The organism is Blautia sp. 210820-DFI.6.14, assembly GCF_020558815.1.
GTDB classification, from domain to species: Bacteria; Bacillota; Clostridia; order Lachnospirales; family Lachnospiraceae; genus Blautia_A; species Blautia_A obeum.
Window position 1 is genome coordinate 57,546 of record NZ_JAJCKS010000006.1, and the last position, 94,238, is coordinate 151,783.

General features: G+C 37.4%; 88 protein-coding genes and 9 pseudogenes (1 of these 97 only partly in view). 79 read left to right on the forward strand and 18 right to left on the reverse strand.

The window, feature by feature from the left end:
• From LI112_RS06915 to LI112_RS06980, 14 genes are all read left to right on the forward strand, one after another.
• On the forward strand, positions 1-2,391 hold the 3' portion of the coding sequence (locus tag LI112_RS06915) for an AAA family ATPase (RefSeq protein WP_227190406.1). 96 nt of this gene lie to the left of the window's left edge; the window shows 2,391 of its 2,487 coding nt (coding positions 97-2,487); the start codon falls outside the window, past its left edge; it ends in the stop codon at positions 2,389-2,391.
• The gene (gene mcrC / locus LI112_RS06920) at positions 2,388-3,425 is read left to right on the forward strand and encodes a 5-methylcytosine-specific restriction endonuclease system specificity protein McrC (RefSeq protein WP_227190407.1); all 1,038 of its coding nucleotides are present in this window, start codon (positions 2,388-2,390) and stop codon (positions 3,423-3,425) included. The genes LI112_RS06915 and mcrC overlap by 4 nt, the downstream gene beginning before the upstream one ends.
• Before the next feature lie 14 nt (positions 3,426-3,439).
• On the forward strand, positions 3,440-4,486 hold the full coding sequence (locus LI112_RS06925; protein WP_227190408.1) for a virulence RhuM family protein: 1,047 nt from the start codon (positions 3,440-3,442) through the stop codon (positions 4,484-4,486).
• Positions 4,487-5,090: 604 nt separating this feature from the next.
• Positions 5,091-5,858, forward strand: a complete 768-nt coding sequence (locus LI112_RS06930) for a zinc ribbon domain-containing protein (protein WP_227190409.1) — start codon at positions 5,091-5,093, stop codon at positions 5,856-5,858.
• Between the two features lie 91 nt (positions 5,859-5,949).
• Complete coding sequence (locus tag LI112_RS06935) at positions 5,950-6,144, forward strand: TetR/AcrR family transcriptional regulator (RefSeq protein ID WP_227190410.1); 195 nt, start codon at positions 5,950-5,952, stop codon at positions 6,142-6,144.
• Positions 6,145-6,183: 39 nt separating this feature from the next.
• Positions 6,184-6,543: a hypothetical protein gene (locus LI112_RS06940; RefSeq protein WP_227190411.1), complete on the forward strand. Its 360-nt coding sequence runs from the start codon at positions 6,184-6,186 to the stop codon at positions 6,541-6,543.
• 95 nt (positions 6,544-6,638) lie between these two features.
• Positions 6,639-7,496: an N-acetyltransferase gene (locus LI112_RS06945; RefSeq protein ID WP_319638615.1), complete on the forward strand. Its 858-nt coding sequence runs from the start codon at positions 6,639-6,641 to the stop codon at positions 7,494-7,496.
• 181 nt (positions 7,497-7,677) lie between these two features.
• Positions 7,678-8,400, forward strand: coding sequence for a carboxylesterase (locus tag LI112_RS06950; protein WP_118011932.1), 723 nt, complete (start codon positions 7,678-7,680; stop codon positions 8,398-8,400).
• Between the two features lie 230 nt (positions 8,401-8,630).
• Positions 8,631-11,552: a leucine-rich repeat domain-containing protein gene (locus tag LI112_RS06955; RefSeq protein WP_227190412.1), complete on the forward strand. Its 2,922-nt coding sequence runs from the start codon at positions 8,631-8,633 to the stop codon at positions 11,550-11,552.
• 153 nt (positions 11,553-11,705) lie between these two features.
• Positions 11,706-11,873 (forward strand): hypothetical protein, encoded by a 168-nt coding sequence (locus LI112_RS06960; RefSeq protein ID WP_182440290.1) that lies wholly within the window; start codon positions 11,706-11,708, stop codon positions 11,871-11,873.
• Positions 11,874-12,049: 176 nt separating this feature from the next.
• Complete coding sequence (locus LI112_RS06965) at positions 12,050-12,709, forward strand: SDR family NAD(P)-dependent oxidoreductase (RefSeq protein ID WP_227190413.1); 660 nt, start codon at positions 12,050-12,052, stop codon at positions 12,707-12,709.
• 36 nt (positions 12,710-12,745) lie between these two features.
• Positions 12,746-13,354, forward strand: coding sequence for an NUDIX hydrolase (locus tag LI112_RS06970; RefSeq protein WP_227190414.1), 609 nt, complete (start codon positions 12,746-12,748; stop codon positions 13,352-13,354).
• Entirely contained in the window at positions 13,335-14,699 is a 1,365-nt protein-coding gene (locus tag LI112_RS06975) for an MATE family efflux transporter (RefSeq protein ID WP_227190415.1), read from the forward strand. The genes LI112_RS06970 and LI112_RS06975 overlap by 20 nt, the downstream gene beginning before the upstream one ends.
• Positions 14,700-14,876: 177 nt before the next feature.
• A complete protein-coding gene (locus LI112_RS06980) occupies positions 14,877-15,944 on the forward strand; it encodes a nitronate monooxygenase family protein (RefSeq protein ID WP_227190450.1) in 1,068 nt (355 codons plus the stop codon).
• Here LI112_RS06980 and LI112_RS06985 read toward each other — a convergent pair.
• The gene (locus LI112_RS06985; RefSeq protein ID WP_055065524.1) at positions 15,926-16,597 is read right to left on the reverse strand and encodes a restriction endonuclease; all 672 of its coding nucleotides are present in this window, start codon (positions 16,595-16,597) and stop codon (positions 15,926-15,928) included. The two genes, LI112_RS06980 and LI112_RS06985, sit on opposite strands and share 19 nt — an antisense overlap.
• A 145-nt stretch (positions 16,598-16,742) precedes the next feature.
• Here LI112_RS06985 and LI112_RS06990 point away from each other — a divergent pair, with 145 nt between their 5' ends.
• Positions 16,743-17,696, forward strand: coding sequence for a guanosine polyphosphate pyrophosphohydrolase (locus tag LI112_RS06990; protein WP_227190416.1), 954 nt, complete (start codon positions 16,743-16,745; stop codon positions 17,694-17,696).
• Between the two features lie 22 nt (positions 17,697-17,718).
• Here the strand turns inward: LI112_RS06990 and ilvN are convergent, their stop codons facing one another.
• On the reverse strand, positions 17,719-18,228 hold the full coding sequence (gene ilvN, locus LI112_RS06995; protein WP_005427439.1) for an acetolactate synthase small subunit: 510 nt from the start codon (positions 18,226-18,228) through the stop codon (positions 17,719-17,721).
• A gap of 12 nt (positions 18,229-18,240) precedes the next feature.
• On the reverse strand, positions 18,241-19,959 hold the full coding sequence (ilvB, locus tag LI112_RS07000) for a biosynthetic-type acetolactate synthase large subunit (RefSeq protein ID WP_144369103.1): 1,719 nt from the start codon (positions 19,957-19,959) through the stop codon (positions 18,241-18,243).
• A 317-nt stretch (positions 19,960-20,276) separates the two neighbouring features.
• On the opposite strand from ilvB, the gene LI112_RS07005 reads away from it, so the two are divergent.
• The 5 genes from LI112_RS07005 (at position 20,277) to LI112_RS07025 (ending at position 25,088) form a co-directional block, all read left to right on the forward strand.
• A complete protein-coding gene (locus LI112_RS07005) occupies positions 20,277-21,194 on the forward strand; it encodes a radical SAM protein (protein ID WP_005427443.1) in 918 nt (305 codons plus the stop codon).
• A complete protein-coding gene (rlmD, locus tag LI112_RS07010) occupies positions 21,195-22,757 on the forward strand; it encodes a 23S rRNA (uracil(1939)-C(5))-methyltransferase RlmD (RefSeq protein ID WP_227190417.1) in 1,563 nt (520 codons plus the stop codon).
• Positions 22,758-22,788: 31 nt separating this feature from the next.
• Positions 22,789-23,160, forward strand: coding sequence for a TnpV protein (locus LI112_RS07015; RefSeq protein ID WP_156734028.1), 372 nt, complete (start codon positions 22,789-22,791; stop codon positions 23,158-23,160).
• A gap of 383 nt (positions 23,161-23,543) precedes the next feature.
• Positions 23,544-24,398 (forward strand): hypothetical protein, encoded by an 855-nt coding sequence (locus LI112_RS07020; protein WP_156734030.1) that lies wholly within the window; start codon positions 23,544-23,546, stop codon positions 24,396-24,398.
• Between the two features lie 273 nt (positions 24,399-24,671).
• Positions 24,672-25,088, forward strand: a complete 417-nt coding sequence (locus LI112_RS07025) for a YjdF family protein (RefSeq protein WP_156734032.1) — start codon at positions 24,672-24,674, stop codon at positions 25,086-25,088.
• Between the two features lie 149 nt (positions 25,089-25,237).
• Here LI112_RS07025 and mobQ read toward each other — a convergent pair whose 3' ends face one another.
• The 6 genes from mobQ to LI112_RS07055 form a co-directional block, all read right to left on the reverse strand.
• Positions 25,238-26,947: a MobQ family relaxase gene (gene mobQ / locus LI112_RS07030; RefSeq protein ID WP_227080757.1), complete on the reverse strand. Its 1,710-nt coding sequence runs from the start codon at positions 26,945-26,947 to the stop codon at positions 25,238-25,240.
• Positions 26,948-27,084: 137 nt separating this feature from the next.
• Positions 27,085-27,306, reverse strand: a complete 222-nt coding sequence (locus LI112_RS07035) for a DUF3847 domain-containing protein (RefSeq protein WP_227080756.1) — start codon at positions 27,304-27,306, stop codon at positions 27,085-27,087.
• A 169-nt stretch (positions 27,307-27,475) separates the two neighbouring features.
• Entirely contained in the window at positions 27,476-28,333 is an 858-nt protein-coding gene (locus LI112_RS07040) for an ATP-binding protein (RefSeq protein WP_227080755.1), read from the reverse strand.
• Positions 28,330-29,046: a replication initiator protein A gene (locus LI112_RS07045; RefSeq protein ID WP_227080754.1), complete on the reverse strand. Its 717-nt coding sequence runs from the start codon at positions 29,044-29,046 to the stop codon at positions 28,330-28,332. Before LI112_RS07045 ends, LI112_RS07040 begins: the two co-directional genes overlap by 4 nt.
• 24 nt (positions 29,047-29,070) lie before the next feature.
• Positions 29,071-29,454 (reverse strand): adenylate cyclase, encoded by a 384-nt coding sequence (locus LI112_RS07050; RefSeq protein WP_227080753.1) that lies wholly within the window; start codon positions 29,452-29,454, stop codon positions 29,071-29,073.
• A gap of 3 nt (positions 29,455-29,457) precedes the next feature.
• Positions 29,458-30,375, reverse strand: a complete 918-nt coding sequence (locus LI112_RS07055) for a ParM/StbA family protein (RefSeq protein ID WP_227080752.1) — start codon at positions 30,373-30,375, stop codon at positions 29,458-29,460.
• A gap of 289 nt (positions 30,376-30,664) precedes the next feature.
• On the opposite strand from LI112_RS07055, the gene LI112_RS07060 reads away from it, so the two are divergent.
• From LI112_RS07060 to LI112_RS07085, 6 genes are all read left to right on the forward strand, one after another.
• Positions 30,665-31,348: a response regulator transcription factor gene (locus tag LI112_RS07060; protein ID WP_227080751.1), complete on the forward strand. Its 684-nt coding sequence runs from the start codon at positions 30,665-30,667 to the stop codon at positions 31,346-31,348.
• Between the two features lie 51 nt (positions 31,349-31,399).
• On the forward strand, positions 31,400-32,413 hold the full coding sequence (locus LI112_RS07065; RefSeq protein ID WP_227080750.1) for a sensor histidine kinase: 1,014 nt from the start codon (positions 31,400-31,402) through the stop codon (positions 32,411-32,413).
• Between the two features lie 107 nt (positions 32,414-32,520).
• Positions 32,521-34,386, forward strand: coding sequence for an ABC transporter permease (locus tag LI112_RS07070; protein ID WP_227080749.1), 1,866 nt, complete (start codon positions 32,521-32,523; stop codon positions 34,384-34,386).
• Positions 34,387-34,389: 3 nt separating this feature from the next.
• Complete coding sequence (locus LI112_RS07075) at positions 34,390-35,751, forward strand: radical SAM protein (RefSeq protein WP_227080748.1); 1,362 nt, start codon at positions 34,390-34,392, stop codon at positions 35,749-35,751.
• A gap of 684 nt (positions 35,752-36,435) precedes the next feature.
• Entirely contained in the window at positions 36,436-38,058 is a 1,623-nt protein-coding gene (locus LI112_RS07080) for an ABC transporter ATP-binding protein (protein WP_227080747.1), read from the forward strand.
• An 18-nt stretch (positions 38,059-38,076) separates the two neighbouring features.
• A complete protein-coding gene (locus LI112_RS07085) occupies positions 38,077-38,820 on the forward strand; it encodes an ABC transporter ATP-binding protein (RefSeq protein ID WP_306467820.1) in 744 nt (247 codons plus the stop codon).
• Positions 38,821-38,944: 124 nt separating this feature from the next.
• Here the strand turns inward: LI112_RS07085 and LI112_RS07090 are convergent, their stop codons facing one another.
• Positions 38,945-41,188, reverse strand: coding sequence for a tetratricopeptide repeat protein (locus LI112_RS07090; RefSeq protein WP_227080763.1), 2,244 nt, complete (start codon positions 41,186-41,188; stop codon positions 38,945-38,947).
• A gap of 268 nt (positions 41,189-41,456) precedes the next feature.
• Here LI112_RS07090 and LI112_RS18150 point away from each other — a divergent pair, with 268 nt between their 5' ends.
• Complete coding sequence (locus LI112_RS18150; protein ID WP_255646893.1) at positions 41,457-41,591, forward strand: hypothetical protein; 135 nt, start codon at positions 41,457-41,459, stop codon at positions 41,589-41,591.
• A 40-nt stretch (positions 41,592-41,631) separates the two neighbouring features.
• Here the strand turns inward: LI112_RS18150 and LI112_RS07095 are convergent, their stop codons facing one another.
• Positions 41,632-42,240 (reverse strand): GNAT family acetyltransferase, encoded by a 609-nt coding sequence (locus LI112_RS07095; RefSeq protein WP_227080746.1) that lies wholly within the window; start codon positions 42,238-42,240, stop codon positions 41,632-41,634.
• A complete protein-coding gene (locus tag LI112_RS07100; RefSeq protein WP_117636859.1) occupies positions 42,233-42,418 on the reverse strand; it encodes a hypothetical protein in 186 nt (61 codons plus the stop codon). Before LI112_RS07100 ends, LI112_RS07095 begins: the two co-directional genes overlap by 8 nt.
• Positions 42,419-42,685: 267 nt before the next feature.
• Between LI112_RS07100 and LI112_RS07105 the strand changes: the two genes are divergently transcribed.
• Together LI112_RS07105 and LI112_RS07110 are read left to right on the forward strand one after the other, a co-directional pair.
• Positions 42,686-43,624, forward strand: coding sequence for an IS982-like element ISRmsp1 family transposase (locus LI112_RS07105; protein WP_227080745.1), 939 nt, complete (start codon positions 42,686-42,688; stop codon positions 43,622-43,624).
• 207 nt (positions 43,625-43,831) lie between these two features.
• The gene (locus tag LI112_RS07110; RefSeq protein WP_227190418.1) at positions 43,832-45,511 is read left to right on the forward strand and encodes a recombinase family protein; all 1,680 of its coding nucleotides are present in this window, start codon (positions 43,832-43,834) and stop codon (positions 45,509-45,511) included.
• 133 nt (positions 45,512-45,644) lie between these two features.
• Here LI112_RS07110 and LI112_RS07115 read toward each other — a convergent pair whose 3' ends face one another.
• The gene (locus LI112_RS07115; RefSeq protein WP_227190419.1) at positions 45,645-46,493 is read right to left on the reverse strand and encodes a site-specific integrase; all 849 of its coding nucleotides are present in this window, start codon (positions 46,491-46,493) and stop codon (positions 45,645-45,647) included.
• 94 nt (positions 46,494-46,587) lie between these two features.
• Here LI112_RS07115 and LI112_RS18470 point away from each other — a divergent pair.
• The 25 genes and pseudogenes from LI112_RS18470 to LI112_RS07250 all read left to right on the forward strand — a co-directional run.
• Positions 46,588-47,130: pseudogene (locus tag LI112_RS18470) on the forward strand (N-acetylmuramoyl-L-alanine amidase); the annotation flags it as partial.
• Positions 47,131-47,181: 51 nt separating this feature from the next.
• Positions 47,182-48,074: pseudogene (locus LI112_RS18475) on the forward strand (glucosaminidase domain-containing protein); the annotation flags it as partial.
• 113 nt (positions 48,075-48,187) lie between these two features.
• Complete coding sequence (locus tag LI112_RS07130) at positions 48,188-48,928, forward strand: DUF5986 family protein (RefSeq protein ID WP_081021313.1); 741 nt, start codon at positions 48,188-48,190, stop codon at positions 48,926-48,928.
• Positions 48,929-48,952: 24 nt separating this feature from the next.
• Entirely contained in the window at positions 48,953-50,137 is a 1,185-nt protein-coding gene (locus LI112_RS07135) for an ImmA/IrrE family metallo-endopeptidase (RefSeq protein ID WP_055171782.1), read from the forward strand.
• A 64-nt stretch (positions 50,138-50,201) separates the two neighbouring features.
• Complete coding sequence (locus LI112_RS07140; RefSeq protein WP_227190420.1) at positions 50,202-50,435, forward strand: hypothetical protein; 234 nt, start codon at positions 50,202-50,204, stop codon at positions 50,433-50,435.
• Positions 50,426-50,827 carry a recombinase family protein gene (locus tag LI112_RS18340; RefSeq protein WP_319638616.1) on the forward strand — a complete coding sequence of 134 codons (402 nt, stop codon included), beginning with the start codon at positions 50,426-50,428 and terminating at the stop codon, positions 50,825-50,827. The genes LI112_RS07140 and LI112_RS18340 overlap by 10 nt, the downstream gene beginning before the upstream one ends.
• A 44-nt stretch (positions 50,828-50,871) precedes the next feature.
• Positions 50,872-51,705, forward strand: a complete 834-nt coding sequence (locus tag LI112_RS07145) for a recombinase family protein (RefSeq protein ID WP_319638617.1) — start codon at positions 50,872-50,874, stop codon at positions 51,703-51,705.
• Positions 51,650-52,984, forward strand: a complete 1,335-nt coding sequence (locus LI112_RS07150; protein ID WP_227190451.1) for a recombinase family protein — start codon at positions 51,650-51,652, stop codon at positions 52,982-52,984. Before LI112_RS07145 ends, LI112_RS07150 begins: the two co-directional genes overlap by 56 nt.
• Before the next feature lie 124 nt (positions 52,985-53,108).
• A complete protein-coding gene (locus LI112_RS18675) occupies positions 53,109-53,207 on the forward strand; it encodes an SEC-C metal-binding domain-containing protein (protein WP_227190421.1) in 99 nt (32 codons plus the stop codon).
• 39 nt (positions 53,208-53,246) lie between these two features.
• A complete protein-coding gene (locus LI112_RS07160) occupies positions 53,247-54,275 on the forward strand; it encodes a zinc chelation protein SecC (RefSeq protein WP_227190422.1) in 1,029 nt (342 codons plus the stop codon).
• Positions 54,276-54,357: 82 nt separating this feature from the next.
• Entirely contained in the window at positions 54,358-56,058 is a 1,701-nt protein-coding gene (locus tag LI112_RS07165; protein ID WP_227190423.1) for an NACHT domain-containing NTPase, read from the forward strand.
• Positions 56,055-57,443 (forward strand): hypothetical protein, encoded by a 1,389-nt coding sequence (locus tag LI112_RS07170; protein WP_227190424.1) that lies wholly within the window; start codon positions 56,055-56,057, stop codon positions 57,441-57,443. Before LI112_RS07165 ends, LI112_RS07170 begins: the two co-directional genes overlap by 4 nt.
• Before the next feature lie 216 nt (positions 57,444-57,659).
• Positions 57,660-58,010: pseudogene (locus LI112_RS18480) on the forward strand (RNA methyltransferase); the annotation flags it as partial.
• 107 nt (positions 58,011-58,117) lie between these two features.
• Positions 58,118-60,271, forward strand: a complete 2,154-nt coding sequence (locus LI112_RS07180; RefSeq protein WP_227190425.1) for an ATP-binding protein — start codon at positions 58,118-58,120, stop codon at positions 60,269-60,271.
• The gene (locus tag LI112_RS07185) at positions 60,268-60,861 is read left to right on the forward strand and encodes a hypothetical protein (RefSeq protein ID WP_064787136.1); all 594 of its coding nucleotides are present in this window, start codon (positions 60,268-60,270) and stop codon (positions 60,859-60,861) included. Before LI112_RS07180 ends, LI112_RS07185 begins: the two co-directional genes overlap by 4 nt.
• Positions 60,862-60,872: 11 nt before the next feature.
• A complete protein-coding gene (locus tag LI112_RS07190; RefSeq protein ID WP_064787135.1) occupies positions 60,873-61,535 on the forward strand; it encodes an HNH endonuclease in 663 nt (220 codons plus the stop codon).
• Complete coding sequence (locus LI112_RS07195; protein WP_227190426.1) at positions 61,535-63,118, forward strand: Eco57I restriction-modification methylase domain-containing protein; 1,584 nt, start codon at positions 61,535-61,537, stop codon at positions 63,116-63,118. Before LI112_RS07190 ends, LI112_RS07195 begins: the two co-directional genes overlap by 1 nt.
• A 301-nt stretch (positions 63,119-63,419) precedes the next feature.
• Positions 63,420-64,109 carry a response regulator transcription factor gene (locus LI112_RS07205; RefSeq protein ID WP_008120506.1) on the forward strand — a complete coding sequence of 230 codons (690 nt, stop codon included), beginning with the start codon at positions 63,420-63,422 and terminating at the stop codon, positions 64,107-64,109.
• Positions 64,085-65,350 carry a HAMP domain-containing sensor histidine kinase gene (locus tag LI112_RS18155; protein ID WP_237976524.1) on the forward strand — a complete coding sequence of 422 codons (1,266 nt, stop codon included), beginning with the start codon at positions 64,085-64,087 and terminating at the stop codon, positions 65,348-65,350. Before LI112_RS07205 ends, LI112_RS18155 begins: the two co-directional genes overlap by 25 nt.
• 113 nt (positions 65,351-65,463) lie before the next feature.
• Positions 65,464-66,138 carry an ABC transporter ATP-binding protein gene (locus tag LI112_RS07225; protein ID WP_006426335.1) on the forward strand — a complete coding sequence of 225 codons (675 nt, stop codon included), beginning with the start codon at positions 65,464-65,466 and terminating at the stop codon, positions 66,136-66,138.
• Positions 66,135-68,564, forward strand: coding sequence for an ABC transporter permease (locus tag LI112_RS07230; RefSeq protein ID WP_227190427.1), 2,430 nt, complete (start codon positions 66,135-66,137; stop codon positions 68,562-68,564). The genes LI112_RS07225 and LI112_RS07230 overlap by 4 nt, the downstream gene beginning before the upstream one ends.
• A gap of 95 nt (positions 68,565-68,659) precedes the next feature.
• Positions 68,660-69,064, forward strand: coding sequence for a lipoprotein (locus tag LI112_RS07235; RefSeq protein ID WP_176935808.1), 405 nt, complete (start codon positions 68,660-68,662; stop codon positions 69,062-69,064).
• Between the two features lie 118 nt (positions 69,065-69,182).
• Positions 69,183-69,479, forward strand: coding sequence for a hypothetical protein (locus tag LI112_RS07240; RefSeq protein WP_227190428.1), 297 nt, complete (start codon positions 69,183-69,185; stop codon positions 69,477-69,479).
• A gap of 85 nt (positions 69,480-69,564) precedes the next feature.
• Positions 69,565-70,299, forward strand: coding sequence for a hypothetical protein (locus tag LI112_RS07245; protein ID WP_227191232.1), 735 nt, complete (start codon positions 69,565-69,567; stop codon positions 70,297-70,299).
• A 4-nt stretch (positions 70,300-70,303) separates the two neighbouring features.
• A complete protein-coding gene (locus LI112_RS07250; RefSeq protein ID WP_176933901.1) occupies positions 70,304-70,510 on the forward strand; it encodes a transposon-transfer assisting family protein in 207 nt (68 codons plus the stop codon).
• Positions 70,511-70,667: 157 nt separating this feature from the next.
• Here LI112_RS07250 and LI112_RS07255 read toward each other — a convergent pair whose 3' ends face one another.
• From LI112_RS07255 to LI112_RS07270, 4 genes and pseudogenes are all read right to left on the reverse strand, one after another.
• On the reverse strand, positions 70,668-71,657 hold the full coding sequence (locus LI112_RS07255; RefSeq protein WP_227190429.1) for an Abi family protein: 990 nt from the start codon (positions 71,655-71,657) through the stop codon (positions 70,668-70,670).
• Between the two features lie 156 nt (positions 71,658-71,813).
• Positions 71,814-72,269, reverse strand: a pseudogene (locus LI112_RS18485) (relaxase/mobilization nuclease domain-containing protein); the annotation flags it as partial.
• Positions 72,253-72,591, reverse strand: coding sequence for a plasmid mobilization relaxosome protein MobC (gene mobC, locus LI112_RS07265; RefSeq protein ID WP_227190430.1), 339 nt, complete (start codon positions 72,589-72,591; stop codon positions 72,253-72,255). The pseudogene LI112_RS18485 and the gene mobC, both read right to left, overlap by 17 nt.
• A gap of 348 nt (positions 72,592-72,939) precedes the next feature.
• Positions 72,940-73,284, reverse strand: coding sequence for a helix-turn-helix domain-containing protein (locus tag LI112_RS07270; RefSeq protein WP_227190431.1), 345 nt, complete (start codon positions 73,282-73,284; stop codon positions 72,940-72,942).
• A gap of 272 nt (positions 73,285-73,556) precedes the next feature.
• Here LI112_RS07270 and LI112_RS07275 point away from each other — a divergent pair.
• The 17 genes and pseudogenes from LI112_RS07275 to LI112_RS07350 form a co-directional block, all read left to right on the forward strand.
• Positions 73,557-73,937: pseudogene (locus tag LI112_RS07275) on the forward strand (methionine adenosyltransferase domain-containing protein); the annotation flags it as partial.
• Between the two features lie 26 nt (positions 73,938-73,963).
• Positions 73,964-74,848 carry a radical SAM protein gene (locus tag LI112_RS07280; protein ID WP_227190432.1) on the forward strand — a complete coding sequence of 295 codons (885 nt, stop codon included), beginning with the start codon at positions 73,964-73,966 and terminating at the stop codon, positions 74,846-74,848.
• Positions 74,849-74,895: 47 nt separating this feature from the next.
• On the forward strand, positions 74,896-75,276 hold the full coding sequence (locus LI112_RS07285; protein WP_227190433.1) for a hypothetical protein: 381 nt from the start codon (positions 74,896-74,898) through the stop codon (positions 75,274-75,276).
• 33 nt (positions 75,277-75,309) lie between these two features.
• Entirely contained in the window at positions 75,310-75,477 is a 168-nt protein-coding gene (locus LI112_RS07290) for a hypothetical protein (protein WP_227190434.1), read from the forward strand.
• Positions 75,478-75,590: 113 nt separating this feature from the next.
• Positions 75,591-75,899 carry a type II toxin-antitoxin system RelB/DinJ family antitoxin gene (locus tag LI112_RS07295; protein ID WP_227190435.1) on the forward strand — a complete coding sequence of 103 codons (309 nt, stop codon included), beginning with the start codon at positions 75,591-75,593 and terminating at the stop codon, positions 75,897-75,899.
• Positions 75,896-76,228, forward strand: coding sequence for a type II toxin-antitoxin system RelE/ParE family toxin (locus LI112_RS07300; protein WP_227190436.1), 333 nt, complete (start codon positions 75,896-75,898; stop codon positions 76,226-76,228). Before LI112_RS07295 ends, LI112_RS07300 begins: the two co-directional genes overlap by 4 nt.
• 96 nt (positions 76,229-76,324) lie before the next feature.
• A pseudogene (locus LI112_RS07305) lies at positions 76,325-76,752 on the forward strand (phage tail tape measure protein); the annotation flags it as partial.
• Positions 76,753-76,984: 232 nt separating this feature from the next.
• Positions 76,985-77,668, forward strand: coding sequence for a response regulator transcription factor (locus LI112_RS07310; RefSeq protein WP_227190437.1), 684 nt, complete (start codon positions 76,985-76,987; stop codon positions 77,666-77,668).
• Positions 77,652-79,211, forward strand: coding sequence for a HAMP domain-containing sensor histidine kinase (locus tag LI112_RS07315; protein WP_227190438.1), 1,560 nt, complete (start codon positions 77,652-77,654; stop codon positions 79,209-79,211). The genes LI112_RS07310 and LI112_RS07315 overlap by 17 nt, the downstream gene beginning before the upstream one ends.
• A 94-nt stretch (positions 79,212-79,305) precedes the next feature.
• Complete coding sequence (locus LI112_RS07320; protein WP_227190439.1) at positions 79,306-80,238, forward strand: hypothetical protein; 933 nt, start codon at positions 79,306-79,308, stop codon at positions 80,236-80,238.
• 123 nt (positions 80,239-80,361) lie between these two features.
• A pseudogene (locus tag LI112_RS07325) lies at positions 80,362-80,550 on the forward strand (phage tail protein); the annotation flags it as partial.
• 20 nt (positions 80,551-80,570) lie between these two features.
• Positions 80,571-80,999: a DUF4143 domain-containing protein gene (locus tag LI112_RS07330; protein ID WP_330664210.1), complete on the forward strand. Its 429-nt coding sequence runs from the start codon at positions 80,571-80,573 to the stop codon at positions 80,997-80,999.
• Positions 81,000-81,689: 690 nt separating this feature from the next.
• Positions 81,690-82,451 (forward strand): helix-turn-helix domain-containing protein, encoded by a 762-nt coding sequence (locus LI112_RS07335; RefSeq protein ID WP_227190440.1) that lies wholly within the window; start codon positions 81,690-81,692, stop codon positions 82,449-82,451.
• Between the two features lie 51 nt (positions 82,452-82,502).
• Positions 82,503-82,628: pseudogene (locus LI112_RS18490) on the forward strand (DUF4825 domain-containing protein); the annotation flags it as partial.
• A 322-nt stretch (positions 82,629-82,950) separates the two neighbouring features.
• Positions 82,951-83,370: a MarR family winged helix-turn-helix transcriptional regulator gene (locus LI112_RS07340; protein WP_227190441.1), complete on the forward strand. Its 420-nt coding sequence runs from the start codon at positions 82,951-82,953 to the stop codon at positions 83,368-83,370.
• A gap of 98 nt (positions 83,371-83,468) precedes the next feature.
• On the forward strand, positions 83,469-85,208 hold the full coding sequence (locus LI112_RS07345; protein ID WP_227190442.1) for an ABC transporter ATP-binding protein: 1,740 nt from the start codon (positions 83,469-83,471) through the stop codon (positions 85,206-85,208).
• Positions 85,201-87,066: an ABC transporter ATP-binding protein gene (locus LI112_RS07350; protein WP_227190443.1), complete on the forward strand. Its 1,866-nt coding sequence runs from the start codon at positions 85,201-85,203 to the stop codon at positions 87,064-87,066. Before LI112_RS07345 ends, LI112_RS07350 begins: the two co-directional genes overlap by 8 nt.
• A 114-nt stretch (positions 87,067-87,180) precedes the next feature.
• Here LI112_RS07350 and LI112_RS07355 read toward each other — a convergent pair.
• A pseudogene (locus LI112_RS07355) lies at positions 87,181-88,239 on the reverse strand (tetratricopeptide repeat protein); the annotation flags it as partial.
• A 44-nt stretch (positions 88,240-88,283) separates the two neighbouring features.
• Between LI112_RS07355 and LI112_RS07360 the strand changes: the two are divergent.
• From LI112_RS07360 to LI112_RS18685, 8 genes are all read left to right on the forward strand, one after another.
• Positions 88,284-89,351 carry an IS91 family transposase gene (locus LI112_RS07360; RefSeq protein ID WP_237976523.1) on the forward strand — a complete coding sequence of 356 codons (1,068 nt, stop codon included), beginning with the start codon at positions 88,284-88,286 and terminating at the stop codon, positions 89,349-89,351.
• Between the two features lie 265 nt (positions 89,352-89,616).
• Positions 89,617-89,871 (forward strand): HNH endonuclease, encoded by a 255-nt coding sequence (locus tag LI112_RS18680; RefSeq protein ID WP_227190453.1) that lies wholly within the window; start codon positions 89,617-89,619, stop codon positions 89,869-89,871.
• 20 nt (positions 89,872-89,891) lie between these two features.
• Positions 89,892-90,311, forward strand: a complete 420-nt coding sequence (gene mutT / locus LI112_RS07370) for an 8-oxo-dGTP diphosphatase MutT (protein WP_227190445.1) — start codon at positions 89,892-89,894, stop codon at positions 90,309-90,311.
• A complete protein-coding gene (locus tag LI112_RS07375; RefSeq protein ID WP_227190446.1) occupies positions 90,301-91,170 on the forward strand; it encodes a hypothetical protein in 870 nt (289 codons plus the stop codon). Before mutT ends, LI112_RS07375 begins: the two co-directional genes overlap by 11 nt.
• Complete coding sequence (locus LI112_RS07380) at positions 91,171-92,112, forward strand: DUF1848 domain-containing protein (RefSeq protein WP_227190447.1); 942 nt, start codon at positions 91,171-91,173, stop codon at positions 92,110-92,112.
• A 121-nt stretch (positions 92,113-92,233) separates the two neighbouring features.
• Positions 92,234-92,578, forward strand: coding sequence for a hypothetical protein (locus tag LI112_RS07385; protein WP_227190448.1), 345 nt, complete (start codon positions 92,234-92,236; stop codon positions 92,576-92,578).
• Between the two features lie 76 nt (positions 92,579-92,654).
• The gene (locus LI112_RS07390; RefSeq protein ID WP_227190449.1) at positions 92,655-94,001 is read left to right on the forward strand and encodes a hypothetical protein; all 1,347 of its coding nucleotides are present in this window, start codon (positions 92,655-92,657) and stop codon (positions 93,999-94,001) included.
• Positions 94,002-94,073: 72 nt separating this feature from the next.
• Entirely contained in the window at positions 94,074-94,163 is a 90-nt protein-coding gene (locus LI112_RS18685) for a macro domain-containing protein (RefSeq protein WP_369123569.1), read from the forward strand.
• Positions 94,164-94,238 lie beyond the last annotated feature (75 nt).

The following is a 94,238-nucleotide window of genomic DNA, read 5'->3' on the forward strand; positions in this document are numbered from 1 at the left end:
GTGTATGACGCAGCTGGAATTAGTGTTCCGAAACTTGAAAGTGACGATGAGATTATTGATGTTGATCCGTTCACCATCTTTGGCACATTCAACAAGGGAATAACAAATGCTAATAGAATTGCTATTCTTAATGGGATAGCATCAGAGTTTGGGATTGCTACAAATGTTCCGAGCAATTTTGATGGAATTCCGGTTCTCAATAATCTGAAAGCAACATTCTATGGATTTAAAGATGATAGAAAAGCAGGTGATATTGATAATCTGTGGAGATTGTTTGAAACTGCTCTTGTACTTGCCGATAATGACACAGCAGATAACCGCCGGAAATTTTCTGACGTTTATGATATGGTACATGATCAGCTTTGCATTCGCTGGAATATTACGATGGGCCTGTATTGGATTCGTCCTTATTCATTTATCAACCTGGATTCCAGAAATCGCTGGTTTATAGCTAATGCTCAGAATATGCCGGGTGAATTTGTTGTGGCCACTGAGAAGAAGTTGAAGAAAGTTCCATATGCAGCAGATTATCTTGAAATAAAGGATCTGTGTAAAAAAGTTCTGGATGCGGGTCAATATGATTACAAGAGCTTCCCGGATTTATCCTATACAGCATGGATTGTCTCTGAGAAAGTAAATCAAGAGAAGTCTGTTGAAAAAGGCAAAAAGACTTCCAAAGCAGAATTTCTCAAATGGTTTATGCCATTATTACAGGCGCTGCGTGATCTGGGAGGATCTGTGACACCAGCAGAGGCAAGAAAGAAAATCATAGAAAACGAGCACTTGTCGGACGAGGTAGTAAATGAAACCAGAGGCAAAACACAAGTTAACAAATTTGAAAATGAAGTTGCTTTTGCAAGAAATTATCTCGTCGGAGCGGGCTATATCGATAAGAGCGTTAGAGGCGTGTGGACACTTACCGAGGCAGGAAAGACAGTGGAATTAACAGCGGAGATGGCATCAGATATTTTCAAAAAAGGCGTCTCTGATGCAAAGAGCAATAAAACGAATGATAGCGATGCTCTTGCAGACAACGATATCGATACCGTTCGTTATTGGCTCTATGCTCCGGGGCAAGGTGCTGATAAATGGGAAGAGTGCTATAAGAATGGCTATATGCTGTTGGGCTGGGGAGAAATTGGAGATCTTGGAGTATTCAGCTCTAAAGATGAAATGAAACAGCAGATGAAGCAGGAATATGGCAATAGTAGCTCTTATAAGAATTCAGCTCATGCTACATGGCAGTTCGTCCATGATATAAGGGTTGGCGATGTTGTATTTGTGAAGAAAGACAACAATGGCATTCTTGGTAAAGGAATCGTTGAGTCTGACTACGAATACGATGCTGATCGTGCAGATGAGTATTCAAATGTCAGAAAAGTTAACTGGACCAATAAGGGTAATTGGACAATTAACCATCAGGCACCGCAGAAAACTTTGACTGATATTACTCCATATAGTGATTTTGTGCAGGAAATCAAAGACTTATTTGAAGACGATGATATAGTTGACGACGAGCAGGAAGTTACCTATTCAGAGTACACAGCGGAGAATTTCCTAGATGATGTCTATATGTCTGAAGAAGACTATTCCAGATTAGTTGGCTTGCTTAGAAACAAGAAAAACATTATTTTGCAGGGCGCTCCAGGGGTGGGAAAAACTTATGCTGCTAAGCGCTTGGCATATTCCATGATGGGTGTAAAAGATGTAGAGCGTGTGATGATGGTGCAGTTCCATCAGAGTTATTCCTATGAAGATTTCATTATGGGTTTTCGTCCATCTGCTACAGGATTTGAACTGAAGAAAGGTGCATTCTATAACTTCTGTAAGAAGGCTGAGATAGACAGTGATAACGAGTATTTCTTTATTATAGATGAAATCAATCGTGGAAATCTGAGTAAGATTTTCGGTGAGCTGTTTATGCTGATTGAAAATGATAAACGAGGAAATGCGCTGCAGCTTCTGTATTCGGATGAAAAGTTTGCAGTTCCGAAGAATGTCTATATTATTGGTATGATGAATACTGCAGACAGAAGCCTTGCTATGCTGGATTATGCACTTCGTAGAAGGTTTGCTTTCTTTGATATCAAGCCAGGGTTTGAGACTCCGGGGTTCCGTGAGTATCGTATGGCATTAGATAATGAGAAGTTCAACAAACTGATCAGTTGCGTCGAGAGTTTAAATAGAGAGATTTCTGTCGACGAATCTCTGGGCGAAGGGTTCTGCATTGGTCACAGCTACTTCTGCAATTTACAACCTGATACAATTGACGATAGTTGGCTTTATGGTGTTGTAGAATATGAGTTGATACCTTTGTTGAAAGAATATTGGTTTGATGAACCTATGAAGGTGAAAGATTGGAGCGAAAATCTAAGGAGTACGATTAAGTGATACCGATTCAAAACATCTATTATATGCTGTCCTATGCATTTCAGATATTGAATGAGCAAGGTTATAAGAATATAGCCACAGAACAATTTAATAATACTGCTGAGCTGATGGCGGCTATCTTGGAAAAAGGTATCGCAATTCAGCTAAAGCGAGGACTGGGTAAAGAATATATTCCGCAGACGGAGGCGCTCTCTTCTCTGCGAGGAAAGATTGATATTGCAGAGTCCATCAAGACACAGTCAATGCTACGGAAACAGCTAATCTGTACATATGATGAGTTTTCGGTTAACAGTATCATGAATCGGATCATCAAATCTACAATTGAAATCCTCCTGCGCTCGAATATATCGAAACAGCGAAAGAAAAATCTTAGAAAGTTAATGCTGTATTTCAGTGAGGTGGATTTTATTGATTTGTATACGGTAAATTGGAATGTTCAGTACAATCGAAACAATCAGACCTATCGTATGCTGATCTCGATATGTTATTTAGTAGTAAAGGGTCTGTTGCAGACTCAATCAGATGGAAGCACCAAACTGATGGATTTTCTGGATGAGCAGCGTATGTGTCGATTGTATGAAAAGTTCATTCTGGAATACTACAGGAGAGAGTTTAAAAATCAGATTACGGCAAATGCATCACGGATTCCGTGGCAATTGGACAACGACGAGAATTCTATGCTGCCAGTGATGCAAAGTGATATTATGCTCCAGCGTGATGATAGAGTTCTTATCATTGATGCAAAGTACTATGAGCATAGTATGCAGGTACAGTTTAACAAGCATACACTTCACTCGGCTAACCTTTATCAGATTTTTACTTATGTGAAGAATAAGGAATACGAATTGAGAGAGAAGGACCATACGGTTTCAGGAATGCTTTTGTATGCGAAGACTGATGAAGAAATATATCCGAATAATGTATATCAGATGAGTGGTAACCAGATCACAGTCAGGACTCTGGATTTGAATTTACCATTTACAGAAATAGTAGAGCAGCTAGATACAATAGCAAAATTGCATTTCAGTTTATAAAGGAGGCCTTCTATTTGAAAAAGAAAAAAGACGAAATTACTATTCGTTCCAGCGCAGCAGAATACTTAACCTATGTTGCCTCTGTGGGTGATCAGCAGGACAGCATTGAGATGCGCTATGAGGATGAGAATATATGGCTGACACAAAAAATGATGGCCACATTGTATGATGTGGATGTTCGTACGATCAATGAGCATATTAAGAAGATTTATTCCGACTCGGAGCTTGAGGAAGATTCAACTATCCGGAATTTCCGGATAGTTCAAACCGAAGGTTCACGTCAGGTGACTCGTGATACAAAGCATTATAATCTTCAAATGATTATTGCTGTTGGATTCAAGGTAAATAATGAGCGAGCGGTGCAGTTTCGCAAGTGGGCCAATGGTATCGTGAAGGACTACACCATCAAGGGCTGGGTCATGGATGATGAGCGCCTGAAAAATGGTGGATCTGTGCTTACAGTAGAGTATTTCGACCGTTTGCTTGAGCAGATTCGTGAGATCCGTCTCTCTGAGCGTAGATTTTATCAGAAAATAACCGATATCTATGCTACAGCTCTTGATTATGACCGAACAGCAAAAACAACAAAGCAGTTCTTTGCAAAGGTTCAAAACAAGATGTATTATGCAGTTCACGGACATATAGCAGCAGATCTGATTTATGAGCGAGCAGATGCGGATAAGCCACACATGGGATTAACTACATGGGCGTCAGCACCGGAAGGAAAGATCGTAAAAAGTGATGTGAGCGTTGCGAAGAATTATCTTTCAGAGAAGGAAATGCGTTCATTAGAACGTATCGTATCTGCTTATCTGGATTTGGCAGAGGATCGTGCGGAACGTCATATTCTGATGACGATGGAGGATTGGTCAAAGCGTTTGGATCTATTCTTGATGGCTGATGACAGAGAGGTTCTTCAGGATGCAGGTAAAATCACAGCAGAGATTGCCAAAGCAAAAGCTGAAACTGAATTTGAAAAATATCGTGTTATACAGGATAGGCTGTTTATGTCTGATTTTGATAAGGATATGCTGGAACTGGAAGAGAACGCGAAGAAGTAGCAGTATTGCCATTAAAATTTTCAGTTTTCCAAGGTCGAGTGCATGGAAGTTGAGCCATCAGTCGGGGCGAAAAATAGCTGTTGACCTGTTCTCTGTACGAAGAACAGACAAGGTGGAGGCGATGGCAGTTCTTCGTCAAATTTGACTTTTCTATTGGAATCACTATAATAGTAGAAACGAATAAAAAAGTTGAACTTTTTCCGTGGACGGGCGAGGTTCAGACTGTGATATGGATAACGAAATGTATCAATACTTTTTTGCTACAGAATTTGTTGATATGTTTCCGCAAACAAACGGAGATATTTTGCTATAGTCCACATTAGTCTGGATCGATTACCGAAAACTGACATCCATCAGGACGTGTTGTGCCATGTCGAGACTGTGTGCCTGCTGTCAAGGAAAGATAAATAAGTGCCAGAAAGCGGCCTATTTTCGGGCTTTTTTCGGAGGTTTGGATTTGATGCCAGACTCCTGAAAAAGCTCGGTTATTTTATGCGGAAACATATCTACTGCAAAATGTGTGTCAGGTTTAGAGTATGGCAACAGCAGGTTGCTTTTCAGAACATGAATTTATCTATATGATATGGTTATGGAGGTGACGACTATGGAAACAAAAAATATTATTTTGAAACTTCGTACTGAAAGAGGAATGTCACAAGACGAGCTGGCAGATAAAATCATGGTTACAAGGCAGGCAGTATCACGTTGGGAAAATGGAGATACAGTTCCAAATACTGATACACTTAAGCTCTTATCTAAAGAATTTGATGTTTCAATCAATACGCTTTTGGGAGAACCCAGAAAGCTGATCTGCCAGTGCTGTGGAATGCCAATTGATGATGATTCTATCTTGGGACGTGACAAAGATGGTACATTGAATGAGGAATATTGTAAATGGTGCTATGCAGATGGAACGTACACATATAATGATATGGATGAACTGATTGATGTGTGTGTAAAGAATATGGTAAATGAAAACTTTACAGAAGAACAGGCACGTTCTTATTTGAAGGAAATGCTTCCAAAATTGGATTACTGGAAAAGGTATGATGAGCTTAGCGATAATGGGCAGTTTGAAGAGTTTAAAAAGAAATTGATAAACGAAATAAATGATCTGCACATAGACGGACTTCCAAGGGTAGACAAGCTAAATGCACTTGTGGGGAAATATGTGAATCTGGAATATACTCTGCCTAATGGACAAAAAGTGAAATTCCTGGATGATCAGAAAACCTACCTGGGTAATCAACTGGGGTCTGAATTTGGAGGAGACAGGTGTTTCGGTATTTTGGCAAGTATGGATTTTATTCTGGTATGTACATATGAGAAGGATGGTGAAAATCCAGAGCTACTGATTTATAAAAAGAGATAATATAAGCAAAAAGAAAAGTCTTGACAAATAAACGACCGTTTACATCTTAATAATAGTAAACGGTCGTTTATTTGTTTTGGAGGAAATGTGTATGGGTAATAGGAAAGAGGAAATATTAATTGTGGCACTGCATTTGTTCGCCAGAGATGGTTATGAGGCTGTTTCCGTTAGTCAGATAGCAGGAGAACTTGATATGACAAAAGGGGCATTGTACCGTCATTACAAAAGCAAAAGAGATATTTTTGACTGTATTGTGAAGCGTATGGAGCAGCAGGACAGTGAATAGGCCAGGCAGAATGAAGTACCGGAAGAAAGTATTGAGAAAGTGCCGGAAGAATATCAGAACGTATCAGTAGAAGATTTTGTAGGATACAGCAAATCAATGTTTGAGTATTGGACAGAGGATGATTTTGCATCATCGTTTCGTAAAATGCTTACGCTTGAACAATTTAGAAATGAAGAGATGCAGAATTTATACCAGCAATATCTGGTATCAGGACCGGCAGAATACGTGAAGGATCTGTTCAAAAATATGGAAATAAAAAATCCAGAAGAGGAAGCAGTTAAATTTTATGCAAATATGTTTTTCTATTATAGTGTATATGATGGAGCAACAGATAAGATGAAAGCAAAATGTCAGTTTGAACAGATGCTGGACAAAATTGCAGAAGAAATGAAACAGTAAAATAAGAGCCAGACGTTTAAGACGCAGAGCCGTTAATTCTGATACTGAAAAATCAGGATTATCGGTTTTTATTTTTAAGAGAGGACATAAAAGAAATGGAAAAAAGTAATATTATGATTCGTTTAGAGAAAAAGGAAGAATATCAGAAAGTAGAAAATCTGGTAAGAGAAAGTTTTTGGAATGTGTATCGTCCAGGATGCCTTGAGCATTATGTATTGCATCAGCTCCGAAATGATCCGGCATTTGTTCCAGAACTGGATTTTGTGATGCTTCTTAATGAAAAAGGCAAAGAGGACAAGCTGATCGGTCAGAACATGTTTATGAGAACGAGTATTAAAGCGGATGATGGAAGAAATATCCCAATTATGACGATGGGACCAATCTGTATCAAGAATGAATATAAGCGGAAAGGATATGGTAAAATCCTGCTTGATTATTCATTGGAGAAAGCAGCAGAGCTTGGCTGTGGAGCACTATGCTTTGAAGGAAATATTGATTTTTACGGCAAGAGTGGATTCAGGCAGGCAAGCGAGTATGGTATCCGATATCATGGATTGCCAGAGGGGGAAGATGCATCATTCTTTTTGTGTAAAGAACTTGTACCTGGTTATCTTGATAGGATTACTGGAGAGTATGCAACACCAGAAGGCTATCTTATAGATATAGTGGAAGACCAACCAACAGAAGAGGCTAACGAGGATACAGTTGATAATGAAAGCCAGGAGGATTTTTCAGAAGAAAGTGAAGAAGAGAATCCAGAATCCAGTTTAGAAAATGAAGATTATCCTGGAGAGGATGTAGTTGAAATCACAAATCTGCAGGGAGAAACAACAACTGTTTATAAGTTAGTGGATGGTCGTTACATGGATCGCACTAATACTGTCTATATTTATGATGGAAAAGACACATGGACAGATACGAATGGTGTGGAGTGGAATCAGGAAGTGAAGTAAAAAATGTGAGTGGGAGGGGGAGAAAAAAAGATGTTAAAGCGTTACAAAATGTATTATAACGAAGCTGTTGGAAAGATAGAAATGATTGGGGAACCAGATTATGATGTCGGGGATTTTAGAATTGGATAATATATAACAAGGATATAGGAAATTTTGTAAAATTAAGGGAGTATTTAAAGCAATGAACATAGCAAAAATTCATGTCTGGAAAGTGCCGGTCCTTTTATATGGAGATTTGGCAGATAGAGTATTGATATATATACATGGACAGGGTGGAAGAAAAGAAGAAGCAGAATCATTTGCTGAAATTGCAACAAATTATGGATGGCAGGTTATTAGTGTAGATCTCCCAGAGCATGGAGAAAGAAAGGATAAGGCAAGATTTGTACCTTGGGAAATTATACCAGAGTTACAGAAAATTATGAAAAGTGCCAAAGAAAACTGGAAAGTAATTGGGATATATGCATGTAGTATAGGTGCGTATTTTTCTATACAGGCGTTTCAGAATACAAAACCTGATATATGTTTATTGGTATCACCGGTTTTGGATATGGAAGATATGATTTCTAATATGATGTTACAGGCACAGGTGACAGAAGAGCAGTTAAAAGAGAGGCAGGAAATCAAAACAGAAACGGGAGTGGTTTTGTCCTGGAAGTATTTGTGCTGGGTGCGAGAACATCCGGTGAAGTCGATCTGCAAAGAAACAAATATTTTATATGGAACTCAGGATGAAATGATCCCGTATAAGATTGTAAAAAAATTTTCGGAAGAAAATAATTGCCGACTAAATTTTGTGGAAAATGGGCAGCATTGGCTTCATACAGACAGGGAAGTAGCGGCTATGCGGAAGTGGGAACAGACCGTACTGGAAGAAAGCAGAAGTATAATTCCAAATAAATAAATGATTAAAAATATGAATGTGAAAGACGGAAGGTAACAGCTAAAATACGGTGTCTTACATTTGAAAAAATTAAACTTTTCTATACGAGAACTGAGTGGAAGCTTAATTAAGCCAAAGCCAGTAAAACCAGTTTTTACTGGCTTTTTTGATAGTGACACCCCCTCCTTTTTTATATATTCTGGTATTAGGAGAACTATTAATCCATACAAGAAGTGAAAGGAGGTAACAGGATGAAAGGTAAAATATTATTAGGATTAACCGCAATATTGATGCTGACGGGAGCTGCTGTACCGGTAAAAGCAGATGATGTCTGGAAATTTGATGCCCAGCGTTTTGTATTGAAGGAGTACACAGGTACAGAGACGGATGTAGTGGTGCCGGACACTATGGATGAGGGCGTGCCGGTTAAAAGACTAGGAACTCAATTACTGGCTGGATCAGAGACGCTGACTTCTGTAGTAGTACCGGATAGCGTGACGATACTTGATGTTGGTGCGCTGAGTTATGATAATAATCTGTCGGAGATAACTTTATCTTCAAATTTGATCAATATCGGGTGGAATGCTATTTCCAGTAATGATGCGCTGACAGAACTCACCATACCGGCATCGGTCTGTATTATAGATAGCTATGCAGTCAGCGGCTGCTATGCTCTGAAGAAAATCGTGTTTGAGGGTGCATGCCCATTGATAGGTCCAGAGGCTTTTGTAATGCTTTCAGATGATGTGGTAATTTATGTGCCGGATGACCAGATAGAAGAGTACAAGAAGGTTTTTGAAGAAAATAATAAAAATTTGAACATTCAGCCAAGTGGAAAGCCGGCTGTACTTTATTCAGCTGAAGACTATCTGGATACAGAGAATCTGACGTTTGATGCAGAAACGGGAAGCATCACAGGTTATAATGGAATGAATACCAGACTGACGATCCCGGAGAGTATTGATGGTGTGCCGGTAAAAGCAATTGGTAAAAGAGCTTTATGGGAAGATCCTCTTTTAGGGTATGTAACTCTTCCAGAGGGACTGGAATATGTTGGAGAAGATGCTTTTAGTATCACTGATACATTAAAATATGTGGAATTTCCGTCTACTCTGAAAACTATTGATAAGAAAGGTTTTTCATCTTATCGGGGATTCAGGCTGGATCTTCCGGATAGTTTGGAATATATCGGAGAAGAAGCGTTCAGCTATTTTTCGGTAGAAACAGACCTGATTATTCCTGAAGGCGTAAAGGAACTCGGCCCTGGAGCATTTTCAGCAGCTTCGAGATTACAGAGGGTATTTCTTCCATCAAGTTTAGAGAAGATAGGGGATAATTGCTTTAGCAGGTCACCTATTACTTATGTTTATATGGAGGGATTAGAGCTGCCGGAAATTTCGGATACCGCCTTTGATAAGTGTGAATACCTGAGAGACATAGATCTGAACGAAAAGTGTACCAAGCAGCAGATGCTGGATGTACAGGCGCTCGTTGATGCACAGGGACTGGAGTGCCGGGTATGGCGAAACCAGAATACAGAGGTTGAACATGCATACTTTTCTGTTGAGGAGCTTCCGGATGACCCGAGTAAGTTATACTTAACTGGATACGAGGAAGAAGCCGCGAAGGTGCGCAGCTATGATACTTATACAATAGGCGAGGAGGATAAAAGAGTAGTAGGAATCGCCGATGGTGCATTGAAGGGCGATCAGACGATAACCTACTTTGCGGTGCCTCATAGTGATGAATTCGTTTACGTTGGAAAAGAAGCTTTTGCAGACAGTATTGTGGAGCATGTGGACCTGTTTGATTCTGTCACCAGTATTGGAGCGGGAGCCTTCCGCAACTGTGCGCAGCTTAAGGAGATCACAATCCCTGCTTCTGTGACGGAGATTGGAGAAAATGCTTTTGCGGGCTGCAGCGGACTGACAAGTGTTAATATTTTATGTGATGTTGGGCTGCTTCCGGAGGGAGCGTTTGCGGATTGCGCAAATCTTACCGAAGCAACTGTGGCAGCAGGAAGTATCCCGGCAAGACTTTTTGAAGGATCAGCACTCGCCTCACTGAATATGGGTGAGGGCGTAACTGAGATTGGTTCAAGAGCTTTTGCCGGAACTTCGCTGAGTGAGTTTGTGATACCTGCAAATATACCAGTCAATGGAGAGGCTCTTGAAGGGATTGAACTGAGTAATATCAGGCTCAGTGCAGATGCGACGGATGAACAGGTGGCTGAATGGAGTGCAGCACTGAATTATCCCTGGTATGACAGAATATGCAGAGTTGGCGAGGAATCTATGCTGGTGAAGATGCCATATGAACCTCTGCCAGAAGACAATTTTGAATTTGATGAAGAGAGCAGAACGATCACAGCATATGTTGGAACAGCTGTGGATGTTATCATTCCGCGTACGATTGGCGGAGTGCCGGTAGAAAATATTTCTTATAATGCATTTGAAAATACCAGAGATTATGTACATTCAGATATGGAGACAAACCAGAAAGAAGGAGACTGGGTGCCGATGCGCTGCGTGATCCTGCCGGAGACACTGAAATCAATTGAGGACAGTGCATTTACGAACTGTCATGATCTGGAAACAGTGATCTGCTATGCACCTCTGGAAACTACAAATAAGGGTCTGTTCTCGGAATGCCAGGGTCTGAAAAAAGTGGTGTTTGTAAACGGAGTACTGCACATGGATAACTATCTGTTTAACTTCTGTAAGAACCTGGAGACCGTATGGTGCAAGAACCAGGTAGACCGGATTGGAATTCAGACTTTTGGAGTAACTCCTATGGAAAGGCTCTGTGTGAATGCCAAAAATATTGATATGAGTGCATTTGCAGGAATGGAGTCTTTGAAAGAGATCCATATCCGTGGTGGAGTTGAGCATATGAGTCTGGGAGCATTTGCAATGCTGCCGTCAATCGAAACAATCTGTTTGGAAGGAATTGATCCAGATGTGATGGAAGATGACTGGGCAAATCTGGGGAACAGCAATCTTACGATTCTTGTACCGGAAGATACTTCAGATGAGCAGCTGGAGGCTATCGGACGGAAGTTCTTAAGCTCAATGATCATCACAGACGGTGCTCAGGTGAAGAGAGGTACCTGTTCAATGCCAGAGAATCCGATGCCGGATATCGCTGAGATGCTCAGTGCATATGGAATCTGATTTAAACCTTAAACACAGAAATGGTCGCCGATCTGGCGACCATTTTAAGTTCGACGGATAGAGCTCTTGTGGTGTTTTTAGCTTCATAAAGGTCTTTGCCAACTTTATGTCCACGTTTTTCATACTAAAAATCCGGATCAGGCGTGCGAAGAGATGGCAAGTGGTTTTGAAGAAGTAACAGCAGAAGATGTGGCCAGTGACGTAAAAGGTTTAAAATTCTTCGGAAAAGAAGATAATGAAAAACTGAATGATGAAAGCAACGCTGATTCCATTTATGTGATCAGTCAGAAAACAGGATCCTTTGAAGTAAGAAAATTTTGAGGATTCTGTTTTTTTGTGCAATTTTATTTTGAAAAACATGTATTATGATAAATCGACTTTTAATTTCCGATAGATTCTGATAAACTGATATGGCAAAATATTTTCAACTGTTGAAAAGAGAATGATGTATGGTGCTTTATGCATTTCGATGACAGAAAATACAGGAGGGTTAGGGCATGAAAGTACTGATAACAGGGACAAGTTCCGGAATAGGGAAAGGGATTGCAGATAAATTTCTAAGAGAAGGACATCATGTTACTGGAATTGACTGTAATAAGTCAGCTATTCAGCATACTGCTTACAGACATATCTGCATGGACATCCGTGATAAGGTGCATTATCCGGAGTTAGGGCCTTTTGATATAGTGATTAATAATGCAGGCGTACAGAATAACAATGATATTGATGTGAATTTAAAGGGAACCATCGATATTACTGAGAAATACGGAATACACCCGGGGATTCGCGCAGTACTTATGATAGGATCGGCCAGTGGACACAACGGGTCAGAATTTCCGGAATATGTAGCAAGCAAAGGCGGGGTCCTTTCTTACACAAAGAACATTGCTCTCCGTATCGCAAAATATGGTGCAACATGCAACAGTCTTGATTTTGGAGGTGTTCTGACAGAACTGAATAAACCGGTTATGGAGGATAAAGTTCTGTGGAATGAGATTATGGAACAGACCCCCCTGAAGCGTTGGATGACAGTTGAGGAAGCGGCAGACTGGGCATATTTTATGACAGTTACCAATCGTTTCTGTACCGGACAGAATATTCTGATCGATGGTCTTGAAGCCGGAAATGCACATTTCGTATGGCCGGAAGAACAGTAGCAAGGTGGCATATATAGAATCAGGGAGATAGATATAATGACTTGTGAAGAACTGACAGAGCGGATAAAAAAATACAGACCTTTTAATGAACAGGAAGAAGCGGATAAGGTGTTGATTCTTGACTGGATCAGGAATAATAAAAATGCATTTTTTAGGGAAAATATGGTGGCACATATGACAGCATCCGCCTGGGTAGTAAATAAAGACAGAAGTAAGGTACTTATGATATATCATAATATATATAATTCCTGGTCATGGCTTGGCGGACATGCGGATGGAGAAACAGATCTTTTGGCTGTTGCCATTCGAGAGGTGCGTGAAGAAGCCGGCATTGCCCATGTGTATCCTGTGTTGGAAGAAATATTTTCTCTGGAATCACTGACTGTGGATGGCCATATCAAAAAGGGCAAATATGTATCCAGTCATTTGCATCTGAATATTACTTACCTTCTGGAGGCTGATTCTGAGGAACATCTTTCTATAAAAGAGGATGAAAATAGTGGTGTGGCATGGTTTACACCGGAAGAGGCACTTGAAAAGTCTACAGAGCCATGGTTTGTAGAACGAGTATATAAAAAACTGATAAAGAAGACAAATCTGCTAAACGGAGTGAGAGTGAATAAAAATGAAGTCAGCACAGAATGATATGACTGTTGGGAATCCTATGAAAATTATACTGAGTTTTACATTTCCAATTTTTCTTGGAAATGTGTTTCAGCAGTTTTACAATATGGCAGATGCCGTGATCGTTGGTAAGTTTGTGGGAAATAAGGCGCTGGCAGCGGTTGGAAGTACCGGAACGATCATGTTTCTGATCTATGGATTTGTAGTTGGAATGACCGCCGGGTTTACAGTTCTTACGGCTCAGAAGTTTGGAGCAGGTGATATGGAGGGAATGCGTAAGACGGTTGTCGGAGCAGGTGTTCTCTCGTTTGTGATAGGAACAATACTGACGATTTTGTTTATGGTATTTATGAAGCCACTTCTGATCCTTATGAATACGCCATCTGACATTTTTGCAGATGCATATGCATATATTATGATCGTCAGTGGAGGAATTCTTGCACAGATGCTTTATAATCTTTTGGCCAGTATTCTGAGAGCGCTTGGTAACAGCAAACTTCCTTTATACTTTCTGATCATCAGTGCACTTTTGAACATTGTACTTGATCTGGTATTTATCATTGGATTTCAGATGGGAGCCAAAGGTGCGGCAGTGGCAACGGTGATCGCACAGGGAACATCCGGTGTGCTCTGTCTGTTGTATATCATTGCAAAAGTACCGGTACTTCATATTAAAAGGGATGACCTTCAGGTGGGCGGTACGATTTACAGCAATCAGCTTCGGATTGGGATTCCGATGGCACTGCAGTATTCAATCACAGCAATTGGAACTATGATGGTACAGTCTTCATTGAATATTCTGGGATCTACACTGGTGGCAGCGTATACGGCAGCAGGTAAGATTGAACAGGTGGTCACCCAGGCCTATGGTGCAATGGGAACGACGATGGCAACATATGGAGCACAGAATATGGGAGCTGGCTCTGTGAAACGAATCCGGGAAGGTTTCAAAGCATGTACGATCGTTGGTGTGGTATATTCCATTGTAGCTGCAACGTTTATTATGACTGTCGGAAAATTCATGACCTATCTGTTTGTTTCTGAGGATGTGAAGGTGATCATGAGTTCTGTAGATATTTATCTGAAATGTATTGGGATCTTTTTTATTCCTCTTGCTGTGGTTAATATCTATCGAAATGGAATTCAGGGCCTGGGCTATGGATTGCTTCCGATGATGGCAGGTGTTGCAGAGTTGATCGGACGTGGAATAGTGGCTGTGATTGCTGGTAAAATGCGAAGTTATCCTGGAGTTTGTCTTGCAGGTCCGGCAGCATGGGTACTGGCAGGCGGTTTGGTGCTTGTTATGTATTTTTATATTATGAATGTACATATGAAGAAAGTTTTTGGGACAAATGGGAAAGACTGATGAGATCTTTCCCTTTTCTTTTTTACAGAGAATGTAGTAATGAAAACTACATGATGAAGAAAAAGAATCAAGAATACGTTGACAGGAATAATTAAACGGTTTATACTATCAAATAGTTTGATAATCAAAATAAATGCGGGATAACAGGAGGAAATACAAATGCATACAGATAGAAAAATGTTAAAGCCACTGAAAATAGGAGAATTGACAGTAGAGAAACCAATCATACAGGGAGGTATGGGAGTTGGTGTCAGTCGAAGCAATCTTGCCGGAGCAGTGGCGGCAGAGGGAGGTATTGGTATTATTTCGACGGCTCAGATAGGATATGATGAAGAAGGCTTTGAAAAAGATCAGGCAGGATGCAATCGTATTGCAATAAGAAAGCATATTCACAGGGCAAAAGAAATAGCTGAGGGAAAAGGACTGGTTGGAGTAAATATCATGGTCGCACTGAAACACTATAAAGAACATGTACAGGAAGCGGTCCGGGCAGGTGCAGATGTGATCATCAGTGGAGCAGGACTTCCAATGGATCTCCCAAAACTGGTGGGAAACAATAAGACAAAGATAGCACCGATCGTTTCTTCCAGAAGAGCGACACAGCTTATTTTGAAAATGTGGGCACATCGTTATAACCGGACAGCAGATTTTATTGTGATCGAGGGCCCAAAAGCAGGCGGACATCTGGGATTTTCCCGGGATCAGCTGGAGAATCTGGAGACTCTTGATTATGATCATGAAATCAGGGAAATCATTGCATGTAAAGCACCTTATGAAGAAAAATATGGAACAAAGATTCCGGTAATCGTTGCTGGTGGAATCTTTGACAGGGCAGATATTGATCATATGACAGAACTGGGTGCAGATGGGGTACAGATTGCCAGTAGATTTGTGGCAACAGAAGAATGTGATGCATCAGATGCCTATAAAAATGCATATATAAACGCGAAAAAGAAAGATATTCAAATTATCCAGAGTCCGGTAGGTATGCCGGGAAGAGCTCTTCGCAATGAATTTATCAAGGAACTTGAAATTGCAAGAAAGCCAATTACAAAATGCTATAACTGCCTGGAAAAATGTGAGCCACGATCAGTGCCATATTGCATTACAAAAGCACTGATCGATGCAGTCAGAGGCGATGTGGAAAATGGCCTTGTGTTTTGCGGGGAGAATGTAGACCGTATTCAAAAGATGACAACCGTACATGAACTGATGCAGGAACTCTGCTACGGGATAGGTTCCTGATTGCGGAATCTTGCATACAGCGCATGTCCAATCGTAATAAAAGCAGGCAGAAGCATCAGTATTCCATACCAATTGGAATCAGAAGTCAGAACCAGAGGGAGAATCGTCCAGAGAAAAATTCCAAAGTACAGCATTCCAGAGAGGATACATGGCAGAAAATGATTCCATCCAAACAGGGCGGATAATGAAGCAAGGATCAGCATCAATAGATTCATATAGGTACGGATCGTTCCTTCAGGGAAATTCAAAAGCCGGGCGGATGCACACATACAGAGTCCGATTGTTAGGAAAAAAAGATTAAATATACGCATGAGTCTGGATATCACAGATGAACTTCCGTTTGGAGAGCAGTGTTCCCAGAGCTCTACGCCAAGTTTGTCAGCCAGTTCTCTGGCCTGCCGCGTGAAGGTACTATTGGTCATGACCATTGCGACATCACAGTCATAGAAGTCTGCACCTGCATATGCTTCCTGAATTGCTTTATTGCCGACAGGATAAGAATAATATTTACACTGGATTCCATATTTTATTCCATTTTTCTGTGCGAGGATATCAACACCCTGATCACCGCTGCCTTTAGTGACAGCAACTTTATGGAAACCTCGATATCTCAATAATTCTGCACAGCGGTGTTCGAATTGCAGACCATCCATGGGTTAATAATCCTTTCTTATATCTGAGAGATTATCCTTTATTTTAACTGTGGGGCATACGAGATGTCAATAAAAGAATATTAGTGACATAATGCTTGATAATATAGGAGTTTCTGATACAATGTTGAGAAAGGAGTGATGGTTTATGATTACATTAAATGATTACCTTTATTCAGGTGATACGATTCTTCGTATCCTGCACAATTATATTCATGATCTGAGAGCAGAGGCCAAAAAGACACATAATGAGGTTGATATGATTCACTGTAATTTCCTGATCCTTATCAGAGAATTGTTGGAACATAACGATTTCCTTACTGCACAGTCTCAGCAGATCAGGGAATTTTATAAATATATGTCCAAGGAATATCCTTTTCTTGCATTTACATTTAAAGGACGAATCAAATCCCTGATACGTGCAGAAGAGAAATTTAACGGGTATGTAGTGGAATATATTTATGATTATTATACAGAGCATGGAGAATATCCACCACTGGCGGATTTAAAAAACAGATTAAGTTGTTTTCGAGATTTTATTGCGTATCGTATTGTGATTTCGATGCCGAGATGCCATCTGAAGAGTGAAGCAGACCGTGAGCAAGAAGAATTAAAATATCTGTATCAGATTGCAAATGTTCTTCCAGGTTTTCTTGAGGAAAGAGGATTTACAGCAGAATCGGCACATGGAGTCAGAAAAAGCGGCTCACCGCTTCTGAACGAGGATGTCAAACCTTATTACAGAGACTATATCCATGGAACAGATTCCGATGGATATCAGTCTTTACATATTACGTTTTATGATAACAGTTCCAGATCTTATATGGAAGTTCAGCTTCGTACAAAAACCATGGATGATATTGCAGAGATTGGACCGGCCAATCATCTTGGATATGAGAAAAAACAGGAAAGTGAAAGAGCCAGAAGAGATGCAATTCCAAAAGGAGAATGCATTTATTTTGATGAAGCTTATGAGAGAGGAATGAAGCTTCTCGGACTGGAATTGTCCAAACTGGATGTGAATATGTTTTCTGCGGTTAATAACAGTCTGATTCTTCCGTATGAACATCTTTCGAGATTTCAGAATGATCTGATCGACTGAATAAATGGTTGGAGAGAGGGCATCAGCGTTCCATCATGCTGATGGATTCGATGCCTACGCTTCCGCCACGGACCACTTCTATATTTTTGAATTCTTCTTTGATCAGTTTGATAACTGCATCATTCTTGGTTGCTGTCTGAACAAATTCAAGGAGAAGACTGTCTTTTCCATAATCAATGACTCTGGCTTTGAAGGTTTCTGCAATCTGAAAAAGTTCTACTTTATCGGCAGCAGTACATTTCTTGACTTTGATATAAAGAATCTCTTTCATACGAACAAAAACATCTGTAAAATCAATAACCTTAATGACTTCTACCATACGGTTGAGCTGTTTTTTTATCTGTTCAAAAGTTTCGTCATCACTGACAGTAGCGATGGTCATTCTTGATACGGTCGGATCCTCGGTGGTACCTACTGTAAGACTGTCCAGATTATAGGACTTTCCGGAAAAAAGACCGGAAATTTTGGATAGAACACCGACCTGGTTTTCAACGTAAAGAGAGATCCATCTAGTTTTCATACCTTTATCCATTTTTGATTCCTCCTAACAATCCATGATCAGATCAGCGAGTGTACCACCTGGCTTGACCATTGGATACACCATTTCTTCTGGATCAATGATAAATTCAATCACGGTAGGTACTTTGGTACTCTTTCGTGCTTCTTCAAAAGCTACTGCAATTTCCTCACGTTTCGTTACACGGATTCCTTTGGCACCGTAACTTTCAGCAAGCTTAATAAAGTCCGGAGTATATTTCGGATATTCTTCCCCGTTAGTACGACGGGACAGTGCACCGGATCTTAAATTGGTCATGGAGTAGCGTTTTCCGTAGAAAAGTTTCTGCCACTGACGAACCATTCCAAGATAAGTATTATTAAAGATACAATTGATGATCGGCAGTTCTTCGAGTACTGCCGTTGCCAGCTCCTGAATATTCATCTGCATACCACCGTCGCCGGAGATTGAAATAACCGGAACACCCGGATTACCAATCTGAGCACCGATCGCACCCGGAAGGCCATAGCCCATGGTTCCAAGTCCACCGGACATGATAAGCTTGCGGTTTTCAGTAATATCAACGAACTGGGAGGTAAGCATCTGATGCTGTCCGACATCTGTAACGATGATTGCCTTGTCGAATTGTTTATTGATCTCATTGAAAATATCAAGAGGTCCCATCAGAGGACGATTTTTCATGGAAAGTGGATGTTCATTTTTCCATATGTCAATTTCTGTACGCCATTTTTTCGTATTGCATTCTGTTACATATTCGGCCATTTTAGTGATGGCTTCTTTTGCATCGGCAACAATCGGAACATCTACATGAATATTTCTGGAAATGGAAGCCGTATCAATGTCGATATGGACAATCTGTGCATTTGGAGCAAATTCATGAAGTTTACCTGTGATACGGTCGTTAAAACGTGTACCGATAGAGAAAAGCAGATCACAGTTGGTAACTGCCATATTTGCTGCATATGCACCGTGCATTCCGAGGTTTCCGATAAAAAGAGGATGCTTCGTAGAGATAGCGCCACGGCCCATGACTGTAGTTACGACAGGAACCTGAGTTTTTTCAACTACAGAAGTAAAAACTTCATTTGCATTTGCAATATTGACACCGCCACCTGCCAGGAACAGAGGCTTTTTTGCCTTTTGAAGCATCTTTAGGGCTTTTTTGAGCTGGCCCATATGTACACTGGTATTTGGTTTGTAGCCACGGATATTTACAGTTTTTGGATACTCGGCGCTGCCAAGTTCTGCCATAACATCTTTTGGAAGATCGATGAGGACAGGACCCGGACGACCGGTTCTTGCAATATAAAAAGCTTCTTTGATAATGCGACCGAGATCTTCACGATTACGGACGGTAACACCATATTTGGTAATGCTTCGTGTGATACCAACGATATCTACTTCCTGGAATGCATCATTTCCGATCAGATGTCTTGCAACCTGTCCGGTGAAACATACAAGGGGAACACTGTCATAGTTTGCAGTAGCCAGTCCGGTAACAAGGTTGGTAGCTCCAGGACCGCTGGTTACAAGACAGACACCGACTTTACCGGTCGTTCTTGCATAAGCATCAGCTTCATGCACCAGAGCTTGTTCGTGTCTTGGCAGGATGATATCGATCCCGCTCTGTCTGTATAATTCATCACTGATATCAATGGTACATGCACCTGGATAGCCAAATAAAGTAGTGACACCTTCTTCTTTTAAGGCTTTTACCAGTAATTTATTTCCTGAAATCTGTCTCAAATAGATTACCTCCTTGATCAAATTTAGTACGGTAAGACGGCAATTTTGCAGAGCAATTTGCTGCATAAAAAAATCCCAAGCATATAAATACTCAGGACGGAGACCCGCGGTACAATTATGTAAATAATTATAAAATAAGAAGATATATTTGTCAACGGATGGCAAATGGAATTCGGCGGGACCTGAATTTTTTATTTAAGTCAGAAGTGAAAGTGGAAAAGGAACGGAATTTATGGTATCCTTACAGTTCAGGATATGTGATACACTTAAGAACTTTTGGATGTGAGAGAACTATGGACTATAGGAGATAAAAACTCATGGATGTAACAGATAAAATCAGACCATGGATGAAAGAATGCCGACTCTGCCCACGTAACTGTGGTGCAGATCGTATGGCCGGTCAGAAGGGATTCTGTGGTACAGATACAGAGATCATGGTTGCAAGGGCTGCTCTCCATATGTGGGAGGAGCCCTGCATTTCTGGGAAAGAGGGATCAGGAGCTGTATTTTTTTCCGGATGTTCGCTGGGATGCAATTTCTGTCAGAATAGAAGAATATCCAGGGGCCAGAGGGGAAAGAAGATTACACAGGAACACCTGGTAGAACTTTTTTTTCAATTGCAGGAGCAGGGGGCAAATAATATTAATCTGGTAACGGCAGGTCATTTTTTACCACAAGTTGCTGTTGCTTTGGAAATGGCGAAAGAACAGGGATTACATATTCCGGTTGTGTACAACAGCAGCGGTTATGAAAAAGCGAAGACTCTAAAAATGCTGGACGGGTTGGTAGATATTTATCTCCCAGATTTTAAATACATGGATGCAGTTTTGGCAAAAAAATATTCTCATGCGCAGGACTATCCGGAAATTGCAAAAGAAGCTCTGAGTGAAATGGTCCGACAGGTTGGGGAAGCAGAATTTGACAGTCGTGGTATGATGAAAAAAGGAGTAATCGTCCGTCAGTTGTTATTACCGGGCCATGTAAAAGATGCAAAGAATGTGTTAAAATATCTCTATGAGACTTATGGTGACAGGATCTATATCAGTATGATGAATCAGTATACGCCGATGCCAGCGATGAAGGATGATCCGCAGTTATCAAGAAAAGTAACGGACAGAGAGTATGAACGATTGATTGATTATGCGATTTCGCTTGGACTGAAGAATGGATTTATGCAGGAAGGTGAAACAGCAAAAGAAAGTTTTATACCGGAATTTGATGGAGAGGGAGTATAAATGGCAGAGAAAAAAATAGGAAAAAAATTTGTTCAGAAACCGAAGTTTAGGAACGAGAAAAAATATAAAACAGATAAAACAGAAGTTAAGAAATATAACACTTTCGGGAAAAAAAAGGCAGAGAAAAAAATTGTTGTAAAATCAGAAAAATCACTTTGTCCGGTACATGGAAAATGTGGTGGATGTCAGCTTCTGGATATGCCATATGAGAAGCAGTTGAAACAAAAGCAGAAGCAGGTAAGTAAACTTCTGAAGCCATACTGCAATACAGAGAAGATCATTGGAATGGATAATCCGTTCCATTATAGAAATAAAGTACATGCAGTATTCGGACATCGGAAGGATGGTACTGTGATTTCCGGAATTTATCAGCAGGGAACACATTTTATTGTACCGGTAGATGAATGTCTGATTGAAGATAAACGTGCAGATGCGATCATCCGTGATATTCGTGATCTTTTGAAATCTTTTAAGATCAAAACGTATAATGAGGATACTGGCTATGGTCTGTTCCGCCATGTACTGGTGCGAACCGGACATCACAGTGGACAGGTGATGGTAGTGCTTGTACTGGGATCGCCAATCCTGCCATCCAAGAATAACTTTGTTAAGGCACTTCGGAAACTTCATCCAGAGATCACGACGATCATTCTGAACGTAAATAATCAGAAGACGAGCATGATCCTCGGAGAAAAAGAAATAGTACTGTACGGTAAAGGGTACATTGAAGACGAACTTTGTGGACATATATTCCGTATTTCATCCAAATCTTTCTATCAGGTAAATACAGCCCAGACAGAGAAACTTTATACAAAGGCAATCGAACTTGCTGGTCTTACAGGCAAGGAAAGAGTGATCGATGCATACTGTGGAATCGGAACAATTGGCTTGATTGCCAGTGATAAAGCGAAGGAAGTTATCAGTGTGGAACTGAATCCGGATGCAGTAAAAGATGCAATTGTGAATGCGAAACGTAATGGAATTAAAAATGTGCGTTTTTATCAGAATGATGCTGGTGTATTTATGCGTCAGATGGCAGATGAGGGAGAAAGTGCAGATGTTGTATTTATGGATCCACCACGAAGCGGCAGTGATGAGAAGTTCCTGTCATCGGTTGTGACATTGAATCCCAAACGCGTTGTTTACGTATCCTGTGATCCGACCACGCTTGCCCGTGACCTTAAATATCTGACCAAACACGGATACAGCGCCGTTACTGCCGTACCGGTTGATATGTTCCCTGCGACGGAACACGTTGAGACGGTTGTTCTTTTGTCCCAACAAAAACCAGATGACACGATAGAGATCGACTTAGACCTGGACGAGCTGGATGCCACCAGTGCCGAGTTGAAAGCAACCTATCAGGAAATTAAAGATTATGTGCTGAAAGAATTTGGCTTGAAGGTTTCAAGTTTATATATTTCTCAGGTAAAACGCAAATGTGGAATTGAAGTGGGAGAAAACTATAATCTTCCAAAATCAGAAAATGCAAGAGTTCCGCAATGCCCGAAAGAGAAAGAAGATGCTATCAAGGCTGCCCTGAAATATTATGCGATGATCTAAGGACATCGCTGATTTCAAGGAGGAATAACACATGAAAAGCACATTTGAAAAAATGGGTGGAACCTACACACTTGGCGCAGACGGAATTTACTATCCGAATCTTGTCAGTACAGATGAAGAACCGCATTATGGGAAATATGGAATGATGCGGAAAACATATCTGAAAGAGCATCGTCCGGCAATGTATTCACTGTATATGCTGGAAGACAGACTGACAGAACATCTGAATACTGTGGACGATGAAGCACAGGAGAGAATGGATATTCTGGTGAGTCAGATGATGGAGAAGCAGGGCATTACGGAAGAATTGAAAGCTCGTGATCAGATGGAATGGGTCAGAGCGGTAAATAATATCCGGAATGCAGCAGAAGAGATTGTGTTGAAAGAATTAGTGTATATTTAAAGCGTGGAAAGCTCCTTCGGGAGCTTTTTACCGTTTCTACAAACAATTTTTTCATGTGCCGGGAGGCAATCTATTTACATGGAACAGATGCAGAGCGAGAAAATATTGGAAGGTTATGATTCTTGATCAGCTTTTTTTGCTCTTTTGAAGATAGTAAAAAAACAAGTGATATGGTAAAATAATACTGTTAGATTGAACAGGCAGAAACGAGGAAAGTTGATGAATTAAGAAATGTAATTGCAAATCAATTTGCCTGCGAATATAAGGCTTATGGCTTTGGGGAAATCTGTAATGCATTCATTGATGATTTGATTAGATTAATGGAAAATAGTATTAAAAATGAACAAGGCAATTTTTAGTTGACACAAGGAGAACGGAAAAATATGAAAAAATATTACGCAGAAAGACATGGTTTACTTACAAAGCAACTACAGATAGATTTTGATGAATTATTACAGTATTTCAGACAGGTATATAAATATTTTTGCGATAAAGAGTATTTTGAAGTGGCTACAAGAGGAGTGTGGAGGCAAATTCCCTATACGCAGGATTCGGAGCAGATTTTACCACCAAGTTTGTTGCCATCACCGGAAGTGTATTTTGCAACATGCTTACAGGATAAAGAGGTTTGGCCAATTTGGCAATATCTTGAAGAATATGATGAGCAGACATTGTTTTCAGTGATTGAGATTTTATACGACCATATTGGTGTTTATAACTATGAAACAGATCAGTTTGAAAATGAAGCACAAAAGGAAGAATTTGCTGAACAAATTAATAATATCTTACGTGCATATAAAGAGGGATATTATCTTGAACCGACAAATGGATTTATAATGCAAATACCTAACGGTGCGTTGCGTGAACAGTTAGAATATGACGGTTCTGATTTACCCGATTCAGTATATGAGCAATTAGCAACAGCTACAGAAATGTATTATCGTTTTGATGCCAATTTGGAACAGAAAAAGAAAGCTATTAATATTCTTGCCGATATTTTGGAAAGTGAACGTGAAGAAGTAAAAGATACTTTAAATGCTGAGTATGAAGTTCCTAAAAATGAACATGATAAGTTGATTTTTGGTATAGTTAATGGTTATAATATTCGCCATAATCGTGCAGATCAAAAGGACGATTACAGCAAAGAAATATGGTATGATTGGATGATGCAATATTATACAAGCGTAATAATAGCATTTTACAAGTTGCAAAATAAGCATACCGATATTGATTTTTAAATGGTGAGTTAAATGATATCTCCTTAAGTGGAGTATAAATCTTTTCTCAAAATGTGATGGTTTCGCTATTTAGCATAAAAAGCAACTTAGAAGTTACAGAATTAAGTTAATTGTGCCATATGGCTTGATTATAAAAGCAAAGATAAAAACGCAACGTACATCTTTGATGTGCCAGAGCCGGTAGGTAGCCCGGCCGTCCTATGTAAATAGGGTAAGTAACCTGCCCCTCCGGGTTGTCCATTCTTTGTTCAATCAATTTTAGGAGGGATTCTTATGGACAAAGTAAATGGAAAGCTGACAGTATTTTTTGAAGAGCCGTTTTGGGTGGGTATATTTGAACGCATCGAAGATGGTAAACTATCTGTGGCAAAGGTAACATTTGGTGCAGAACCAAAAGATTATGAAGTACAGGAATATATTCAAAAGTGCTATTTCAGTTTGAAATTTAGTCCGGTTGTTGAAACTGTTGTAAAGGATATCAAAAAAAATCCGAAACGGATGCAGCGGGAAGCAAAAAAGCAGATGCTGGAAATAGGCATTGGTACAAAATCGCAACAGGCGTTGAAATTACAGCAGGAACAGAACAAGCAGGAACGCAAAGAGAAAAGCCGGAAGAAAAAAGAGGCGGAAGAACAGCGAATGTTTGAACTGAAACAACGAAAGAAAAGAGAAAAGCATAAGGGACATTAAGGTCCCTTCAGGCTGTAGACAAAACCTTGCAAAAGCAGGGTTTTGTCTACAGTTTGGGTGTATGGAAGTTAAATCCATATGCTTTTTTTAAAGAACTCATTTTTGAACAAAAGATTTGTAAAAACATATTATCTTCTATTCAAAGACGGTTACAATTCCATATCATAGGACTTTTTCTTAGCTCTTGCAGGCTGATTTCGCCGCATTTCCTGTTCTCGCTGATATTTAAGTTCCCATGCACGATGGGAGAAAACATCAGGATCTTCCACATTAAGATAATCCACCTCATTGGCGGCAATATCACGGCGGTGATAGTCATAATACTTACCAAAAGTACCTTTGAGCTGCTCGATCAGCTTATCCCGGAAAGCAGGACGTATCTGGATTCTGGTGTCCAGCAATTCTGTATACTGTTCAGGTTCAGGACGAAATTTTTCTTCCCGGAAAGCGGCGGCATCTTTTTCAAGCTGTTTTTTGAGCGAGATGTCCTGAGAATCCAGGATATCAAGATTGTTATTCATCTGGTCGTATTTCTTGGATAGATTCGTCATATCTTTATCGGTAGAGCATTCTGCCTGGAAGATTAGCTGCTCTTTCCTTGATTTCAGTTCTTCGATTTCTTCGGTAATAGTGATAAGCTGCTGATTCAATTTTATATGCTGGATGGGATTCAAAATACTGGTTTTCTCTTTTTTCACATTCAGTTCTTTCCGTTCTGTAACTTTAGTTTTGAGTTTCTTTTTAACGGTGTTGTATTTATTCAGTATTGGATTAAAATGATTCATCCAGTCATGGATCACTTCTTTTTGCATCTCATTGTGGAGCAGATGATATTGTGTAAAAATCATGTGATTTCGGATTGCTTCCAATGTTTCTGCAATTATTGGAATAGACTTTTCTACAGCTTCAGCCAGTTTTGCTACTTTTGCTTTTAATTCTCGGAGCATTTTGTTATCCGCACGAATCTGACGGTTGATTTCACAGCGGTCTGCTATCATGCCTTTCTTTTCCATATTTTGGGCAATGTAGCCTTCATGGATGGTTGGCTGTTCGGTGATTCCCTGATTTGCAAAGCTGCGGTGATCAATGGTGGCATTTATCTGATTACGTGCAAGCATTTTATTTACGGCATCTGCCCAGTTTGCTCTCCAGATATGGAGTTGTTCATCACTGTTCCATTGTTCGGAAATAGGATTCTGTCTGCCATATCGGCTGCTCTTAGGATGTTTATCAATCCGTTCATATCCTTTTTCCTGTGCGGCAGAGGAAGTCAGATATTCTTTCTTTTTCCCAACTTTATAGCAATATTGCTTTTCCCATCCCTGTTTCTGAGCAGTTTTAAATTCAGAAGCAGTAAATCCTTTTTCTTCTCCATCTTTGATACAGAGATATTCTTTTTCTGTTTTATACTGCCATGTTCCATTTTCATTTAGTGGTCGGACAGTAAGAAGAATGTGTGCGTGGGGATTGTGACCATCTGTATCGTGAATGGCAAAATCGGCACACATCCCCATATCTACAAAATTCTTTTTAATAAAATCCTGAAGAAGAGAAATATTGCTGTCTTTATCCAACTCAACAGGGAGTGCGACAACAAATTCTCTTGCCAGTCGGCTGTCTTTGGTCTTTTCGGTTTCTTCCACAGCGTTCCAGAGTTGTTCCCGGTCAATCCATTTGGATGGAGCAATTGGAGGAAGCATCACTTCCTGATAGATTAGCCCATGCTTTCTGGTATAGTCATGCTGGATACCATCATAATCATTGTACATCCGGCTACAACTCATATAAGCAGAAGCAGCAACAGCAGACCGACCGGAACCACGGCTGACGACTTTGGCTTGCATATGATAAATTGCCATATCTGGCACCTCCTTTCGATGTTGCCTGCAACAGCGGATAAAGCCCTCGGCAGAGCGCACGAGCCCCGAAGGGGATACCACTGCCTGATTTATCAGGTGGTGAGTAAGTGCGCCCTTCGGGAGTAGAACTTGTGTGTTTATAGTCCTCTTAGCCGAATTATAAGTTCCCGTTTTAGGGTATCTAAATCCATTTCTTTAATATGTGGAGCAATGCTTTCAAGAATCGCCCCTTCTTGAATCAATCTGCGTGTTCTGGCATTACGTTCCTTTTTACGGTTTCTTGCTTCGATTTCTTCCAGTCTGTGTTTTGCTTGCAAAAGTACTTTTTCTTCTGGTGTCATAATTCTTTTATTTGCCATATCTGGCACCTCCTTTTTATGCCCGTATCCGGGCACTTTAGTTTTAAAATCTTGTGGTTTGGTACTATAGTTTTAGATAACTGACAGTGGCAGGTCTCCGGTGATAAATAAGAAAAGAAAGTAGTACTACTGTCAGTGAAAAATAGTTATTGTGCGCTACTGTTTTGTTTCAACTCTGGTTTGAAGTGTGGTTATCCAACAGGATTTTTTTCGCTTCTTTTAAATTAGCTGTTGCATTGTCCTGACGGATATTCCGGTTATTGATACGGATGGGAACACATCTCTCCAAAATACGGTCATAAATTCGTTTGTGTGCGATATCAGCGGCGTTATTCAGCTCTGATAAAGTGAGATTGGTCGTTATGATCAGGGGTTTTTTACTGCGGTAACGACTGTCAATCACATTGAATACCTGTTCCAGTGCAAAGTCAGAGTTTCGCTCAATTCCGAGGTCGTCAATAATCAGAAGACTGTAGCGGTTTAAGCTGTTGATGAACTGGTTTCTGTCTTCAAAATGCATCCCGGTAAGTGTATTCAGAATCCGGGAAAAGTTGGTCATCAATACAGGGACGCCTTTTTCCAGAAGGGCATTGGCAATGCAGCCTGCAAAGAAAGATTTTCCAGTACCGACATCGCCCCAGATGAGAAGTCCGGAAGCGTTTGCTTTCATCTCTTCCCAGTTACTTACATAATTGTGTGCCAGTTTCATTTCCGGATTGATGCCGTTATCTTTGGCAAAGGTGTAGTCATAGAGTGCTTTGTCCTGTAAGCCGCTGGTTTTGAGATGCTCTATTTCCATTTGCTTTTCATGAAGTTTTCTCTGGGCGTCTTCCTGTTCAAAGATCTCCTGCTGGCACTTACAGCGGATGGAAGGAATAAGAACCTTTCCTTGTAATTCATGTCTGCACTGCCTTGGCGTCTTGCATTTGGAACAGTAAATCAGGTGGTTTGTTTCGTTAAAATATTCATCAGACTGAAGTTCTCTGCTTGGTGTTATGGATGTTGGTTTTTCTGTAAATTTTGTCATAATGTCTCGTATTCCTCACTTTCATAATTTCGTTGCCGGGAAGTGGGATGATCCTGTCTTGCCCAGTTGATGATGGTAGCTGCATGGTTTTGGTATTGCTTTCCGGTAGAAGCCATATAACCGGATAAGCGTTCCATATAATCCTGCCAGTCAGGTATTGTCTGCCGGATATCTTCCAGCTCCTTCTCTGACAGAAAAACATTCTGAAATTTTCCATAGGGTGAGCGTGACTCTTTGCTCCCTCTTATTGTTAGATTCTTTTTATTTCTCTCTTTCTTATTACCAGACAGTTTTCTGTCTGTATCAGGGAAAGAATCCTGTCTGTCAATAGGAAAGTTTTCTGTCTGTCTTAGGGAAAGAAATCTGTCTGTATAGCTGATGGTTTCTTTCGGGATTTTTACATAAATCCGATTAGGGTGTCCGGGTCCCTGCCGTTTTCGGAAGATAAGCTCTTGTTTTTCCAGTACTGCCAGAGCAGTTTTCACCGTCATCTGGCTTTTGTGGAGAACTTCTGCCAGTGCTTCAATCGTAAAGTAAATGAACACATGACCATTTGTATCTGACCAGCCCTCATTTTTCTGGGAAAGCCTTGCACGGTCGAGCAGGATCATATAAAGCATTTTGGCAGTTTCATTTATTTCCATGTCCAGAAGAAAACGGGGAAACATCATATAAGATGGCAGGCTTGTGTCTGCTGTCAGAAAGTCCGTCATGTGTTCACCTCCAATCACAATGGTTTATTCTCCAAGAAAATCCCAGTCTATATCACGATCCGGCTGTTCTTTTTCAGGAGCTGGAAAGGGCACCCTGATGGGGGATTCCCTTTCCAACATGCCTGCAGTCAGCCCGGACAGAAAAATCGGCAATGACTGTTTCAGGCTGTGTTCCACTGCTTCTACAATCTGTTTCACAAAAAGTTCTTCCCGTTCCCTTGTTTCCAGATAGGGATCAGCCTGAGTGCGGTAGTAGCGGTCAAAATAATCGACCAGTGCAAGGGAGATTACCTGGCTGTAAGATTTAAAATTTTGTCTGTCCATCGTCTGTAAATATTCCCAGGCTCTCCGCTGCTGGTCTTTGTCCAGATTAAATCGCAGGTTTGTGTTGCGGATATGGTTCTGCATGGCTTATCCCCTCCTTTTCAGGCTCATATAAGCCAGAGATTCATAACCTTTGGCAGTGGCACAGATATCATCAAGGATGGTAACTCGTGCTTTGTCATACGTTCCAAAGTTACGGATCAGGCATCCACCGCCTCCGACCACATACAGGCGCATCAGGTCAGGATTGTATTCATATTTGCGGAGTGTGGCAAAAATATCTGTGACATACTGTCTGGCAACAGCAGTAATACAATCCAGATAAGGCGCTGAAATGTCAGCGGTTCCAAAACGTAGAATCTGCTCTACGGTGGATTCCTCAATCTTTACTCCGAATTTGTCCAGAACAGCGTTTTTAGCGGCAATCATACATTGGTTTACGCCGAACTTTTCTGTCCAGCACTGGCTTTCCTGAGCTTTCTTATTGTTGATATATAGAATATTCATGGTTCCGTTTCCGATATCTGCAAGAAGATTGGTTCCCTTGAAATCTCCAAGCCGGTTTACAATAGCCGGATATCCCTGCGGGTAAAGGCTGCATCCCACAAAGCGGATATGATACTCTTTGCTGTTAAATCGGTAATGGACTTCAGGATTCTGGAGCAGATAGGAACGGAAATCTTCCCTCTGGTTTCTGATCCATGTCAGAGGAAGCCCGGCGGCCAGATGAACGTCTGCTTCACGGATAGAAAAGACATTCAGTTCCCTTGCAACTGCCATCAATGTCAGAAGATAATATTCTTCGTCCATAGCCTTATCAGGGATAAATTCTTTGTGCCCTTCGCCAATCCGGTAGTAGATGCCGTTATATTCCAGAATATTTCCGGTGAAGATTGGTTCTGTTTCGTAGGCTTTGATTCCGGTTGGTGTGACGGTGTTTGCTGTTTTCATGTTGCCGTAGCCATGATCTACAGCAATGATTTTTGTGTTTCTGAGTTCTCGCATAAAAAATACCTCCATTTTCGTATTGATTGATTCAGCAGGCTGTACCGATGTGATACTGCTTTGCTGTGAGATAAGCATACGAAAATTGGAAGGGAAAGACATTGAAGGGAAATTGAGCTGGAATTGAGAAAAAAGCAGATAATGAAAATATTTTTCAATTTAGTTATGTAACTATTTTTATTGAGTGTATTAAAATGAAATGCTATAATATGGAAAAATGCTTTATTATGAAAAAACAGATGTTGCATGTACCAAGAAATAATAATGCTTAATTAGGCAGGAGAGAAAAATGTACCATATTTATGTAGTAGATGATGATTTGACGGTTCAAAGAGAATTGAAGGTATTGCTTGAAAATCAAGGATATAGGACAACAATTGCCCAAAAGTTTACGTCTATTCCAGAAGAAATAGAAGATGTTAAACCAGATTTGATTCTATTAGATATTTCGTTACCGTCTGTAGATGGGATTATGTTGTGTGCACAAATACGTATGTTATCAGAGGTTCCTATTATTTTTGTCACTTCACAAAATTCATCGGCAGCTGAATTAGAATGTATGTTGAGTGGAGGAGATGATTTTATTGAGAAACCATATCGACCGGCAGTGCTATTGGCCCATATTTCAGCAGTACTGAGAAGGACTACAAAAAGAAGTGAGAATATACTTTCGTTTGAGGATTTAGAGTTGGATGTAGTCGCTGCGAAGTTGAAACATTACCAGAATGTAGTGGAGTTATCAAAAAATGAATTGCATATTCTACGTTATTTCTTTGAGCATAAAGGCGAAGTTGTATCAAGGGAGGATTTGATGAATGATTTGTGGGATAATGAGAGTTTTGTTGATGATAATACATTAAGTGTGAATATTAAAAGAATTAGAAATAAACTAGAAAGTATTGGGGTATATAATGTAATACAAACAAAGAGAGGAATGGGGTATATTTTACAGGAAAAAACAAAATTGAAATGACAAATTTTGGGAAATTTAAAGATAAAAAAATTAAAATAAGGATGGATGAAAATGATGAGATTTAAAGATTATTTTCTAAACAAGATTACTGAAATACTGGGTACATTTTTTGTACTTTTTATTATGCTGGAGTTTTTATATATTATTGGAAATACTTTCAGTGTGATATTTTTGATAGGAATAGTTGTTACAGGTATGACAATGATGAAATATTTGATGGATTGGTATAGAAAAAAAAGATACTTTGACATAATTGAAAAGCGGGTAAAAGATCTGAATGAACCTTGGTTAATTGCAGAACTTTTACCCGTTTCTTATCAAATAGAGGATCGGATATATCAAGAATTATTAAGAAAAATCGGAAGTAGTGCGATTGAAGAAATACATAAAATGGAAGATGAACAGAAAGAATATGAGGATTATATAGAACAATGGATTCATGAGGTGAAAACACCAATCACTTCTATACACTTAATGTTAGAAAATAGAATTCAAAATAATTTAGAATTAAAAAGAGATTTGAATATAGAACTTAGTAGGATTGAAAATGATATAGATCGTGCTTTATATTATGCTAGATCTGAACAGATATATAAGGATTATCTGATACAGAAATTAAATATTTGGAAGGTTCTTTCGAGGGCAGTTAATAAAAATCGTACTGTTGTGATGAACAGTTCCGTAGCAGTAGAGTTAAAATGCGATAAGGATATATATGTTTATGGCGATGAAAAATGGCTTGTTTTCATGATTACACAAGTATTGCTGAACGCAATTAAATATAAAAAAGAAAAAGATGCCAAAATAATTATGAGTGTAAAAAGAGAGAATGGCAAAATACTTTTAAAAATATTAGATAATGGTAAAGGGATAAAAAAAGAAGAGTTGCCAAGAATTTTTGATAAGGGGTTTACTGGAAGTAATGGAAGAGAAAATGAAAAGTCTACGGGTATGGGATTGTATCTAGTCTATAAACTATGTAAAAAGTTGGATATAGATATTAAAGCAGAGTCTATTTATGGAGAATTTACAGCTATTAAATTTACTTTCAATATAGTCAGATAAAGTGACAAAAATGTAAGATTGAGGTAAGAAAAATCAATAGGACTTTCATTATGTTACTGATATAATGATGCTGTCAACAAAGATAGGATAAAAGAAGAAGGGTGAATATGTTAAGTTTAACTGGATTAACATACCGTAATGTTAAGGAAAACATAGCAAGAGAACCAGTATATTTTTTTACTATGATATTAATAGAGGCTTTGATGTTTGCGTTTGATTCAATGCTTTTTTCAAAGGACGTTCAGCAAATATGTGAACAAAGTTTTGTTATGGATGTTTTAATCGGATTTGTAACAATTTTTATTGTTGCTGTAATGATTTGGCTGATTTTTTATATGATGCGTCAGTCGTTTAAATATCGTAGCAAAGAAATGTCTCTTTATATGCTGTTTGGACTTAAACAAAAAGAAATATTTAAAAATTACACAAAAGAAACAATATTAATGGCTCTTATAGCATTTGTTTTGGGAGTAGCAGCGGGAGAATTACTGAAACAATTTTTAATGGTTATTTTTTATCGAATGTTTCGACTGGATTATGTAATTGAAATGAATTTTTATTTTCAAGCAGTTATATTGACTGCTCTAATATATTTCTTTTGTTACGGAATTGCATTGGTCAAAATACGGAAAAAATTTTTAAATTCAACTATCTGCCAGCTTTGTGAATTAGAAAAAATCACCGAGAGAAAAGAAGAAATAAAAGCACATGTAACAAGAAAGTGGATTTTGTCTGGAAATCGTTTGTTTATCTGGAAATCGGTAGAGGCAGAAATAAAATCTATAAAAAGAGTGATTTTTTTTGTAGCCTTCCTTTTGATGATTTCAATAATTGGTAGTTCAATTGCCATGATGTATACAGATTATGAAAATAAGCAAATTGATGCAGAATACCCTTATGATTTTATGATATATCATGAGAATCCGAATTTGGATTTCCAGAAGGAAAAAGATATATTAAGTGATTCTGTTGGAATGCAGATGTATCATGAATATGTTATTTATGAAAATCAAAGTAGTTATATGAATGAGTGGTTATATACCAACTTAAAATTTTTCGGCAATGAACTTACAAATAAGGAAGGGGAATTTGATGAAAATAAATTGAAAATGGAAGAAGATTTTGATGTTTATTATAAATATGATACTTATATAAAACTAAGCGATTATAATTATTTATTGAAAATGATCGGCGAAAAAGAGATTACATTGAATAAAGATGAATATGTGCTTCAAATCAAGCGGAGGCTGGAACCTGAATTGTCGGATGCTATTCGCAATAGAGTAATTACATGTGAAAACCATAAATTACATTGTAAAAAGATATGTACTGTTGATTTTGAACAAAATGGACATAATGGAGCAGATTACATTTTAGTTCTTCCAGATGAAATTGTTGATAATATGACTCCATATTATTCTGTAATGGCAGCTACAACAAAAAGACCTGTAACTGAGGATATTACTGAAAAATTAGATGATTATGGTGGAAATTTTCATTATGGAAGCAATCATAGTATCTTGTATACAAGCCCGGTATTGGCAAAAAAAGAGGTAGAAATAACCTTAAAATCTACAGTTACAGCAGTGTTATTTCCTTTTGCTTATGTTAGCCTTGTATTCCTCTGTGTTACTATCTCACTTTTAGCTGCACATTTGATGAGTACAACAAAAGAAAGTAAAAAACGTTATGAACTGCTGATGAAAATTGGAATGACTCAAAAGGAGATTGATATTATTATTCATAAGCAATTAGCGATAGATTACTTAATTCCTTTGGTAATTTCGATTGTTCCGGGATGGCTTATATCAGTAAAAATAAGTACTCAGTTTATACTTGATACAGGATTACGTACATCATTCGGGCGTTATATTTGGCTGTCTCTTTTGTGGATACTTACGGTATATATTGTTTATTTTATAATAACAGATATATTTTTCAGAAGAAATATAAATTATGGAAAGGAAAGATAAATTATGAAACCATCATATTATAATTACGTTATTGAAAATAAAAATGGAAATGGAGATGCTTTATATTATAATATGCGAACCGGAAGTTTAGCGCATATGGAAGCAAAACATCACAAGGAATTTGTACAGTTTATTGAAACTGGAATAGAAATATCAGATGAGAAGTTTTTGGAGGAACTTAAATATTGTGGCTTTTTAATTGAAGATGATTTTGATGAAAAAAAGGATATAAAAATTCGGATGTTAAATTCAAGATATGATACATCTGTTTTATCATTAACGATTACACCGACAATGGCATGTAATTTCAGATGTACATATTGTTTTGAAAGTGGGCACTATAGCAATGGCCATATGTCGGAAGACACAGAAGAAAACATATGTAAAATGGTGGAACAAGAAGCGTCTCATTTGGAAAAGTTGGTTGTTACATGGTATGGTGGAGAGCCATTATTAGCTATTTCTCCAATAGAAAGATTGACAAAGAAGTTTAAGAAGATTTGCAAACGCTTTAATATCGAATATTCAGCAAGTATTATTACAAATGGATATTTGTTGACCGAGGACGTGTGTAACAAGCTATTGGACTTGGATATAACTGATGCTCAGATAACGTTGGACGGAGATGCTAAGATTCATAATTCAAGACGTCCTTTAGCAAATGGAGGAGGTACATACGAAAAGATTGTGGATAATTTGGATAAAATTCACGGGAAAATCGGAATTGCTATCCGCATCAATGTTGACAAAGAAAATCAGAATGAAGTACAGGCAGTTGTTGATGAACTTAAAAGAAAGGGAATATATGAAGACGTTTTTTGCTATCTTGGATTAGTTACAGCAACAAATGGCTCATGCTCAAATTGTGCATGTATGTCTTCTGAGAAATATTCAGAATTTAATTTGAATTTTTGGCTGAAGAACGATATGCCGTTGGCATCTTTATATCCTAAGCCAATGGGAAATTACTGTGGTGCGGATTATGCACAAGGCTACGTTATAGATGCACAAGGCAATATATATAAATGCTGGAGTGATGTAGGCGTTATGGATAGACGAATTGGAACGGTTCGAGATTGGGTGGAATCAACAAAAAAAATGCAGGTTAGTGCAGCTCAAACACAAAAGGTACTGGCAGAATATATGCTTTATGATCCAACAGAAGATGCCGTATGTAGTAGATGTAAATTTATGCCAATATGTTTTGGGGGATGTCCTCATAGCAGAATAGAAAATAATCAATTATGTGAGCAGTATCGTTATAATGTCGGTGAGTTTATGCAGGCATATGCAGATGCTGTATTGAAACAGGAAAGGGGAATGCATCATGAAAATTTTAGTGCAACCTGCGACTCGGAAATGTAGTTCGGATTCTTGTAATTATACCTGTCCAGTATATAATACAGGTGCTGAAGGATTAGAAGAACTTATTAAGAAGTTAGCTAAAAAGATACATAAAGGAGAAAATCATAGAGGAAAAGTTTGCTGGTATGGAAATTAATTACTTTATGAAAAATACTACAAGGAGGTAATTTTAATGGAAGTATTAAATGGTCCAGTAATGGCAGCAAGTGCAAAAGCTTGTCATGCAAAAGGCTGTAAAAAATACACATGTTTTTATCATATTTTTGGTAAATAAATCAAATGAAAATTTCTCAAAACATATTGGAGATATATCCTGCTGATATTTTATAATATGACAGAATATGAGAAAATTTGACAGGAAGGGATGAAAGTATATGGAAGTATTAAATGGTCCAGTAATGGCAACAAGTGCAAAAGCTTGTCATACAAAAGGTTGTAAAAAATACACATGTTTTTACCATATTTTTGGTAAATAAAGGTCAATGAAAGAAAGCGGAGGTCAATAATAATGGAAGTATTATCAGAACCATTAGAAGCAACAAGAAAAGCATCATGCCATACTAAGGGTTGCAAAAAATATACATGCTTCTATCATATAATTGGGAAATAAATAATAGAAAAAACTTATAGGTCAATGTTTCATAAGGGGCATTGACCTGTAACTATTTGATAAATGGAGAAAGAATGGATATTAAAAAACTTTTAAAAAATGAAATAATAAATTTAAAAAAGACTATTATTGCCTATATTTGTATAACTGTTTGTACAATGATATTACAACTTATTGTTCCTTATGTTAGCGGTATATATATTGATTCTTTAGTCGATAAACATTCTGCAATTATGGTATTTGTCGTAGCTATTGCATTTTTGAATATATTTTCGATTATGTTGGAATTTGGTATGACATATTTTATGACAAAGTTAAATAATACATTTTTATATAAATTATGTAATAAGATATTTCAAACGATATATAAAAGTTCTTTGACATTTTTTCAGAATAAAGATGCAGCTTTCTTGACAGATCAAATTACTGGAGATGCAGCAACAATTAGTGGATTTTTATTAAATGGGCTTCCGGATTTTACATATAATATAATTTTACTTGTAATTAGTGCCCTGTTTGTTATAAAAGCGGACATATTATTGGGAATAATTATTATTGTGACAATTCCGATATATTTTGTTGTATATAAGAAATTAGAAAATAGAATGTATCAAAATGAGCAAGAGTATAAAATGGCAGGGAATGAATATACAGCAAAGGGAATGGAGCAAATTCGTTGTACTCGGTTTGTTAAAGAAAATAGTGTCTCAAAAGAAATGGAAGATAGATTTGCCATATCATTTAGAAGAATGCTGAAGGGTGCTATTGGGCAAGTAAAAATTCAATATCTTTTTGCAAACATCAATCGGCTTATAATGGTATTTTGTTATTTAATGGTGCTTGCAATAGGTGGATATAATGTTATAAGTGGTAAAATATCCATAGGATATTTTACTATTATAACGAGCTACGTTAATATGATTTTATCCGCAGCGACAGATGTTATAGATTTTTCAGGAGACTATCCCAAAGTAAGAGTAGCTCTTGATCGTATGAATAAGGTTTTATCGGAGTGTTACAATTGTATTGAGCAGAACAAGGGATTGACAGAAGATAAGCTACCAATTGAAAGTATAAATTTAGAAAAAGTATCATTTTCATATGGGGAAAAGGTATTATTTAAAAATCTTTCTGCAAAATTTGAAAAAGGAAAGATTTATGGGATAGTTGGGGAAAATGGTGTTGGGAAATCAACATTATTAGATGTTATAGTTGGATTATATCCTGAAAAATACACAGGTAATATATATTATGATAATAAAAATATAAAAACACTAAACTGTGAAGAAGTTAGAAAAAGAGAGATTGCTTTTTTGAGTCAACAGATTGAGAGAATTAACATTTCCCCGAAAGAATATTTGCATTTTGGAATTGAGAATTATGATGTTATTAAAGAAAAAAAAATACTGGAATTGTTTTCATTAGATATTGATTCCAATATAATTCAAGAAGATAATATTATTCATTGTTCCGGTGGTGAAATGCAAAAATTGGAATTGGTTAGAAATTTTCAAAAAAATTGTACAGTAAAAATAATGGATGAACCTACAAATGGTTTGGATGTTGAAACTGTAAAGAGATTGGTTCATTTATTGGAAAAAGAAAAAAAAGATCATATATTCATTATAGTATCCCATGATAAAAGAGTATTGAATATTTGTGATGAAAAAATTGTAATAGAATGTAATTCTAAATAAATTATTAGAGGTGTATTTATGATGAGTGCATTTATAAAAATGGATAATATAGAGAAATATTATGAAAGTTCTGGAAATGTTACAAAAGCTATAGATCGAATTAGTTTTGAAATCAAGGAAGGGGAGTTTATAGGAATAATGGGTGAGTCTGGATCAGGCAAAACTTCCTTGCTCAATATACTTGGAACGGTAGATACAGCTACGGCTGGACACATTTATTTTGATGGAAAAGATATTACTAAAATGAGTGAAGATGAACGTGCAGAATTTAGAAAACAGAATTTAGGGTTTGTATTTCAAAATTTCAATCTATTAGATATGCTGACAATACAGGAAAATATTTATATTCCGTTGCTTTTAACTGGGAAAAAAGGGACGGATGTTATGCAGAAGACAGATAAGATTATGGAAATTTTGGAAATTAAAGCAATAGCAAATAAATATCCCTATCAAGTTTCTGGTGGGCAACAACAAAGGTGTGCATGTGCAAGAGCATTGGTCAATAATAGTCGTTTGATTTTAGCAGATGAGCCAACTGGAGCACTTGATGCACGGAATTCGGAAAAACTAATGGAGATGTTTACAGAAATAAATGAAAAATTTAAAACGACAATTGTAATGGTTACACATGATCCGTTTTCCGTTAGCTATTGTAATCATATTTTTTTCTTGAAAAATGGAAAAATTTCTTATGAACTATACAAAGGAGCAAGAGGCAAGGAGCAGTATTTAGCAGCCATTTTAGATGCACAAAACATTTAACTGAGAACGAGCAGAAGATACGGAGTTTTTCGTATCTTCTGCTACAATCGTTACTTAATAGAAAACAGATTAGTAATTCATTTTAGAATCGTTTGTAGTACATGTAATAGATGAATATATTTATTCAGTGTTTGGTTAGTAGAATACTTTTAGCCAGAGCAATCCCGGCTTGTGGATACAATTCCTGAATTTCTTTATATTTTTTTTCAATCAATTCGGGTTCGTCTGCCCATATATCCTCATAAATTTTCAAGGCTTTTTTAAAATGGGTTTTCGCTTGTGAAATATTTGCAGTGATCAGGCAGATACTTCCAAGGGATTCCTGTACCTGGGCATAATCCAAACAGTGGTTTGAATTATATTCTTTGATAATCTGTGCTAATTTTCGAAGAGCAGACAGGGCAAGGGCAGGTTCTTGCATTTCAGTTAATAGGACAGCGTAATTAGTAATCTGGGGAATACTGTCATTAGTATAAAGAAGCTGGTATTGTTCTAAAAGAGAAATCCCCATTTTCATGTGTTTTTTAGCCAGATCAAGCTGTCCGTTTATTCGGTAAAGTCCCCCAAGATTGGAATGGAGGTTGGAAACAAGGTGTGCATTTTCTTTTGTAGTTTCTTTTATTTGAGCAAGTGCTTCTTTTTCTAATTTTATCGCTTTTTCTGTTTTGGGTTCCAGAGTTGCCTGATAATCCAATAGTAAGGCACGGTCAGATGCAGTCCCGTAAGTATTTGCTTTTATAAAATGCTGTAGTTCCTGGATGATTTTTTTCATACCCTTTTGATAGTGGTACTTCTCCATATATGGAAAAACATCTTCTAAAAATAACAGGTATTGGGGAATATCGTCCTTTTCAATGAAAAGCATGATGTTTTCTACTGTTTGAAATAATTTTTTATAATAGCTAACTTCAATGCCATGCATCAAACATATTTTTTGCAAAGAATCCAATAACGTGTGGCAGTTTGTAACAGAAGGTGCGGTCTCGGAAACTGCAATTTCCTGAATCATTGGATGCAGAGAAATAGTATGCCGGAGGCTTGACTGTACAAAACCTGTCTCGATCAGATCATTCACGTCATTTAAAGTAGACAGCTCCAGCCATTTGGAAAATATACGGGCAGAAATACCAGATGAAGGCAAAAAACACATATTGCACATAATATCCCGTTGTTTCCGTGATAAGGAGTATAACGAAAACAGGGTATGGATATGGTTGTAATAGGTGGCATTACTGCTCTGACCATCTTTCATTACTTTAATTTTATCTTCATTATGAAGAGAAGCCTTTTCCTCTTGAAGTTTTATCAATAATTGATGCGGAGCTAAAATTCCATTTTCCAGAAGTTTTGCTGCCAGTTCTACAGCAAAAGTATGGTAGTGTACAGTTTCTATGATTTTTTCTACGATTGCCCGGTGCTCTTCGGCTTCCGAATAAAAGGAAGATACCAGTTGAAACAGGCTGGATGATTCTTTAATCTCTTTTAAGTGCAGGGTACAGTAACTATCGAATTTGCTTCTTGTTGTAAAAAGAATCCGGCAGCGGTATTTTAACATTACGGACAAAAAGGAGTCCTGTGTTGCGGTTGCATTGAAGTTGTCTATGATGATTAAAGTATCATCTTTCAAAGAACGAAGGAAACGGTTGTGTTTTCGGAAACGTTCTTCTTCGGTATCTTCCGGTAAATCATCAGCAAAATCCATATCCGTAACAGATTGATGTAAATCTCCGGCATATTCAAAATACAGGATGTTTGTGTAATGCTTTTTATAGTACTTTGCATAGGATTTTGCCAGTTCGCTTTTCCCGATTCCGGCAATTCCGTAAAGAAATGCTTTGCTATTATCTTCCAGAAGGGAATGTAATTCTGTTGTTTCATCTTCTCTCCCTACAAAATGGCGGCATGGTCTTGGGACTTCACTATCCATAATATAATCCAGTACCATTGGTGAGAGGGAACCACCTGCGATCAATTTCTGGTTTTTGGTATCACGTTTAATAAACGGGCGTTCCATACCGAAAGAAATCAGTTTTGCCAAAAACAGCAGACGTAAATCGGCAGGTTTGTATAGAGGAGCAAGTTCTGCTTTTTTGGCTTCAGAAATTGAAGAATCCTGGATAAATAAGGTATAAATATCTTGAAGTGTTCTGCTGTAGTCTGCCATTAGTGGAAGAATATTTTGTTGTATGTTTTTTGCCAGTTTTTCCTGATTGCTTGGTTTTGCATAAAAAGAAGATATTTTGGGACTGATTTTCGCCTGACCTGTCATCCAGCGGCAAACCAGACCATTATCCAAAGTAAATTCTTTGTTTTCAGGACTGTCTAAAAAATCTTCAAATATTTCGTATAAAAACTCAGGCTGGCTCATCTGATTGCTTTCACTGATTTGGTTTTTTAAATATGTCATTATCGAACTAAAATCACAACGATCCAATAGGCATTTCCTCTTTTCTATAGATTAAATTAAGTGAACAGGTTTGAATAAGTATATCATACCACGAACATATATTCGGTTCAAGATAAATAGAGATTTTCGTTACATGATTTTCTCAATTTACGGTCAATTCCGGTTCAATGTTGTTTATGAAGAAATTCTGTAAAATAAGCTCAGATTAAAACAATGACAGGAGGAGCTTATGCAACAGAATATTGAATTTGAGCGGTGCATTGATTTTCTGGTACGGATGATTGATAAGTACGGCGATGAAGTCCTCCGGGAGTTGGAGGAAGAAAAACAGAATAAAGAAGAAAAAGAAGCGGCAGTTTCCTGAAATACTAAATGTAAATCAGACTGCCGCTTTTTATGTGTTTTCAGATGAATTTCAAAAGCTGATATAGAGTGTGAGGTTCATTGTTCTGGGAAGCGGTAATACGGGTATCAAATGGCTTGAAATGATTTTGTGTATAAAAGCTCAGAAGAAATTCATTATCTTCGCATTCAAGAAATTCCATAACGCCGCCTACGGAATATTTGAGACCGGATATGGTTTCCAGTGCAAATCCCAGCAGGATGTTTCCAGGGATTCGTTTTTCCTTTGGTAGAGAATAGTTCTTTCCTAACTGTGCAATCAGGTAAGCTGCTGTGTTGTAAGACTGTGTTTCTTCATCCAGAATACTGACACGGGACAGCTTCTTTGCCATCGTCTTACTGATATTTGAAGCCCGGACAGATATTGGCTTTACTGTAAGAGAAAAATAGCCGACCAGTGAAGCATCTTCGGCATCGAATACCAGATAAGTGATAGATTGATCTTTTTTGGTAAACTCAACCGCATTATGTAATAAAAAGTATTCCACATCGGGATTTTTGGGACAAGAAAAATCGGAGAGCAAGTCGTAAAGACTTTCCTCTCCGATATATGTCGGTTCGTCTTTATCCAAATATGCCCGAATATTAACGGTAAAATATTTATCAGACATGTTTTTTCTTCCTTTTTGACATTAAAGCTAAGATTTCCTGTGGGTTTGTTAACTGACGTCCGGGAAGTGCCTGCTTTGGTGTGCGGTCACGATCGGCTTCGTCAATCGCTGCGACAAAACGCTTTACACTATTTGGATTGGATACGACAAAATTATGAGTAATACTTGAAGTAGCCATACTAACACCTCCTCTATTTCTGGCTTTTTGTGTATTTATAGTATATGCAATGTGTGATAAAAACACAATATCAAAAACTGAAATAATTTCTAAATAATTTTCAAGCAAGATATTTATTAGATGCTTCCGGTAAGCGGACGATATTTTGATAACAGATATGCTCTGTATCTAATTTAACTTGTTGTGCTAGATAAAATAAAATATAAAGAAACTTCAACAAAATATGCTATCCTTTTTGTAGGGAATACAACGAAAGGAGGCATCATTATGTTGAAGTTCCAAGATAATAATACCATTGTTATTGCAACTTTTGAAGACTTTATTTTAACCGCTTACGTTATTATTGACGAATTGTATCATCAGTTTGCACCTCCAGAAGTTACCAGACGACGGCATATCCTGAATGCAAAATTATCTGACTCAGAAATCATTACTATCAGTCTCTGCGGAGAATTGGCAGGCGTTGATTCTGAGAATGCATGGTTTTCTTTTGTGAAACGAAACTACAGGCATCTTTTTCCGCAGCTTTGCAGCAGAAGTCGTTTTAACAGAACGAGACGCGCCCTGATGCAGACAACAGAATTGTTACGACAAAAAATGATTTCCGTATTCCCAATTCCAGTCAGTTCCTATTACATCGTCGATAGTTTTCCACTTGCAGTCTGTAAATTTGGACGTGCACGATATTGTAAAGCATTTCGTGGCCATGGTGCTGATTATGGAAAATGTCCTTCCAAAAAAGAAACCTATTATGGATATAAAGTACATGCATTAATTACATTAGAAGGATACATTGCATCATTTGAGATCACACCGGCATCTACAGATGATCGTGAAGGATTACGTGATCTGGCAGACCATTGGTCTAATGTTACAATTTTAGCGGATAAAGGCTATGTTGGAAAAAACATGAAACAGGAAATGCAGGAAAAAAATATCTGTCTTTTTGCTCTGAAACGTTCCAACAGTAAGGAAAATTGGCCGAAATCCGTACGTCAGTTAATATTCAAACTGAGAAGGCGGGTAGAAATCGTATTCTCTCAATTGAGTGGTCAGTTAAATGCAGAAAGAGTGTTAGCCAAAAGCTTTCAGGGGTTATGTACCCGTCTGGTTAATAAAGTACTGGCATACAATCTCTGTATTGCATTGAATAGTATTTTCGGTGAAACCTGTGAACTTGGAAAAATCAAAAAATTGATATTCTAAAAATTTTATTTTTTAATATCTGTAAGGATTCTTTGCGGTTTTACAGGTTTTCACATAATCTATTTGAAGTAGCACAATAGGTTAATTTAATTATACAATTGACAGAGAAATGCGTCAACACGGAAAATAAGTATTGAAAAGAATTGGAATAAGTACTAAAATAAAGTTGGGACAATAAAACAAGGATACTATATATGGGAGAAGACTATGAAGAATATAAAAATTAAATGTGATATCTATACCAGAGTATCCACAACCATGCAGGTAGATGGATACAGTCTGGATGCTCAGAAAGAAAAATTAAGGCGTTATGCAGAATTTCAAAATATGGAAATCGTAAATGAGTATTCCGATGAAGGTAAGTCTGGAAAGAGCGTAGAGGGTAGACCAGAATTTCAGAGAATGTTGGATAATATTGAGAATGGAACAGATGAGGTACAGTTTGTACTGGTGTTCAAGCTTTCCAGATTCGGTCGTAATGCGGCAGATGTGTTAAACTCTCTGCAAAGAATGCAGGATTTTGGAGTGAATCTGATTTGTGTTGAGGATGGGATTGACAGCTCCAAAGATAGTGGAAAGCTGATGATTTCCGTTCTGTCTGCGGTGGCAGAGATTGAAAGGGAAAATATCCTTGTCCAGACAATGGAGGGACGTAAACAGAAAGCCAGAGAAGGGAAATGGAACGGTGGATTTGCTCCATATGGCTATGAACTGGTAAATGGAGAATTACAGATTGCAGAGGATGAAGCAGAGGTCATACGTCTGATTTATGATAAATTTATTCATACGAATATGGGAATTGCTGCGATCGCCATATGGCTGAATCAGCATGGATATAAAAAGAAAAAGAGACAGAATAATACACTGGATGCATTTGCCGCTTCTTTTATAAAAGGTGTTTTGGACAATCCGGTTTACTGTGGAAAACTGGCTTACGGACGAAGAAAGAATGAAAAGGTTGCTGGAACACGAAATGAATACCGTATTGTAAAACAGGAGAATTATATGTTATATGATGGTATTCATGAAGGGATTATCTCAGAGACAGATTGGGAACTGGCACATCAGAAAAGGGTAAAAAATGGAGTGAAATATGAGAAGATCCATAGCTTAGATCATGAACATATTTTATCCGGAATCTTGAAATGTCCGCTATGTGGAAGTGGAATGTATGGAAATGTGAACCGAAAGAAAAAGAAAGATGGAACTTTGTATAAGGATTATTTTTATTATGCCTGCAAACACCGTCGTTTAATGAATGGTCACAGATGTGATTACCATAAGCAATGGAGCGAGGATAAGGTCAATAATGCAGTTGAAGAGGTTATCCGGAAACTGGTACAGAATCCCAAATTTGAAGAAGCGATCCGAAAAAAAATCGGTTCAAGGATTGACACAGATGAAATTGAAAGAGAAATCGAAAATTTGGAAAAACAGCATAGGCAGTTGACAGGAGCAAAGGCAAGGCTAGGCCAACAGATGGATAACCTGGATATCATGGACAAATTTTATGAAAAGAAATATCAGGATATGGAGACAAGGTTATATCGGCTGTATGATGAAATTGAAGGCGTGGAAAATAGCATAGAAGAAGTTAAAAAGCGTTTGCTGAATATCCAGCAGCAGAAAATATCAGAAGAAAACGTCTATCAATTCCTTTTATATTTTGATAAACTATATGATAAGTTCACCGACTTGGAGAAGAAAGAATTTCTCAACAGCTTTGTAGAACGTGTGGACATTTACGATCAGGAGCAGCCGGATGGCAGATTCCTGAAGCACATAAAGTTCCGTTTTCCGGTGTATTTTGGAGACAGGGAAACACAGAAACTTTGTTGGGACAACGAAAGTACCGTTGAAACTGTGTGCCAACTTTGCCGTAAATAAGCGATTTTCAGTATTGAAATACTGGAAGTTCAGTCTATTTGCCACCTATTTGCCACCGAGAAAATATAAAACGTGTAAATTATAACAGAACGGTTGAACCACTCTGAACTTGCCGGAGGGTTCAACCGTTTTTTTATGAGCGTAATGCCTGTTCAAACACATCGACTGCTTTTTGCTGCATCACATCTGTATTAAATGTATACGTCTGCAAGGTTGTTTTGATATCCTTGTGACCCAATCTTTCCATTACTGTTTTTGGGTTGACACCGTTTTCAGCCAAGATCGTGCCGTGCGTGTGTCGTAGACAATGAGAATGAAAAAGAGGGTTTCCCAATTCATAATGTATTACTCTGGCATAGTACTTGAATGATTCCGGTGTAACCAATATGCCAGTATCCTTTACGCATAAGGGATGAAATTCCTTGTATGCAACGTCAATATCAGCTCTGATTTGAGTTAATGAATTGTCAGGGAGGACATATGTTTTCATGTAAGGGCCGCCATATTTCAGTTGGTTTAATTTGCGCTGTTTAATAGCATATTTCAATTCTTTTTCCAATGTTCTACCTATCTTAATGATACGATAGGAATCATATTTTGGTGGTTTGACATACCAGGTCTTTTCGATTTTATCCATCTGTCTTCTGATATATATTTCATGCTTCTCAAAATCGATATCTTCAAATAGATCGATAGCAAATGTTTCACTGATCCTAGTTCCAATATTATATGGAACTACTAGTGAAAGGTGAAAATAGTTATCTCTTGGAAAGCGTTTTAGGATTTCATCATATTCTTTTTTTGAACAAATATACTCAGTATGAGCTTTCTTATCAATATCAATGGGCATTTTTCCGATTTTTACAGGAGTACAAGGATTTGCCTGGATATAATTCAGCGGGAGTATAGCATAATTCAACGCACCCTGCAGGCAAGTCAAGGTATTCTTGATCATACTTTTAGACAATCCTTTTAATTTCATGTTGCCCTTATCGGACTTCCGGTTCCAAAGAAGCTGAAAGAGGTATTGGAGCAGCTGCACGAAGAAGCGGATGAGAAAAAGGAGGATGAGTAACATGGCAGTAAAGGTATGTCTGGACGCAGGGCATTACGGTAAATACAACCGCAGCCCTGCGGTTTCGTCTTATTATGAATCGGACATGACTTGGAAATTCCATAATTACCTTAAGAAGGAGTTGGAGGCATTTGGTATCGGTGTGGTAACCACAAGGACAAATCAGAATACGGACAGAGCATTGTATGAAAGAGGTGCGGCTTCCAAAGGCTGTAACCTCTTTATTTTTGTCCATTCCAACGCTGTAGGGAACGGTGTAAACGAGAGTGTGGACTATCCGGTTGCATATGTCCTTTTAAATGGAAGCAGCATGGATATTGGTCTAAAGTTGGCAAAGGTTGTGGAAGCAGTGATGGGAACTGCCCAGAGTGGAAGAACCGCAACACGTCAGGGGACAAACGGAGAATACTATGGAGTGCTTCGTGGAGCAAATGCGGTAGGAACACCGGGTATTATTCTGGAGCATTCATTCCATACCAACACAAGAGCAACAAAATGGCTTTCCAGTGACAGTAATCTGCAGAAGCTCGCCAAAGCGGAAGCAGAATGTATTGCTTCCTATTATGGAGTAACGAAAAAGGAAGAAACTAATCTTACAAAGATTATGGGTAATGCGGTGTCAACCGTGGAACAGATGACCACCTATATTAAAGCAAAGAATCCTGATGTTGCACAGTCGGTTATCGACATGATTCTGCTTTACCTTTCAGAAGGCAAGGCAGAGGGTGTCCGTGGTGATATTGCCTTTGCACAGTCTTGTCTGGAAACAGGTAATTTCGGATTTTCTGGTTCTGCAGTAACGCTCGACCAGAATAACTTCTGTGGTATGGGAGTGACGTCTAATGGAATGAAGGGAAATTTCTTTGATACACCACAGCTTGGTATCAGGGCGCAGGTTCAGCATTTGAAAACCTATGCTTCACAGTGGATTTGAAGAATGAATGCGTTGATCCACGCTTCAAGTATGTCGCAAGAGACTGTGCGGAATATGTGGAGTGGCTTGGACAGAAAGAAAATCCAGCCGGAAAAGGATGGGCAGCAGGAGCCGGATATGGTGCAAAGATTATTACAATCTTAAATGCTATGATTGGAATTAAGAGCGAGGCAGCAGAACCGGAGGAAGTCTGGTACCGTGTGCGTAAGACATGGGCAGATTTTGACACGCAGAAAGGTGCATTCCATAGTTTGGAAAATGCCAAGAGGTGTGCAGATGAAAATGAAGGATATTCCGTATTTGATGAATCCGGTAAAGTGATTTATTCCAATGATACATTTACACCGTATCTTGTGAGAGTATCCATCGAAGATTTGAACATCCGCAAGGATCCGGGAACAGACTACGACAAAATAGGTAAGTACACCGGAAAAGGTGCTTTCACTATTGTGGAAGAAGCAGAAGGCAAGGGTGCGAGCCTTTGGGGGCTTCTGAAATCTTATCAGAAAAATCGTGATGGATGGATTTCACTGGATTATGTTCACAGGATTTAGTTATTAACATTGGAATATACAAATTAAAAAGAAAACGAAGCACCACTTGACAAAAATAATATTTTATGTAAAAATTAAAAACAGAATAAAGTCAGGAGGTAATTTTGTTGGACATGAATAGAAATACTCAAATTGTAATCAATGATGATTTACTCAGAAAAATTGTTTATTGCATTGAGAAAGCTATCGGGGATGATTTGCAACAATATTTAAGAGAAAATCATCGGGAAACTAATAATGCGATTATACTTCTAAGAGGGGACAATATCAATACAAACTTAAGAACACATGTGGTGAAAGATGATATCGATCTTGTTCCTTTCCAGAGGTATGGTTGGTCTGGAAGAATGGTCATTGATCGAAAAGAGCATATTACCTATTCGATAATGACAGAAGGTACATTGTCTGGCGTTCCCAAAAAGAAAAATCGTGAAAATCCACACTATTTACAATCAGTTCTTTATGTCGAAAATAAGGATTGTATTGCGAAAGAAAGACAAATGACATTAGAAGATTTTGGAATCACGATTTTTGATACAGATGTGTTGGAACAGGATTTTGAAAAAATTAGTCAGGGAATGATTAATGTAGAAGAAGATTATAAACATTATATTATTGCATATAAAGCGGAGAATGGGGAAATCAAAGATATTAAACTGCGGTTTTTAGATAAAGATTTTAATATTGTAGATGAAGCGTCTCTTATGCAATATATTAAACCAGACTTTGCACGGCTTACAGATATTGGGCCTTCAGAAGATACAGACGAAGATGCGAAGCCGGATAAGAAGGGCTTAGTTGCTATAAAGAGTGGTATAAAGCCAAAACTTCGGGAAATCGAGAAAAAGGCCTGAAAATAAATTCAGGAGATATTGATTATGATAGAAAAAAAGTTTTACGGTGAGAGATTAAGAAGTGCAAGAATGTATAGAGGGTTGACGCTTACTGAATTAGCGAAGCGGACTGAAATCAGTAAGCAGTCAATTTCCTTATATGAGAATGATAATAACACACCAGATTATATGAAAGTTAGGCTCTTGGCATCAGAGCTTAACTTTCCGTATGATTACTTTTTTCAAAAGGATAGTTATGCTGCAAAAACAGAAACAACCTATTTTCGTTCATTGGCAAGTGCTACAAAGAAAGATAGAACAGCGCAGAGTATTAAGTTGGAATATGTAGCAAAAATGTATGAGATACTTTTGGAATTCATTTCATTTCCTGAAATGAATTTACCAAGTGTTGATTTTGTAGGATGTGATGATGTATTTGAGTGTGAGAACGAGGATGCAATTCAAGAAATAGAGGATATTGCTGCTCAGGTAAGAAAATATTGGGATATTGGTACTGGACCAATAAAGGATTTACAGTATCTTTTAGAAAAAAATGGAATAATTGTAACGGGATTTGATACCAACGAAGATAAAATAGATGCGTTTAGTCAGCGAACTATAGTGGCGGGAAATGATATTTATTTTATTGCAGTTGCATTAGGAAACAGACCAGAAGGCAGAATTCGCTTTGACATGGCTCATGAGTTGGGACACATATTATTGCATCCATGGAGTGAGGATCTGGAAGCTATAACAAAAGATGAGTTTAAAGCAAGAGAACGTCAGGCGAACATGTTTGCGAGTGCATTTTTGTTACCTAAAGACAGCTTTGGTAAAGACATTGCTTCATATCCTACAGATTTAAAATATTATCAGTTCTTAAAAAATAAGTGGAAGGTATCTATTCAGGCAATGATTTACCGGACACACCAGTTGGGCATTATGTCTGATAACCAGTATCAGTATTTAATGCGTCAAGTTTCAAAAAATGGGTGGAGAATTAAAGAACCTGGCGATGTACCATATTCCTTGAATGAAAATATATTTCAAGGAGCCATTGATTTACTGATAGAGCAAAATGTACTTACGGCGAAAGAAATATTGGATTTATTCAAAAAAAATGGAGTGACTTTATATCCAGAAGATATGGAGGAACTTCTTCATTTGCGTCCAGATACCTTAAAGGTAGAGGAAAAAGTTGTACCAATATTGCAGTTGCGAAAAAAATAAGTGATTAGTATGAAAAGATCAGGCGAAATGTCTGGTCTTTTTTTATCGAATAAGTTTGGACAGAGTGGAAAAAGAGTGGGTGGAAACCGCAGCAAAGAAGATAGATGTGGTGGTTACCATGAGGGCTGCCACGATTGCCCGTAACTGGGGACAGTTTATGGAGTTCATGCTGATTTGCAGTAAGAAAAATGTGGATGTGGTGTGCATTGACAAGGTAGAGGATGCACAAGCCATTTTCCGAAGGATTCAGGAGTTCCAGAAAAGGTTTTTTGAAGGAAGTGATGTAACGTGCGAGTAAAAGTGATTAACAAACGACCAGCTTCGGTCTTACAAAAGAAAAGGGTTTGTGCTTATGCCAGAGTTTCCACAGATAGCAGAAGACAGGAAGACTCTCTTGAAAATCAGATGGAAACCTATGAGAGACTGATTACCGGAAATCCAGAATATGAATTTATCGGAGTATTTGCTGATCAAGGCATATCCGGTTATTGTGAGAACCGACCACAGTTCCAGAGAATGATGGAGAAGGCAAGGGCAGGAGAGATTGACCTGATTATTACAAAATCTATATTGAGGTTTGCGAGAAATACCGTCACCGTTCTAAAGTTCGCAAGAGAACTGAAGGAACTGGGTGTCGGTATTTTTTTGAAGAACAGAACATTAACACTCTATCAGGGGACGGTGAGATGATGCTTGCCGTCCTCGCTTCTTTTGCTCAGGAAGAAAGCAGAAGCATGAATGAAAACAATAAATGGTCCATTCGGAAGAAGTTTGAGAGAGGGGAAGTGATGATTACCACTTCCCGCTTCCTCGGTTATGACAAAAACGAATATGGGGATTTGATTGTAAACCGAAAGGAAGCAGAAATTGTCAGTCTGACTTTTGACCTTTATCTAATGAATGTTGGCTCGTCAAGGATTGGCGAGCTGCTTGATTACCTGGGCGTGAAAACGGTGACGGGAACTACATGGGAAAGCGGGACCATCAATGGGGTGCTTTGCAATGAGAAATACAAAGGGGATTTTCATCTGCAGAAGTATTACACCCCTGAAAATAAAAGAAACCATACAAGGAAAAACAATGGGGAAGTGCAGAGTTATTACATTTCGGAAAATCACGAGCCAATTGTATCGCCGGAGGTATGGGAAAAGGTGCAGGAAGTCAGGGAACAGAGGAAGCGTGACAGGAATATCGGGCAGGACAGCACAATGAAGTTCCAAAACCGCTATCCCCTAAGTGGAATGTTGATTTGTCCTTACTGCGGAAAAACGCTCCGGCGCAGACAGGTTTACAAGAAGAAAATCCAATGGCTTTGCAGCACCTACATTGAAAAGGGAGTCAAGGCGTGTAAAGGGATAAGGATTGATGATGTCGAATTGCAGGGCTTGAACATTACGGAACAGACAGTGATTGAGGAGGTGGTTAAAAATGGCAAGAAGCATTACTGTTATACCAGTAAAGCAGATTTCGACTGCGGAATCAGGAACAGCACAGTCAGTGCAGAAATTGAAGATGGCAGCGTACTGCCGAGTGTCAACCGACCAAGAAGAACAGTTATTAAGCTATGAGAACCAAGTCAATTATTACACAAATTACATCAGTGAGAATCCACTCTATGAATATGCAGGAACTTATGCAGACGAAGGTATTTCAGGAATCAATACCAAAAAGAGGGATGAATTCAACCGTATGATTGCTGATTCCAGGGCGGGGAAAATTGACATGATTATTACCAAGTTCATTTCCAGATTTGCAAGAAATACGCTGGATTGCTTGAACTATGTGCGAGAGTTGAAAGATTTGGGGATAGGGATTATTTTTGAAAAGGAAAATATCAATACCCTCGATGCAAAGGGCGAAGTGCTGCTGACCATTCTTTCCTCACTGGCACAGGATGAGAGCCGGTTCATTTCAGAGAACTGCACATGGGGAATCCGCAGAAGGTTTGAAACAGGAAAACACAAAATGAGTACAAAGCGTTTTCTTGGCTACGATACGGATGAAACGGGGAAGCTGGTAATCAACAGGACACAGGAGCCGATTGTAATACGATTGTATCAGAAATTCCTGGACGGAAAAACAACCGATTACATCAAGCGGATTTTTGAACGGGAAGGTGTGAGAAACTGGGATGGAGGTACGAAGTGGCAGTCCACAACCTTAATGAGTATGTTGGAGAATGAAAAATACAAGGGTGATGCCTTGTTGCAGAAAAGTTATACGATGGATTTCCTCACCAAGAAACGTACACAGAACAAAGGGAAAATTCAGATGTTTTATGTGGAGGATGACCACGATGCCATCATTTCAAAGCGGATTTGGGAATGTGTACAGCTTGAAATAAAACGCAGGAAAAAGTATCTCGAGGAGCATGGGACAAACTCCTATTCCCATCGGCTGGAAAGCAATCCATTCGCATCCAAGATAATTTGCGGAGACTGTAATAAGGCATTTGCACGGAAAGGCTGGCGGAGCAGCACGGGCGTTGACCGTAAGGTATGGCAATGCAGTGAACGCTATAAGGTTAAAGGAGTCATGGGATGTGCCAACCGTCACGTAGAGGAAGAAACGCTGATAAAGGCTTATCTGATGGCTTGGAATGTATTAGTGGAGAACCGAGAGGATTTCATGGAGCAGTGGACAGAACAGCTTCAGAGCGAGAACCTATTGGAAGGTTATCGAGCAGAGAAGTTCATAGAGTACACCGATGGGGCAGAACCTTTGACAGAGATGGATACGGACTTCATGCTGAAAACGCTGGACCATATCAAGGTTTTTGAGGATGGAACATTGTTGGTGGTGTTTCTGGACGGAACGGAGATTGAATGTAAAAATGAAGAAGAGTAAGAACAGATGCCGATTGGGAGTTGCGATTCCTGATCGGCTTTTTTCTTGCTCTTTTTCGGATAGTAAAATGTAGGTGGATGTGGTAAAATATATAGCGTATTTGAAGTGAATAGAGGTGAGTCGGATGAATCCGTTAGCATATTTTAAGATATTTAATAATGAAGATTGCCCATGCGGAAGTGGAAAAAAATTTAAAGAATGCTGCAAAGGAAAACCAGATTAGCAGCCTATACAGAGCAAGAAACCTCCAGAAGTACAAATTATGGAGCAGATGAGAAAAGCTATGGTTAAATGCTGTATGCATCCCGACCAAAGCAATTGTAATGGTAAGATAAAAAATGCTCATGTACTGCAAAATAATAAAATCATATCATTACTCGCAGGGACTGAACGCCATGTATATACTATGGATAAAAAACGACAACCACTTATTATACCTATTGAGGGCGAGGAACCGGAAGTGATGGTGGAGTTCTCCAAGGTTAGTGCGAATGATGCTACAACAGAAACTTGTTTTTGCGATAGACATGACAATATTGCCTTTGCTGTTATTGAAAAAGGAGCGCCAGATTTTGATGTAAATAGCGAACCAATGAAATTTGTCTATGCATATAAAGCCTTTATTTTTGAATACTATAAGCAGGAAGTTTCACATAAAATTTTTCAGCAATGTTTTAAGAAAAGACCACCTGTTTTTCAACTACCGCAGATGGTTGGCTTATATAAAGTGTCGCAATTACGCTTGAAAGAGTTTGAACCTGTAAAGAGGCATTTCGATTCAGAGATATTGTCTGGCACATACAATGGAATAGAGACTTGTGTAATAACTATTCCAGAAAGAATTAATTTTGCGAATTATGCATTTATAGCACCGGATTATGATTTAAATGGTAGAAGGATAAAGCATACTAAAAAAGGTGTCATGCATCGAATTGCTATAACTGCTTTTCCAGAGGATACAAAGTCATATATACTGTTGAGTTGTTTATCTACTGAGAAACATATTTATGCCAAGTTTTTTGAACAAATAAATAATGCACCTTTAGAAAAAATCAAATATTATTTTTCAATGATTTTACCTTTATTTTCGGAGAATATGGTGTTAAGTCCGGTTCTTTGGAATAAGTGGGATGATGAAATAAAAATGGCGTTTACTTTTTATGCAAATCTGAATGGAGAAACATTCAAAAGGTACAGTATTGCAATAGGAATGGGATTGAGAAATGCAGCAAATAGTAAAGTTCCATTTGATTACAGTAAAAGAGGAAAAATAGATTTGTTTAAGAAATAAAAGATTTTATTATCAAGAAACTTTCATAGCATGGATTATAATAAAAATACTTGCAGAAAAATAATAGTTGGAAAGGAAAAAAATGGATAGAAATACAATTGGAAATGAAATCGAGGCTGAAATAAATGCAAGCTATAGATATAAAAATTTGAGAGAACTTATAGATATACTGCTTTCAGTAATTATTCTGAAAACAGGAAAAAAGGAATTGGTAGGTATTGAAGAAAGACTGTATGTTTCCTTAGGTAAAATTTTTGATGGGGAGACTACTATAAATGATATAAAACTGTGTTTGTCTAATGTCATCAAGATAGAACCTCTTTTGAAAAAAATGATTTTACTTATTGATGAAGATGAATACGATAAGATAGTACAAGAGAATTTGGGTTTAGCGCATGTAATTGCTCAATTAGGTCTTAATCCAGATAATAAGAAATTAGATCGAAAGCCAGAGGACTATTTGTGCGATGGTAATTATATGGAACATGTAGCAAGATCATATGCATTAAGAAATAGTGAGTCGCACACATATGTAGGTTGGACACGAAGAGAAATATATACCAATTTGGATAGTGTGCTGATAACTTGTTTAAGAGCAGTAGAAATAAATAAAAAGGCATTGATCAGTAATCTGAAAAAGAAGAGTATTAATAATGAATTGAATATTGAAAATTACTTAAATGAGATTACACAGCAATTAAAAAAAAGAATGTCTAGATTTATTCATATAAGGGGAGAAGAGAATTTTTCTGTATTGGGTAGTTATGTTATCGAATATCAGGATGATACATCTGATTCTAGGAGAAGAAAAGGCACTGTTGAATACTTAAGAGATAATAGTATACCAGAACGAAGGATGATGATATGGGGCGAAGCTGGTATGGGGAAGACTACGACATTAGAATATTTAACATACATGGATGCAAAAAAAAGATTGAAAGATTCAAACTATAATATTCCCGTATTAGTTTTATTGGGAGTTATGACAAAAGCCACGTATACAATAAAACAGTATATATGTGATAAACTTGATATTGGGGTAGATATATGTGAATCTCTTTTAGAAGAAGGAAAAATCAATCTATTTTTGGATGGTTTAAATGAAATACCAGCTGATGGAGGTAGCAATTTAAAAACTTTAAGAATGCGCGAGATAAAGCAATTACTTAGAGATTATCCCAAAACATTTATTATAATTACTAATCGTCCACAAGATACTAGGGATTTTAATAATGTGCCAATTTTTAATTTGATAAAATTATCTAAAGAAGAAATGAGAGATTTTATTAAAAAAAATGTAGATGAAGAAGACGTGAAAGAACTTTTGTTTACCTCAATTAATGGAAGTGAGAGATTTGTGCAAATAATAAATACGCCATTGATCTTATCGAGGTTAATAGAGATTGTGCGATATAAGAAGGAAATTCCACATAGTGAAGGTGAAATTATCGCTGAATTTCTGAACTGCTTATTGGTAAGGGAAAAAGAAGAAAAACAGGATGCACGATTGGATATAAAGCGAATAATATACCTTTTGAGAATGATTGCATTTGAGAGCCTCGAAAAGAAAGAAGCAAATTCAGGAATGACAGAGTCAGAGGTACTGAAGTATTGTTCTAAAAGTATGGATACATATAGATTTCAGTATGATGCATTATATGCATTAGATATAGTTTTGCAATTAGGTATATTAGAAAAAAGAGAAGATTTATATGTATTTTCGCATCAGGCATACCAGGATTACTATTATGCTATGGAAGAATTGGCGGTGATACAGTCTTGAAAATAAGAAAAAATCAAATTAGAGATAAGTGTCAATCAGATAAGTATTATGCCTCAATAAAATATATGGCACACAGTTTGCGTGGTAAAGATAGAGAAAATTTTATTATTACCGTTTGTGACCTTAATATTTATTTGGGGTGTATATGTGCTTTGACATGTGAAAAAAATGCAACGGTTGAGGAATATATCTGGAAAACTTTAAATAATTATTTTGAGCCAAGAAAAATAAAATTTTATGATAAATCTAGTGGGATATGGAAAGAAAATATAAAAAAACTGAATAGTAAAGATATTACATATTACCTTCTTGCATGCAATGTGATGGGTAATATGAAAGCGATAAAATGGTATATTTACAATCATGAAGTTGACAAAGCTATTATAATTCAGTTGGCAAAAAATATGAATGAAGAACAACTGGTAGATTTAATATACACACTTTATAGATCTTCTCAAAATTGGGATAAAATAAGAGGCATTGGTTCTACTAAAAGTTTGTTTCTGTATAAAAATGATCCGAGAATAAAAAAGATTCTTAGTGGGTTATGGTATAAAGATAGAGATGCATTTATACAATTAGCATACGATACAGGTTGGTTGGGAGATTTGGGAAAAAAGGCTCGCAAAGGAAAACGTATTTTTATCGAGTGTTTAGTTGGAGCAAATAAACTGCTGTTAACTATTGAGTTAATAGAAGAAGTGTTATGTGATTTGGAAAGTGATGAGAGTTCATATGATACTTTATTAAAATTAGTTTTAAAGGAAAAAGGTGAGCGAAAACAATTTGCATATATATTGTATATTCAAAAAATAAATAATGGATATGTAATGAATGCTAAAGATTATGCTATTTTGAAGGGTTTAGGAAGGCCATCGCAAAAAATAGTCAATTATTTTATACCTTTTTTCTTAGATTTAGTAAATGGAGATTTTAGAACTAATATCAATCTTTTTGAATTAGGAGATGCCTTATCAAATGTTATAGTAAAACCAAATAAGATAACACCCAAAGTTGGATATGCACGTAATAAAAATTTGAATATAGCATTAAAGACTACTAAAAATATAGATTTGAAAAAAGTACTATTCTTTTACTTTAATACGACAATGTCCGTTAAAGCAAGTTTGGATGAGTTATTTAGACTTTTGAATATGTATCATGATGTTCAACCAAGTGAGTTAATACGAGAACTAAAATCATTTCCAATATGGGTAAAGGCAACTGGAATAGAACAAGGCAAAAGTAATAATATAACAACGGAGAACTATCTTAAAATCGAGTCGCAAATTGGAATCGGAAATGTTATTTTAATGTCAATTGTTGACTATGATTATGTTTTAAAAGAATTTATTGCCAAGCCATATACTGGCTCTATTTTTTAGAAATTAAGATAGTCACAGGAAGGGCAGACAGAGGTATGTAAGAAATAGTAGTTATATGCATAAATAGAGGCTATTACTATGATACGTTTATCTCTTTGCCCCTTTGTTGAAAAAAACACTAGAATGTGGGGTAAACGCTATCCCCCTAAGTGGGGTATGAACCTTTTCGCAAAAGGTGACGGTTTCGCTATTTAGTATAAGAAGTAACTTTTACCGCATGTGGAGACGGTAGTACTGCTTTCCCACAAAAAGCCAGACGGACATATCAACGTAAAAGTTGAGTTTGGTGATGGTGAGGGAAAAGTTCCGCTTGATAATATCGCTAAAAGAGCCGAAGAATACAAGCCCAAGGAATGAGTGACCTACAAAATGATAAAGGAGTACATAGAAGCTAAATATGGCTTCAAGGTACATACCGCATATATCGCAGAGGTAAAGAGAGATTTAGGCTTGCCGATGTACGATGCTCCTAATGCGGTAGAAGAATTGAAACAGTCGAGGAAGCATCCGACAGCGGAGAAAGTGGAAGCGATAAAGGATGCGTTGAGGTATTTTGGACAAGCGTAAAAAATGATTTTTAGATTTATTTGAGAGATGTATGAGGGATTATATCAATTTCTTGTAGAGGGTATAATTACTATAAAAGAGTTGAGTGCTGATTCGGAGGGCGATCCATGGAAAAGTTAAAATATATTATTGAAGATAGTACAATTGCAGAAGTGCTGGGAGTACAGAATTTTACAAATGAAGAATCTGCAATATTAGAGCTAGTAAAAAATGCATATGATGCCCAGTCACTAGATGTTGTTATTATCATTTCTAAGAGTCGGATTATAATTGAAGATAATGGAATTGGAATGAATCGTCAAAAAATACTTGGGGCGTGGATGCATGTTGGTATAAGTGATAAAAAATATATTATAGGTGCGGGAGAGACTGCGAGGGTGTTGGCAGGTTCCAAAGGAGTCGGTAGATTTGCTATAGCTCGACTGGGTGCAAAAGCCAGTGTTTATACGAAAATGGATCAACAAGAAGCAGTTTTGTGGAAGACTGATTGGAATACAAATACTTTGGAAACTTATCAGGAGATAAAAGAAAGAGGTACAAAAATAGTTATCGAGCAGCTTCGGGACAATTGGACAGAATCGAGAGTTCGTAATTTGCGTGAATTTTTGTCTAGAACTTATAATGATGATAAAATGAAAATACAGGTAGAATATAAAGAAGACAGAAAAGCTGTAACGCGATATTTTGGGAAAATACAGTTAGGCGTTAACTGCGTTAGTGTAATAAGACTACAGTATCTTGCAAAATTTCAGAAGCTAGTATGTGATATAGAATCAGATGAATTTAAAGAAAATGTAAAAAAGTTATGTCCAGATATTGATACAAAAGAACAGAAAATAGAACTAAATATCGTGGACGAACTGGGTGAAATGAAAAATGATTTATCTGAAGAAGCAACTCTTGAAGAATGGAAAGAGGTATTGGAAAATGTGGGCGATTTTTCGGCTGAATTGTATTTTTCGTTAAAAAATCCTTCTACATTTGATGCGGAAAAGTATTTTTATAAGCATAGAATATTGGTTGATCGGTATGAAGCGGGTGTTGTTTTGTACAGAAATGCATTTAGTATTTCATCTTACGAAGGTAAGAAAGACTGGCTTGGATTTGGGAAAAGGTCTAGAAAGTCTCCAGCAGCGGCCAGTCACCCTACAGGCTCATGGCGTGTTCGTGAAAATCAAATGTCAGGTAAAGTTATTATTGATAAAAAGGAAAATAAAGGATTATTTGATTTGATGAATAGACAGGGGTTAGTAGAAAATGATATTTATAAAGTGTTTATTGCAATTATTATTGCGGGGATAAATTCTTTTGAAAGGTACCGACAAAGCATAGTTCGCTGTATTGCAAATAAATATAACGAGTCAAAAGAAGAAAAAAAGCCCAAAGTTATTGACAATGTAATAAAAAATCCAGAAAGATTAACAGAACTGTCATCAGAAGAAAAGAAATTGTTTCTTGACGAATTGGAACAGATGAAAAAAGAAAATAGAGAAAGTAAGAAACAGATGGATGAAACAGAAAGAAGGTATAAATATGATATTCGTCTGCTGAATATGCTTGCCACCTCTGGATTAAAAGCAACTTCTATTGCACATGAAATGTATAATGATAGAAATAGTATTGACGAGAATGTCGATTACATTATTAGAGCATTAAAAAGATATGAGCTTTGGGATGCTGTGAATGAGCCTGAAAATATGAAGTATATGCATAGAGATGTTCCGGCACTTTTAGAAAAAAACAGAAGAATTAATAGGAAAATTATTACCTTTATGGATGTGATGTTGTCAGAATCTGAAAAAGAGCAGTTTGTGCCAGAGGATATTAATGTATATGAACTTTTTAAAAATATAAAATTTGTTTGGGAAAAGGACTATTCATGGATTAATATTCAATTGCATATAGAAGAAGGATTAGAATATAGAAGTGCTAAAGATATTTTCAGAGTGATATTTGATAATTTGATATTGAATAGTATACAACAAAATGATGCTGAAAACATGCTGGAAATTCATATATATGTTGAAAAAAGAGGAAGATATATTAATATGGTGTATAAGGATAAAGGGAAGGGACTTTCAGAGAAATATAAGTTTGATCCCATGCGTATTTTGGAGGTGCATGAAACATCAAGAAAAAAAGGTCATGGAATAGGGATGTGGATTGTGAATAATACGATTGCTAATACAGGCGGAAAGATATTAAAAATTGAAGGGTTAAATGGATTTAAAATTGAATTTATGTTAGGAGATAAAATATGAAAATAAAAGAAATAATAAACCTTGTTTATATTGACGATGACCGAGACGAGGCAATATCCTCTTATTTAGAGGATATTTATCGGAATGATAAGTATGAGGTGAGATATCAGGAAGTTGAATTTGAAGTTAACAAAGGTTATGAAGGTTTGTTGGATTCTCCAGAAGTAGCTTCTGCAAACGTTATACTGATTGATTCTAGATTGTTTGAAAACGATAGTGTAAAATGTAAAGGAAAGTTTTCGGGGGAAGAATTTAGAATGATATTGAGAAAAGTATTTCCTTTTATTGAGGTGTTGGTAATTTCACAGAATGGTGAAAATAATGACTTTGATATTATCCCAAAGTATAGGAGTGGAAGTTCGGAGACATCAAAGGAATACTATGAACGAGTGTTAAAAAGCAAAATAGATGAGAGTATAAAGAGAGTAATTACATTTCGAAATATTTCTAAAAAATTGGAGAGCAATAAAGGAATTGAAAAGTTTTTGATTGAAAAGACAGTGGATTCTTTAAATGGGATAAATGATTATGAGGATTTGTCTAAAGAGGATATTGATAAATTAATTATCGCTTTCCAGAGTATGGAATAGGAGCAAGTAATATGGCAAGAGATAATGATTATAGAAATACAACATATTGTCCCGTATTGGATAAGGTAGAGGAACAAAAAAATGCTTTAGAAAAAGAAATAAAACTAGCGTTTCCACGGACAAAGATAATATATAATAAGGTGAAGGAGCGGAATAGTGAGTACCATAAAAAATTTGCGAAAATATATAATAATAAGTGTGCATATTGTGGTGCTATGTGGGGACTTCTGCCAGTAGAGTCTTTTGAAGTTGATCATTTTTTTAATGAGGCTTCTTTTCCAGATACAACAGCGGGAAGGACAGAAGCAGGTAGGATGATTAATCTGGCATGGGCGTGCATATCATGTAATCGTGGAAAACGTGGGATTACAATCAAGCCACCATATGATGATTTGCTTAATGTAGATAACGGGAATATAGCAACTGTTTTTAAGAGAGATGAAGACTATTACATTCAGATTTGCGATACATATCAGGATGACGAATTCGTACAACAATTTTACGATGCCCTTCACTTAGGATATGAGACAAGACGTTTAGACTATTTGGGATTGCAGATTGAGGGCAAGTATCAGGTTGAAAAGGATGAAGAATGTAAACGCAAACTAGGTGAAACGCTCAGCATTTTATTAAAGAAAAGAAATCGTATGGCAGTGACAGGCGGAATACAATAATGAAAAAGATAGAGGATAAGTTATCAGGCTCTTATTATACGCCATATAGGACGATTCAATTCATGAAAGAATATTTGGCAAGAGAGCATAAAATATATGGCAAAGTGTTAGAACCGTCAGTGGGGGATGGGCGATTTTTAGATGCCTTTGAAAAGGAAAAAAGTATTGAAAAGATTGTGGCCGTAGAATTAATCGAAGAAAAGGTAGGACAGTTAAAAAATAGAGGTTATCTAGAGCAAGTAGAGATAGTTGCAGACGACTTTCTAGATTTTGCAGAGAAGACAAGTGAAAAGTACCAGTTGATTATTGGAAATCCACCATACATTAATATTAAAAATATGGAAAACAATTCAAAAGAAAAAGCAAAAGAAATATGCGAGAAATTTCAATTACCTAATTCTTTAATGCAAAATATGTGGGTTGCTTTTGTGCTAGCAGCGGTATCTTGCTTGGAAAGAGAGGGAACTATTTTTTTTGTGCTCCCGATGGAGTTTCTTCAGGTTCAATACGCAGAGAAGATTAGATTGTTTTTGGAAGAACATTTTGATACAATACATATTCTGTCTTTTAAAGAAAGGATGTTTCCAAAAATAGAACAAGAATCTTGTTTGGTTTATTTGACAAATGAATTTAAGAATCAACCATATATTAATTTTAAGATTTATGCTCAATTAGATTCAGATTACCCATATTATTGCTCTAAAATTCAAAGAAATAAACCATTGAAAAAATGGACGAATGCCATTCTTTCAGATGAAGATATTGATTTGTTGAACATGATTGACTCAAAATACAAGAAGGTTTCCGAAGTGTGTGAGGCCTCGCCTGGAATTGTAACTGGAGCAAATAATGAGTTTATTTTAACGAAAGAACAGGTAGAACAATTGGAGTGCCATGAGTTTGTTTTACCGACAATTGCTAAAAGTATTATAGTAAATGGTCAGTTTATATTAACTCAAGATGTAGTTGAAAAAATCGGAGAAAGAGGGAATAGAATTTATTTATTGAATCTATCACATGTTGATAAAAAATTACTTTCGAAATCTTTGAGGGAATATTTGACAACTATTGGAGAAAAACAAAATGCAGCGGAAGTAAAATTAAAAGACAGATATAAATGCAGAAATAGGAAACCATGGTATGGAGTACCAATTGTACGAAATGGTGATCTTTTTTTCTTTAAAAGGTATGATAAAATTCCAAGAATATGTGTAAATGAAACAGATCTTTATACAACAGATATTGCTTATAATATGAGATTGGATTCTGCATATGATAAAGAGAGCATGGCATTTTGCTTTTATAATTCATTGACATTAACTCAATGCGAATTTTATGGGCGGTATTATGCTGGAGGCGTTTCAGAATTAACGCCAAGTGAGTTTAAAAGACTGGCTATTCCTTATCGGAAGATTGATAAAGATGATATTAAGCAATTATCAGAAATGTTTAAGGCAAATGAAAATATTGATAAAATTATTGCATTCGTTAATTTAAAGACAATAGAAAAGGACTGGGAGCATAAACAAATATTAAAACTAGATAAAATGCGGAGAAAATTGATGGAAAGGAGATTGCCGTAACAAGCAATACTTGTGTGAAAAGGGTTAGACGAACGGTATTTGTACTGTAATAATATTGCCTAGATATCTGTAGTTTTGTGGGGATATGTTTTAATTTGATACACATGTCGAGACGGTTGTTCTTTTGTCCCAACTGAAATAAAAGCCGGATGATTACATTAATGTCACGATTGAACTTGATGATATGGATATAACATCTGCAGAGACTAAGGCTACATATGATGAGATAAAGAGAGTGCAATTGTGGAGGCATTGAAGCATTTTAACGATGAATAAGTTAATAAAGAGAGGTGCAGATGCTATGCCAGGTATACTCGTGGTTGAAGATGATGAAAATTTAAATCGTGGAATTACATTTTCACTGAAAAAATCCGGATATGAGGTTTTTTCAGCAGAATCAGTGAAAAAAGCGAAAAGAATTGCAAGTGATAATAATGTGGATGTTACCATTTGTGATGTGAATCTTCCGGATGGGAATGGACTGGAATTTGTAAGGTGGATGAGATGCAATTATAATACATACATTATTTGTCTTACAGCACTAGATCAGGAGATGGATCAGGTCATGGGATATGAAGCAGGGGCAGATGATTATATTACAAAGCCGTTTAGTCTTTCGGTACTTCTTTTGAAAATAGAAGCACATTTCCGCCGCAGACAGGAGAAAACGGAAGCCGGAAAGATGATTTCGGGAGATATCGTATTTATCGCAGGAGAAATGAAAGTCCTGATAAAGAGTCGTGAAATCAGTCTGACAAAAACAGAGTTGAAAATGCTGACTTTTTTTCTTCAGAATCCGAAACAGATTCTTTCAAAAACACAAATATTGGAAAATGTGTTTGATCTGGAAGGGGATTTTGTGGATGAAAATACAATCGCTGTCAATATCAGAAGACTCCGTGAGAAAATCGAAGACAATCCGGCTGCACCGGTCTATATAAAGAATATCAGAGGTCTTGGGTATATATGGAATCAGGAGGTAAGGCAGTGACAAAGAGATATCGCAAGAAGATTACAGTAGTGCTCTCCTTGGTATTACCTGTCATATTATTGTTTGCAATATTAAATTGCTTTACCACGTATGTGTTTTATGAAGATTATAAATATAAAATGAATCTTATGACAGAGATTGCTGCAAAGGAAGAATTTTCCGGGCTGGATGCTGTTTCGGAATTGCTTAAGGATAAGGATATTGAAACTAACGAACAGGGAAGGCGATTATTGGAGCAATATGGATACTGGGGAAATAAAGGGAATGCATTTTATTCGCAATTCCAGCATCAGGTTATGGTGATCGGTGCTGTAAGCACTGTGATATGCGTGTTTCTTTTGACTTTTTTACTTTATTGGAAGAAAAAAGAAGATGCGTGTCATCAGAAAATTTTAGACCAGTTGGAAGAAATTCTGATCAGATTCCGTGAAAATAAATTTAATGATTTACTGAAAACGGAAAATCATGCAGAACTGGAAAAATTGAATGACCAGCTTGAAGCAATCGGACATCATATTCAGTTGATAAAGGAAGAAGCAAGGGCAGAAAAGGAGAACACGAAAGAAATGGTTTCTGATATTTCTCACCAGTTAAAGACACCGGTTGCAGCTTTGGATACATGTTTTAGTGTGCTGATGCAGAATGACTTAAGTGCCACAGAACAGGAGGAGTTTCGTATCCGTTGTCGGAGTGCTCTGGATGGACTGGAGACATTATTGCAGTCGCTTCTTGAAATATCCAAGATGGAAACTGGACTGATTCAGATTAATAAGAAAAGACTTCCGCTTATGGATACTGTCATATCTGCTGTGAACCGCACTTATCCTAAAGCGGATGAGAAAGAAATTGAATTCGTTTTTGACTATGAAAAAGAGCTGGAAACATGCACGATTATGCAGGATAAAAGGTGGCTTGGTGAAGCTGTGATCAACGTTCTGGATAATGCGGTCAAGTACAGTCCGTGTGGTTCAAAAATATTTATCCGGTTACAAAAAAGAAACTATCTTGTAAGAATGGAAATTGAGGATCAGGGAATTGGTATTCCGCAGAATGAGTATCACAAAATTTTTCAACGATTTTACAGAGGAAGTTCCAAGGAGGTCATGGAAAAGAGTGGTACAGGAATCGGACTTTTTCTATCGAGAGAAATTATCGAAAAACACGCAGGTACGATTACGGTAACCTCCGGCAAAAAGAAAAAAGGAAGCACGTTTGTGATTCAATTACCATATGTTGGCTAAATTTTAAGTGAGCAGAAATCTTACAATTCTGTAAGACTTCTGCTCGTTTTTTGAAAGTGAAATGAAAGATTGCCCTGATACAATTTGGATGTAGGATGAAAAGGAGGCAACACATGAGTGTGATATTAGAAACCAAGCAGCTTTGTAAGTTTTATGGCGCAGGTGAGAATCAGGTTAAAGCGGTCAATCAGGTGGACATTCAGATTGAGCAGGGAGAATTTGTCGCAATTGTTGGAAAGTCAGGTTCCGGTAAAAGTACATTACTTCATATGCTTGGAGGGCTAGACACCCCGACAAAAGGCAGTGTTACTTTAGCAGGGAAAGATTTATACAGGATGAAGGAAGATGCCCTTGCTGTTTTCCGCAGAAGAAAAATCGGATTTGTTTTTCAGGCATTTAATCTGGTTTCATCTGTTAATGTCTGGGAAAATATTGTACTGCCACTGGGACTGGATGGAAGAAAAGTGGATGAAGCGTATGTAAATGATATTATTGCAACTCTGGGGATTGAAAACCGGATTTATAATCTGCCAAATCAGTTATCCGGAGGACAGCAGCAGAGAGTAGCAATTGCAAGAGCACTGGTGAATCGTCCGGAAATTATATTTGCAGATGAGCCGACAGGAAATCTTGATTCTAAGACCAGTGATGAGGTAATCGCTCTGCTTAAGATGACAGCAAAAAAATATGGACAGACAATTGTAATGATTACCCATGATGACGAAATTGCACAGGTCGCTGACCGTATTCTGGTGATTGAGGACGGACAGGTGGTGGATTTCAGATGAAGACAATAAGCAGGATTGCATATAGCAATGACAAAAGGAACAGGACAAGAAGTATACTGATCATGATGGCAATCTGTCTGACCACGATGCTGCTTGTTATTATCAGTACTGTGGGAAATGGGGTAATTCATTTACAGAAAAGTCAGGCGGCAGGATCATATGGAAGCAATTATGGTCTGTTTGTTTCCGCAGACGGATCGCAGTTAAAAGAAGTAAACCGCCGTGCGGAAATAGATGCTACAGGCACTATGTGCACCGAAGGTATCATAAAAGGCAATGAAAAAGGCGGGTTTGTCTGCATGGATGAGACTGCAAGAAAAATGCTTCCTTATAATAAAGAATATGAGTTGAAGGAAGGAAAGTATCCGGAAAAAATGCAGGAAATTGCCGCAGGAAGAGCATTTTTTCGTGCAATGGGGTATGGTGATGTAAAGATCGGAGATACGGTTACACTGGATTACCGCGCAGGGATGCAGTCAGAATATAAGCCGGAAGAATTTGTTGTCAGCGGAATCCTATATGATCGGGATGAGTATACCATCGAGGCATCTTATGTTGCTTTCGGGTCGCAGGAGTTTTATGATGAGCACGTCGCAGAGAATGACAGGCAATATAATATCTATTTTACCTTGAGCGATTCTGCAAATGTATCTATGAATAATGTTGCGCCTGTTATAAAAGAAATCGCGGATTCCTGCGGCATTGACCAGAAAAACGTGATCATCAATGACCTCTACCTGCAGTGGGTATTGCAGCCGAGCTATGAAATGATTGTGGTTTGTGGAACCCTGATCCTCGGAATCGTGCTGTTTTCCGTTGTGGTCATTTATAATATCTTCCAGGTCGGGATCGCCCAGAAGGTTCAGGAGTACGGAAAAATCAAGGCGCTGGGTGCAACCAGAAAGCAGATGAAGCAGTTGATCTTTCGTGAGGGCATTCTTCTGGCGGTTCCTTCGATACCGTTGGGGCTGCTGTTTGGTTTCCTGATTGCAAAAGTCAGCTTCAACTGGCTGGTGGAGCAGGGAAATCTGGTATCGTCCGGAATCAAGAACCATCAGGTGCCTCTGTTTTCACTGACAATTATGCTCATCTGCATTTTTGTATCGTTTCTTACGGTCGTTTTGGCTCTGCGCAAACCCATGAAAATTGTTTCCCGGATTTCACCCATCGAAGCGACACGGTATCTTGACGGCTCCAAAACGCAAAAACAGGGCAGACGAAAAGGCAAAAAAGATGTCACCGTTTTTTACATGGCAATGGCAAATGTGACAGGCAATCCGAAAAGAACCATTGCTACGATTCTTACCATGGGGCTTTCCTGTGTATTGTTTGTAATTATCTCTAATTATGTTGGGAATATTGACACGGAGCACGAGGCGCGGATTGCAATCAACCATGGACAATTTGAGTTGCAGCTGGATTATTCCCAGAATTATGATGAAGCCTATCCGGAGAATAATCTGGATACGATTCTGACGGATAATCCATTGAATGATTCAATGATTGAAGAAATCAAAAGCATTCCAGGAGTGACAGATGTCATGACGAGAGAGATTGTCTCTGTAAATCTGAACGGAACAAGATTTCCGGCTGATATTGTGAGTAAAAATGATTTTGATTTTATGCGCCAAGACGGGGATATTGGCTCTATGGACTATGATCAGGCGGTAAAGAATGGTGAAATTTTCTTTGGCTGGTCGGCGTGGATGGAACAAGATGGATATGCTCCGGGTGAATCTATTGTATTTGACTTTGAGAATGGAAGTGAAACCTATACCTATCAGGGAAAGATTGCAGGATCCTTTGTAAGCGCGGACACTTATCTTGTCATTCCGGAAGGTGTATACCGTTCCATGAATCCGAGGGGAACAGCCTATGGCTATCTGTGGGTGGACTGTGATAAAAAAGATGTTGCATCTGTGGAACAGAGTCTGAATACTTTGATTTCTAATACTTCGCATATAAAAATGGATACCTATCATGCACAGTTACAATCTGCAGAATACGCAAGCCGTATGATGAAGCTTGGCTGCTATCTGTTCATGGCAATTGTCGGTCTCATTGGGTTTATGAATCTGGCAAACACCATGATCATGAATATTACGACAAAAAAGCAGGAATATGGTATATTACAGGCTGTGGGTATGACAAATAAACAATTAAAATTATGCCTGCAGTTACAGGGACTGATTTTTACGGTTGGCACCATATGCGTAGCTTTGATCATTGGTCTGCCGCTCGGCTATGCACTTTTTTCCTATGCAAAACATAATGGGATATTTGGAATGAATGTCTATCATGTTCCAATTACACCAATTCTTGCTATGATTTTGCTGGTCAGCCTTTTGCAGATTGTGCTTTCCTGCGTTTTAAGCAGTAATCTGAAAAAGGAAACGTTGGTTGAAAGAATAAGGTATCAGGGATAGCAAGTATTGCTGGGATATCCTCAGTATCATAACAGGAATTAAATCTCTTAAAACAGGTGAAATCTCAATCGAAATTGATGGAGGTAGTGTGAATTATGAAAAAGATTGTATGTGCAATGCTATGTATTCTGCTTGTATTTAGTTTGAGTGCTTGTGGCGGAAATGTTAATGAAGTAAATACGCATAATGTAGAATCTGAAATATATTCTGAGGAGGACATTGCAGCTGCTATTGACACCATAAAAAAAGAGTTTAAGAGCAACTGGAATGGATGTACTCTTACAGAAATTTATTATGCAGGGGATGACAGCTCTAAAGACTATCAAGATTGGGCAGATAGGAACAATGCAGATGAAGTCATTGTTTTGCTATCTTCATTCGATGTTGATTCATCTGGAGGAGATGGTTCTCTGAATCCAAATAGTACATACAATGATTGGAAGTGGATTTTAGTTAGAACAAATGGCGGACAATGGCAACATGTTGACCATGGATATTAAAATAAATTCAGGTTTGTCGGAACACTACTAATACCACACTTAACTAAATAACAACGCAGCGTCAGAGCGTATGGGAAAACCTGTACGCTCTTTTTTATCAAAAATGGAGGAGAATCACATGGAAGAAACAAATGTGACAATGACTACAGAGGAAATGCAGGGTGAGCCTGCAGCAAAGGAAAATGAGACAAAGGCGGAGAAGTTTATTCGTATTGGCGAGTACCGCATGAATAAGGCGGTGAATGCCATTGGCAGGTTGGAAAATCTTGCGAACCGAGGTTCCTACGAGTATACACAGGAACAGGTAGATGCTATGTTTCAAGCATTAGAGGGGAGGGTTGCGGAAGTTAAGGCAAGGTTTACGCCTAAGAAAGCGGTTGAGAGTAAGATTTTCAGCTTTGGTACAACAGAATAGGAATGTAATGGGAAGTAAGGGAAAGGCAGTCATGTAGTGTATGTGGCTGCCTTTTTGTCGTATCTATGACAGGAAGGAGAACTGCGTGAGAAAATATGATTTTATATCGGCTCTGGCAAAAGAGACAGCAGCCGAGGTTGTCAAAAATCGTGAGGAATGGATGAAATACCTCACCACAGCGGCAAGGCTGTATAAGTATCCGTTCCGGGAACAGCTTTTGATCTATGCACAAAGACCGGACGCAACAGCGTGTGCTTCCATCGAACTGTGGAATGAGCGTATGCACTGCTGGGTAAACAAAGGTGCAAAAGGTATCGCACTTTTGGATGAGGATGATGCACATGGAAAGCGCCTGAAATATGTTTTTGATGTTTCAGATGTCCATGCGGCAAGGAGAATCGGACGGTATCCGGAACTATGGGAATTACATGAGGAACATAAGGAAGATGTCATCAAGCGTCTGGAGCAGACCTATGGTGCCACAGATGACAAGAAGCTGTTTGAAGAAAGACTTATGGAGATAGCTGAGAGGATTGCGGTAGATTATTATGAGGAATTGCTGCCGGATTTGCAGTACATGATCGAGGGCAGTTTCTTAGAGGGACTGGATGAGCAGAATTATAACATGATTGATGACAGGCTCAACAATGGCGTGGAGAAATTCAATCGTGAGGAAGAAAAGAAAGAACAGGCAGAAAAGCCGCAGGCTCGTACTTCCTTAAAGGAGCGTCTGGCAGCCAAGCAGACGGAAGTGGCACAGGGCAAGAAAGATTCCAAAGAGCAGAATAAGGCGAAAAAAACGAACAGAGAGGAGATATAGGAATATGAATAATCCATTTACGGTAGAAGAAACAAATTTGATATGTATTTTTCAGAGTGACAGCAGGACAAAAGTGATCGAGGACATTCACAAAGCAGTTGGACACATCGACGATGATGATCTGGTGGAATTGTCGGTGAGAGTTGTGCAAAAACTGGAAAAAATGAGTGACGAGGAACATGCCACATTGGTATTGGAAGCGGCAGAATAAAAATATGGTAGTCATTAGGTGCACCTTTTGACTACCGTTTTTTTTATTAAAAATTAAAGAGGAGCCGGATCACTCCGACTCCTCCAAGTATGTGTCCGCAAACACATACCCCAATTGCTATCTATAATATACTATAGGCAGGTAAAATATGCAAGCATTATATGGAATTTTTTAAGATGTTTAAGCGAGAGAACAAATCAGGATGAATCGAAATAGCTGAAACATTCGGGTTTACAGAAGCTTCGTATTCTCTTGTAATCTTTTCAAATTCACGGATGAATGATTTGATCTCTGTTTTAGAGACTTTCAGTAATTTTAAGTAGTAATAGATAAGGATGATGTAATCGCCGATTGTTTTGAAATTTATGTACGGCATCCCCATTTCTAAAATCAGGCATTGTTTCATTGGTCTTGAAGGGTCCATTTTTTTGAAACGGGTATCATATACCACATCGTTGTGAGCAATGGCATTTCTTAAATCTTTTAAGGCATATACATATTTATAAAGTAATTCCCGGTAAGTATCGCTTGATAGATTGATGCCGATTGCACGGGATACTTTTTCACGCATATCAATGGTCAGGCATGAAAGCAAATATCCAAAATCGCCCATAGTGAGAATTTCAAATATTGCCCATAAAGGAACTTCATTGTAATTGACATTATTATAAAAATGAGTGATTTTCGGATTCTCTTTTCGGTATGCAGCAGCAATGGCATTTTGTATGGAGCCTTGAAGATTTAGTTTGTTGTTCTGGTATTTCTTTTTTATATCTTCACGGGTTCCGGCTGGTGCATTTTTGTAGCTGCTGATTGCTTTATCGTACATATCATAGATACTGCTGGAATCAATTTCTGACATAATGGTGTTCAACGCAATATTTTTAAGCGCAGTTTCTATAAACATCATTTTTCCATATAAAAGAGATTTTAATTTTGTATCATATTGTATGGTTGCGTTAATCTCATTATATGAAGTGAATGGAAGTCTGTTAGAGGAAGATACAAAAAAACGGTATCCTTTATATCCATGAAAATATCCGGTATTGATGAGCTGCTGTTTTTGTGAACTTCCTGAGATGGAAATTCCATTACCCCTAAGATGCCGCATTAAAGCATCGGGTGATTTGTAATCTGTATTTGCCATAGTCTCTCCTAAACATTTGTAATAATAAATTAAGTATAATACATGGGTTTAACATTAACAAGCTACAAGATGGGATTATTCTTTTTTCTGGACTGCTCGGAGGTAAAATCGGGCTGTGTCTGACCGAGGTATTGATTCAGATTTTTCAGTTTTCGGTTTAATTTCATATCCTTTGGCTCTCATTAAAAGTAAGAAATCTTCGTATGTGGAAGCAGATTTGATGCAAAAATTGATGTCCCTTCTAAGCTGGGTTTTCCAAGTAGAGCCATTCTGATCAGACTGCCATTCTTTGTATTTTTTACCACGTTCACCACCCGGAATGATGATGGAAAGGTTATGCGCTTTGCATAGTTCATCACTTAGTTTCCGGATGTGGTAATACGACTGTTTGCAGTCGTGATATTTGTTATGCTCGATGTTATCAGTAGCACAAAATATGATGTGATTATGAATATGTCCTTTATCAATGTGTGTGGTGAGAACATACGAATATTTCCCTTCTAAAACTTTGTCAGCAAGTTCTTTTCCAATGCGGTGAGCTTCCTCATAACTGACTTCTCCCGGAGCAAAAGCCTGTATCAGATGATAGGCTTTGTTAGGACTGTTCTCCCTGCTTTGATAGCATGGATTTTTGTGTATGCCATACTTTATTCATCAACTCCTTTACTTCATTCATATCGTCCTGATAGATGTTTCCGGTACTGTTTATCCGCTTTGCAATCTGATTCAGACTTGAGCTGATTCGTCCAAGCTCTGTATTATAAATTCGCAGATAACTGTAATCGACATCATACACATATCCATATAAAACCAGCTTGCGTAAGACAGCTGACATGCTTTTCATACCGGATGCTTTGAACTTGGTATTGAGAATGTACTGCTCATCATCACTGAGATAAAATTGCACCGGATTGGTGCGGTTTCTGTTTTCCATTGAGCCACGTCCTTTCTAAATTTGGGTACAAAAAACTGCTGTAAAATGTTCGATTTTTACAACAGTCTGTTTCGTGTTTTATTCAATTTTGGGTGTAATTACCCATAGCAAATTGTAGCAAAAACGGCAGGAAAGGTCAATGTATTTCGATGGAAGACCGAAGAAAAATCAAGAGAGGGTTAGGGATACTTCCCTATGGAAATTCAACCACACAGGCGATAGGAAAGTGTGGGGGATTTCGCCTGTGTCATGACACAGGCAGTGCTTGCTATGTATCTTTTAGGCACGCACGAAGGGCGTGCCGATAGTTGATTACTTAGGAAAGTAGTACTTTTATGGAAGACATGGTTAGCGTAAATGTGTTTCACTCCATTCTTTCATCTGCACTAAAATTGGGACAAAACTTTCGGCTAATTCTGTAAGAGTGTATTCTACCCTGGGAGGTATTTCTTGATAAATCTGACGATTGATCCACCCGTCATTTTCCAATTCCCTTAACTGTTTGGTAAGCGTTGATTTTGTGATTTCATCGCCAATTCTTCTTTGTAATTCCCCGAAGCGTTGTACTTTATAAACTGAAATGTACCACATAATTAAAATTTTCCATTTCCCTCCAATAACGGACTGCAATTTGGTCATCGGAACGCAGCTTGCCATAAGGCTCTGACTACGAGAAAATTTGTTATCAGCCATAATAGCTCCTCCTTTGTATACAAATTATAAAATATCAGTTAATGAATATCAAGGTAGTGTTTTTTTTAATACCAGGTAAGAAAAATGCGTCTAAGACAATAAAAAGACAGTACTTGTGGAATATTTTTTTTCAATTTAGACTGTGTTTGAACGGAGGTGATAGTAATAAAACATAATATTCAGATTTCTGTTCGTAGTATTCAAAACTTTGGAAGTGAACCAGAAGTGATTTTAACCAAAACAACAGGAAGATATTGCTTGAAAAATGGATTTCATACAATGGAAAAGATCCAACGAAGGTTGACCGCAGTGCAGCTTATGCAGCAAGGTATGTGGCAAAAAATCTAGTTGCGGCAGGGATTGCCCACCGCTGTGAAATACAAATAGCGTATGCTATCGGCGTTGCAAATCCAGTTTCAGTTTCTGTAAATACTTTTGGAACAGGGGTGATACAGGAAGAACAGATTTTGAAATTGATTGATGAGTTCTTTGATTTACGACCTTTGTCAATTATTAACGGGTTAGGGCTTAGAAAACCTATTTACAAGCCCACAGCATCATATGGGCACTTTGGACGAAAAGATTTGCAGCTTCCATGGGAATGGACAGATAAAGCTACAGTGCTTCAAAGTGCATTAGCAAAGATGAATTAACGAAAGGAGAATATATAATATATATTATGCATTACACAGGAACAATTTGGAGACCACCTTATGAGGCGTACAGTGCCCTGGTTCAGGTAACGGCTGGCTGCACTCATCATAAATGTAAATTCTGTACTCTTTATGAGGATGTACCATTTAAATTTCGTATGTCCCCATTATCTGAGATAGAGGAAGATTTGAAGGAAATCAGTCGTTATCACAGGAATGCAAAAAGAGTTTTCTTTACTGGGGCAAACCCATTTGTTCTGAGTTTTGATAAGCTGAAAACTCTGGCAGAGTTGGTAAAGAAGTATTATCCAAAGGTGCAGTCGATTGGCTGTTTTGCCCGCATTACCGATATTACACCAAAAACCACAGAACAGCTTAGGGAGCTTAGACAACTGGGATATAACAGTATCACTATTGGTGCAGAAGCAGGTGATGAGGAATCACTGTCTTTTATGCATAAAGGTTTTGGTACAAAGGAGATTATTGCAGAGAGCAAAAGACTGGACGAGGTCGGTATGGACTATAATTTCTTTTATCTTGCCGGAATCTATGGCTCTGGTCGTGGAGAAATTGGAGCCCAAAATACTGCAAAAGTGTTTAATCAGGTTCATCCGAAGATTATTGTATCTTCCATGTTGACAATCTATCCGACTTCGGAATTGTATCAGGAAATTCAGAATGGAAATTGGACAGAAGAAACAGAAATCGAAAAACTGTACGAGTTAAAGACATTGATTGAAAATCTTAACATCGAAACTTATTTTGCAACAATGGGTGCGTCTAACTGTATCAATGTAGAGGGATATTTGCCGAAAGATAAGGCAAAAATGACAAAATGGTTGAATGAGGTTATTGATTCTGTAGATGAAAAGGAACTGAGAAGATATCGTGAGAATTTGCGGCATCTGTAAGGGAAAATGATAAAAGCATTACGGGTTTATGAGAAAGGAGGGCTGAAATGAATACATATGGTCTTGCAACTATAGTAAAAAATGAGGAAATTACAGCAGGAATATGGAAAATGGAACTGGCGGCATCAGAGATAGCATATACAGCAGAACCGGGGCAATTTATTATGTTATACCCACCGGATAAAAGAAATCTGTTGGCACGTCCAATAAGTTTGTCAGCTATCTCAGAAAAAAGCGTAACTATTGTATATAGGATTGCAGGAAAAGGTACAAAGCAGTTTTCACAGTTGCAGAAGAATGACAGCATTCGTATTATGGGACCATTGGGAAATGGATTTACACTACCAGATCAGGCAACAAAAAGCATTGTTGTTGGAGGTGGCTTGGGAATTCCACCACTTTTAGAGTTGATGTTCAAACGGATATAAGTGCTAAAAAAAGTTCGTCCAACAGATCGCCCGATGACAACACCTTTATTTTTGCTTCGTTGCGTACAGCTGGGGATTAGTATCCGAGACCTGGATTTGCTTGCCATTGGCCTCGTGAATGATATGTATGCTGAAAACAGTAACGATGATTATAAAGGATATAAGGAAGTGGCGACTCAGGAGTATTTCGACAAATTTTAATCAACTTGTAGATTTTGGAGTATGAACAATTTGTAAAATGCTGATTTAGTATTGCTTTTGTCCGGACAAATGAATATAATATAGTTAGAAAAAATTCGAAAGGAGTGTTTACTATGGCAACAAAATCAGCAAATTTATACGCACGCATTGAGCCTGATGTAAAAGAACAGGCAGAAGAAATCTTAGCAGCATTAGGAATTCCTGCATCCAATGCAATAAATATGTTTTACAAACAAATTATTCTTCAAAGAGGACTTCCTTTTGAAGCGAAAATGCCATCCGCTCGTCCTGTAGACGTTAGTGCATTATCAGAAGCACAGATGAATGCAGAACTAGAGAAAGGATATGCGGATATGCAGGCTGGTCGTACTAGATCAGCAAAATCTGTTTTTACTGATATCCGCAAGGATTACAGTTTATGATTTATGATATCGAGATTTCAGATCAGGCCGAGATAGACCTTCGTGGAATTTTCGAATACATTGCTTTTGAACTGCAGACACCAGAAAATGCAAGTGGTCAGCTTGATAGGCTTGAAGCATGTATTATGGATCTTGCTCATATGCCGAAGAGATATCGTCAATATGAATTGGAACCATGGAAAAGTCGAGGTCTGCGCGTAGCACCGGTAGACAATTATCTTGTTCTCTATATTCCGGATGATGATACACAAGTGGTTACGATTATCCGTGTTATGTACGGTGGACGAGATGTGGATACGCAATTAAACAGATTTACAAAAACAAAATAATTTGAAAGCATCAATCGGAAATGGTTGGTGCTTTTTTCATGCCTGGAGAAATCTGGGCTTTTTTTATGCCCATTTTTACGGAAGGAGGTATCGGCCGTGGCTAACAGAATCATGGGTATTACTGTCGAGATCGGTGGAGATACCACCAAATTACAGACAGCCTTAAAGGGTGTAAACGGTCAGATTAAAAGCACACAGCAGCAGAGTAGGAGTTGAAAAAGCTTGAAACACAAGCAAACCAGTCTGCTACAGCTATGCAGAAGATTGCAGCAACCGGTGAAAAGTTAAAGACGACAGGAGAAAATATCTCTAATGCTGGTCAGAAGCTTCTACCGGTTACAGTAGCGGTTACCGGTATGGGGGCTGCTTCTCTTAAAACGGCAGCGGGTTTTGAAAGTTCGATGTCCCAGGTACAGGCTACAATGGGTATCACGAAAGATTCCATGTCCACTGTTGATGGCCAGAGTGTCAACACAATGGATAAGCTTTCAAAGCTTGCAAAAAAGATGGGTTCGGAGACAGCTTTGGGATTGAGAGAAATGACATAGAGGGTGTTCTTGAACTGAACCTAGAGCAGCATAGCTATGATATTTGTTGATCCGCTCGGAATGATTAAAACGCATTGCCATGAAAAGAAAATGGTTTTATTATAATGTATGAAAATAATTCTATATTTTTTGCTAACTCCATCGTAACTCCACATATCTAATGTATAATTGCAGGAAATATTAAAAAGAAATTATGGGGAGTGATTTTATGTATCGAATATTGGTTGTTGAAGATGAGGATGACATTCAGAAAATATTAAAAAACTATTTGATAGATCAAGGATATACAGTTACACTGGCGTATGATGGTGTGGATGGGATTGCAAAATTTCACAATGGCGAGTTTGATCTTGTGCTGTTGGATGTTATGATGCCGAAGATAGACGGTTTTGGAGTATGTGAATTAATCCGTAGAGAATCGAATGTACCAATTATCATGCTTACGGCATTAGATGAAGAAGCGTATCAGATCAAAGGCTTTGATATGAATGCAGATGATTATGTCACCAAGCCGTTTTCTATACCCATTTTATTGAGAAAAATTGCAGCAATCTTGAGAAGGACACAAAGAGAAGATGAATTGCAGGTGATTTCTTATAAAACGTTAAGCGTGAATGTGAAGGGGCATCATGTTTATGTTTGTAAAGCAGAAAAGGGAGAACAGATAGAGGTTGAATTAACACAGAAAGAATTTGAAATGCTATATGTTCTGCTGGTTAACAAAGGAATCGTTTTGACACGCCAGAAACTTCTAAATATGGTATGGGGAGAAGATTATTATGGGGAAGAGCGAATTGTGGATACACATATTAAGAATATCCGCAAAAAGCTGGGAGTAAATCTGATTAGTACAATAAGAGGGGTGGGATACCGGATTGATAAAGAGAATTAAAAACGGTTTGACCATAAAAATTTGCATACTGATTGCTGTCTTGCTGGCAGCATCCAGTGGAATTACATATGCGGTAATTGTCGGATTCCTTCCAACCTATTATAGTAAACAGCTGCAGAAGGACATTGATTCGGTTTCACAGGAAATGATTGAAACCATTCATTCTTATGAAACGATTAATGAAGCTTCTTATGCCATTGAATTGTTTGAAGCAGGTTCGAAAGTTTCAGTCGTGATTTTGGATGAACAGGGAAATAGGATATGGCCGGCTGAGAGTACAGCCGTGACAGAAGATGTATTGGATAATGGTATGGCAGAGCAGGTTTATATGGGTGATATGATATTGACACGCGAAAATAGCGCAGAGCAAACCACTATCGCACAGGAAGAAAATGCGGTCTATGAAGAGGAAGTAATCGGCCAGGCGGACGTCGTAACAGAGGATGTCGTCCAACAGGCTGATGGAATTGCAGAAGCCGGAGATAATTCAGCAGTGAAACGGTACAGCGTTACAGTGGGTGGGAAAACATATACAATGATTGTTTCTGGGGGAATGCAGCCAGTTAATCAGGCTCTTGAAATATTATATCAGATACTGCCGTATATCCTTGGAATCGCTATTGTTGTTTCCATATTGTTTGCACTGGGGGCATCCCTTTATTTGACGTTTCCGATCGTCAGGTTAAGTCAACTGGCTCAAAATATGGCTGCGCTTGATTTTGACAGTTCCTATCAGGGAAAAAGAACAGATGAACTAGGAGTATTAGGGGAAAGCTTGAATGAGCTTTCCAAAAACCTCTCACGAGCATTGGAAGAACTGAAGAGTGCAAATGAAAAGCTTAAGTCGGATATCGAAATGGAACACAAGATAGAGAAAAAGAGAATTGCATTTTTTTCAGAAGTGTCCCATGAACTGAAAACACCGATCACAATATTGAAAGGGCACTTGTCCGGAATGCTGCAGGGAGTAGGGGAATACAGGGACAGAAATTATTATTTGCAGCGGTCACTGGAAACCACAGAAAAAATGGAAGACATGGTAAAGGAACTTCTGACTGTTTCACGAATCGAGAATAACAAATTTATTACACAAAAGACCGATATAGCAGAACAGCTCCGCCTGCAGATTGCTGATATGGCTGAACTGATAGAAAATAAAAAACTGGAACTGCAAGTGGAGATCCCGGAACATTTGTATGTAGATGTGAATCCGGTGATGATGGACAAAGTTTTTTCTAACCTTCTGCTTAATGCCATCCGTTATACGCCGGAAGAAAAAGGGAATCATATCAGAGTTTTGCTGAAACCGGGAACAGATACCGGGACGGTATATTGTCAGATTGAAAATACTGGGGTGTTTATTCCGGAAGAAGCGTTAGTCCATTTGTTTGAAGCATTTTATCGTGTGGAACAGTCCCGTAACAGCCAGACCGGTGGAAGCGGATTGGGTCTTTATATTGTAAAAATGATCTTGGACCAGCATGGAGCAAGCTATCGTATGGGTAATACATGTGATGGGGTTCGTTTTTCCTTTTCTCTATAAATTACACACGAATCACATATAAACTCCAATTACATTACAAAATTCAATGGTATGGTATGGACATAATAAAAAATGTAAAGGAGTTGGATGTATAATGAAAAGAAAAATTGCAGCTTTATTAATGGGAACTACCTTATCTGTGGCAGTATGCGGCTACAGTGTGCAGGCAATGACTTACGGATATGATATGGGAGGAAAGGTATTTATCTCCGAAGATTCATCATCTTCTAATCTGACGGAGAAAGAAAAGGAAAAATTATCCGACTGGCATAAGGAAGAAATGCGTAATGAACTTGCTCATCTTGAATGCTACGGTGTTACTTATGATGCAGACAGTGATACACTGTATTATCAGGGGAAAACCGTAAGATGGCTGATTGACCGACAGATTGAGGATACCTATAAGTCAATCCAGATGCCGGAAGGTGAAATTGATGTCTATACGGTAAGGGAAGATGATTACAGATTAACGGGCGTTCGGATTGCTACACAGGAAGAATATGACCAGCGGACAAAGGAGATGGAAGCGTTGGAAGCAGCGGCTGGGAGAGAATCATCTTATGTACAGGAAGCTGTGGACACAGAAACGGGAAGTATTATTCATATGTTTGCTTACGATGAGGACACAGTAACGGAAGCCAATGATGGGTCAGCGACGGAAACAGCAGTAGTGACAGAAGATGTGGTGTCAAATTGTGCGGAACAGAAGGATACAGTTGAAAATGCAGTGGAAACAGCAGAGGGCACCTGTGCAGTTGGAGACGATCATGATTCGGAAATAAAGATTCAGGAATATAAACAGAAGGGCATCGATCAGAATCCTACCACAGGGAGCTGGATGTGGCATGGAAAAGAAGTTCATTTACTAATGGACGAGGATGGAAGTTATTACCAGAATGGAAGCAAGGAGGCAAAAGATAATAAGATATATCTGATAGTGAAACGGGAAGATGATGGCAGGATTAAAACTGTAAAACAGATTACAATGGAAGAAGTTATGGCAGAACGTATAGCGCATTTGAATTAGAAATAAGATATAAACGTTGCGAGGTGAAGCATATTGGGAAAATGTTGATTTTGACATTTGAGGATCATGAAGAGAACATGATTGACAGGATTAGGCTTGCCAATGTATGATGCTTCTAATGCGGTAGATGCCAATGGTGTTCTGATTGAGAACGCACAGGTGGAATTGGAATCCTTTGCATTACTGTTTGAGTTTGATAGTGACCAGAGACACATCCGCCACGTACTTTATAATTGTGCTGCATCCAGACCGGGTATCGAGGGCAAGACCAATGAGGATACCAGAGAGGTGCAGACAGAAACCCTTACCATTGGATAAGTGGAAATGAACCAATGCTCTCCGTATTCTCAAACAGAATAGAAATCTTATCAAAAGGAAAGGAATTCTTACGTACTCTTGGGAAGTATTACATCGTTGATATCGGACTTAGAAACTATCTGCTTGGATTCAGAGATCGTGATAGCGGACATGCAATAGAAAATGTTGTTTACTTTGAACTGCTACGCAGAGGCTACGATGTCTCTATCGGCAAAGTGGATAATTCCGAAGTGGATTTTATCGCAACAAAAGTAGATGACAAACTTTATGTTCAGGTCACGGAATCCATGACCAGCGAAGATGTTCGCAAGCGAGAATTAGCACCACTTCAAAAAATCAGCGATAATTACGAAAAAATAGTTCTATCCTTAAATACCGGAATGGATTCTTCCTATGATAGTATTAAATCCATCAACTTGATTGATTGGTTGATTTCAGAATAAAAAAAGAAATTTTTAAAAAGGGGCTGTCCTGAAAACGTAGTTTAGCGATAACCTATAAACAAGCATTCTAAATAGGCTCGCCTTTTGGCGGGCTTATTTCCTTCTCTTAATTATACAGTTAAAGAGATTCATTTCGGCTGAATCATTACATTTACCCCTAACTTTTCTAATGTACGAATATTCCTATTGATTATCTTTTCTGATTGATAATGGAGTAGTAATCCGTTCCAAGGTCATGATAAGGAACTTTCTCTTTTAGTATATGATGGACGAGTTAGATGTTACCTCTGCTGAGAGTAAGGCTACATACGAGGAGATTAAAAAATACGTGCCAGAGTAGTATGAGAACAGCAGATATGAACGGTCACAACAAAGAGCTGAACAAGTAGGACGAAAAATCCTGTTTGTTCAGCTTTTGTGTTTATAAGGGGGCAAAGAAGAAGCAAATTACAATTCTATAGCAAGTGATCTTTTCTAAGTTTCGGAAGGCTTGTTTTTTCCGTCATAGTTATAAGTTGCCGATTTAATTATTCCATAGTATGGCTTAAAAAATATTCGAATATAACTTTGTAGAAATAATCATGATGGGGAGATTATTTGATGAATTATGTGCTAATATTCTGCGATTCTACCGCTGGTCGATTGATTTATGCACGCTCTCATTATAATATGTGTGCAGGAGGTGGATATATGTATCAGATTAGTAATGAAAAATTCGGTTTATTTGTAACCGAATTAAGAAAGGAAAAGAATTTAACTCAAAAGGATTTGGCTGAAAAATTATATGTATCAGATAAAACAGTTAGCAAATGGGAACGTGGTCTTAGTATGCCCAATGTCGTATTACTCATACCAATAGCTGATATATTAGATGTTACCGTTACAGAATTGTTACGTGGAGAAAAAATAGATACACAGAAAAATATTGATAAAAAAGAAATCGAGGAATTGGTAGTAGGCTCTCTTGATATGGCTGTTAGGGATTCTATTCACCAGCATAGAAAAAACTGGATATTAGCATATTTGTTATGTTTTTTTATATCTATTACAGAAATTATTATGTTAGTTGTATCCGGAAGTTCATTAGCTGAGATGAAAGGGGATATATTGCTGGTTACCGGGGGAATGCTTTTATTTGGTGCATGGTTTTGTTTCTTTGCAAAAGACATATTACCAACATATTATGATGCCAACAAGATAAATTATGTTTCACAAGGAATTTTTAGAATACATCTAGTTGGTTTATCTTTTAACAATGGAAATTGGATATACATCTGCACAACTTTAAAAATATGGACACTTGCAACGGTTGTTCTATATCCTCTTGCAGGTATTATAATAATCAATTGTTTCAATATAGCTTTATGGGATATTTTGAGTAAAATTTTCTTAATTATGATATTAGGTGGTATGGTAGTTTCGATTTACATTATCGGGAAAAAATACGAATAATTAAATTACCTGTTATCGTTGTGGATAGTACTAATTTACAACATTCTTCATGAATTGCAGGTTAATGCAGATATGACATTTGACTTGATTGGTAATTTGGGAACAATTGATTATAAAACAGCAGATAGCAAAGAAATTATTACATCATATGACTTTTTCTTAGTCCGAGCAGGCTGATTTCGCCGTATTTTCTGTTCTTTCTGATATTTAAGTTCCCATGCACGATGGGAGAAGACATCAGGATCCTCCACATTAAGATAATCCACGTCATCTGCGGCAATATCACATGTCCTGAGAATCCAGGATATCAAGATTGTTATTTATCTGGTCATATTTCTTGGATAGATTCGTCATATCTTTATCAGTGGAGCATTGTGCCTGGAAGATTAGCTGCTCTTTCCGTTCTGTAACTTTAGAAATTACTATTATCTATTGACAAAACAAATAAACTAAATATAATAGTAACTAACAGTGATAGATAAAATGAGGGGTGATTATTTTGAACAATCAAGAAATGGCAAAACAGTTATTTATGCTTGTTGGTTTAATGCAACGTGAGCCAATAAAAAAAATGCAGAAAGTATCACAAGGCGAAATGGCAATGCTTGGTTTTTTAACGTATGAAAAAAGTGAGACAAATCCAAAAGAATTAAGCGAGCGTTTCAACTTATCTACTGCAAGAGTGGCAAATACGTTGAACAGCTTAGAACGTAAGGAATATATAACACGTGTTCATGATTCTTTTGACCGCAGAAAAGTTATGGTTTATATAACAGAAAAAGGAAAAGAAGTTTTTACTGAAACAGAAAAAGAAGCATTAAATGAATTTAGTAAATTATTATCTTATCTTGGTGAAAATGATTCTTTATGTTTGCTAAAAATCATAGATAAAATACAAGCATTTTACAGTCAAAAATAATGTGTTAACTATGCCAACATACTATTTGTTGGCAAATATTTAACACATTTATCTATCACTAATAGTAAGTATCACTAGAAGTTAAAGGAGGAATTGCCGTGTTAAAGACTTTATTGAAACAAATAAAACAGTATAGAAAAGCGTCTGTTTTAGCCGCTGTCTTTACAGTGTTAGAGGTTATCTTGGAACTCATTATTCTAATGCTTATGGCATCAGTTATTGATAATGGCATTGAATCTGGAAATATAAACAATGTTTATGTTTATGGTTTATGTATGATTATGACAGCAGTTTTAGGTCTTGTTTGTGGAGTATTGGCAGGTAGATACGCTGCTATCGCTTCTGCTGGTGTTGCAAGTAATATAAGAGATGGAATGTATGAAAATATACAAACATTTGCATTTTCAAATATTGATAAATACAGCACTGCCGGATTGATAACAAGACTAACAACTGATGTTACTAATCTTCAAAATGCTTATCAAATGATTATTAGAATGTGTGTAAGAGCCCCTATCAGTTTAATCAGCGCTCTTATCATGGCGTTATATATTAGTGCAAAAATGGGTGGAATTTTCTGCATTGCTATTGTGTTCTTGACTGCTGTTATAGCTTTCATACTATGGAAAACAATTCCTATATTTAGTCGTGTTTTCCAAAAATATGATGATTTGAATGCAAGTGTTCAAGAAAATGTCACAGCAATTCGAGTTGTGAAATCTTATGTCAGAGAAGATTATGAAAAAGAAAAATTTAATAAAGCCGCCTCTCTTATATATAAGCTTTACGTTAAAGCTGAATCACGATTAGCATTAAACAATCCGGCTATGATGACAGCTATGTATGGTTGTATGATCGCTATCTCATGGGTAGGTGCTAAAATGATTGTCAGTGGAAGTTTGACAACAGGTGAGTTAACAAGCCTTTTCAGTTATGTTACCAACATACTTATTTCACTAATGTTGATATCCATGATATTTGTAATGGTGAGTATGAGTTTTGCAAGTACTAAACGTATTGCGGAAGTCCTTGATGAAAAACCAGATTTAAAAAATCCAGATTCTCCTGCTATGGTAGTAGAAAATGGCAATGTTCAATTTGATCATGTGAGCTTTTCATATAAGAAAGATGGAAATGGTGAAAAAGTCCTTTCTGACATTGACATTGATATAAAGCAAGGCGAAGTGATCGGTATTGTAGGAAGTACGGGAAGTTCTAAATCAAGTTTAGTTAATCTTATTTGTCGATTATATGATGTTACAGATGGCTGTGTAAAAGTCGGTGATAAAGATGTAAGAGAATATGATTTAGATATTCTTAGAAATGAAGTTGCAGTGGTATTACAAAAGAACCGGCTTTTTTCGGGAACAATTTTAGAAAATTTAAGATGGGGAAACGAAAATGCTTCTTTAGAAGAATGTATGAAATCTTGCAAACTGGCACAGGCTGATGAATTTATCCAACGATTTCCTGAAAAGTATGATACTTATGTTGAACAAGGTGGAGCAAATTTATCTGGCGGACAAAAACAACGATTGTGTATTGCAAGAGCCCTTTTGAAAAAGCCCAAAATTCTTATATTGGATGATTCTACAAGTGCTGTAGATACTGCAACAGACGCAAAAATAAGAGAAGCATTTGCAAAAGATATACCAGAAACAACAAAATTTATTATTGCACAACGAGTGTCGAGTATACAGAATGCCAATAAAATTATCGTTATGGAAGATGGCAAAGTCAATGGTTTTGGAAATCATGATGAACTTTTAAAATGTAATGAGATATATCGTTCTATGTACGAAAGTCAAACAAAAGGAGGAGGCGATTTTGATGAATAATAAACAAAATGGGGTATCTCGTCTTTTAAGATTAGTATGGAAAGAATATAAAATAGAAATGTTGGTTGTTATTTTAGCAATCATTGGTTCAGCTCTTGCGTCAGTTAAAGGTACGTTGTTTTTGCAGACGTTAATTGATGATTATATTGTACCTCTAACGGAAAGCAATTATCCGGATTTTGCACCATTAGCTTCAGCATTGTTTAAAATAGCCATGATCTATATCTTAGGTATTCTTTGTTCTTATATCTATAATCGAATCATGGTGAATGTTAGTCAGGGAACTATGAAAATAATAAGAATTAAATTATTTAACCATATGCAATCACTGCCAATACAGTATTTTGATAGTCATTCACATGGAGATATTATGTCGATTTACACAAATGATACTGATACACTTCGCCAGTTTTTAAGTCAAAGCGTTCCTCAATTATTTAACAGTATCATAACAATTGTAAGTATTTTTGTTGCAATGATAACATTAAATATTCCGCTTACGATTATTACTCTGGTCATGGTTGCTATTATGCTGGTCGTTGCCAAAAATGCGGCTGCATTAAGTAGCAAGTATTTTAATCAGCAGCAAAATAATTTAGGAAAACTCAATGGTTTTATTGAAGAAATGATAAGTGGTCAAAAAGTTGTTAAAGTTTTTTGTTACGAAAAAAGAAGTTTAGCACGTTTTAGAAGTGTTAATGAAGAATTGAAAGAAAGTTCACAAAAAGCAAATATTTATGGAAATATTCTTATGCCTATTATTATTCAAATTGGAAATGTAAGCTATGTTATATGTGCTGTTATAGGCTCCATCCTTATATTAAATGGATATGGTGGTTTAAGCGTTGGAATGCTAGTATCGTTCTTAACGCTCAATAAAAACTTTAATCAGCCATTTGGACAAGTAAGCCAACAATTAAACAGCATTATTATGGCAACTGCCGGTATCAATCGTATTTATGCACTTCTTGACGAAGAATCAGAAAGTGATAATGGATATATAAGTTTAGTTAATGTAGAATGTGATTCTACAGGAAATTTTATAGAAAGTACAAAACGTACAGGAAAATGGGCATGGAAACATTATCATAAAGCAGATGATACCACAACTTATCAAGAACTTAACGGAGAAATCCTCTTTGAAAATGTTGATTTTGGATATAGTGATGAAAAATTAGTCCTTCATGATATTAACCTGTTTGCGAAGAAAGGACAGAAAATTGCATTTGTAGGAAGTACAGGTGCAGGTAAAACAACCATTACAAATCTTATCAATCGGTTTTATGATATTCAAGATGGGAAAATTCGATATGATAACATTAATATTAGTAAAATTAAAAAAGCAGATTTAAGGAAAAGTTTAGGTGTTGTATTACAGGATACTCATTTGTTTACTGGTACTATTATAGATAATATTAGATATGGACGATTAGACGCAACTGACGAAGAATGTATACAGGCTGCAAAACTGGCTAATGCTGACAGCTTTATTCGTATGTTGCCAGATGGGTATCAAACAATTATATCTGGTGATGGTGGAAGCTTATCACAAGGACAACGACAATTACTGGCAATAGCCAGAGCTGCTGTTGCAAATCCTCCTGTCCTTGTTTTAGATGAAGCTACTTCAAGTATTGATACTCATACAGAAGAATTAGTGCAGGACGGTATGGATAAATTGATGGCAGGACGAACAACATTTGTTATTGCTCATCGTTTATCAACTATTAGAAATGCTGATTGCATTATGGTATTGGAAAACGGAAAAATTATTGAGCGTGGAAATCATGAACAGTTAATTAAAGAAAAAGGTCGATATTACCAACTTTATACAGGTGATTTTGAATTATCATATTAAGCAAAGGAAAGCCAAATGAAAATTGTGTCCCGGATAATGATATCACTTTGGAAGATGCATATATTTATTTGACGAATAGCTGAATATAACGGCGGGCAAGTTGCCCGCCGTAAATTATGCTTGTTTTGTTAAAAGACCGGATAGAGTTTTTCCAATGAAAAATCCAATCTGTGGATATAATTCCTGAATCTCCCGATATTTTGCTTCAATCATTTCAGGCTCATCAGCCCAGATCTTTTCATATATTTTGAAAGCTTTTTTAAAATATGTTTTGGCTTGTGAAAGATTGGCGGTCATCAGATAAATGGTTGCAAGGGTTTCCTGTACTTTGGCATAATCCAGACATTTATCGGAATGGTATTCCTTGATGATGCCGGATAATTTTTGCAATTCGGAGATTCCTCTTTCGGGTTCCTGCTGTTCTGTCAGGAACATTGCATAATTGGCAATCTGAGGTATGCTGTCATTTATATGAAGCAGGTTAAATTGGTCAAGCAGTGAGATACTTTTTTCCATGTGTTCTCTTGCAAGATCGGGATAACCGTTCATGCGGTAAAGTCCTCCAAGATTGGCATGAAGGTTAGAAACGAGGCGAGCATTGTCAGCAGTGATATTTTCTATCTGGGCAAGTGCATCTTTTTCCAGTTTTATTGCTTTTTCAGGTTTGGTTTCAAGGGCTGCCTGAAAATCCAGTAATAACGCCCGGTCAGAGTCGGTGCCAATGCTTTTTGTCTTTAACAGCACCTTCAGTTCCTGAATGATTCCCTTCATACCTTTGTGATAGTTATAGTTATCCATGTATGGAAATGCATTTTCCAGAAAAAGCAGATACTTTGGCATATTATCTTTTTCAATCAATTCTATGATATTTCCGATTGTTTGAAATAGCTTTTTATAATAATCTACTTCCATTCCATGCATTAAACATATGTGCTGTAAAGAAACCAGCAACGTGTGACAACTACTTACAGATGGTTTTGTCTCTGAAAGGGTGATTTCCTGAATCATCGGATGCAGAGAGATAGTGCGACGTGTTGTTGTCTGAACGAAACCAGTCTCAATTAAATCGTTGATTTCATTTAGTGTGGACAGTTCCAGCCATTTGGTAAATATACGGGCAGAAATACCGGTGGAAGGAAGAAAGCACATATTACACATTCCATCTATTTCTTCCGCAATACTGTGAGACACACAACTTTTCTCCCCAACAGCAACTAATGGCACTGTGTATCTCCAAATGTCATACTCTTGAAATGGGAGCCAATTTAAGCGAATGCGAAAACTGTCACAAGAAATATATTCATTATAATTCCTGCAAGAACCGTCACTGCCCCATGTGTCAAGGAATGGAGGTCGATGAATGGATTGACAAACAGCAGGAAAATGTACTGGATGTTCCATACTTTCATACGGTTTTTACAGTTCCTGAAGAATTATATTCCCTGATTTATTCAAATCAGAAACTCCTTTATGATGCTTTGTACCATGCAGCATATCAAACAATGGCAGAGCTGTCTGCGGATCCGAAGCATCTTGGAGCAAGGATTGGATATATCTGCGTACTTCATACTTGGGGCTCCAGGATGAATTATCATTCTCATCTCCACACCATTGTTCTTGGCGGTGGACTTGATGCTGCAAACACGTGGAAGGATAAGGGAAAGAAGTTTTTCTTTCCGGTTAAGGTCATGTCTGCCGTCTTCAAAAAGTATTATCTTCGTGAGCTGAAACAACTCTGGGAAGATAAAAAACTTGAGTATCATGGAATGGCAGCACATTTGAAAAATCATTATGAATTCAAAACTTTACTGAATTCCCTCTACGATAAGAAATGGGTTGTATATACGAAGGAGGCATTCAATGGAGCGAATTCTGTGATCCACTACCTTGGTCGTTACACTCATCGTATCGCTATCAGTAACCGTAGAATTGTCAGCATGACAGAGGAAACTGTTACCTACCTCGTAAAGGATTACAAGAATGGCGGTAAATATATCGAACAAAGCATTAAAGGAACAGAGTTTCTGCGAATGTTTCTAATGCATGTGCTCCCTAAAGGTTTTGTCCGAATTCGCCACTATGGCCTGCTTTCCTGTAGGAACAAGAAAGAAAAGATGGCACACTGCCGGAAGCTTCTCAACTGTATTCAATATATTTCAAAACTCCGAGGTAAGACCTGCGCTGAGAAGCTGATGATCCTTTACAAAAAGGATATCTGTAAATGTGAAGCCTGTGGAGGAAATCTTCTTTCGCTATTGCTTCGAGGACACTACATGTTGACTTGAGCGAAGGAATTTGAATACTGAAAAACAGCCTCCTGAATGAAGGCTTATTAAGTGCACCCTTCATTCGATAAGAAAGGTTACTATTTTGAATATATGATGGAATCAGTTTCCAATACATAGATTCTTTGGTAAAATCAAGAAGAAGGAAATCGATTAAAACTCCATACTGTATCGGCTGGAGTGACGCGATTTTGTTCACGTATCAATTAATGCATTAGCTCATGCAAATTATTTATGCGAGATAAATAGCGATCATCCAACATTTATACGAAAGAATTCTGGAAAGAATTATACGGAGCCACATCATTTAGTTCCTATGGCTTTCTCAGAACAATTTAATGTGTCATTAGATGTTGAAGAAAACATTGTGTCATTATGCAGCAATTGCCATAATCAAATTCATTATGGAGCTGATGCAGATAAGCTTATAGAAAAACTGTACGAAGAAAGACAAGATGCTCTTGCGAGTGTTGGAATAATTATTACGTTAGAGCAATTGCTTTCGATGTATGGATATTAATTACAGAAAGAAGAAAATATATGAAAACAGTTAGAGTAGTGGCAGCAGTTATTTGTGATTCTATCAATGAAAAGAAGCAGATATTTGCTACAGCAAGAGGCTATGGCGAGTTCAAAGGGCAATGGGAGTTCCCTGGTGGGAAGATAGAAGAAGGTGAAACACCACAGCAGGCTCTTGTAAGGGAAATAAAAGAAGAATTGGATGCTGATATTAAGGTGGGAGAATTAATTGATACCATTGAGTACGACTATCCGACATTTCATTTATCTATGGATTGCTTCTGGTGTGAAGTGATTTCAGGAGAACTTGTACTGAAAGAGGCTGAAGCTGCTAAGTGGTTAACCAAGGATACGCTTGATACAGTACAGTGGTTGCCGGCAGATATTACATTGATTGATAAAATAATAAGAAAGTTGGGTGGGGATAAAGATGTTAATTGATGATTTGGTTGAATATTGCGATGAACAATATCAAAGTGGAGAATGTGGAGCATGTACCGGCAAAGATCGTTGTGTTAATGAATGTGATGGAAACTGCAAGCTTTGTTTAGATGATATTCATTTCCATGAGCAACAAAGAAGAACACAATATGATTGTGAAAGATTACTTTATTACTATGTTTGTAGATATTCATATAAATATTGTTCAGAAATGATCTATGCATTAAGACAGATAGATTTATCTGATTATCCGTATTTTCATATTTTATCTATGGGGTGTGGTGGAGCACCGGATTTGATGGCTTTCCAATACATGAATTATCCACAAAAATTGTCTTATGTGGGATTAGATAAAAATGTTTATTGGGAAGAAATCCATAATTTTATTATTGATAATTATGATGATGGAAAAGTGCAGTTTCTGAGAAATATTGATGTTTTGCAGTATTTTGATAACCGAGAAATAACTAAGTGTAATGTAATAATAATTCAGTATTTAATTTCGTACTTTTACTCGAATGTAGGAGTGAGAGGAGTGCGAAGATGGTTTTCCAAATTGGCACAAAGTATTGTAAAAAATAAACCTGAAAATTCGCCGATGCTAATAATCATCAATGATGTTGATAGCATAAACACAGGTCGTGATGCATTTCCAATTTTTGTTGAGGAGATTGAGAGAGTTGGACTTACTGTAAATCGTGAATTAAGACGACGGTTTAAGTCTGTAAATCATTTTGCTAATTCAGTTCAATATGCATCAAAGAAAAATATTTTTGATGGAATTACTGATGATTTTCAAAAAGACTATTGTGTGGCTTTGAGTTGTGAAAGTGCTCAATTGATTTTGGAGGTGTATTAAATGATAATTAGCGCAAGTAGACGTACAGATATTCCAGCGTATTATTCAGAATGGTTTGTTAATAGAATACATGATGGATTTGTTTATGTACGTAATCCGATGAATATTCACCAGATAAGCAAAATAAGTTTGTCTCGTGATGTGGTTGATGCGATTGTTTTTTGGACTAAGAATCCAGTCCCAATGATGGACAAAATTGATGAATTTAAAGAATATCCATATTATTTCCAATTCACACTAACATCTTATGGAAAAGATATAGAGACAGGATTACCTTCAAAAAATCAGGTTCTTATACCTGCTTTTTGTGACCTGTCAAAAAAAATTGGGCGTGAAAGAATTGTATGGCGATATGATCCCATTTTTATCAATGATACTTATACTGTTGAATACCATAAGAAATATTTTAAGACGTTAGCGTCAAAGCTTGGAAAGTACACAGAGAAGTGTACAGTTAGTTTTTTGGATTTGTATAGAAATACAGAAAGAAACATAAGACCGCTTGGCATACGTGTTCCTACAGAAGATGAACAGATGGAAATTATGAAATCTTTTGTTGAAACAGCTCAGGAATATGGATTCTATATTGATACATGCGCCGAGGAAGTAGATTTATCGGAATTAGGGATAACACATGCTCGCTGTATTGATCAGGAAAGAATTGAAAGAATTGGAAAAATTCATCTGGATGTAAAGAAAGATTCTAATCAGCGTGATGTGTGTGGATGTGTGGCGAGCATTGATATTGGAACATATAACACATGTAAAAATGGATGTGCATATTGCTATGCAAATTATAGTAAAGTGACTGTCGAGAACCAAACCCAAAATCACGATCCATCTAGTCCATTATTATTTGGACGGGTTGGAAGTGATGATGTAATAAAAGAAAGGAAAATGAAGTCATTGATTCAGAACCAGATGTCACTATTTGATTTTTAGACAAAACAGAAAATAGAGGTACTTAATGATGAAAATATAAGGAGCTGATGTAACATGGAAGAAGTAAAGATAGATTCAAATAATGTTTTATTCAGAAAATTGATTTGATAAGGAGGTATATATGCCAAAGTATACAGATGATGAAATTAGAATTATGAAAAAGATCACGTGCAAAATTGCCGGTGATTATCTAGGAATATCTTCTATGGCAGTAAGTATTGGCATGAGGAATAATCTTCTTCCAATTGGATTTGCTGTTCATAATGAAGATAGAGATAGAACGTATTCTGAAAGCTGGACTTACCATATTATTGCTGAGAGATTGATAGCTTATAAGTATGGAAGAATTTCAGAGGTTCAGGTACAGAATATAGAAAAGAATTTATCGACGATTATACAGCAGTTTGAAGAAATGAAAAAAGACCTGGTTTTTCTATTAAGCGAAAACGGGGATCAGCAGAATTAGAACTATTTGATTACGCGTTTTCGCTGGGAAAGTATTCAGATATAGATAAGAAATACGAAGGAAAGGAATTGTCAGGATGGAGAATGAAAAAGGAATAGTGAAACTAACTCGACAACAAATCTATGATGATATATGGGAACTGTCTGTTGCTGGTGTTGCAAGAAAGTACAATTTGCATTATGCACGTCTAATAGAAGCGTGCAAAGAGGCGGATATTCCTTTTCCATCATCAGGATATTGGACAAGAAAAAATTTTGGAAAAGATGTATCTGCAGAAGTTATGCCATTATCTGGGGAAGGAAGTATATTAGTGGATCTTCCGACTAATGATTCTGTTGTAAAAAGAATTAAGAAAATAAAAGTTGAAGAGAAGAAAATTGTTCAGGAAGATTTGGTTGTGACACAGAACGAACCTGAACCAGAAAAGAAGAATGAAGAAAAAGAGACAGTCGTGGTATCAGAAATGAGCGGAATACTTGAGTTCCTTGATGAGGATGAAAGACAAAAAGTTCTGCGTGTAGCGTGTTCTCTTGAAATTAACGAAAATACAAGATTACATAAAGCTTTGGTTCAATATAAGAAGCAGATTGCTGAGTACAATGCCAAATTAAAGAATGCACAAAACCAGAGATATTATAATCCAAGTTATGATAAGCCGGAGAATGAACCAGATTTTTTCAAAGAAGTATCCGAGGATGGAATTAAGCGATTTATGTCTATTCTGGATGAATTGTTTAAGGCAGTTGAAAAATTAGGAGGCTCTGTTAATGATGATTTATCAATAAAGATAAGAAGTGATATTGTGCGTATCAGAGTAGCAGAGGCAAAGGACAAAATTAAGCATGAGCTTACCAAGCAGGAGGCTCAGGCATTATTAAAATATGAGGATGAAATAAAAAGACATAGTTGGGCTTCGAAACCACAAATTCGTCAATATGATTATGTCTATAATGGTAGAATTAGAATTGTATTTGGAGAGAAAAGCTATATTCGTGATTCTGAGAAAGAAAAATTGGAAGATCGTTTAGGAGACATTCTTATATCTTTGTATGAAAAATCTGAAGAAAATAGAATTATCAGAGAGCGTAGGGAGGAAGAACAGCGGAAACGTGAAGAGGAAGCAAGAAGACAGGAAGAAATTCGTAAACGTAAAGAGAATGAAATAAAGCTCACCAAAGAGCTAGCCAATAAAGCAGAAGATTATCATATAGCATGTGAAATAAGGGCATACATAAAAGCAATGATTGAAAATGGAAACGAAGAGGCAACGCCTGAATGGATTGAGTGGGCTTTTAAGAAAGCTGATTGGTATGATCCTACTAAAGATGTTGAAGACGAGTATCTTGGAAAAAGAGATCATGGTAAGAATAAAGATGAAAAAGATCTTGATAAAATACCTGTGAAAAGTAGTTGGTATTGGTAATGGATTAAGGTGTTTGTGGCGCCATATTTCGCGAAGCTGAGCCTCAAAAGTTAACGGTGGCTTTGTAGTGCCATAGGCAGTTGTAAAACCGAATACGCGGCAATTGCGGGAGGATTTACTTTGACTGCAAAATATATATTTCATGTGGTTGGACCTATATAGAGTATTGGTTGTAATTGTAGTATCTGTTCCCTTTCATCTATGGTATGGAGTACTTTGCTGTGAGGGAGATTTTTT

What these genes read in the sequence shown, in the direction of transcription:
- LI112_RS07205 (WP_008120506.1), top strand. Translation starts at nt 63,420, where the DNA reads ATGCCAGGTATACTCGTGGTTGAAGATGATGAAAATTTAAATCGTGGA.
- LI112_RS07065 (WP_227080750.1), top strand. Translation starts at nt 31,400, where the DNA reads ATGATGAGATTTAAAGATTATTTTCTAAACAAGATTACTGAAATACTG.
- LI112_RS07335 (WP_227190440.1), top strand. Translation starts at nt 81,690, where the DNA reads ATGTATCAGATTAGTAATGAAAAATTCGGTTTATTTGTAACCGAATTA.
- LI112_RS07310 (WP_227190437.1), top strand. Translation starts at nt 76,985, where the DNA reads ATGTATCGAATATTGGTTGTTGAAGATGAGGATGACATTCAGAAAATA.
- LI112_RS06980 (WP_227190450.1), top strand. Translation starts at nt 14,877, where the DNA reads ATGTTAAAGCCACTGAAAATAGGAGAATTGACAGTAGAGAAACCAATC.
- LI112_RS07130 (WP_081021313.1), top strand. Translation starts at nt 48,188, where the DNA reads ATGAATAGAAATACTCAAATTGTAATCAATGATGATTTACTCAGAAAA.
- LI112_RS07225 (WP_006426335.1), top strand. Translation starts at nt 65,464, where the DNA reads ATGAGTGTGATATTAGAAACCAAGCAGCTTTGTAAGTTTTATGGCGCA.
- LI112_RS07020 (WP_156734030.1), top strand. Translation starts at nt 23,544, where the DNA reads ATGAAAAAATATTACGCAGAAAGACATGGTTTACTTACAAAGCAACTA.
- LI112_RS07035 (WP_227080756.1), bottom strand. Translation starts at nt 27,306, where the DNA reads ATGGCAAATAAAAGAATTATGACACCAGAAGAAAAAGTACTTTTGCAA.
- LI112_RS06985 (WP_055065524.1), bottom strand. Translation starts at nt 16,597, where the DNA reads ATGGATGGTCTGCAATTCGAACACCGCTGTGCAGAATTATTGAGATAT.
- LI112_RS07040 (WP_227080755.1), bottom strand. Translation starts at nt 28,333, where the DNA reads ATGACAAAATTTACAGAAAAACCAACATCCATAACACCAAGCAGAGAA.
- LI112_RS07385 (WP_227190448.1), top strand. Translation starts at nt 92,234, where the DNA reads ATGCCAAAGTATACAGATGATGAAATTAGAATTATGAAAAAGATCACG.
- LI112_RS07075 (WP_227080748.1), top strand. Translation starts at nt 34,390, where the DNA reads ATGAAACCATCATATTATAATTACGTTATTGAAAATAAAAATGGAAAT.
- mobQ (WP_227080757.1), bottom strand. Translation starts at nt 26,947, where the DNA reads ATGGCAATTTATCATATGCAAGCCAAAGTCGTCAGCCGTGGTTCCGGT.
- LI112_RS06970 (WP_227190414.1), top strand. Translation starts at nt 12,746, where the DNA reads ATGACTTGTGAAGAACTGACAGAGCGGATAAAAAAATACAGACCTTTT.
- LI112_RS07285 (WP_227190433.1), top strand. Translation starts at nt 74,896, where the DNA reads ATGAATACATATGGTCTTGCAACTATAGTAAAAAATGAGGAAATTACA.
- LI112_RS07160 (WP_227190422.1), top strand. Translation starts at nt 53,247, where the DNA reads ATGGAGCAGATGAGAAAAGCTATGGTTAAATGCTGTATGCATCCCGAC.
- LI112_RS07380 (WP_227190447.1), top strand. Translation starts at nt 91,171, where the DNA reads ATGATAATTAGCGCAAGTAGACGTACAGATATTCCAGCGTATTATTCA.
- LI112_RS06935 (WP_227190410.1), top strand. Translation starts at nt 5,950, where the DNA reads ATGGGTAATAGGAAAGAGGAAATATTAATTGTGGCACTGCATTTGTTC.
- LI112_RS06945 (WP_319638615.1), top strand. Translation starts at nt 6,639, where the DNA reads ATGGAAAAAAGTAATATTATGATTCGTTTAGAGAAAAAGGAAGAATAT.
- LI112_RS18155 (WP_237976524.1), top strand. Translation starts at nt 64,085, where the DNA reads ATGGAATCAGGAGGTAAGGCAGTGACAAAGAGATATCGCAAGAAGATT.
- rlmD (WP_227190417.1), top strand. Translation starts at nt 21,195, where the DNA reads ATGGCAGAGAAAAAAATAGGAAAAAAATTTGTTCAGAAACCGAAGTTT.
- LI112_RS07255 (WP_227190429.1), bottom strand. Translation starts at nt 71,657, where the DNA reads ATGGCAAATACAGATTACAAATCACCCGATGCTTTAATGCGGCATCTT.
- LI112_RS07270 (WP_227190431.1), bottom strand. Translation starts at nt 73,284, where the DNA reads ATGGCTGATAACAAATTTTCTCGTAGTCAGAGCCTTATGGCAAGCTGC.
- LI112_RS06930 (WP_227190409.1), top strand. Translation starts at nt 5,091, where the DNA reads ATGGAAACAAAAAATATTATTTTGAAACTTCGTACTGAAAGAGGAATG.
- LI112_RS07115 (WP_227190419.1), bottom strand. Translation starts at nt 46,493, where the DNA reads ATGAAATTAAAAGGATTGTCTAAAAGTATGATCAAGAATACCTTGACT.
- LI112_RS07240 (WP_227190428.1), top strand. Translation starts at nt 69,183, where the DNA reads ATGGAAGAAACAAATGTGACAATGACTACAGAGGAAATGCAGGGTGAG.
- LI112_RS07295 (WP_227190435.1), top strand. Translation starts at nt 75,591, where the DNA reads ATGGCAACAAAATCAGCAAATTTATACGCACGCATTGAGCCTGATGTA.
- LI112_RS07145 (WP_319638617.1), top strand. Translation starts at nt 50,872, where the DNA reads ATGAATGAAAACAATAAATGGTCCATTCGGAAGAAGTTTGAGAGAGGG.
- LI112_RS18675 (WP_227190421.1), top strand. Translation starts at nt 53,109, where the DNA reads ATGAATCCGTTAGCATATTTTAAGATATTTAATAATGAAGATTGCCCA.
- mutT (WP_227190445.1), top strand. Translation starts at nt 89,892, where the DNA reads ATGAAAACAGTTAGAGTAGTGGCAGCAGTTATTTGTGATTCTATCAAT.
- LI112_RS07190 (WP_064787135.1), top strand. Translation starts at nt 60,873, where the DNA reads ATGGCAAGAGATAATGATTATAGAAATACAACATATTGTCCCGTATTG.
- LI112_RS07185 (WP_064787136.1), top strand. Translation starts at nt 60,268, where the DNA reads ATGAAAATAAAAGAAATAATAAACCTTGTTTATATTGACGATGACCGA.
- LI112_RS07005 (WP_005427443.1), top strand. Translation starts at nt 20,277, where the DNA reads ATGGATGTAACAGATAAAATCAGACCATGGATGAAAGAATGCCGACTC.
- LI112_RS07025 (WP_156734032.1), top strand. Translation starts at nt 24,672, where the DNA reads ATGGACAAAGTAAATGGAAAGCTGACAGTATTTTTTGAAGAGCCGTTT.
- LI112_RS07390 (WP_227190449.1), top strand. Translation starts at nt 92,655, where the DNA reads ATGGAGAATGAAAAAGGAATAGTGAAACTAACTCGACAACAAATCTAT.
- LI112_RS06965 (WP_227190413.1), top strand. Translation starts at nt 12,050, where the DNA reads ATGAAAGTACTGATAACAGGGACAAGTTCCGGAATAGGGAAAGGGATT.
- LI112_RS07055 (WP_227080752.1), bottom strand. Translation starts at nt 30,375, where the DNA reads ATGCGAGAACTCAGAAACACAAAAATCATTGCTGTAGATCATGGCTAC.
- LI112_RS07150 (WP_227190451.1), top strand. Translation starts at nt 51,650, where the DNA reads ATGGCAGCGTACTGCCGAGTGTCAACCGACCAAGAAGAACAGTTATTA.
- LI112_RS07080 (WP_227080747.1), top strand. Translation starts at nt 36,436, where the DNA reads ATGGATATTAAAAAACTTTTAAAAAATGAAATAATAAATTTAAAAAAG.
- LI112_RS07100 (WP_117636859.1), bottom strand. Translation starts at nt 42,418, where the DNA reads ATGGCTACTTCAAGTATTACTCATAATTTTGTCGTATCCAATCCAAAT.
- LI112_RS07250 (WP_176933901.1), top strand. Translation starts at nt 70,304, where the DNA reads ATGAATAATCCATTTACGGTAGAAGAAACAAATTTGATATGTATTTTT.
- LI112_RS07135 (WP_055171782.1), top strand. Translation starts at nt 48,953, where the DNA reads ATGATAGAAAAAAAGTTTTACGGTGAGAGATTAAGAAGTGCAAGAATG.
- LI112_RS07375 (WP_227190446.1), top strand. Translation starts at nt 90,301, where the DNA reads ATGTTAATTGATGATTTGGTTGAATATTGCGATGAACAATATCAAAGT.
- LI112_RS07165 (WP_227190423.1), top strand. Translation starts at nt 54,358, where the DNA reads ATGGATAGAAATACAATTGGAAATGAAATCGAGGCTGAAATAAATGCA.
- LI112_RS07070 (WP_227080749.1), top strand. Translation starts at nt 32,521, where the DNA reads ATGTTAAGTTTAACTGGATTAACATACCGTAATGTTAAGGAAAACATA.
- LI112_RS06990 (WP_227190416.1), top strand. Translation starts at nt 16,743, where the DNA reads ATGATTACATTAAATGATTACCTTTATTCAGGTGATACGATTCTTCGT.
- LI112_RS06950 (WP_118011932.1), top strand. Translation starts at nt 7,678, where the DNA reads ATGAACATAGCAAAAATTCATGTCTGGAAAGTGCCGGTCCTTTTATAT.
- LI112_RS07300 (WP_227190436.1), top strand. Translation starts at nt 75,896, where the DNA reads ATGATTTATGATATCGAGATTTCAGATCAGGCCGAGATAGACCTTCGT.
- mobC (WP_227190430.1), bottom strand. Translation starts at nt 72,591, where the DNA reads ATGGAAAACAGAAACCGCACCAATCCGGTGCAATTTTATCTCAGTGAT.
- LI112_RS07350 (WP_227190443.1), top strand. Translation starts at nt 85,201, where the DNA reads ATGAATAATAAACAAAATGGGGTATCTCGTCTTTTAAGATTAGTATGG.
- ilvN (WP_005427439.1), bottom strand. Translation starts at nt 18,228, where the DNA reads ATGGATAAAGGTATGAAAACTAGATGGATCTCTCTTTACGTTGAAAAC.
- LI112_RS06955 (WP_227190412.1), top strand. Translation starts at nt 8,631, where the DNA reads ATGAAAGGTAAAATATTATTAGGATTAACCGCAATATTGATGCTGACG.
- LI112_RS07360 (WP_237976523.1), top strand. Translation starts at nt 88,284, where the DNA reads ATGGCACTGTGTATCTCCAAATGTCATACTCTTGAAATGGGAGCCAAT.
- LI112_RS07195 (WP_227190426.1), top strand. Translation starts at nt 61,535, where the DNA reads ATGAAAAAGATAGAGGATAAGTTATCAGGCTCTTATTATACGCCATAT.
- LI112_RS07085 (WP_306467820.1), top strand. Translation starts at nt 38,077, where the DNA reads ATGATGAGTGCATTTATAAAAATGGATAATATAGAGAAATATTATGAA.
- LI112_RS07045 (WP_227080754.1), bottom strand. Translation starts at nt 29,046, where the DNA reads ATGACGGACTTTCTGACAGCAGACACAAGCCTGCCATCTTATATGATG.
- LI112_RS06960 (WP_182440290.1), top strand. Translation starts at nt 11,706, where the DNA reads ATGGCAAGTGGTTTTGAAGAAGTAACAGCAGAAGATGTGGCCAGTGAC.
- LI112_RS07095 (WP_227080746.1), bottom strand. Translation starts at nt 42,240, where the DNA reads ATGTCTGATAAATATTTTACCGTTAATATTCGGGCATATTTGGATAAA.
- LI112_RS07105 (WP_227080745.1), top strand. Translation starts at nt 42,686, where the DNA reads ATGTTGAAGTTCCAAGATAATAATACCATTGTTATTGCAACTTTTGAA.
- LI112_RS07230 (WP_227190427.1), top strand. Translation starts at nt 66,135, where the DNA reads ATGAAGACAATAAGCAGGATTGCATATAGCAATGACAAAAGGAACAGG.
- LI112_RS07320 (WP_227190439.1), top strand. Translation starts at nt 79,306, where the DNA reads ATGAAAAGAAAAATTGCAGCTTTATTAATGGGAACTACCTTATCTGTG.
- LI112_RS07180 (WP_227190425.1), top strand. Translation starts at nt 58,118, where the DNA reads ATGGAAAAGTTAAAATATATTATTGAAGATAGTACAATTGCAGAAGTG.
- LI112_RS18150 (WP_255646893.1), top strand. Translation starts at nt 41,457, where the DNA reads ATGCAACAGAATATTGAATTTGAGCGGTGCATTGATTTTCTGGTACGG.
- LI112_RS07235 (WP_176935808.1), top strand. Translation starts at nt 68,660, where the DNA reads ATGAAAAAGATTGTATGTGCAATGCTATGTATTCTGCTTGTATTTAGT.
- LI112_RS07060 (WP_227080751.1), top strand. Translation starts at nt 30,665, where the DNA reads ATGTACCATATTTATGTAGTAGATGATGATTTGACGGTTCAAAGAGAA.
- LI112_RS06975 (WP_227190415.1), top strand. Translation starts at nt 13,335, where the DNA reads ATGAAGTCAGCACAGAATGATATGACTGTTGGGAATCCTATGAAAATT.
- LI112_RS07110 (WP_227190418.1), top strand. Translation starts at nt 43,832, where the DNA reads ATGAAGAATATAAAAATTAAATGTGATATCTATACCAGAGTATCCACA.
- LI112_RS07290 (WP_227190434.1), top strand. Translation starts at nt 75,310, where the DNA reads ATGACAACACCTTTATTTTTGCTTCGTTGCGTACAGCTGGGGATTAGT.
- LI112_RS07330 (WP_330664210.1), top strand. Translation starts at nt 80,571, where the DNA reads ATGCTCTCCGTATTCTCAAACAGAATAGAAATCTTATCAAAAGGAAAG.
- LI112_RS07050 (WP_227080753.1), bottom strand. Translation starts at nt 29,454, where the DNA reads ATGCAGAACCATATCCGCAACACAAACCTGCGATTTAATCTGGACAAA.
- LI112_RS07090 (WP_227080763.1), bottom strand. Translation starts at nt 41,188, where the DNA reads ATGAGCCAGCCTGAGTTTTTATACGAAATATTTGAAGATTTTTTAGAC.
- LI112_RS07015 (WP_156734028.1), top strand. Translation starts at nt 22,789, where the DNA reads ATGAAAAGCACATTTGAAAAAATGGGTGGAACCTACACACTTGGCGCA.
- LI112_RS07280 (WP_227190432.1), top strand. Translation starts at nt 73,964, where the DNA reads ATGCATTACACAGGAACAATTTGGAGACCACCTTATGAGGCGTACAGT.